Origin of the sequence: Paenibacillus sp. J23TS9, from assembly GCF_018403225.1 — a bacterium.
Taxonomy (GTDB): domain Bacteria; phylum Bacillota; class Bacilli; order Paenibacillales; family Paenibacillaceae; genus Paenibacillus_AQ.
In genome coordinates this window covers 57,672-173,014 of record NZ_BOSG01000003.1, presented here as the reverse complement: position 1 = coordinate 173,014, position 115,343 = coordinate 57,672, and the positions used below count along the sequence as shown (strand labels likewise).

Annotated in this window: 99 protein-coding genes and 1 riboswitch (2 of these 100 cut by a window edge); of the genes, 91 read left to right on the top strand and 8 right to left on the bottom strand. The window is 48.7% G+C overall.

The genetic code is table 11. The features are described 5' to 3' along the window. The 3 genes from KJS65_RS19325 to ychF all read left to right on the top strand — a co-directional run. A protein-coding gene (locus tag KJS65_RS19325; RefSeq protein ID WP_213651500.1) for a phytoene desaturase family protein crosses the window boundary here: on the top strand, positions 1-809 show its 3' portion. Its footprint begins 670 nt before the window's first position; the window shows 809 of its 1,479 coding nt (coding positions 671-1,479); its start codon lies off the left edge, out of view; it ends in the stop codon at positions 807-809. A 100-nt stretch (positions 810-909) separates the two neighbouring features. Next, complete coding sequence (gene fni, locus KJS65_RS19320; protein WP_213651499.1) at positions 910-1,980, top strand: type 2 isopentenyl-diphosphate Delta-isomerase; 1,071 nt, start codon at positions 910-912, stop codon at positions 1,978-1,980. 215 nt (positions 1,981-2,195) lie between these two features. Continuing rightward, complete coding sequence (ychF, locus tag KJS65_RS19315; RefSeq protein ID WP_213651498.1) at positions 2,196-3,296, top strand: redox-regulated ATPase YchF; 1,101 nt, start codon at positions 2,196-2,198, stop codon at positions 3,294-3,296. A gap of 99 nt (positions 3,297-3,395) precedes the next feature. Here the strand turns inward: ychF and KJS65_RS19310 are convergent, their stop codons facing one another. From KJS65_RS19310 to KJS65_RS19295, 4 genes are read right to left on the bottom strand one after another with little or no spacing between them, the layout of a single operon-like run. Then, positions 3,396-4,505, bottom strand: a complete 1,110-nt coding sequence (locus KJS65_RS19310; protein WP_213651497.1) for a DUF4097 family beta strand repeat-containing protein — start codon at positions 4,503-4,505, stop codon at positions 3,396-3,398. After that, the gene (locus tag KJS65_RS19305) at positions 4,502-5,023 is read right to left on the bottom strand and encodes a hypothetical protein (RefSeq protein WP_213651496.1); all 522 of its coding nucleotides are present in this window, start codon (positions 5,021-5,023) and stop codon (positions 4,502-4,504) included. Before KJS65_RS19305 ends, KJS65_RS19310 begins: the two co-directional genes overlap by 4 nt. Further along, complete coding sequence (locus KJS65_RS19300; RefSeq protein WP_213651495.1) at positions 5,020-5,451, bottom strand: zf-HC2 domain-containing protein; 432 nt, start codon at positions 5,449-5,451, stop codon at positions 5,020-5,022. Before KJS65_RS19300 ends, KJS65_RS19305 begins: the two co-directional genes overlap by 4 nt. Further along, complete coding sequence (locus KJS65_RS19295) at positions 5,448-6,011, bottom strand: RNA polymerase sigma factor (RefSeq protein ID WP_244864688.1); 564 nt, start codon at positions 6,009-6,011, stop codon at positions 5,448-5,450. Before KJS65_RS19295 ends, KJS65_RS19300 begins: the two co-directional genes overlap by 4 nt. A 277-nt stretch (positions 6,012-6,288) precedes the next feature. Between KJS65_RS19295 and prfA the strand changes: the two genes are divergently transcribed. The 69 genes from prfA to KJS65_RS18950 all read left to right on the top strand — a co-directional run bounded on the left by prfA (position 6,289) and on the right by KJS65_RS18950 (position 86,094). Further along, positions 6,289-7,356 carry a peptide chain release factor 1 gene (gene prfA, locus KJS65_RS19290; RefSeq protein WP_213651493.1) on the top strand — a complete coding sequence of 356 codons (1,068 nt, stop codon included), beginning with the start codon at positions 6,289-6,291 and terminating at the stop codon, positions 7,354-7,356. 25 nt (positions 7,357-7,381) lie between these two features. Continuing rightward, the gene (gene prmC / locus KJS65_RS19285) at positions 7,382-8,299 is read left to right on the top strand and encodes a peptide chain release factor N(5)-glutamine methyltransferase (RefSeq protein WP_213651876.1); all 918 of its coding nucleotides are present in this window, start codon (positions 7,382-7,384) and stop codon (positions 8,297-8,299) included. An 85-nt stretch (positions 8,300-8,384) separates the two neighbouring features. After that, the gene (locus KJS65_RS19280; RefSeq protein WP_213651492.1) at positions 8,385-9,614 is read left to right on the top strand and encodes an FtsW/RodA/SpoVE family cell cycle protein; all 1,230 of its coding nucleotides are present in this window, start codon (positions 8,385-8,387) and stop codon (positions 9,612-9,614) included. A 94-nt stretch (positions 9,615-9,708) separates the two neighbouring features. Continuing rightward, positions 9,709-10,890, top strand: a complete 1,182-nt coding sequence (locus tag KJS65_RS19275) for an FtsW/RodA/SpoVE family cell cycle protein (protein WP_213651491.1) — start codon at positions 9,709-9,711, stop codon at positions 10,888-10,890. A gap of 286 nt (positions 10,891-11,176) precedes the next feature. After that, complete coding sequence (gene spoIIR, locus KJS65_RS19270) at positions 11,177-11,920, top strand: stage II sporulation protein R (RefSeq protein ID WP_213651490.1); 744 nt, start codon at positions 11,177-11,179, stop codon at positions 11,918-11,920. A 225-nt stretch (positions 11,921-12,145) separates the two neighbouring features. Continuing rightward, a complete protein-coding gene (locus tag KJS65_RS19265) occupies positions 12,146-13,246 on the top strand; it encodes an L-threonylcarbamoyladenylate synthase (protein WP_244864686.1) in 1,101 nt (366 codons plus the stop codon). Positions 13,247-13,349: 103 nt separating this feature from the next. Beyond that, a complete protein-coding gene (locus tag KJS65_RS19260) occupies positions 13,350-13,910 on the top strand; it encodes a manganese efflux pump MntP (protein WP_136607185.1) in 561 nt (186 codons plus the stop codon). A gap of 72 nt (positions 13,911-13,982) precedes the next feature. Beyond that, positions 13,983-14,570 (top strand): low molecular weight protein arginine phosphatase, encoded by a 588-nt coding sequence (locus tag KJS65_RS19255; protein WP_213651488.1) that lies wholly within the window; start codon positions 13,983-13,985, stop codon positions 14,568-14,570. Between the two features lie 61 nt (positions 14,571-14,631). Continuing rightward, positions 14,632-14,714: riboswitch (ZMP/ZTP riboswitch) on the top strand. A gap of 202 nt (positions 14,715-14,916) precedes the next feature. Then, entirely contained in the window at positions 14,917-15,372 is a 456-nt protein-coding gene (gene rpiB / locus KJS65_RS19250; protein ID WP_136607183.1) for a ribose 5-phosphate isomerase B, read from the top strand. Positions 15,373-15,384: 12 nt separating this feature from the next. Further along, on the top strand, positions 15,385-15,987 hold the full coding sequence (locus KJS65_RS19245; protein WP_213651487.1) for a TIGR01440 family protein: 603 nt from the start codon (positions 15,385-15,387) through the stop codon (positions 15,985-15,987). Positions 15,988-16,026: 39 nt separating this feature from the next. Further along, positions 16,027-17,277: a serine hydroxymethyltransferase gene (locus tag KJS65_RS19240; protein WP_280531348.1), complete on the top strand. Its 1,251-nt coding sequence runs from the start codon at positions 16,027-16,029 to the stop codon at positions 17,275-17,277. A 298-nt stretch (positions 17,278-17,575) separates the two neighbouring features. Next, positions 17,576-18,205 carry a uracil phosphoribosyltransferase gene (upp, locus tag KJS65_RS19235; protein ID WP_136607180.1) on the top strand — a complete coding sequence of 210 codons (630 nt, stop codon included), beginning with the start codon at positions 17,576-17,578 and terminating at the stop codon, positions 18,203-18,205. Between the two features lie 21 nt (positions 18,206-18,226). Further along, positions 18,227-19,387, top strand: a complete 1,161-nt coding sequence (wecB, locus tag KJS65_RS19230; RefSeq protein ID WP_213651485.1) for a non-hydrolyzing UDP-N-acetylglucosamine 2-epimerase — start codon at positions 18,227-18,229, stop codon at positions 19,385-19,387. A 178-nt stretch (positions 19,388-19,565) separates the two neighbouring features. Then, on the top strand, positions 19,566-19,820 hold the full coding sequence (locus KJS65_RS19225) for an AtpZ/AtpI family protein (RefSeq protein WP_136607178.1): 255 nt from the start codon (positions 19,566-19,568) through the stop codon (positions 19,818-19,820). Further along, positions 19,813-20,190, top strand: coding sequence for an ATP synthase subunit I (locus KJS65_RS19220; protein ID WP_213651484.1), 378 nt, complete (start codon positions 19,813-19,815; stop codon positions 20,188-20,190). Before KJS65_RS19225 ends, KJS65_RS19220 begins: the two co-directional genes overlap by 8 nt. Positions 20,191-20,221: 31 nt before the next feature. Further along, positions 20,222-21,031 carry a F0F1 ATP synthase subunit A gene (atpB, locus tag KJS65_RS19215; protein WP_213651483.1) on the top strand — a complete coding sequence of 270 codons (810 nt, stop codon included), beginning with the start codon at positions 20,222-20,224 and terminating at the stop codon, positions 21,029-21,031. A 94-nt stretch (positions 21,032-21,125) separates the two neighbouring features. Next, the gene (atpE, locus tag KJS65_RS19210) at positions 21,126-21,350 is read left to right on the top strand and encodes a F0F1 ATP synthase subunit C (RefSeq protein WP_036706394.1); all 225 of its coding nucleotides are present in this window, start codon (positions 21,126-21,128) and stop codon (positions 21,348-21,350) included. Positions 21,351-21,479: 129 nt separating this feature from the next. After that, positions 21,480-21,968, top strand: a complete 489-nt coding sequence (gene atpF / locus KJS65_RS19205) for a F0F1 ATP synthase subunit B (protein ID WP_213651482.1) — start codon at positions 21,480-21,482, stop codon at positions 21,966-21,968. Beyond that, complete coding sequence (locus tag KJS65_RS19200; protein ID WP_213651481.1) at positions 21,965-22,513, top strand: F0F1 ATP synthase subunit delta; 549 nt, start codon at positions 21,965-21,967, stop codon at positions 22,511-22,513. Before atpF ends, KJS65_RS19200 begins: the two co-directional genes overlap by 4 nt. Before the next feature lie 16 nt (positions 22,514-22,529). Further along, complete coding sequence (gene atpA, locus KJS65_RS19195) at positions 22,530-24,044, top strand: F0F1 ATP synthase subunit alpha (RefSeq protein ID WP_213651480.1); 1,515 nt, start codon at positions 22,530-22,532, stop codon at positions 24,042-24,044. Positions 24,045-24,264: 220 nt separating this feature from the next. Then, on the top strand, positions 24,265-25,131 hold the full coding sequence (atpG, locus tag KJS65_RS19190; protein WP_213651479.1) for an ATP synthase F1 subunit gamma: 867 nt from the start codon (positions 24,265-24,267) through the stop codon (positions 25,129-25,131). 114 nt (positions 25,132-25,245) lie between these two features. Further along, on the top strand, positions 25,246-26,649 hold the full coding sequence (atpD, locus tag KJS65_RS19185; protein ID WP_213651478.1) for a F0F1 ATP synthase subunit beta: 1,404 nt from the start codon (positions 25,246-25,248) through the stop codon (positions 26,647-26,649). Positions 26,650-26,702: 53 nt separating this feature from the next. After that, positions 26,703-27,113, top strand: coding sequence for a F0F1 ATP synthase subunit epsilon (locus KJS65_RS19180; RefSeq protein WP_136607169.1), 411 nt, complete (start codon positions 26,703-26,705; stop codon positions 27,111-27,113). Between the two features lie 300 nt (positions 27,114-27,413). After that, positions 27,414-27,671 carry a DUF1146 family protein gene (locus KJS65_RS19175; protein WP_136607168.1) on the top strand — a complete coding sequence of 86 codons (258 nt, stop codon included), beginning with the start codon at positions 27,414-27,416 and terminating at the stop codon, positions 27,669-27,671. 448 nt (positions 27,672-28,119) lie between these two features. After that, the gene (gene murA, locus KJS65_RS19170) at positions 28,120-29,472 is read left to right on the top strand and encodes a UDP-N-acetylglucosamine 1-carboxyvinyltransferase (RefSeq protein WP_213651875.1); all 1,353 of its coding nucleotides are present in this window, start codon (positions 28,120-28,122) and stop codon (positions 29,470-29,472) included. 377 nt (positions 29,473-29,849) lie between these two features. After that, complete coding sequence (gene spoIID / locus KJS65_RS19165; RefSeq protein WP_213651477.1) at positions 29,850-31,256, top strand: stage II sporulation protein D; 1,407 nt, start codon at positions 29,850-29,852, stop codon at positions 31,254-31,256. A gap of 120 nt (positions 31,257-31,376) precedes the next feature. Next, positions 31,377-32,123 carry a M23 family metallopeptidase gene (locus KJS65_RS19160; protein WP_213651476.1) on the top strand — a complete coding sequence of 249 codons (747 nt, stop codon included), beginning with the start codon at positions 31,377-31,379 and terminating at the stop codon, positions 32,121-32,123. Between the two features lie 243 nt (positions 32,124-32,366). Continuing rightward, entirely contained in the window at positions 32,367-32,648 is a 282-nt protein-coding gene (spoIIID, locus tag KJS65_RS19155) for a sporulation transcriptional regulator SpoIIID (protein ID WP_036715046.1), read from the top strand. Between the two features lie 198 nt (positions 32,649-32,846). Further along, the gene (gene mreB, locus KJS65_RS19150) at positions 32,847-33,845 is read left to right on the top strand and encodes a rod shape-determining protein (protein ID WP_136608143.1); all 999 of its coding nucleotides are present in this window, start codon (positions 32,847-32,849) and stop codon (positions 33,843-33,845) included. A gap of 110 nt (positions 33,846-33,955) precedes the next feature. Then, on the top strand, positions 33,956-34,837 hold the full coding sequence (locus KJS65_RS19145; protein ID WP_213651475.1) for a flagellar hook-basal body protein: 882 nt from the start codon (positions 33,956-33,958) through the stop codon (positions 34,835-34,837). A gap of 120 nt (positions 34,838-34,957) precedes the next feature. Then, on the top strand, positions 34,958-35,779 hold the full coding sequence (locus KJS65_RS19140; protein WP_213651874.1) for a flagellar hook-basal body protein: 822 nt from the start codon (positions 34,958-34,960) through the stop codon (positions 35,777-35,779). Between the two features lie 13 nt (positions 35,780-35,792). Then, the gene (locus tag KJS65_RS30285; protein ID WP_213651474.1) at positions 35,793-36,077 is read left to right on the top strand and encodes a DNA-directed RNA polymerase subunit beta; all 285 of its coding nucleotides are present in this window, start codon (positions 35,793-35,795) and stop codon (positions 36,075-36,077) included. A gap of 272 nt (positions 36,078-36,349) precedes the next feature. Next, positions 36,350-36,787 carry a 3-hydroxyacyl-ACP dehydratase FabZ gene (fabZ, locus tag KJS65_RS19130; RefSeq protein ID WP_136607161.1) on the top strand — a complete coding sequence of 146 codons (438 nt, stop codon included), beginning with the start codon at positions 36,350-36,352 and terminating at the stop codon, positions 36,785-36,787. A gap of 40 nt (positions 36,788-36,827) precedes the next feature. After that, positions 36,828-38,546 carry a phospho-sugar mutase gene (locus KJS65_RS19125; protein WP_213651473.1) on the top strand — a complete coding sequence of 573 codons (1,719 nt, stop codon included), beginning with the start codon at positions 36,828-36,830 and terminating at the stop codon, positions 38,544-38,546. A gap of 80 nt (positions 38,547-38,626) precedes the next feature. Next, positions 38,627-40,645 (top strand): DUF5693 family protein, encoded by a 2,019-nt coding sequence (locus KJS65_RS19120; protein WP_213651472.1) that lies wholly within the window; start codon positions 38,627-38,629, stop codon positions 40,643-40,645. Next, entirely contained in the window at positions 40,618-41,751 is a 1,134-nt protein-coding gene (gene csaB / locus KJS65_RS19115; protein ID WP_213651471.1) for a polysaccharide pyruvyl transferase CsaB, read from the top strand. Before KJS65_RS19120 ends, csaB begins: the two co-directional genes overlap by 28 nt. A 98-nt stretch (positions 41,752-41,849) precedes the next feature. Then, on the top strand, positions 41,850-42,581 hold the full coding sequence (locus KJS65_RS19110; RefSeq protein ID WP_213651873.1) for a WecB/TagA/CpsF family glycosyltransferase: 732 nt from the start codon (positions 41,850-41,852) through the stop codon (positions 42,579-42,581). A gap of 113 nt (positions 42,582-42,694) precedes the next feature. Beyond that, positions 42,695-43,822 (top strand): glycosyltransferase family 4 protein, encoded by a 1,128-nt coding sequence (locus tag KJS65_RS19105; RefSeq protein WP_213651470.1) that lies wholly within the window; start codon positions 42,695-42,697, stop codon positions 43,820-43,822. 204 nt (positions 43,823-44,026) lie between these two features. Next, a complete protein-coding gene (locus KJS65_RS19100) occupies positions 44,027-47,653 on the top strand; it encodes an S-layer homology domain-containing protein (RefSeq protein ID WP_213651469.1) in 3,627 nt (1,208 codons plus the stop codon). Positions 47,654-47,859: 206 nt separating this feature from the next. Next, positions 47,860-48,201: a hypothetical protein gene (locus tag KJS65_RS19095; RefSeq protein ID WP_213651468.1), complete on the top strand. Its 342-nt coding sequence runs from the start codon at positions 47,860-47,862 to the stop codon at positions 48,199-48,201. A gap of 446 nt (positions 48,202-48,647) precedes the next feature. Further along, complete coding sequence (locus KJS65_RS19090; protein WP_213651467.1) at positions 48,648-52,166, top strand: Ig-like domain-containing domain; 3,519 nt, start codon at positions 48,648-48,650, stop codon at positions 52,164-52,166. An 858-nt stretch (positions 52,167-53,024) separates the two neighbouring features. Continuing rightward, positions 53,025-53,579: a hypothetical protein gene (locus KJS65_RS19085; RefSeq protein ID WP_213651466.1), complete on the top strand. Its 555-nt coding sequence runs from the start codon at positions 53,025-53,027 to the stop codon at positions 53,577-53,579. 123 nt (positions 53,580-53,702) lie between these two features. Next, positions 53,703-53,978, top strand: coding sequence for an alpha/beta-type small acid-soluble spore protein (locus KJS65_RS19080; protein ID WP_213651465.1), 276 nt, complete (start codon positions 53,703-53,705; stop codon positions 53,976-53,978). Between the two features lie 159 nt (positions 53,979-54,137). Then, positions 54,138-55,340: a methionine adenosyltransferase gene (gene metK, locus KJS65_RS19075; protein ID WP_213651464.1), complete on the top strand. Its 1,203-nt coding sequence runs from the start codon at positions 54,138-54,140 to the stop codon at positions 55,338-55,340. A 201-nt stretch (positions 55,341-55,541) separates the two neighbouring features. Further along, the gene (locus KJS65_RS19070; RefSeq protein ID WP_213651463.1) at positions 55,542-59,531 is read left to right on the top strand and encodes a SwmB domain-containing protein; all 3,990 of its coding nucleotides are present in this window, start codon (positions 55,542-55,544) and stop codon (positions 59,529-59,531) included. A 310-nt stretch (positions 59,532-59,841) separates the two neighbouring features. Further along, positions 59,842-62,553, top strand: coding sequence for a stalk domain-containing protein (locus KJS65_RS19065; protein ID WP_213651462.1), 2,712 nt, complete (start codon positions 59,842-59,844; stop codon positions 62,551-62,553). A 92-nt stretch (positions 62,554-62,645) separates the two neighbouring features. Continuing rightward, entirely contained in the window at positions 62,646-63,800 is a 1,155-nt protein-coding gene (locus KJS65_RS19060) for a sensor histidine kinase (RefSeq protein ID WP_213651461.1), read from the top strand. 4 nt (positions 63,801-63,804) lie between these two features. Continuing rightward, positions 63,805-64,527, top strand: a complete 723-nt coding sequence (locus tag KJS65_RS19055) for a response regulator transcription factor (protein ID WP_213651460.1) — start codon at positions 63,805-63,807, stop codon at positions 64,525-64,527. Between the two features lie 169 nt (positions 64,528-64,696). Further along, complete coding sequence (locus tag KJS65_RS19050; RefSeq protein WP_213651459.1) at positions 64,697-65,080, top strand: hypothetical protein; 384 nt, start codon at positions 64,697-64,699, stop codon at positions 65,078-65,080. 609 nt (positions 65,081-65,689) lie between these two features. Next, complete coding sequence (locus KJS65_RS19045; protein WP_213651458.1) at positions 65,690-67,807, top strand: helicase-related protein; 2,118 nt, start codon at positions 65,690-65,692, stop codon at positions 67,805-67,807. Positions 67,808-67,932: 125 nt separating this feature from the next. Continuing rightward, on the top strand, positions 67,933-68,775 hold the full coding sequence (locus KJS65_RS19040) for a ComFC family protein (protein WP_244864645.1): 843 nt from the start codon (positions 67,933-67,935) through the stop codon (positions 68,773-68,775). 141 nt (positions 68,776-68,916) lie between these two features. After that, positions 68,917-69,327 carry a TIGR03826 family flagellar region protein gene (locus KJS65_RS19035; protein ID WP_213651457.1) on the top strand — a complete coding sequence of 137 codons (411 nt, stop codon included), beginning with the start codon at positions 68,917-68,919 and terminating at the stop codon, positions 69,325-69,327. Between the two features lie 173 nt (positions 69,328-69,500). Next, positions 69,501-69,785, top strand: coding sequence for a flagellar biosynthesis anti-sigma factor FlgM (flgM, locus tag KJS65_RS19030; RefSeq protein WP_213651456.1), 285 nt, complete (start codon positions 69,501-69,503; stop codon positions 69,783-69,785). A gap of 10 nt (positions 69,786-69,795) precedes the next feature. After that, the gene (locus tag KJS65_RS19025) at positions 69,796-70,296 is read left to right on the top strand and encodes a flagellar protein FlgN (protein WP_213651455.1); all 501 of its coding nucleotides are present in this window, start codon (positions 69,796-69,798) and stop codon (positions 70,294-70,296) included. 61 nt (positions 70,297-70,357) lie between these two features. Next, positions 70,358-71,920, top strand: coding sequence for a flagellar hook-associated protein FlgK (flgK, locus tag KJS65_RS19020; protein ID WP_213651454.1), 1,563 nt, complete (start codon positions 70,358-70,360; stop codon positions 71,918-71,920). A gap of 20 nt (positions 71,921-71,940) precedes the next feature. After that, a complete protein-coding gene (gene flgL / locus KJS65_RS19015) occupies positions 71,941-72,894 on the top strand; it encodes a flagellar hook-associated protein FlgL (protein ID WP_213651453.1) in 954 nt (317 codons plus the stop codon). Between the two features lie 23 nt (positions 72,895-72,917). Beyond that, a complete protein-coding gene (locus tag KJS65_RS19010; RefSeq protein ID WP_213651452.1) occupies positions 72,918-73,481 on the top strand; it encodes a DUF6470 family protein in 564 nt (187 codons plus the stop codon). An 84-nt stretch (positions 73,482-73,565) separates the two neighbouring features. Further along, the gene (locus KJS65_RS19005; protein WP_213651451.1) at positions 73,566-74,015 is read left to right on the top strand and encodes a flagellar assembly protein FliW; all 450 of its coding nucleotides are present in this window, start codon (positions 73,566-73,568) and stop codon (positions 74,013-74,015) included. A gap of 2 nt (positions 74,016-74,017) precedes the next feature. Beyond that, positions 74,018-74,251 carry a carbon storage regulator CsrA gene (csrA, locus tag KJS65_RS19000; protein ID WP_213651450.1) on the top strand — a complete coding sequence of 78 codons (234 nt, stop codon included), beginning with the start codon at positions 74,018-74,020 and terminating at the stop codon, positions 74,249-74,251. A gap of 162 nt (positions 74,252-74,413) precedes the next feature. Then, positions 74,414-76,375, top strand: coding sequence for a flagellin N-terminal helical domain-containing protein (locus KJS65_RS30105; protein ID WP_213651449.1), 1,962 nt, complete (start codon positions 74,414-74,416; stop codon positions 76,373-76,375). Positions 76,376-76,520: 145 nt separating this feature from the next. Next, positions 76,521-76,907: a flagellar protein FlaG gene (locus KJS65_RS18990; protein ID WP_213651448.1), complete on the top strand. Its 387-nt coding sequence runs from the start codon at positions 76,521-76,523 to the stop codon at positions 76,905-76,907. Between the two features lie 14 nt (positions 76,908-76,921). Continuing rightward, on the top strand, positions 76,922-78,499 hold the full coding sequence (gene fliD, locus KJS65_RS18985) for a flagellar filament capping protein FliD (protein WP_244864644.1): 1,578 nt from the start codon (positions 76,922-76,924) through the stop codon (positions 78,497-78,499). 28 nt (positions 78,500-78,527) lie between these two features. Beyond that, the gene (fliS, locus tag KJS65_RS18980) at positions 78,528-78,926 is read left to right on the top strand and encodes a flagellar export chaperone FliS (RefSeq protein WP_213651447.1); all 399 of its coding nucleotides are present in this window, start codon (positions 78,528-78,530) and stop codon (positions 78,924-78,926) included. Next, the gene (gene fliT / locus KJS65_RS18975) at positions 78,919-79,254 is read left to right on the top strand and encodes a flagellar protein FliT (protein WP_213651446.1); all 336 of its coding nucleotides are present in this window, start codon (positions 78,919-78,921) and stop codon (positions 79,252-79,254) included. The genes fliS and fliT overlap by 8 nt, the downstream gene beginning before the upstream one ends. 458 nt (positions 79,255-79,712) lie before the next feature. Continuing rightward, positions 79,713-79,910, top strand: coding sequence for a cold shock domain-containing protein (locus tag KJS65_RS18970; RefSeq protein ID WP_136607122.1), 198 nt, complete (start codon positions 79,713-79,715; stop codon positions 79,908-79,910). A 294-nt stretch (positions 79,911-80,204) separates the two neighbouring features. Beyond that, positions 80,205-80,783, top strand: coding sequence for a ribosome hibernation-promoting factor, HPF/YfiA family (gene hpf, locus KJS65_RS18965; protein WP_213651445.1), 579 nt, complete (start codon positions 80,205-80,207; stop codon positions 80,781-80,783). A gap of 459 nt (positions 80,784-81,242) precedes the next feature. Then, complete coding sequence (secA, locus tag KJS65_RS18960) at positions 81,243-83,747, top strand: preprotein translocase subunit SecA (protein ID WP_213651444.1); 2,505 nt, start codon at positions 81,243-81,245, stop codon at positions 83,745-83,747. A 185-nt stretch (positions 83,748-83,932) separates the two neighbouring features. Then, positions 83,933-85,046 (top strand): peptide chain release factor 2 gene (gene prfB / locus KJS65_RS18955; RefSeq protein ID WP_213651443.1). Its coding sequence is split into 2 segments (ribosomal slippage): positions 83,933-84,004 and positions 84,006-85,046, totalling 1,113 coding nucleotides; the frame shifts between segments, so codons are not numbered across the junction. Positions 85,047-85,203: 157 nt separating this feature from the next. Beyond that, a complete protein-coding gene (locus KJS65_RS18950) occupies positions 85,204-86,094 on the top strand; it encodes a YitT family protein (protein ID WP_213651442.1) in 891 nt (296 codons plus the stop codon). A 98-nt stretch (positions 86,095-86,192) separates the two neighbouring features. On the opposite strand, the gene KJS65_RS18945 is transcribed toward KJS65_RS18950, so the two are convergent. Beyond that, positions 86,193-86,714, bottom strand: coding sequence for a stalk domain-containing protein (locus tag KJS65_RS18945; protein WP_213651441.1), 522 nt, complete (start codon positions 86,712-86,714; stop codon positions 86,193-86,195). Between the two features lie 283 nt (positions 86,715-86,997). On the opposite strand from KJS65_RS18945, the gene argC reads away from it, so the two are divergent. From argC to KJS65_RS18895, 10 genes are all read left to right on the top strand, one after another. After that, positions 86,998-88,065 carry an N-acetyl-gamma-glutamyl-phosphate reductase gene (gene argC / locus KJS65_RS18940; RefSeq protein ID WP_213651440.1) on the top strand — a complete coding sequence of 356 codons (1,068 nt, stop codon included), beginning with the start codon at positions 86,998-87,000 and terminating at the stop codon, positions 88,063-88,065. A gap of 20 nt (positions 88,066-88,085) precedes the next feature. After that, entirely contained in the window at positions 88,086-89,312 is a 1,227-nt protein-coding gene (gene argJ, locus KJS65_RS18935) for a bifunctional glutamate N-acetyltransferase/amino-acid acetyltransferase ArgJ (protein ID WP_213651439.1), read from the top strand. Positions 89,313-89,405: 93 nt separating this feature from the next. Then, complete coding sequence (argB, locus tag KJS65_RS18930) at positions 89,406-90,173, top strand: acetylglutamate kinase (RefSeq protein ID WP_213651870.1); 768 nt, start codon at positions 89,406-89,408, stop codon at positions 90,171-90,173. A 305-nt stretch (positions 90,174-90,478) separates the two neighbouring features. Further along, positions 90,479-91,678: an acetylornithine transaminase gene (locus KJS65_RS18925; protein WP_244864643.1), complete on the top strand. Its 1,200-nt coding sequence runs from the start codon at positions 90,479-90,481 to the stop codon at positions 91,676-91,678. Between the two features lie 69 nt (positions 91,679-91,747). Continuing rightward, positions 91,748-92,704, top strand: coding sequence for an ornithine carbamoyltransferase (gene argF, locus KJS65_RS18920; RefSeq protein ID WP_213651438.1), 957 nt, complete (start codon positions 91,748-91,750; stop codon positions 92,702-92,704). 496 nt (positions 92,705-93,200) lie between these two features. Further along, positions 93,201-94,433 (top strand): argininosuccinate synthase, encoded by a 1,233-nt coding sequence (locus KJS65_RS18915; protein WP_213651437.1) that lies wholly within the window; start codon positions 93,201-93,203, stop codon positions 94,431-94,433. Positions 94,434-94,526: 93 nt separating this feature from the next. After that, the gene (gene argH / locus KJS65_RS18910) at positions 94,527-95,930 is read left to right on the top strand and encodes an argininosuccinate lyase (protein WP_213651436.1); all 1,404 of its coding nucleotides are present in this window, start codon (positions 94,527-94,529) and stop codon (positions 95,928-95,930) included. 202 nt (positions 95,931-96,132) lie between these two features. Beyond that, entirely contained in the window at positions 96,133-96,681 is a 549-nt protein-coding gene (locus KJS65_RS18905) for a type IV pilus modification PilV family protein (RefSeq protein WP_213651435.1), read from the top strand. After that, complete coding sequence (locus KJS65_RS18900) at positions 96,665-97,228, top strand: PulJ/GspJ family protein (RefSeq protein WP_213651434.1); 564 nt, start codon at positions 96,665-96,667, stop codon at positions 97,226-97,228. The genes KJS65_RS18905 and KJS65_RS18900 overlap by 17 nt, the downstream gene beginning before the upstream one ends. Before the next feature lie 44 nt (positions 97,229-97,272). Next, a complete protein-coding gene (locus KJS65_RS18895) occupies positions 97,273-99,072 on the top strand; it encodes a hypothetical protein (protein ID WP_213651433.1) in 1,800 nt (599 codons plus the stop codon). A gap of 99 nt (positions 99,073-99,171) precedes the next feature. Here the strand turns inward: KJS65_RS18895 and KJS65_RS18890 are convergent, their stop codons facing one another. After that, the gene (locus KJS65_RS18890; protein ID WP_213651432.1) at positions 99,172-102,846 is read right to left on the bottom strand and encodes a DUF5057 domain-containing protein; all 3,675 of its coding nucleotides are present in this window, start codon (positions 102,844-102,846) and stop codon (positions 99,172-99,174) included. Between the two features lie 255 nt (positions 102,847-103,101). On the opposite strand from KJS65_RS18890, the gene KJS65_RS18885 reads away from it, so the two are divergent. From KJS65_RS18885 to KJS65_RS18855, 7 genes are all read left to right on the top strand, one after another. Further along, entirely contained in the window at positions 103,102-104,766 is a 1,665-nt protein-coding gene (locus KJS65_RS18885) for a GspE/PulE family protein (protein WP_213651431.1), read from the top strand. A 14-nt stretch (positions 104,767-104,780) separates the two neighbouring features. After that, entirely contained in the window at positions 104,781-105,830 is a 1,050-nt protein-coding gene (locus KJS65_RS18880) for a type IV pilus twitching motility protein PilT (protein ID WP_213651430.1), read from the top strand. After that, a complete protein-coding gene (locus tag KJS65_RS18875) occupies positions 105,830-107,035 on the top strand; it encodes a type II secretion system F family protein (RefSeq protein WP_213651429.1) in 1,206 nt (401 codons plus the stop codon). Before KJS65_RS18880 ends, KJS65_RS18875 begins: the two co-directional genes overlap by 1 nt. A 70-nt stretch (positions 107,036-107,105) precedes the next feature. Further along, positions 107,106-107,594, top strand: coding sequence for a prepilin-type N-terminal cleavage/methylation domain-containing protein (locus KJS65_RS18870; RefSeq protein WP_244864642.1), 489 nt, complete (start codon positions 107,106-107,108; stop codon positions 107,592-107,594). A 451-nt stretch (positions 107,595-108,045) separates the two neighbouring features. Next, positions 108,046-108,795 carry a prepilin peptidase gene (locus KJS65_RS18865; protein ID WP_213651428.1) on the top strand — a complete coding sequence of 250 codons (750 nt, stop codon included), beginning with the start codon at positions 108,046-108,048 and terminating at the stop codon, positions 108,793-108,795. A gap of 12 nt (positions 108,796-108,807) precedes the next feature. Then, positions 108,808-110,454 (top strand): pilus assembly protein PilM, encoded by a 1,647-nt coding sequence (gene pilM / locus KJS65_RS18860; RefSeq protein WP_213651427.1) that lies wholly within the window; start codon positions 108,808-108,810, stop codon positions 110,452-110,454. Beyond that, positions 110,432-111,028 carry a hypothetical protein gene (locus KJS65_RS18855; protein ID WP_213651426.1) on the top strand — a complete coding sequence of 199 codons (597 nt, stop codon included), beginning with the start codon at positions 110,432-110,434 and terminating at the stop codon, positions 111,026-111,028. Before pilM ends, KJS65_RS18855 begins: the two co-directional genes overlap by 23 nt. Before the next feature lie 71 nt (positions 111,029-111,099). On the opposite strand, the gene KJS65_RS18850 is transcribed toward KJS65_RS18855, so the two are convergent. Beyond that, a complete protein-coding gene (locus KJS65_RS18850) occupies positions 111,100-112,092 on the bottom strand; it encodes a ketoacyl-ACP synthase III (protein ID WP_280531347.1) in 993 nt (330 codons plus the stop codon). 405 nt (positions 112,093-112,497) lie between these two features. On the opposite strand from KJS65_RS18850, the gene KJS65_RS18845 reads away from it, so the two are divergent. Next, on the top strand, positions 112,498-113,025 hold the full coding sequence (locus KJS65_RS18845; protein WP_213651424.1) for a GNAT family N-acetyltransferase: 528 nt from the start codon (positions 112,498-112,500) through the stop codon (positions 113,023-113,025). Between the two features lie 275 nt (positions 113,026-113,300). Here KJS65_RS18845 and KJS65_RS18840 read toward each other — a convergent pair whose 3' ends face one another. Next, positions 113,301-114,224, bottom strand: coding sequence for a helix-turn-helix transcriptional regulator (locus tag KJS65_RS18840; RefSeq protein ID WP_213651423.1), 924 nt, complete (start codon positions 114,222-114,224; stop codon positions 113,301-113,303). 209 nt (positions 114,225-114,433) lie between these two features. On the opposite strand from KJS65_RS18840, the gene KJS65_RS18835 reads away from it, so the two are divergent. Further along, a protein-coding gene (locus tag KJS65_RS18835; protein ID WP_213651422.1) for a class I mannose-6-phosphate isomerase crosses the window boundary here: on the top strand, positions 114,434-115,343 show its 5' portion. It continues 890 nt past the right edge of the window; only the first 910 of its 1,800 coding nucleotides appear in the window; the start codon lies at positions 114,434-114,436; the stop codon falls past the right edge of the window.

Sequence of the window (115,343 nt, the reverse complement as noted above, 5' to 3'; positions counted from 1 at the left end):
ACTCTATCGTGGAAGGTATGGTTAAGCTCGCTAAGGAGCTTGGCGTTGAGCTGGTTACCGATACGGAAGTGAAACACATCGTGGTCAAGGGCGGCAGAGCGGCTGGCGTGGAAACCAATAGCGGATATTATAATGCGAATACGGTGATTTCGAATGGAGATGTGCTCACGGTGAATCGGACACTGCTGGATGAAGATGACCGCCCCTCCATGCGTAATGAGAAAATCAGCAGCTATGAGCCGTCTCTTTCAGGCTTTGTCATGCTTGCAGGAGTACCGCGCCAGTATAACAGGCTGCTGCATCACACCGTCTTTTTTCCGGAACAATATGGTCGTGAATTCCAAGAGATTTTCATGGACAAGCAGCCTCCCGAGCATCCTGCATTGTATGTTTGCCATTCGGGATATTCTGAATCGGGTATGGCTCCGGATGGCTGCAGCAACCTGTTTATTTTAGCCAATGCACCTTACCTCAGCCCGCTGACGAACTGGAACCGAGAGACGGAAGCTTATGGCGAAAAGGTGCTTGCTGATCTGAAAAGCTACGGTCTGACCGACATCGATCAGAATCATGTGCTGCTTCACTATACGCCGCAGGATATTGCAAATGATACGCTGGCTTACAAGGGGGCCATTTACGGCATATCCGCGAATTCGATCAGGCAGACCTTTTTCCGCCCGGGCAACCGGAGCAAGGATGTTAAAGGGCTATGGTTTGTGGGGGGCGCGACGCATCCGGGCGGAGGAACACCGATCGTGTCGTTGTCTGGCAGACTTGTAGGTGAATATATCGACTCACATAAGGTATAATATATTTTTCGAGATTCTTGAACGGGGTAACGGGTATTCATTTCAATAAATAGACTCTTAGGAATCGTCAAACCAGCACAGCGCAGAAAGGAGCCCCACCATGAATGGAAAACCTGCAGATAACCGGTCGCTGCTGCCTGAAGTGCCAACGGGTGAACGGAAAATAGAACATGTACGGCTATGTCTGAACGAAGAGGTAGGGAGCGTAGGGGTTACATCTGGACTGGAAAAATACCGCTTCCGCCATAATGCGCTGCCTGAGACGGATTTTAACGAAATCTCTCTGGAAACATCTTTTTTGGGGATGCCGGTACGCACCCCTCTGCTGATCAGTTCGATGACTGGAGGCAGTAAAGCTACCGGGGCCATCAATGAACGGCTCGCAGCTGCGGCCGAAGAACGGGGCTGGGCAATCGGTGTCGGCTCGGTGCGGGCTGCCGTGGAAAAGGCGGAGCTTGCCCCGACGTTCCATGTGCGGAGACACGCTCCTACCGTGCCGGTCATTGCGAATTTGGGCGCGGTTCAGCTCAACTACGGCTTTGGTGCGGATGAATGCCGCCGTGCCGTTGATATTGCAGGTGCGGATCTGCTGGTGCTCCACTTGAATGGACTGCAGGAGCTGTTCCAGCCGGAAGGTAATACGAATTTCAGCGGCCTTTTATCCCGAATCGAACAAGTATGTCAGCAGGTACATGTCCCCGTTGGCGTCAAGGAGGTCGGTTGGGGAATCGATGGAGAGACAGCGGCGAGGCTGTTTAGCGCCGGCGTCGACTTTGTGGATGTGGCCGGTGCCGGGGGCACCTCATGGAGCCAGGTCGAAAAATTCCGCAGCAAAGACGCGGTTCGCCGCGCGGCAGCGGAGGCTTTTGCCGGCTGGGGTATTCCTACAGCCGAGTGTATCACCGAGGTGCGGAAGGTATCGCATAAAGCGGGACTCATCGGCAGCGGCGGTTTGACAAACGGGGTCGACGCCGCCAAAGTACTGGCGCTGGGAGCGGACCTGGCGGGATATGGCCGCAGTGTGCTCGGTCCTGCGGTGGAGTCGGAGGACTCGCTGCATGCGGCTCTCGCCCAGGTGGAATTTGAGCTTCGTACGGCAATGTTTGGAATCGGGGCAGGCGATATCGCTGCGCTTCGGGGAACGACAAGGCTGGTAAGGAGCATGTCATAGTGTCCATCAGAAAGCCTTTGGTCCGGCAGAAACGGGGACTGGAGGCTTTTTCATGTGAACGGAATCAACGGGCCTTTATCTTGATGACCCCAAGGTTCTAATATATAATGGGTAGGACTTGTGAGGCTATGCCTCTGGTTTGAAGAGATATGTTTATAAATACAGCTAGCCCAGGCTTTTAGCCCATTCTAATATGAAATAGGAGTGTCATATCCATGGCTTTGAAAGCAGGTATCGTGGGGCTGCCGAACGTTGGCAAATCCACGTTGTTTAATGCAATTACGCAGGCGGGGGTAGAATCCGCCAACTATCCATTTTGTACGATTGATCCGAATGTAGGTATCGTTGAGGTGCCGGATGAGCGTCTGGACAAGCTGACCGAACTGGTGAAGCCGAACAAAACCGTTCCAACGGCTTTTGAATTTGTGGACATTGCGGGTCTGGTACGCGGTGCAAGCAAAGGCGAAGGACTTGGCAACAAGTTTCTTGCCCATATCCGTGAAGTCGATGCCATCGTTCATGTCGTGAGATGCTTTGAAGACGAGAACATCACTCATGTTGACGGTAAGGTTGACCCTGTCAGCGACATCCAGACCATTAACCTGGAGCTGATTCTTGCCGATCTGGAGAGCGTAGACAAGCGTATCGATCGTTCCCGCAAGAACATGAAGGGCGGCAACAAGCAGTATGAGCAGGAAGTAGCTGTGCTCGAACGCGTGAAGGAAGCCCTTTATAACGATCAGCCTGCCCGCAGCATAGAACTGACAGATGACGAAAAGGCCATTGTCCGTGATCTGCATCTGCTGACCCTGAAGCCTGTTCTCTACGCGGCAAATGTCAGCGAAGATGAAGTTTCCGAAGCCGATAACAATCCGTATGTGCAGCAGGTCAGAGACTTCGCCGCGGCTGAAAATGCCGAAGTTGTGCCGATCAGCGCCAAGGTTGAGGCTGAAATCGCTGAGCTTGAAGGGGAAGACAAGGCCATGTTCCTGGAGGAGCTGGGTCTGGAAGAATCAGGTCTGAACCGTCTGATCAAAGCAGCATACCGCTTGCTGGGTCTGTACACATACTTTACAGCTGGTGTGCAGGAAGTCCGTGCATGGACCATCCGCAAAGGAATGAAGGCTCCACAGGCAGCAGGTGTCATTCATACGGACTTTGAGCGCGGCTTTATTCGTGCCGAGGTGGTTTCTTATGATGATCTGGTTGCAGCAGGTACCATGAATGTAGCCAAAGAGCGCGGCCAGCTCCGCCTTGAAGGTAAAGAATATGTCGTTGCTGACGGCGATGTCATGCATTTCCGTTTCAACGTGTAATCATGCTATAAAATCAATAAAAGCCTGCCGTCATGGCAGGCTTTTGTATTCAACTGCCGGATGTTCCGGCAGCTTTTTCTGTTTCTTCAAAAGGGGAAGCTATGCCCCGTAATTCACCTTAATGCTGCCATTGGTAGTCGACAGCTCGACCTTATGGGAGCCTTCACCAAGTGAGGCACTGGCCTTCTTATCGTCGCTTTCCTCGCTCCAGGGAATGTCACCCTTAATGGAGGAGTTGGTTGTTTTTGCCTTAATAACAGCATTGGTGTTTTGCGGAATGTCGAAGGCAATGCTGCCATTCGTGCTGCTGCAGATCCAATCTCCACCGATGGTTGAAGCACCTTTGATGGAGCCGTTCGTTGTCTTAGCCGTTAACGCGCCGGCGATCTGATCCAGCGTAATGGAGCCGTTGGTGGATTTGATTTGAGCCGCTCCTCCGATGTCAGTCACATGAACGGACCCGTTGGTCGTTGTTGCAGCAACGCTTCCCTTGATGTTTTCCATCGTGATCGACGAGTTGGTGGTGACGGCCGTGAATCCCGATTCCAATTGTTCTCCTTTAACCGAGTAATTCTTGGTATGCACCTCGACCTCGAGCGCTTTGGGAAGCTCAACATTCAAATATTCGTCATCAGGGGTGTATCCGATACTAAAGAATGAATCCGGGTTGTCTTCGAGCTGTAGAATGAGTGTGTCCCCCGAGGCATTGATTTTGAATTTTTCCTTCGCCTTGCTGTCTGCCGCCTCCTGACTGGAGACATCCCGGAAGCGGAATCTACCGTCATACGAAAGCTTGGCATCGTCCGTCCCGGTCACATTGATTTTTCCATGGTCGACCAGAATTTCAACGCGCTTGATGCTGCCGCCGACTTCCGTGGATCCTTGTACGGTACTTGCATATCCTTGGTTAAACAAGCTGCTCCAATTCGGCACGACGATCTGTGCGGCGCTGACAAGCAGCAGCAGAACCAGAATCGTAATGCTCCCTCCCCCAAGACGGACCCGCTTTTCGGAGTGAATGACATTGGCCAGTACAACCTCCAAGCCGAGGAGAATCAGCAGCACAGGCCACACATATTTTAGCGCCTCAAAAGAAAGCACATGGTTGAACTGCAGCAAAATCATGACGCCAATGCCGATTAAACCGATGGCTGTGGTCCACCTCCCTACTTTAACGGTGGGTGGAGCATTATTAACGGGGATGTTCATATGGTTTCGCTCCCTTTGCGTTCGGGTCTCTTAAATAATAGCCACAGACCGTATCCGATCAGTGCAACAGCCAGCAGTACGCCGGCTACGTTTTGCTGAAGCAGCCAGTGCCATAGACCAGGGAAAACGGTCATCAGCAGCACCATCCCGCCAACAAGGATGCAGCCTGCGCCGGTCCAGAGCGGATTCATGGAATTTTCCCGCTGGTATCCCCCAAGCGTCATCCAGTCCTGAGCGGTCCAAGGATAGCCGAAGGTCTCCTGACCCATCATCATCCGCTCATGTTCCGCGGAGGCGGCCTTCATCCAGGTAGCTTTTTGCAGTGCGTCAAACATTTGATAGAACCACAGGATCGCCAGCGCGAAAGAGAAGACCAGCGGAATGGATGGTATTAAAATAATACAGGCGCAGGTGGCGACCATAATCTGCAGTCCCTGTTTGGTAAAATTGAGGTACAAGTGGCCTAGACCGGGAATAACAGCAAGCAAAAACGTAAGCCATTTACTTTTCTTAATCATCGTTTACCCTCCTTCAAAATATGGTCCACGGAATTGGAGAATATCTCCGTTGCCTGCGTAATACCTGTTCCCAAATGCTCGAAAACGCCGAACTGGAACAGGCAGAAGGCTATGCATGCCGCCAGTCCGAAATGGGCGATCATGGCTCTCCGTGAATCCTTTGGCTTCATACGCGAAGCCTGGCGTTTATATAGCGGCGGCATCTGCCGGATTTCATTCATGATGTCAGCGGTCATATCGGGAATATCGGGAAGATCAAGCTCTAATTCAGGCTCCTGCCAGATGCGGGCCATCTCATGAACCTCCTCGAGCCAAGCCTGGCATGCAGGACAGGTACGAAGATGCTTTTCAATGTAAAGGGAGGATTCGGGCGGCAGTTCACCGGCGGAATAAGCCCCCAGCTGGTATTGTATAAATTCGCATTTCATCGTAATTCCTCTCCTCTCTTTCGCATCATAGCCCTTGCGCGGTACAGCTGGGATTCCACCGTTTTAGCTGTAATTCCACGTCTGTCGGCAATTTCCTGATAAGAGCATTGTTCAAAATAATACATCTGGACGGCTGACCGGTAAGGCTCAGCCAGCTCGTCGACAATCCTTCGGAGCTTGCTGCTCCGTTCCTCGGACAAAACGATCTGCTCAGGCGTTTCATTCGTTACCCAATCGTTCTCACTTACCTCTCCCGGACTCCGCCGTGCCTGCTCGCGCTGATGCGCGCGTTTCCAGTCGAGACATTTACGGACGGCAATCTGGTAGAGCCAGGTGGAGAAGGAGGAATCTTCACGGAAGGCGGGCAGCGCCGAGTAAGCCTTCATAAAAATGTCTTGCGATAAATCTTTGGCCGATACGTCATCGGCGGTTATTTTCAGGCACACGTGGTACACCATACTCTGATAACGCTGCACCAGAAACTTATAGGCTTCCGGATGGCCGGCCTTGACCGCCCGGACCCACTGTAACTCTTCCAGTCTTCTCCCCTCCTCCTGCATCAATTAGTTTGACGCCGCATCTTTTTATATCCCTGCAAAGTTTTTTAAAAAATTAATTAGGAAGACTATCCATTATTTCCCTACTGATTAAAAAAGACAAGAAAAATTTTGCGAAGCAGCTGTTTCAGGTTCCCTCACCATTTTACATCTGGCAAATATGTATATTCCATGGTATAATAAAAAGTCGTCTGTCCATGGTAGACTAACCGGAAGGATGAACGGCGCTTTTGCTTCTAAAAATATCGAAAGCACTTTGAAACAGGAGAGGTGAACTGCCTTGTTGGACAGATTACAAGCCTTGGCAGACCGCTATGAAAAGCTTAGCGAGCTGCTGTGTGATCCTGATGTTGTGAATGACAGCAAGCGACTTCGGGAATATTCCAAAGAACAATCCGACTTACAGCCCGCATTCGAGGCGTATACTGAATATAAAACTGTAACTGAAGAGCTGGATGCCGCGAAAGTCATGCAGGGAGAAAAGCTTGATGATGACATGCGTGAAATGGTGAAAATGGAAATCGATGAGCTGTCTGCCCGCCAGACGGAGCTCGATGAACGCATTCGCGTATTGCTGCTACCAAAGGATCCTAATGATGATAAGAACGTTATCGTCGAAATCCGTGGAGCAGCCGGCGGAGACGAAGCAGCGCTGTTTGCTTCCGACCTGTACCGTATGTACACACGTTATGCCGATAATCAGGGATGGCGCGTGGAGCTGATGGACGCGAACACGAGTGATCTCGGCGGTTTTAAAGAGGTTATCTTCATGATTAACGGACGCGGCGCGTACAGTAAAATGAAGTACGAAAGCGGCGCGCACCGCGTGCAGCGTATTCCGGCGACCGAATCGGGCGGACGGATCCATACGTCAACGTCAACGGTAGCGGTAATGCCTGAGGTTGAGGACTTTGATATTGAAATTCATGATAAGGATATCCGCGTGGACACGTTCTGCTCGAGCGGCGCAGGCGGACAGTCCGTTAATACGACCAAGTCAGCCGTGCGTGTAACGCATGTTCCGACGGGCATCGTGGCGACCTGTCAGGACGGCAAATCGCAGAACTCGAACAAGGAAAAAGCGCTGCAGGTGCTTCGTGCCCGGATCTTCGATATGAAGCGTCAGGAAGAAGAAGCGAAATATGCCGGCGAGCGTAAAAGCAAGGTCGGCACCGGTGACCGCAGTGAACGGATCCGCACCTATAACTTCCCGCAAAGCCGTGTGACAGATCATCGGATCGGACTTACACTGCATAAGCTGGATCAGGTGATGAACGGTGAGATCGAAGAAATCATTTCCGCGCTGAACATTGCTGAACAAGCGGATATTATGGAAAAAGGGGAATAACGCTTTGCATGAAACCACATTTGTGATGTCGACAAAGCAAACGATACGGGAAGCCTTCATAGAGGCTTCCTCTTTTTTAACAGTATGCGGAGTCACGGAGCCGCAGCGCAGCGCCCAGCTGCTGCTGGAGCATGTGCTGAAGCTTGAGGGGGCTGCCTATTTCATGGCGCTGCCCGAGCCGTTCCCGGCAGAACGCAGAGAGCCGTGGGAGCAGGCCGTTTCACGCCGCGGTTCAGGGGAGCCGGCGCAGTATATAACGGGAGAGCAGGAGTTCTACGGCCTCCCGTTTGAAGTGACGCCGGCCGTGCTTATTCCGCGGCCGGAGACGGAGCTGCTTGTGGAGGCTGTGCTGACGCAAGCGAAGCGGCTGTGGCCGCAGGGCGCCATGCCAAGCGGCGGCGCCAGCAGCGAAGACGGCGCACTGCGCCCGCTCGAGTGCGCCGACATCGGCACCGGCAGCGGCGCGATCGCCGTCACGCTGGCGCTGCAGGCCCCGCGCTGGCATGTCCGTGCCAGCGATATCTCGCAAGGCGCGCTGCAGGTCGCCGCGCGCAACGCCGCTGCCAACGGCGCTCAGGTTGCCTTCCTGGAAGGCAACCTGCTTGAGCCGTTTGCAGGCGGTTGGTTGGACATCCTCGTGTCCAACCCGCCTTACATCCCTGCGGCCGACATTGACGGCCTGCAGCGGGAGGTGCGCGACCATGAGCCGCGCACCGCACTTGATGGCGGTACAGACGGCCTTGGGCCGTACCGCCTCATGATGGAGCAGCTGCCGCTGCTCCAAGCCCCGCCCCGGCTCATCGGATTTGAGCTCGGGCAGGGCCAGGCGCAGGATGTCGCAGAGCTCCTGCGCGCCGCGGGCCACTGGGACGAGATCATCATCGTCCCGGATCTGGCAGGTATTGAGCGCCATGTACTCGGCGTCTCGACGAGATTGCGTTAATTTTCCTTTGCATCCAGTTTAAACTACAATAGAGATATTGAAGTTGGGATATCGCCAAATCCTTGAACATATTGGAGGATGCCGCATGCTGCAGAAATTCAAACGAATGGATATGTCCATCATCCTGATCCTGCTGGCACTTATGGCTTTCAGCCTGTTTTCCATTTACAGTGTTACCACGGGCAGGGCAAAGATCGGGCACTATACGGAACGCATGGCTATTTATTACGCTGTCGGATTCGTGGCCTTTTTGGGTTTCTCGCTGGTCAGCTATAAGCTGCTGATCAAGTATGCTTTATATATTTATCTCTTTGGCCTCATGCTGCTGGTGCTGGTGCTGTTCATCGGCAATGAGTATTACGGAGCCAAAGGATGGATGACGCTGCCGGGTGGCCTCAGTCTGCAGCCTGCGGAATTGTTCAAGCTGTTTCTCATTATTTTCTTATCGTATATGCTGCTGCGAAAGCGCAAAAACAAGCTTTCCTTCTGGCGTGATGTGGTGCCGCTTGGTATGTTGACGCTTGTACCATGGCTTCTGGTCATGGCGCAAAACGATCTGGGCAACGCGCTCAGCTACATGATGATCCTGGCCGGGCTGCTCTGGATTGGCAATATCAAATATACGCATGCGCTCATCGCGTTGGTCGTGGCCTTCGCTGCCATTTTCAGCGGCATTCAGGCATATATCCATTATCATGACCAGGCGGTCAAGCTGATTAGTGAGGATTTGGGCAAAAAGCACTGGATTGCGCGTTTTGATCCATGGCTTGTGCCGGACCAAGCTTCGCGGGATGTCAGTTGGCAGACCTATAATGCGAAGCTGGCCATCGGTTCGGGCGGCATCGAAGGCAAGGGCTACATGAAAGGCACCACGATTCAGTCCGAAAGGGTGCCGCTGGCCTACGCCGATTCCATATTCGTTCAAGTGGCCGAGGAATACGGGTTTATTGGTTCATCGGTTCTGCTGCTTTTATATTTTATCCTGATCCATCGTCTGGTTCTGATCGCAGCCGATTGCCGCGACCGGGCTGGGCCTTACCTGATTACGGGGATTATCACCATGTTCGTCTACCAGATTTTTGTGAACATCGGCGCCTTCATCGGCCTGATGCCGCTCACGGGCATTACGCTTCCTTTTATCAGCTACGGTGGAACCTCGCTTCTCATCAATATGATGAGTATCGGGATTGTCATGAGCATCCGCATCCATGGACAGGAAGAGGAGGATCCGTTTCCGCTGCCGGAAACACCGGTGGAGGGGGGCTGGATCAGCAGAACCTTTCAGCATATCCGCAATGGATTTATCAGGAATTGAATCTAGCATGGCTATTCCTTTACAATAGACAAGTGAGATTTGACACGCATCACGGCTAGAAGGGGCGGGAGAGCCCCGCACAGGAGGATAGCAAATGCTTCAAAAGCTGAAAAAAGTGGATTATGTCGTTGTGTTCATACTTTTTGTATTCATGGGCATCAGTCTGATGGCAATATACAGCGTCACGACAGGGACCAAGTTTGAAGGCTCCCATATTAAAATGCTTGAGTTTTACATTTTAGCCTTCATCGCCTTTTTTGGATTGATTTTTTTGGACTATAAGCTGCTTGTCAAATATGCGCTCTATATTTATTTATTCGGGATTCTGCTGCTGGTAGCGGTCAATTTTCTGGGATCGGACGTCAACGGAGCGCAGGGCTGGTTCAAAATCGGGGGCTTCAGCCTGCAGCCTGCCGAGCTGTTCAAGCTGCTTCTGATTATCTTTCTGACCTACTTGCTGATGAAAAGGCCAAAGGCCAAGCTCTCTTTATGGAGAGACGTGCTGCCGATTGGCGGCTTGACATTCATACCGTTCGCGCTTGTCATGCTTCAAAATGACCTGGGGAATGCACTCAGCTACGTGTTGATCCTGCTCGGTCTCCTATGGGTAGGGAATATTAAGTTCCTGCATGCGTTCCTCGCTCTAATAATCCTGGCGGCGGTCGCCGTAGGCGGTATATTCTCGTATATTCACTATCACGACAATATCGAGAAGTTTCTGAACAATATCGGCCGTAATCACTGGACCGAGCGGATTGACCCTTGGCTGGTTCCGGATAAGGCGACGGCCAAAGCTTCGTATCATACCAAAAATGCGAAGCTCGCGATCGCTTCCGGCGGCATGATGGGCGAAGGTTACATGCAGGGCAGCTCGGTGCAGTCCGGCCGCGTACCCTATACGTACTCAGATTCGATCTTTGTTGAGATTGCCGAGGAGTTCGGATTTGTTGGATCTTCTGTCGTGCTGCTTCTGTATTTTATATTGATTCACCGCCTGATTCTGATCTGTCTGGAATGCCGGGATCGTGCAGGTCCGCTGCTGATTGTCGGCGTCGTTTCGATGATGCTCTATCAAATTTTTGAAAATATCGGCGCCTTCATCGGGCTGATGCCGCTGACGGGTATTACGCTGCCGTTTATCAGCTACGGCGGTACCTCGCTGCTTATCAATATGGCCAGTATCGGGATTGTCATGAGCGTCCGGGTTCATGGTCATGAGGTAAGTGAGGATATCATCGTCCCGACGCCGAAGATATCTTCAACGAAGCATGCTTGATAGATTTGGGGATAAAAGACCGCTCGCCAGGCCCGTTAAGGGGATGGTGAAACGGTCTTTTTTTTATTAAATCATAGAGAATCAATTTCATAATACCTTAAGCCGCTTCAATCAAGGCTATATATAGATCCAAACGGTTTTATTGGTCTATATATAGATTCAATTTTATCGTTTTAGTGAGTTATGAAATTGATTCAGATTCATAGAATAGCAGGTTTAGACTCTATCAGATCCGGACATACTAGTCAGTATCATAGAAGGATTTGATAGAGGGGGCACGAACGGGATGCACAATGAACATGAAAAAGAGGACCGTCTCCGGTCATTGGTTAAGAATACTGCCATTATTTTTTGTATTATGTTTATGCTGGCCATGACTTGGGAAGCTCAGAAAACGGACGCGGCTGTGGCTGGCGGTCCTATTCCGCAGGAGTCCATACGTCTTCGCATTCTCGCTAATTCCGATAATCCGGATGATCAGCTGGTGAAACGCCAAATCCGCGATGTTGTGGTCGCTCAGATGGACAGCTGGGTCAAAGATCTGGAAAACCCGCAAAGTCTGGATGAGGCGCGTACAACGATCCGCCAGCATCTTCCCGAGCTGAATGATCTTGTAGGAAGAGAACTTGAGAAAAAGGGAATCGACTACGAATACAATGTTGAGCTAGGGGTCGTGCCGTTCCCGACGAAATTGTATGGTGGCACAGTCTATCCGGCAGGAAACTATGAAGCGCTGCGGATCACGCTCGGAACGGGCAAAGGCCAAAACTGGTGGTGCGTGCTGTTCCCGCCGCTTTGTTTCATCGACGCGGGCAGCGGTGATGCGGCAGCACAGCCTGCAGCAGCAAAAGCAGAGACAGGCAAAGATCAAGCCGCCAAAGTGAAGAAAACGGCGTATACCCCGGAGCAGGCCGCAGGACAAGCGGTGAACGCTGAAGCTGCACCGGTCAAAGCTTCAGAGCCGGAGGTTCGCTTTTTCCTCTGGGATCTGTTTGAAGGTATCGCGAACTGGTTAAAGTCATTGTTCTAAGTGAAAATGTCCGGGTCGGGGAGGAGATGCACGCTCCTCTTCGATCTGTGTTAATATATTAGAAAAACGAATGATAAAGTGCTTAAGTCCATTTGACGAAGGTTCGCGGTAAGCCGCAGCTCCAGTCAGCAGTCAGGACTCCGGCGCTTTTTTTACTGGATGATCTTTAAAGAGAAAGACGGGATAGAAATGGCACATACTGAAAAAAAAACAGGGACAGGCTTTATGCCTTCCACTCCATATTGGCTGATTGATTCGGAGACGACAGCCGAGCCCTCCGAGTTGCAGGAAAGTTTGAAGGAAGCGGCTGAACTGCTCCGTGGCGGGGGCGTGGTTGCTTTTCCGACAGAGACGGTCTACGGTCTTGGCGCGGACGCCCGCTTAACCTCTGCGGTGGAAGCGGTATTCGCGGCAAAGGGGAGACCGTCGGACAATCCCCTGATTGTCCATATATCCAAGAACGAACAGCTGGAGGGCCTGGTGAAGCAGGTGAGTCCTGCGGCACGGAAGCTGATGGATGCCTTTTGGCCTGGACCGCTGACGGTTGTGCTTCCGGTCAAGCCTGATGTGCTTTCGCCCCGCGTGACGGCAGGGCTGGATACGGTGGGCATCCGGATGCCGGATCATCCGGTAGCATTGGCCCTGATTGAGGAATCCGGCTGTCCGGTTGCTGCTCCAAGCGCGAACCGCTCCGGCCGTCCCAGCCCTACCCTCGCCAGCCACGTTCTAGAGGACCTCGGCGGTTTAATTGACGGGATTGTTGATGGCGGCGCGACAGGTGTAGGTGTGGAATCAACTGTCGTTCAGGTGCTGGAGGACGGCAGTGTTACCGTGCTTCGCCCCGGAGGCGTTACACTGGAGCAGCTGGCGCAGGCAGCCGGCGTGCCTGTCCATCTGGATCCTGCACTCCTGCCGGAATCGGGAAGCATGAGTGGGCAGGCACCAAGAGCGCCGGGGATGAAATATACTCACTACGCGCCCAAGGGAACGCTGCGCATTGTGACCGGAGAGCCGGCCGAAGTCTCGGAGTGGATCCGCCGCAGTCTGCAGGAAGCCGCAGAGCGTGGTGAACGGACGGGTATTCTGGCCTTCGATGAGCACATCGACAGTTACCGCGCCGATTGCACCGAGTCGCTTGGCAGTCTCTCTGATTTGGGTACGGCGGCGCATCGTTTATATGCCGCGCTGCGCCGCATGGATGAGGAGCAGATCAGCTTTATTGTATCCGAGGCTTGTCCGGAAGACGGGCTGGGAGCTGCTATTATGAACCGGCTCCGCAAGGCTGCCGGACAAACGGTGATCCATCTCGGAGGGAGAGCCCGCTAGCTTGCCTCATGTACAAGTTGTGATTGTCCCCATGTACAAGTCATGATTGTCCTCATGTCCGCATATGGTTGTACAAGAACCTAACGGACATGGGGGAGTTGGAATGTTTGAGACATCTGCCGGTTTAGGGCAGCTGATTACGATTCTGATTATGGCCGCCGCTTTGGGAATGGACGCCTTTTCCTTGGGAATCGGTATCGGTATGAAGGGGATTCGCCTGCTGCATGTGCTTAAAATCAGCGTGCTCATCGGATTTTTTCATATCCTGATGCCGCTTCTGGGCATATTCACCGGTCAATATGTAAGCTCTTTGCTCGGACAGGTAACCACTTATGCCGCGGGCGGGTTGCTAATTTTGCTTGGTGGTCATATGATATTTAACTCGTTGAAAAGCGGGGATACCCGGATGATTGATCACCGTTCACTGCTGGGTATGATCTTGTTTTCTTTGAGCGTGAGCGTGGATTCCTTTTCTGTCGGGGTTTCGCTCGGAATGTTCCGAAGCAATCTGATTCTTACCGTCTTGGCCTTTGGCATCTGCGGAGGTGCAATGTCGGTGATGGGACTCCTGCTGGGCAGGAGAGTAAGCCGCAATTTGGGAGATTTCGGGGAGGCGCTGGGAGGCGTGATCCTTTTGGCATTTGGCCTGGCCTTTATCTTTTGAAGATATCAGAAAGTATACCGGTAGACGTTTTTCGTATACAATAATTTAAACAATCCGGGAGGTGCGATAAACGTGAAACATATCTTGTTTGTATGTACAGGGAACACGTGCCGCAGCCCGATGGCGGAAGCTCTTCTCCGCAAAATGGCGAAGGACCGCGGTATCGGGGTTGAAGTTCGTTCAGCGGGTGTTGCCGCCATGGATGGAGTGTCGATGTCCCGTCATGCGGAGGCTGTTCTGCGCGACCATGATATTAATGATCGTTTGATGTCCAAATCACTTAAGCTCGATGCGGTGAATTGGTCTGATTTGATACTGACACTGACTCAAGGACATAAGCAGCATGTGATCCGGAGCTTTCCTCAGGCCGCTGACAAAGTGTATACACTCAAGGAGTACGCGGAGAATGACGCGGAAGTATTGAATGATCTGAACGAGCTGGACAGCCTTTATGCGACATGGGAGGTCAAACGCTCGCTTGGACAGGAATTGACGGATGAGGAGCGGGAGCGCCTGATTGAAATTCAGCAGCGGGTTCCAAGCTTCGATATTTCCGATCCGTTCGGCGGATCCCGTGAGGATTATGATATGGCAGCGGCGGAAATCCGCACTGCCATTGAGCGTTTGCTGGATAAGCTGGAGTCATTCCGCACTTCCTGAAGGAAGAATATTACTCGTTGCATTTCAGTCTTGAATGTTTTATGATGGTTGTGAAAAAACTCGGTTCCGGTGTAACTGGCGACAAATGTGGATGAAACCACGATGGAGCACCGGGATATACGGCCGGTCGCCTGGGCAAAAGAGCAATTCTGCGGTTATCCGCGGACTGCTCTTTTTTGTATTAAAAAAGTGAGTTTATATGCGGGATCCCTGCAAAGTATGGGTAAAAAACATCCAGAGCAGAGACTTCATTTTGTGGGGCGATTTTCATCTTACGGCCTGGAAATAGGGTATAATGGTACGAGAAGTCACAAAAGCACGAAATTTCAGGGAGGTTTTACAAGAGATGAAGATTGCTGTGGGAACAGATCACGCGGGAGTGCGTTTGAAAGAAGACATCATTGCCGTCATTCGGGAGATGGGACATGAGGTTGTGGATGTGGGATGCAGCTGTGCTGATTCCGTGGATTATCCTGACTATGCCCTGCCTGTATGCGAGCAGGTTACCTCGGGTGAGGCTGATCGCGGCATTCTGATTTGCGGAACAGGCATCGGCATGAGCATCGCCGCCAATAAGGTTCCCGGCATCCGCTGCGCGCTGGTGCATGATGTATTCTCTGCCCAAGCGACCCGAGAGCATAACGATTCCAACGTGCTGGCGATGGGTGAACGTGTTATCGGCCCCGGACTCGCGCAGGAAATCGCGAAAGTCTGGATCGGCACACCGTTCAGTGAAGGTGAACGGCATGTTGGCCGCGTAAACAAAATCAAGGCGATTGAGGACCGTTATCTGCAGCATTAGGGAGGTGTTCGAATGGAGGCCAATGAACAAGGAATTCCATCGGAAGTTTCACTAAAAGAGCAAGTGTCGGGTGTTTTACGCGAGCTGGCGGAGACGGCGGGACTTGGGCCCGGTAAGGTTGTTGTCATCGGGACCAGCACGAGCGAAGTGGCAGGCCGGCGGATCGGCACCTCGGGAGCCCTTGAGGTAGCGAACGAGCTTCTCGAGGGTATTGAGGAGATCAGAAGGGAATTCGGCTTTGACGTCGTATTCCAGTGCTGCGAGCATCTGAACCGTGCGCTGGTGATGGAGCGTTCTCTACTTACGGACATGCGCCTGACTGAAGTGGCAGCCGTGCCGGTTCCGAAGGCTGGAGGCTCCATGGCAAGCAGCGCCTACCGGTCCATGAAGAACCCGTGTCTGGCCGAAAGCATTGAGGCGGATGCCGGGATCGACATCGGGGAAACGCTGATCGGCATGCACTTACGGCGGGTGGCCGTTCCTTATCGTACACAGCTACGCTATGTGGGCAAGGCGCGTGTGAATACAGCCTTTACCCGGCCGAAGCTGATTGGCGGAGAGCGTGCGGTTTACCAGCTTGACGCTGAATCGGGAAACGCTCATCTTTGCGATTAAACAACAAAAAAGAGAGTTTATCTAAGGGAGGAACAAGGAATTATGGATCAATTGCGTAAGAAGGACCCGGCTGTATTGGATGCGATGAATTTGGAGCTGAAGCGTCAGCGCAGCAACATCGAGCTGATTGCCTCGGAGAATATTGTCAGTGAAGCCGTGATGGAAGCCATGGGCTCCGTCCTCACGAACAAATATGCGGAAGGTTATCCGGGCAAACGGTTTTACGGCGGCTGCGAGCGCGTCGATATCGTTGAGGATATCGCCCGTGACCGCGCCAAGGAATTGTTTGGTGCAGAGCATGTCAACGTTCAGCCGCATTCCGGAGCGCAAGCGAATATGGCTGTGTACCTTGCTGCGATTAACCCTGGCGATACCGTGCTCGGCATGAATCTTGCTCATGGCGGACACCTGACGCACGGCAGCCCTGTCAACGCATCGGGCCTCCTTTACAATTTCGTGGCCTACGGCGTTCAGGAAGACAGCTTCCTGATTGACTATGATGAAGTCCGCAAAGCGGCCTTCAAGCATCGTCCCCGTCTGATCGTTGCCGGCGCAAGCGCCTATCCGCGCACCATTGATTTTGAAGCCTTTGCTTCCATCGCGAATGATGTGGGTGCGCTGTTCATGGTTGATATGGCGCATATTGCCGGTCTGGTTGCCGCAGGCGTTCATCCGAGCCCTGTACCGCATGCCCATTTCGTAACGACGACCACGCATAAAACACTGCGCGGACCTCGCGGCGGCATGATTATGTGCAGAAAGCCATGGGCTCAGGCCATAGACAAGGCGGTATTCCCAGGATCCCAAGGCGGACCGTTGATGCATGTGATTGCTTCCAAAGCCGTGGCTTTTGGCGAAGCTCTGGATCCTTCTTTCAAAACCTATGCCCAAAATGTCGTGAAGAACGCCCACGTTCTGGCTGAAACCCTGGTCAGTGAAGGCCTCAACATCGTATCCGGCGGTACGGACAACCATCTGATGCTGGTGGATACACGCAGCGTGAACATCACGGGTAAAGAAGCGGAGAAGGTTCTGGATTCAGTTGGCATTACAGTCAACAAGAACGCCATTCCTTTTGACCCGACCAGCCCGTTTGTAACGAGCGGAATCCGGATCGGTACGCCTGCAGCTACCTCGCGTGGCATGGACGAAGCGGCTATGGTGAAGATCGGAGAGATCATTGCCATGACGCTGAAACAGCCTAAGGACGATACAGTTCTTACCAAGGCTGCTGCCATGGTGAAGGATCTGACGGATCAATATCCTCTTTACCCGGAACTGAACTACTAATTCTACCCTGAAGAATATATGAAAGGGCTGGAAGCTTGGCTTCCAGCCCTTTTTTTGAGGAGATTTTCAGGTGTGCAGCGGAGAAGTCCGGGAGTCGTCCCTCCCCGCGTTGACCCGCCCAAGACACCAAAGGTTTAATCTGCGGCATATTATGGCGAAAATAAACATGTCTTACGTAGGTGCAAATTCATTTAAGGGAATGATATAATAAACAAGATTTGTGTACCTGCACGTATTTGCACATGGCAAAACCGGCACTGGCAGCACTAAGACTTACAATTACCGGAGGGACAAAACAATGGGAAAACTGGTGATTTGTGATCACCCTTTGATTCAACACAAGCTGACATTTATCCGTGATGTGCGGACAAACACAAAGGATTTTCGTGAACTTGTTGATGAGGTTGCTTCTTTGATGGCTTATGAGATTACACGTGAGGTTCCGCTGGAAACGGTTAAGGTTCAGACGCCTGTAGCTGAGATGGACGGCAAGGTTCTTGCCGGACGCATGCTTGGGCTCATTCCGATTCTGCGCGCGGGTCTGGGTATGCTGGACGGCATGCTGAAGCTGATTCCTGCGGCGAAGGTAGGCCATGTCGGTCTGTTCCGCGATCCGGAAACGCTGCAGCCTGTAGAATACTACACCAAGCTGCCGACGGATGTGACCGAGCGCGAGCTGATCGTAATCGATCCGATGCTGGCGACGGGCGGATCCGCGATAGCGGCGATTGACGTTCTGAAGAAACGCGGCTGCACCCAGATCAAGATGATGAATCTGATTGCCGCACCGGAAGGCGTAAAGGCAGTACAGGAAGCCCATCCTGATGTGGACATCTATGTTGCTGCACTCGATGAGAAATTGGACGACCACGGATATATCGTGCCGGGTCTTGGAGATGCGGGAGACCGCCTTTACGGAACCAAGTGAATCGAAAAGAGGGTATAGCTCATGTCTAAAATAAAAGTTATGACCATCTTCGGAGTGCGTCCGGAGGCCATCAAGATGGCCCCGCTCATTCTGGAGCTGGAAAAGCATCCTGAGCATATCGAATCGGTGGTCTGCGTTACCGCGCAGCACCGCCAGATGCTTGATCAGGTGCTGGAGGTTTTTAAAATTACACCGGATTACGATCTGGACGTAATGAAGGACCGCCAGACGCTGAATGAAATTACCATCCGCGTGCTGGAAGGCCTGGAGCCTGTTTTGCGTGAAGCAAAGCCGGATATCGTTCTGGTACACGGAGACACACTGACGACCTTCCTGGCCAGCTACGCGTCGTTCCTGCAGCAGATTCAGGTGGGGCATGTGGAAGCAGGGCTGCGTACCTGGAACAAGCTCTCTCCTTATCCTGAGGAGATGAACCGCCAGCTGACAGGCGTTTTGGCCGATCTTCATTTTTCGCCGACCGATTGGTCTGCAGGCAATTTGAAAAAAGAGAACAAAAATGAATCAAGAATATATGTCACAGGCAACACCGTAACCGATGTGTTTCAATATACCGTACAGCCTGACTACAAGCATCCGGTGCTGGAATGGGCCGCCGGCAAAAAGCTCATTCTCATGACTGCCCATCGCCGTGAATCCCAAGGTGAGCCGCATATGAACATTTTCCGGGCTGTGAAACGGATTGCTGACGAGTTTGAGGATATTGCGATCGTATATCCGGTGCATCTAAGTCCAGCAGTCAAGGAACCGGCACATGCCGTTCTTGGCGGACATCCGAGAATCAAGCTGATTGAACCGCTGGATGTGGTGGATCTGCATAATTTCTATCCGCATACCCACCTGATTTTGACCGATTCCGGCGGAATTCAGGAAGAAGCTCCTTCATTCGGTGTACCTGTACTTGTGCTTCGCGATACGACCGAACGTCCGGAAGGAATTGATGCCGGCACGCTTGAGCTGGTTGGTACGGATGAAGAGACGGTTTATGAGCGTACCAAAAAATTGCTCACCGATCAGGCGCTGTATGATTCCATGAGCGAGGCGGCTAATCCATACGGAGACGGCAAGGCCTCAGAACGGATAGTTCAGGCGATTTTGCATCATTTTGGCATCAAAAAGGACCTTCCTGAACAATTTCACAGAAAGTTCACAAAGGAAAGTTAACCCATATTCTTAGGGCAAAGAGTACAGCATACAGTTAAACTGTACGGTTTACACGGTTTTGAAGCGTTTTGCTGTGATTATTTTCATAGTTTTAGCCTAAAAACATATCAATTCGCTCAATTGACAAACTCTTGTGACATTCAGTAAAATGAACTGGGATTATGAGGGTGGACTGAGAATGAGTAAACCTGAAAAGTCGCAAAAAACCAATAAAAGCAATGCGAGTCCTATGAAATATATGGGACTTGTAAGCGCAATCGGAATTGACCTGGCAGCATGTACTTTAGGGGGCTTCTATTTGGGGTCCTGGCTGGACAAGGTCTTGGGAGGACCGGGACTGTGGATCGCTTTCGGTGTTCTGCTCGGACTCTTTATCGGCGGCGTAAGCGTTTTTATGATCACCAAGGCAGTCATGGGGGAAAGTGATGAATGAATTATGGAAATACCGCAGGGTATTGACCAGAACCACACTTTATTTCCTGGCACTTTGCTTATTGGGTGCTGCTGTCTTTCCGCAATACCGGAGCATTGCGCTAGGTATGGTGCTTGGCTCCAGTGTAAGTCTGATAAACAGCTTTTATCTGGGGTACAAGGTGCAGAAAGTGTTGGATGCTGTCACCAGCGGAGAAGGTAAGAAGGTGAACATGGGATTTTTGACCCGCGCAGCCATTAGCGTGCTGGCCGTAGTAGTGGCTTATCAAAAGCCGGAAACGTTCAATCTGTATGCTGTTGCGGCGACCCTGATCTTGTCGCAGTTCCTTCTCTTATTCATAGGAATTCGATTATCTCGTAAACAAGGGTAGAATGCTCAACTGAGAAAGGGGTGAGAAAAACATGCATAAATCACCGATTATTGAATTGGGCGGCATTCCATTTGACCTTTCCATTATCCTGATGCTTATCGTGACATGTGTTGTCGTGTTTGTCATTGCCAAGCTGGCAACCCGAAATTTGTCGATTGACAATCCGGGCAAACTCCAGAATTTCATGGAATGGGCAGTTGAATTCGTTCAGAATTTGATTTCAAGCACGATGGACTGGAAAAAAGGAAAGCATTTCTTGTCTCTTGGCCTCACTTTCATCATGTTCATCTTCGTAGCGAACTTGCTGGGCTTGCCGTTCGGTATCGTTACCGATTATCATGATGCGGGTCATGCTCACATCTTCGGCAAGGAGATTGTCTCCGTAACCGAGGAGTTTGCCAAGCATCCGGAATCGGAGGAAGTTGGCGTAGCTTGGTGGAAATCGCCGACCGCTGATGCTTCTGTTACAATGGCTTTGGCGTTGATTGTCTTCCTGCTGTCGCATTTCCTCGGAATAACGAAGAATACGAAGGCTTATTTCAAACACTATTTTCAACCATATTGGTTCTTCTTCCCGATCAACGTCATCGAACAGTTCGCCAAACTGCTCACGCAGGGCATGCGTCTATTCGGTAATATTTTCGCGGGTGAGGTTCTGATTTCCGTATTGCTGAAATTGACCGCACTGGGCGCTGTAGGCTGGGTTGCTTCGGCACTTGGACTCGTGGTATGGCAGGGCTTCAGTATTTTCGTCGGCGCTATTCAGGCCTTCGTCTTTACGATCCTGACCATGGTGTACATTTCGCAAATGATTGAAACGCACGATGAACACGAGCATTAATGAACATTAGCTTCAAAGTTAAGCTTGGAGCATCGCTTCGTTCTTAACTAAACATAAATTCTAACAAATACACATCTCTAAGGAGGATTTACAAATGGGAGTTTGGGCATTTTTAGCAGCTGCTATCGCAGTAGGTTTGGGCGCACTTGGCGCAGGTATTGGTAACGGTTTGATCGTAAGTAAGACAGTAGAAGGTATCGCTCGTCAACCAGAAGCGAAATCCACTCTTCAAACAACAATGTTTATCGGTGTAGGTCTGGTCGAAGCCCTTCCAATCATCGGTGTAGTACTCGCGTTCTTGTTCTACGCAGGAGCATAATTTAATAACGAGCAAGGTTTGGCGGGGAAGGCCACGGCCATCCACGCCTTCTTTTTAGCCGTCAGATATGATTCTTTCGGAAGCAAGAGTGAACGGCAGTGTACGTGCACCGGAAAGGAGTGACTAGATTTGAGTATTAACTACGCGTCTTTTATTCTCGCGTTAATCGCATTTGTGATTTTGTATTGGCTCCTGAGCAAATACGCATTCGGACCGCTGTTCTCCATCATGGAAAAACGTCGTGAACTGGTGCTGCAGCAAATGGATGAAGCATCGCAAACCCGTGATCAGGCAGTCGCTTATGTAGAGGAGCAGAAGAAGGCCCTTGAAGCGGCGCGCAAGGAAGCTTATGAAATTATCGAACAGTCCAAACAAACGAGCAGCAAACAGGCTGACCAGTTGATGGTACAGGCGAAAGAGGAAGCAGTCCGCCTCAAGGAAGAAGCTGTCCGCGACATCGCCAGCGAAAAGAAAAAAGCGGTTCAGGAACTGCGCAACGAAGTGGGCGCCGTATCTGTGAAGATCGCTTCCAAGCTGCTTGAGAAAGAAGTTAGCAGCGACAGTGCACAGGAAGAGCTCGTGGACCAATACCTTAAAGAGGTAGGGGGCAGACCATGAGCCGGGAAACAATAGCAGCCAAGCGTTACGCAAAGGCGCTGTTTGAAGTGGCTGTACAGCAGCAGAAGACACTGGAAGTGGAGCAGGAACTGAAGGCTGTCGTTGAAGCTATTACGGCAAACGCCGATGTGCAGCAGTTTATCTCCACACCCAACATTTCCATATCCGTAAAACTGGATGTGCTGAAGAAAGCCCTTCAAGATAAAGTATCCCAGCCGGTCGTAAACACCATTGAACTGCTCATTGAGCGGGGCAGAGCTGATATCCTCTCGGATCTTCTGGATAGCTATATCCGGATCGAAGGCGAAAGCCTCGGAATTGCGGATGCTACAGTGTACTCCACTTATCCGCTGAGTGAGCAGGAACAGGCGTCTGTTGCTGCACAATTTGGAGCTTTGGCTAACAAGAAAATTCGCGTGAGTAACGTGGTTGATAAAAGCCTGCTCGGCGGCGTGAAAGTCATGATCGGCGATAAGCTGTATGACGGAACTCTGGCAGGGAAGCTGGAACGGCTTGAAAAGTCTTTTAATAGACAAGCACAGTAGATAGGGGTGAAGACACTTGAGTATCAGACCTGAAGAAATCAGTACGCTGATTAAAAGTCAAATTGAACAATATAAATCAGATATCGAAGTATCCGAAGTCGGTACCGTTATTCAAGTAAGCGACGGTATTGCCCGTGTTCACGGTATTGAAAATGTAATGTCCGGCGAACTCGTAGAATTCGCCAACGGTGTCTCCGGCCTTACGCTGAACCTTGAAGAAAGCAACGTAGGTGTCGTTATTCTCGGACCTTACAAGGAAATCAAAGAAGGCGACCAAGTAAAACGTACGGGCCGCATCATGCAGGTTCCTGTAGGCGAAGGTTTGCTCGGACGCGTTGTTAACCCTATGGGTGAACCACTTGACGGTAAAGGCCCGATTGAAGCGACTGAATACCGTCCGGTAGAAAACATGGCTCCAGGCGTTATTGACCGTAAATCGGTTCATGAGCCAATGCAAACGGGTATCAAATCCATTGACGCCATGGTGCCAATCGGCCGCGGACAACGCGAGCTGATCATCGGTGACCGTCAAACCGGTAAAACACAGATCGCAATCGATACGATCATTAACCAAAAGGGTAATGGCGTAAAATGTATCTATGTTGCCATCGGACAAAAGCAATCGACTGTAGCACAAGTGGTTGAATCTCTCCGTCGTCACGGCGCGCTTGATTACACCATCATCGTTACAGCTTCGGCTTCCGAGCCATCCCCACTCCTGTACATCGCTCCTTATGCGGGCTGTGCAATGGGTGAGTACTTTATGTACAAGGGCGAGCATGCGCTGATCATCTATGATGACTTGTCCAAACAAGCAGCGGCATACCGCGAACTTTCCTTGCTGCTCAAGCGTCCTCCAGGCCGTGAAGCATATCCTGGTGACGTATTCTATCTGCATTCCCGTTTGCTGGAACGTGCAGCGAAGCTGAGCGATGCTTTGGGTGGAGGTTCATTAACCGCTTTGCCATTCATTGAAACACAGGCTTCCGACGTATCTGCATACATTCCGACCAACGTAATCTCGATTACGGACGGTCAGATCTTCCTTGAATCCGAGTTGTTCTACGCAGGTCAGCGTCCGGCGATCAACGTGGGTATTTCCGTATCCCGTGTCGGCAGCTCCGCTCAGATCAAGGCGATGAAAAAAGTAGCCGGCGGTATGAAGCTCGACCTTGCTCAATACCGTGAGCTTCAAGCGTTCTCGCAGTTTGGTTCCGACTTGGATAAATCTACGCTTGCCCGCTTGAACCGTGGTGCAAGACTGATGGAAATTCTGAAGCAAGGTGTTAACCAGCCGCTCAAGGTTGAGCAGCAGGTTGCAAGCTTGTACACGGCAGTTAGAGGTCATCTGGATGATATTCCAGTGGGCGATATCCGTCGTTTCGAAAAAGAATTCCTGGCATTCCTGGATAGCAATCATCCGGAAATCCTGGCTTCCATTCGTGATACCAAAGATCTCGTAGCTGACAATGAAACGGCTCTGAAAGATGCTATCGCGAAATTTAAAAGAGGCTTTGCTGTTATGGCGTAAGTCATTAACATGAACCGGGCCGCAAGGCTCGGATTCATCTTTTTCAGATATAAGCGCTTTGACCTTCGGTCAAAGCTTAGGTTTATGCTTTCGAAGTAAACTTTGGCCCCGCCAAAGTTCTGCAAATGCTTACGAAGTCAGCTTTGACCTCCAGTCAAAGCTTAGGTTTATGCTTACGAAGTAAACTTTGGCCCCGCCAAAGTTCTGAGGTGGTGAAAACATGGCAAGAGGATTGCGTGAAATAAAACGTCAGATCAAGAGTATTCAAGGTACCAAGCAAATCACGAAAGCGATGGAAATGGTAGCTGCTTCCAAGCTCAGAAAAGCTCAGGAAATGGCACAGCATGCCCGTCCTTACTCGGATAAGCTGAAAGAAGTGGTGTCCAGTATCGCTTCCGGTACAAAAGGCATCAAGCATCCGATGTTTGAGAAACGCCCCGTGAAAAAGACCGGTTATCTGGTAATTACCTCAGATCGTGGTCTTGCCGGTGGATACAACGCCAACATTTTGAAAAAAGTGATGACTACGATCAAAGAGAAGCATAAGTCTACAGACGAATACGTGATTTTCGTCATCGGCCGTAAGGGCCGTGACTACTTCCGCCGCCGGGAAATGCCGGTTGTGCAGGAGGTAACGGACCTGTCTGATACGCCTTCCTTCGCGGATATCAAGTCGATCGCTTATGCGGCGGTCCATCAGTTCGAGGATTCTCAGATTGATGAACTGTTTATCTGTTACAACCGTTTCGTGAACGCACTGACTCAAATTCCTGAAGTGGATCAGCTTCTGCCTATGGACAACATGGAAGGTCAAACAACTGGTGTAACGGCAAGCTACGAGTACGAGCCATCTCCGGAAGGCGTGCTTGAAGTGCTTCTGCCAAGATATGCAGAAACCTTGATTTTCAGCGCATTGCTGGACGGCAAAGCGAGTGAGCTCGGAGCGAAGATGACAGCGATGGGATCTGCAACCAAGAATGCAACCAAGCTGATTGGCGATTTGACACTTACGTATAACCGTGCGCGTCAGGCAGCCATTACTCAGGAAATTTCCGAGATTGTGGCCGGTGCCAACGCTCAGGCTTAGAAACAATGTTTTTGTACGAATGACAAACCCCATGAACGGAATATGGCGTTAAGCTACTTGCAGCTTACGATGAAGGTTTGCATATAAGCAGACTTGTAGGAGGGAACAAAAAAGATGAACAAAGGACGCGTAATCAGCATTATGGGTGCGGTTGTCGACATCGAGTTTGAAAGAGGTCAACTACCTGAAATCTTCAATGCGATTAAAATTGAGGGTGCAGTCGCTGGCGGACGCCAGATCGACCTGACCCTGGAAGTTTCAAACCATCTGGGTGACAACATCGTGCGTTGTATCGCGATGTCTTCCACAGACGGACTGGTTCGCGGATTGGAAGCTGTCGATCAAGGCGCTCCAATTACAGTTCCAGTAGGTTCCGTAACACTCGGCCGTGTATTTAACGTACTGGGCCAACCGATTGACCAAGCAGGTGACGTGGTTGCTGAAGTGAGCAATCCGATCCACCGTGAAGCTCCTAAATATGATGAGCTGTCTACTCAAGCAGAAATGCTTGAAACAGGCATTAAAGTTATCGATTTGCTCGCTCCTTACCAAAAGGGCGGTAAAATCGGACTGTTCGGAGGCGCGGGTGTAGGTAAAACCGTTGCAATTCAGGAACTGATCAACAACATCGCGCAAGAACACGGTGGTATCTCCGTATTCGCAGGTGTTGGTGAACGTACTCGTGAAGGTAATGACTTGTACCATGAAATGAGTGACTCCGGCGTTATCAAGAAGACCGCGATGGTGTTCGGACAAATGAACGAACCACCGGGCGCACGTCTTCGCGTAGCATTGACAGGCCTGACGATGGCGGAATATTTCCGTGATCAAGAAGGTAAAGACGTGCTGCTCTTTATCGATAACATTTTCCGCTTTACCCAAGCCGGTTCCGAAGTATCCGCCTTGCTCGGCCGTATGCCGTCCGCAGTAGGTTACCAGCCAACGCTGGCAACTGAAATGGGTCAATTGCAAGAGCGTATTACGTCCACGAAAAAAGGTTCTGTAACGTCCATCCAGGCCATCTACGTGCCAGCGGATGACTATACTGACCCGGCTCCTGCAACAACATTTGCCCACTTGGATGCAACGACGAACCTGGAGCGTAAAATCTCCGAAATGGGTATCTACCCAGCGGTAGATCCACTGGCTTCGAGTTCCCGTATCCTGGCACCTGAAATTGTAGGCGAAGAGCATTACAATGTAGCTCAAGGCGTTAAGCAACTTCTTGCCCGCTATAATGAGCTTCAAGATATTATCGCGATCCTCGGTATGGATGAGCTGAGTGAAGACGACAAGCTGCTCGTTGCTCGTGCACGTAAAATCCAACGTTTCTTGTCCCAACCGTTCCACGTAGCTGAGGCATTTAACGGCATGCCGGGTACGTATGTACCTGTCAAAGAAACCATCCGCAGTTTCAAAGAAATCCTCGATGGTAAACACGATGATCTTCCTGAAGCAGCATTCCTCTTTGTAGGAACGATTGATGAAGCCGTAGAAAAAGCAAAAACACTGGAATAGTCCTGTAAGGGAGGCGTTTAGCCTCCAAAGCGAGCTGTTCAGGAGGGATGAACGTGAGTACCTTTTTATTGGAAATCGTGACGCCGGATCACTTGGCATATTCCGGAGAGGTAGAAAGCCTGACGGTTCGGGGTGTGGAAGGCGATCTCGGTATCTTGCCGGGACACATTCCTATGGTTACCCCGCTTCAGGTCGCTCCGCTTATCGTCAAAACTGGCAAGAGAACCAGCCAGATTGCGGTGAATGGCGGCTTTGTGGAGATCCGTAAGGACAAAGTGGTTGTGCTGGCAGAAAGTGCCGAGACAGCTGAAGAAATCGATTTGCAGCGTGCTGAGGCTGCCAAGGAACGCGCTGAGCGCCGACTTGCAGTCAGCGGCAAGCAGGATGAAATTGATTTCCGCCGTGCGGAATTGGCTCTGCAAAAAGCCGTTAACCGGATCAATGTCTTCGGCGGCAAAAAATAAATAAGCAGTCTGGCCCGTCTCTATCGTTTTGAGACGGGCTGTTTTTTTTGGAATTTTGTAATATTTAAATGCAAAAAGTTGAATGGTAAGTTAATATTGGGAATATTTCCGAGGAAATGACCTGATTTGTATGAAAGTAAAGGACACTTCATTAGGGATAATAACGGAGAAAGCGCTTTATTGAAAAAGAATTTAATAATTACGAATTTGAAGCTGGATTCTTTGTGCTTTGCCCAGTATTATATAATAGTCCTTTGAATGTATTAGGGTGGTTTAATCTTAAAGGATGGAGGTATCATCATGGATTCAAGCCTTGGAAACAGCCTGGTAGGCAGTATGGGTGTCAGCGGTCTGATCTCGATTATTGTCTCTCTGATCTGTATTGGTCTGTCTTGGTGGGCACTGCAGAATCTAAAGCTGGACCTGTTCATTCGCTTTCCCAAGAGTGCGCAAGGCAAGCTCCTTCATCTGCTGCTGGCCATTATTATGGGACACTTCGTTGCCAAGTTCCTGCTTGATTACTTAAGTTGGAGCCAAATGGTTAAGTATATGTTTTAACGCGACAGTCTTTGGTTATATCTCTGTTAGGTTGTTTTCGTACCGAATGTCGGATAGACGATGAATGTGTCGAATAATAACATTTTTTTATGTCAACAATGAGTACAACAGTATAAAATGTACTAAAGCTTATATTATATTTTTGGAATCCATGCTGTTATGACAGCGGAATGTTGTCTTTTCTTTGGTAAATACCCAATTGAGAACGGCTGCCCTGGTCTTACACAGCGGATTCAGCGTGCACAAAAACCTTTCTGATTCATTGACAGATCCGGCTGGGTTCAGGCATAGGCCTTCAGTCCCAGGATTATCCGTTTTTTGGGCTCATTCGCCAAAAAACGCTTGTATCCATGAAAAGGTCGGTGTTATGATGGAAGTTAGGGAATTAGCTATGTAATTTCTGAAAATATTGAATTGTGGAAAAAAATGGAACGCGGAGGGAATCATGATGAGCAAATTTATCGTCCGCGGTGGCAATAAACTGACCGGAAGCGTGAAAGTCAGCGGAGCAAAAAATTCAGTTCTTCCGATCATCGCTGCCTCTCTTCTTGGGGAAGAAGGAGTAAGTGTCATATATGACGCACCTCCTCTTGACGATGTAATTACAATCAGTAAAGTGTTGGAATCGATAGGTGCGGACATTACATACGATAATGATGTAATGAGGGTTGATGCCCAAGCTATTTCCTCTTGCGAAGCACCTTACGAATGGGTGCGAAAAATGCGTGCGTCTTTTCTGGTGATGGGTCCTTTGCTCGCTAGAATGGGGCATACGCGGATTTCATTGCCTGGAGGCTGTGCCATTGGAACAAGACCCATTGATCAGCATTTGAAGGGTTTTGAGGCTTTAGGTGCCGAGATCAGTCTTGGACAAGGTTATATTGAGGCGAAAATGAATGGCAGATTGCGCGGGGCTAAAATCTATCTGGATGTAGCCAGCGTAGGTGCTACTGAAAATATTATGATGGCCGCCACTCTTGCTGAAGGTGTGACCGTAATCGAGAATGCGGCGAAAGAGCCGGAAATTGTCGATTTGGCCAACTACCTGAACGGAATGGGCGCCAAGGTTCGCGGTGCGGGCACAGGCGTGATCCGGATCGAGGGCGTTGAAAAGATGCATGGCGCTGAACATACGGTCATTCCTGACCGGATTGAAGCAGGTACTTACATGGTGGCTGCAGCGATCACAGGCGGCGATGTGTATGTCGAAGGCGCGATTGCGGATCATTTGGGTCCAGTGATCGCCAAACTGGAAGAGATGGGCGTTTCCATTGAACCGGATGAGAATGGCGTGCGTGTCACAGCTAATCAACCGCTGAAGGCTGTTGACATCAAAACGCTTCCTTATCCTGGGTTCCCGACCGACATGCAGTCGCAAATGATGGCGCTGCTGCTGAAATCCGGAGGTACAAGTGTTGTAACCGAAACAGTCTTTGAGAACCGCTTTATGCATGTAGATGAATTCCAGCTCATGAATGCGGAGATCAAGGTAGAAGGGCGTACAGCTATTATCACGGGTGGCGCTGATCTGAAAGGTGCCAAGGTATGCGCAACGGATTTGCGTGCAGGCGCAGCGTTGATTCTGGCAGGACTTGTTTCCGAAGGAACAACGGAAGTGAGTGGCACGCATCATATCGACCGCGGTTACGTGGATCTGGCTGAGAAGCTGTCCGCGCTTGGCGCTGATATCTGGCGTATCTCCGTGGAAGAGCCTGTACTGGATCAACCAGTTCCGGTGAAGAAAAAGGTGGAGCTGGAAGAAGAGGTTCCTTTGTTCAACATCCAGCCAACTTGGGTATAACCGTTTCGGACTTTGTTAATGAAGAAACGAATAACATTGTACTGGAAAAAGGCAAGAACCTGGACTGTAAATGAATATGGAATCGTGAAGAAGATCGGACCTTAGGGTCCGGTCTTTTTTATGTTTTCCGTCCATTCATATGAATCTTTCTTATCTCTTAAAAAGGGTTCTATCATCTGTGCACGGCTCATAACTATACATATCGGGAGTAAGAGAGGCGAGAGATTGAGATAAGCGCATCGCTTAAAAGAGGAAGCCAAGCCCGACTGGATGGGGAGTCTACTATATAGAATGAACGGAAGATGAGGATATAAACTCTCTAACTACATTCTATATGAAGAGGCAAATGATTAAGGATCAATGGAGGTTGGAAGCATATGAACGACCCGCGGACACAAATTAAAGTATCGGTTGCACAGAAAAATGAAGCGGCGGAGCCGGACATTTCAATACATCAGCCGGATGCACAAGCTGCTGCAGGGGGCGGCCGGGAGCAGAGCCCGGCCGGAGGGCCAGCCCCGGGCATCAGGCCGAAGCCCGGGGCTGGCAGCAAGCCCCGGCAGCACCTGAGCGTGCTGCCGGGTGCCGGCGCGCAGCCGCCGCAGGCCGCTGCGCCTGAGGCGCCGGAGCCGAGCGAAGCGCTCCGGCCCGAAGAGCCGGGCGCGCCCGCAGGCGCCCGGCAAGCCCCCGGGCGGCGGCCATGGGCCCCGCCGCCCTCCCGCGGCCGCGGCAGCGCCAAGCGGCCGCATCGCCCGGGCAGCGCCCGCAGGCTGCACCCCGCCGTATGGGCGGGGGGGCTGCTCGCGCTGGCGCTGCTGATTCCCGTGCTGGTGGTGGCAACGCATCACCAGCCTGCACCCAAGCCGGCACCCATACCCGCGCCGGCCGCTCCAGTGACTGTGCCCCAAGCGGTAGCACAGCCGCAGGTGTCCGTCTATCTATCGAAGACGGACAAGGTCGAGATGCTGCCTCTCGAAGAGTACGTCGTCGGGGTCATCGCCGCAGAGATGCCGGCAGATTTTGACCTCGAGGCGCTCAAGGCTCAGGCCGTTGCTGCACGAACCTTTATCATGCGCAGGCTGGCAGCCGGAGATAAGAGCGGCGTACCTGGCTCGCAGGCGGATGTGACCGACACCGTGAGCCATCAGGCGTATATCTCCAAGGATCAGCTCGCAACACAGTGGAAGGGGAAAACAGAGCAGCTGGCCAAGCTGAAGAGAGCAGTGGAAGAATCCCGGAATACAATTATGACCTATCAAGGCAAACCTATTACCGCATCCTTCTTCTCTACCAGCAACGGTTATACCGAAAATTCGGAAGAATACTGGAATCAGAACATTCCTTATCTGCGCAGCGTGGCGAGTCCCTGGGACGAGCAGGCGCCGGGATATGAAGAGACCGTGAAGATGAGCCGCCAGGATTTCCTGACCAAGCTGGGATTGGCAGGAAAGTCGGTACCGGTAGTATCCACAGGAGAGCAGCAGCCTTTTATTCAAATTCTCTCATCTACGACCGGACACCGGATCAAGGAGATTTCGATAGGCGGGGTTAAGTTCAGCGGACGTGAAGTGAGAGAGAAGCTAGGCCTCCGCTCCAGTCAATTCAGCTGGAAGACTTCCGGCAAGGACGTAGTCATAACGACTTACGGTTACGGACATGGCGTCGGCATGAGCCAGTGGGGCGCAGAAGGAATGGCCAAGGAAGGCTATACCGCCACCCAGATCCTGAAACACTACTATACCGGCGTCCAATTTTCGAAAGCTTCGGATTTTATAAAAAAGTAGATTGAACAGCAGGCGGCTTTTAGGCTCTATTTTGATCCTCTATGCTTTTCAAAAAATAATTTGCGAGATACGTATAAAAGGTTTTGCCCCGGTAACAATGATTACTGAGGTGATAACCATATGAATGATCAAAACAAAAGTAATCAAAACCATGGAGAAACTCCTAAAAAAGCACAGGGAGAGCTGGTTAGCCAGCCGTCTGCATGGAAAAAGCTGTTGTCCAAACGGTGGGTATACCCGGCAGCATACGTGGCCGCAGCAGCAATTATACTAACCTTAGTTTGGGTCTACCAGGATGCCAGCCAGAAGAAACTCGCGCAAGACCCTGCTAAAGTATCGGAAAATGCTACTGCACCTGCCACGAATGAAGCTGGTAAGGACGCCAAGGATCCGAAAGCTGTTGAAGTCACTGCAACTGTTGTAGACATGGCATGGCCGGTAGCCGATGCCAAGGATGTTAAAGTCGTGAAGCCGTTCTTTGAAAAAGATGGAACTGCCGAGAACAACCAGGCAGCGATGGTGCAGTACAATGACATGTTTATCCCGAATATCGGTGTAGACCTGGGCCGCGAAGACGATAAGACGTTTGAAGTGAAGGCAGCGCTGGAAGGTAAGGTTAGCCGGGTGGAACTGAATCCGCCGTTGACGGGCACGATCATCGAAATTACACATGATAACGATGTGAAAACGGTGTACCAAGCTCTTTCCGACGCGAAAGTCAAAGTTGGCGATACCGTGAAGCAAGGCGATACGATCGGTACAGCCGGCCGCAGTGAGATTGAAAAGGATCTCGGCAACCACGTACACTTTGAAGTGTATGAAAAAGGTGAGCCGGTCAATCCGGAAGAACTGCTTCCAAAAAAATAAAAAGCATGAAGAAGGCAGGGGAAACCCCTGCCTTCTTTTTTGACATTATCGAATTTATAAATGAGCGGGGTCCCTGTAAAGTAACTGAATGGACTTCGAAGCAAGGCTCCACTTTGTGGGGTTATTTTGCGTGCTCCGGAAAATAAATGGGCCTTGCGTAGCTTGTCAGATCCTTAAAGCGCGAATATATAGGCACGCCTCTCATATAATGTACCAAACTATCCACAGTAGGGAGGCGGGAGCGTGCACGATTACATCAAGGAACGTACGATTAAAATTGGACGTTGTATCGTGGAGACGAAGCACACGGTCCGGACAATTGCCAAAGAATTTGGCGTATCAAAAAGCACAGTGCATAAGGACCTGACCGAACGTTTGCCTGAAATTAATCCTGATCTGGCAGACCAGGTTAAGCACATTCTCGAATATCACAAATCGATCCGTCATCTCCGGGGAGGGGAAGCCACGAAAATCAAATACAAAAAGACGAAAAAACGTGAAGCTGTGGCATCCGCCAAATCATAATCTCATGAAAGCGAAAGGTGCTTTAAACCATTGAATCCGTCCCCTGAAGTATGATATGTTAAAAGATGGTATAAGGTCGAAAATTGTGATCCCGGCTTCCCTATGTGCATAATCCTGCCGCATCTTGTCGAAAAGGGACTTTCAAAAGGCTCAGGGACTCTTTTACCATAAAATATGACTTTGGGGGCTCTTTTCATGATGTTTAGCAAGGATATTGGGATTGATCTGGGCACGGCGAACGTGCTCATACATGTCAAAGGGAAGGGGGTTGTTCTTGACGAACCTTCTGTCGTGACGATCGAAAGTGACACCAAAAGAGTCCTTGCCGTCGGTGAAGATGCCCGTAAAATGATAGGGCGTACTCCGGGCAATATTGTGACTATCCGTCCGCTTCGTGACGGCGTTATTGCGGATTTTGCCATTACGGAAGCGATGCTTAAATATTTCATTAACCGTGTGGGAGGACGCACTTGGAGCAGCCGTCCCCGCATTCTCATCTGCGCACCGACCAATATTACATCGGTTGAACAGAAGGCGATCCGAGAGGCAGCCGAACGCAGTGGGGCTAAAGATGTGTTTTTGGAAGAAGAGCCGAAAGCCGCAGCGATTGGTGCAGGAATGGATATATTCCAGCCGAGCGGCAACATGGTAGTTGATATTGGCGGCGGAACAACGGATGTTGCTGTGCTTTCTATGGGCGACATCGTGACCGCCTCTTCTATTAAAATGGCGGGGGACAAGTTCGATGAGTCCATCGTCAGATATATTAAGAATAAATATAAACTATTGATCGGTGAGCGTACCTCCGAGGATATCAAGATTAACATCGGAACCGTGCGTCCGGGCGGACGCCAGGACGAAATGGATATCCGTGGACGCGATATGGCGTCAGGCCTTCCGTTAACGATCACCATTTCTTCAAGTGAAATCCAGGAAGCGCTGTGGGAGCCGGTTTCCGCCATTGTGGCGGCAGCCAAGTCGGTGCTGGAGCGGACACCTCCGGAATTGTCGGCGGATATTATCGACCGCGGCGTCATTCTGACAGGTGGCGGAGCCATGTTGAATGGATTGGACGAGCTGCTGGCTGAAGAGCTGCGCGTTCCCGTGCTGATTGCGGAGGATCCGATGCACTGTGTTGTGAAGGGCACAGGCATTATGCTGGATAATTTGGATAAAGTGGTTAAGAAATCTTTCTAAGACGCCGATATATCTAATATCATTTATGGGTTTTAACAGCCCGTTCAATATAGAATTACTTCTTCTACTTGAATATACAGCACGACCATGAAAGGGGTGCCCCCACTCACATGATAAGAGGACTTTACACAGCTGCTGCCGGCATGCTGACCCAGGAGAACCGCCACGATACAGCGGTACAGAACTTAGCGAACGTGAATACACCGGGATACAAGCAGGTTAACAGCGTAGCCCGCTCTTTTCCGGAAATGCTGATTACGATGCTTGGCGGGAATAGCGATGCTCCGGTGTCAACAATCGGCAAGCTGAACACAGGTGTGTTCGCGGAAGAAGCTTTGTCGATGTATCAGCAGGGCGTCATTAAAGCCAGCAGCAAGCCGACGGATTTTGCGCTGGTATCCGATATGGAAATGACGGATCCGGCAACAGGGCAAAATATTACGTTTGACGGTTCAGGCAAGTTTGTCAGCGCTAACGGCGATGTTATTTATAAACCCGAGGCTTTCTTTACGATAGAAGATCAGGATGGTCAGACGCGTTATACGAAAGACGGGAATTTCAAGGTCAGCACGGACGGCAGATTGCTGACTTCAACCGGCTACCAGGTATTGGATGCCAATAACAAGCCGATTGTGTTGACAGGTCCGGTAGACAGCTTTAAAGTGGACGAGCAGGGGTATGTCCTAGATCCGGCAACTGGTGCGCGAGGGCAACAAATAGGTGTGTCCGTTGTGGGGCAGCCTTACCAGATGGTGCGTGACGGCGAAGGTGTATTCCGGGTTGATGATCCGCAAGGAGCCGGTGTACGTGCATTTGGCGGAGCCGACCGTGTGGAAGTACGTCAGAATAATATTGAGAGCTCGAATGTGAACGCATCCGAGGTCGTGGTCGATATGAATACGGCACTCCGGGCTTATGAAGCGAATCAGAAGGTCATTCAATTCTATGATAAGAGCCTGGATAAAGCCGTGAATGAAGTAGGAAGAGTATAAGGCCGGTCAGAATTTTCTCAGGAATGATAGAATTTATAAATTACCGGGGTCCCGCGAAGTACCTGAATAGACCTCGGAGCAAAGCCCCACTAATTTGGGGGTATTTAAGGGAGGTTTATGATGAATAACTCCATGATCAGTGCGATGGTGTCCATGAACAGCATTCAGCAGAAGCTGGATATCATCGCTGACAATATCGCGAATCTGGATACGGTGGGATACAAGCAGAAGGATACCTCATTTGAGGATACGCTGACTTCCGTGATGCAGCAGCCCAAGGATTTTAAGCAGCAGGGAAGACTCTCTCCGCTTGGGTATACTACCGGATACGGAGTCCGTACGGGCGATGTGACCCGTGATATGACGCAGGGACCGCTCGATCAGACGAATAATCCGCTGGACCTTGCTATCGAGGGAAACGGGATGTTTGCGGTTGAAGCGGGCGGCAAGCGCGCCTATACCCGGGAAGGGGGCTTTCATTTCGCTCCTGACCCAAGCGAACCGGGATCCATGGTACTCCAGAACAATCAAGGATATTTCGTGCTGAATGAAAATAATGAGCATATCAAGGTACCGGATAACGCGAAGGTAGCGATCGATTCCCATGGCAAAGTGCTGATGGACGAGGGCGGTATCATTACGGAAGCCGGTACACTCAAAGTGCTTAAGCCGCTCCGTGAGGATGCGCTGCAGCTGATGGACGGCAACCTGTTCGTGGTTCCGACCAGCTTGACAGAGGGCCAGGTATTTGAAGCACCGCCGGTTACCGGCGGTATTCCGGAGGATACATCCATCCGCTCGGGTTATCTGGAAAAATCCAATGTGGATTATATGGGCCAAATTACGGATATGATGCAGATGCAGCGTGCTTACCAGCTGGCAGCACGGGCGATTTCATCCAGTGACACGATGATGAACCTGGCCAACAATATGCGGGGTTAAGGTGGAAGCGGCTATGAGTGATAATAATAAGCCTGCTGATAAGCTGACAAGAGTCCAGAACCGTACAGACACGCCTGGAAAGGCTGGGGCAGACGGAAAAAATGATAACCAGAAGCCGGCCAGAAGAAAGACAGCCCGCTGGAGAATTGTCATCCGCTGGATGATTCCGCTGTTTCTGGTACTCGCTTTACTCGGAGGAATGATTGTCGGATATGTGGTCATCGGCAAGCAGAGCTTGTCTGAAGTGTTCGAGTGGAAGACATGGCAGCATGTCATCGACTTGGTCTTCGCTCCTTGATCCGGATGAACCTCATCAACCGATTGACAGTACTCCCCCGCTTGCCCGGGGGAGTTTTCTTTTTTTGCTCGGAAAATGTATAATGATGGGGGACTTGAAGACAACAAAAGGGCCCCATCCGCGCCACTTTCATTGAGACCGTGGCTGACGGGCAGAGCCCCTTATCTGAACCTTCACTTCTGCAGTTGGTGAAGGATAACTATAGTTTTTACGTATATCCGTGTTTTTATGCAAAATAGCAAGTAGAAAAGGTTGAAGGGAGATTTGATGTTATGCTAAATGTCAAAGAGATTCAGGAGATTATTCCGCATCGTCCTCCGTTTTTGCTGGTGGACCGGATTCTGGAGATGGAGGTTGGCAAGCGCGCGGTCGGCATTAAGAATGTGACCATCAACGAGCCGTTTTTTATTGGACATTTTCCGGAATATCCGGTAATGCCAGGCGTATTGATTACCGAAGCTTTGGCCCAAGTGGGAGCTGCCGCAATTTTACAGGAAGAGAGCAACAAGGGCAAGATTGGCTTTCTGGCAGGGCTTGACGGCTTCCGTTTCAGAGGACAGGTTGTACCCGGGGACACGCTCCGTTTGGAAGTGGAGATAACTCGGTTAAAGGGGAGTATAGGCAAGGGGCATGCGATTGCCAAGGTTGAGGACAAGATCGTTGCTGAAGGCGACATCATGTTCGCCCTGTCCGATCCAACCAAAGCCTAAATACGAATACCTAACCGTGAGTGGTGAAAGGGGAAGCAAGATGACACAATTAAGCAAATTGGCTGAAGAGAATGTACAGCGCTGGCTTTCGGATCCTTCGATCGACGAAGAGACCAAACAGGAGCTTCAGGGGCTGCAGGAGCAAACGCAGGAGCTGGAGGACCGTTTTTATAAAGATCTGGAATTCGGGACCGGTGGTCTTCGCGGCGTGATCGGCGCAGGAAGCAACCGGATGAACCGTTATACCGTCGGTAAAGCGACGCAGGGTTTTGCACGCTACATATTGGAGCAGCACGGTCAGGCGGAAGGTAAGCCATCGGTGGTGATTGCTCATGACTCCCGTCATTTTTCTCCGGAATTTGCACTTGAAGCTGCGCTGGTGCTAGCAGGCAACGGCATTACAGCTAAGCTCTTCCCGTCACTGCGTTCAACGCCTCAGCTGTCGTTCAGCGTGCGCCATTTAGGCGCTACGGGAGGCATTGTCGTCACAGCCAGCCATAATCCTCCGGAATACAACGGATACAAGGTCTATAACGCCGAAGGCGGTCAGCTTGTCCCGGATCAGGCAGAGAAGGTTATCGGCTATATCCAGGAAGTTGATTCCTTTGCCTCCGTGAAACGCCTTGAGCAGTCTGAAGCGGAAGCGAAGGGAATGCTGGTATGGCTCGGTGAGGCAGATGATGAGGCCTTTACAGATACCGTTGCCGGAACCAGTGTCAACCGGGAGCTGATCGCAAGCAAGCTTGGCAAGGATTTTAATATTGTATATACCCCGCTGCATGGAACAGGTAACATCCCTGTGCGCAGTGTGCTTCATAAAGTTGGCTTTACCCGTGTGCATGTGGTAGCTGAGCAGGAACATCCGGATGCGGAGTTTTCGACCGTGAAATCTCCTAACCCGGAGGAGCGGGAAGCTTTTACCCTTGCTATGAAGCTCGGTAAAGAAGTAGGAGCAGACATATTGGTCGGCACCGACCCGGACTGCGACCGCATGGGCGCAGTTGTGCTGAATGATGCAGGCGAATATGAAGTGCTCTCCGGTAACCAGTCCGGCGCCATTATGATTCATTATCTGCTGAGCCAGCTGAAGGAGCAGGGCAAGCTGCCTGACAATGGGGCGGTTATCAAGACCATCGTCACCAGCGAAATGGGAGCAGCCATTGCGCATCACTATGGGGCAGAGGTCTTCAATACGCTGACCGGCTTCAAATATATCGGCGAGAAAATGACCGAATTCGAACAAACCGGAAAATACACATACCTGTTCGGATATGAGGAAAGCTACGGATATCTCGCAGGCTCTTATGCCCGCGATAAAGATGCTGTACTTGCTTCTCTTCTGATCTGCGAGGCGGGTGCCTACTATAAGGCACAGGGCAAGACGCTGTATAATGTACTTCAGGAATTGTACGAACAGTTCGGATTTTTCCATGAAAAATTGGAATCCCGCACGCTCAAGGGCAAGGACGGTCTGGCCCAAATCCAGGCCAAAATGACCGATTGGCGCGAGAATCCGCCGCAGACGGTTGCTGGCGCATCCGTAACGGAGGTTCTCGATTACTCCAAAGGTCTGAACGGTCTGCCTAAGGAAAACGTGCTGAAATATATGCTGGATGACGGCTCATGGTTCTGCCTGCGTCCGTCTGGTACGGAGCCGAAGATTAAAGTTTACTTTGCGGTGCGCGGGTCATCGCTGAATGACGCCGAAGAGCGGATTCAGAAGCTTGCGGCTGAAGTCATGGCGCGGGTAGACGCCTAATAAATCAAAGATATGGATAGTCTGCAAGGCCGCTGCCTCATGCTGCGGCTTTGCGGAGTTATAACGAGGAGGTACTTTTGGTGCATCAAAAATGGCAGCACTTCAGCACGGCATCGCGCAAATGGCTGTGGATCCTGGTCGTAGTGGGCATACTTGCCGCACTGCCGGTTGCATATGACCGGTATCAAACGGAATCATCATCAAACAACGTGGAGCTGGTGTTCAATTACCGTGGTCTGGCAGAGGTTGCTGCCTATCAGGCACATCCGGAGCAGTTCATACAGAAGCAGCTCGATAAATTAAAAGCCGCGGGCATTACCAGTATGGCGATGTTTGAAAGCACGCTGGATGACTTCAAGAAAACCCGGCGGCTGATGGTGTACAGCGCCCAGGATATTGCCCAAATGACGCAAAGCGTTGTTCCAACGGATGAGAATTTCACGTACATTCTGTTTACCAATGAAGAGAATGCGGGCCGGTTAACGCCTCTCATTGAAGACACCTTCACAAGTCTCGGCATTAACGTGAAGCCTTGGGAGTTTCATAACCAGAAGGGCCTGATTGTGGAAACCTCGCCGGAGGATGCCGCGCTGAAACCGATGCAGCCAGACCCGATTGCATTTGAACTTCTTCACAGCAAGGGTTTCAATATCGTTCCGCGGATGTCCGATAGCCTTCCGTACGATCAGGACGCCATGGAGAAGCTGCTGGCTTATTATGAAGCCAACGGTGTGAAGCGGATCCTGTTCGAGGGTGATTCGGTCAAGGGCTTCACCGACAACCAGGATAAGCACAGCCTGCAGAGCTTTGCCAACCTGCTGAACCAGCATGGCATCGGCATTGCGGCGATCGAGAATACGAAGAAGCCGCAGGCAGGAATCGATAAGCTGTCGTATTACATTCATTATAATGTGGTCCGTCTGTATTCCTTGAGCGACAAGGATGCCCAGGCACTGGACGAGGATACGATTGCGGACCGGTTTGCTCTGGCAACCAAAGACCGGAATATCCGGATGCTCTATATTAATACGGCACCAAGCAAGAGCACGGCGAAGGCGATGATGACGGATTCCATCGACAACATCATCAAGAGTCTGAACAAGCCTGGTCAAGCCATCAAGCAGATGGAGAACAACGGCTTCAAGATGGGACGTGCAGAGGCCTTCCATATTACCGATTCATCGGCACAGCGTTATTTCAAATTGGTTGTTGTACTTGGCGCAGTTGCCTTTATAGCACTCATGATTTCATGCTTCCTGCCTCTGCTGACGCTGCCGGCATTTGTGCTTGGCATGATCGGCAGTGCAGGCTTGTATGTACTGAAGCCGACGCTGTTTGAGCAGGCATTAGCGCTGCTAGTTGCTATAAGTGCTCCGACCGTCGCGGTGGTACTGGCGATACGCAAGGTCAACGCGCTCAATGCGGCCAATGCCGAGCTTGCGCCCGGACGCCGTCTGACGCATTCGATCGTCCTGTTCATCAAGACATCTATTATTTCCATGGCGGCAATCCCATTCGTGATTGCACTGCTCAACAATATTACGTACAGCCTGGTGTTGAACCAGTTCCGGGGCGTGAGTCTGCTGCATGCGGCTCCGATTCTGCTGATTGCGATATTCGTGGTCTTATACCGCGGAGGCCGTCCGGTTCATCAAATCGGCAAGCTGTTCAGAACGCCAATCACACTGTTATGGGTTGTTGCAGCGGTATTAATCGGCGCCATCGGTTTCTATTATCTGAGCCGTACAGGCAATGGGGGCAAGGTCAGCGGTATCGAGATGGCGATTCGTCCGTTCCTGGAAAATACATTCCATGTGCGTCCGCGTAATAAGGAAATCATTGCGCATCCGCTCTTCCTGCTCGGTCTGTTCCTGTCGATCCGGTACCGGAATGCTATTTTCATCATGATATTCGCTGTCATTGGACAGCTGTCCATGGTCGATACCTTTGCCCATATCCATTCGCCGATGAAAATTTCGTTTGCCCGTGACCTGCTGGGTCTGGGAATTGGATTCATCATCGGACTGATCGCCATCGGCGTATGGCAAATCGCAGAAGGGTGTTGGAAAAAATGGTCACCTCTCCTCAAAAGACAATAGTCATCTCGGGTTATTACGGCTTTAAGAACAGCGGCGATGAGGCTGTGCTCCAGTCCATATTGACGGCTCTAGAAGAGAAGGGGAAGCAGGCAGGGGTTCAGATTAACCCTGTCGTGCTCTCCATCGATCCGGAATGGACCACCTCCACCTACGGTGTGCAGGCGGTTCACCGCATGAAATTGGGTGAAGTGAGACAAGCTCTTAAGAACAGCAGCGGTTTGATCAGCGGTGGCGGAAGTCTTTTGCAGGATGCGACCAGCCCGAAGACCATTCCTTACTATCTGGGTGTGATCAAGCTGGCCCAGTGGATGAACAAGCCTGTGTTTGTGTACTCCCAGGGTGTTGGTCCCGTGAACCGGAAGCTGTTTAATCCGTTGATCAAAAATGCCTTTAAAAAATGTGAATACATTTCGGTGCGTGATGTGCAGTCCGCAGAGCTGCTGCAAAGCATGGGGCTGCAGAGCAGCCGCATCCAGGTGGTACCCGATCCCGTCATGGGGCTGACCCCTGAATCGGAGAACGCTGCTTCCATAGCTCCTGATGCGGATCAACAGCTGCCTGTTATCGGTATTTCCGTCCGTTACTGGGACCCGGAGCGCAGAGAATTACAAGGGATTGCGGAAGGTCTTCGCGCATTCTGCGAGAAGCAGCCGGCGCATCTCCGATTTCTGCCTTTTCACTTTCCTGGCGACGAGAAAGCCTCCCAGGAAATCATTGGGCAGCTCGGTGATATTGCTTCCGGTGGAAGCAAGGTGTCGGTATGCAGGGAGGCTGTCCTTCCCCGGCAGATGCTGGCGGAGGTGGGGCAATGCGATCTCGTGATTGGGATGAGACTCCACAGTCTGATCTATGCCGCCAACCAGCTTGTCCCGCTGATCGGCGTTTCCTATGATCCGAAGATCGATCACTTTTTGAAAAGACTGGATATAACGCCTGTTGGAACAAGCAGCTCGCTTGACCCCGGGAAGCTGACGGCAGAAATTTCCCGTCTCCTGACCGGCGCAGAGGCTTGGAAGGAAGCGGGTAAGCCGCGTATCGACAAGCTGAAGCAGGAAGCCCAGGCGCCTGCGCAGCATATCATTGATTTTTTATTTAAAATGAACTAAAGCTTTACGCTTCATCTTTTCTTTAGTTCATTTTATATAGCAGCAAAGGATAAGGTGATAGAAGCGTGAATTCATTAGAACAAGTGCCTACGGTTTCCATGTACGGTCTGCAGGTAAGCAGATTGGGCATGGAGGACACAGTAAAGTATATAACCCGTGTTATACAATCCGAAGAACGCAGACCTTTTCAGGTCATTACGGCGAACCCGATCATGGTGATGAAGGCTCTGGAGGAGCCGGAGTACATGAAGATCATGCGGGAAGCAGAGCTTCTGGTACCAGATGGTACCGGAGTGGTATGGGCAGCAGCAAGAACAGAAACGCCTGTTGCGGAGCGCGTTGCCGGATTTGACCTTCTGCATGAGTTAATGAGGGCCGGAGAAGACTACCACTGGAAAGTATATTTGCTCGGTTCTACGCCGGAAGTGATTCAAGCGACGGCAGAAAGGTTACATTTGCAGTATCCGGGTGTCGAAATCTCGGGATTTCGTGATGGCTATTTTAAGCCAGATCAGGATGCGGAAGTGATCGCCGACATTCGCAAGGCGGCTCCGGATATTCTGTTCGTTGCACGTGCGGCGGATACGCAGGAACCTTGGATTGCTCGCTATAAGGAACAGCTGGGTGTTCCCCTGATGATGGGCGTCGGCGGAAGCTTTGATGTCATATCGGGCAAGTCCAAGCGGGCACCGAAATTATTTCAAAAACTTCGTGCCGAATGGCTGTACCGTCTTCTGAAGGAGCCAACAAGGGCTGGAAGAATGCTTGCGCTGCCGAAATTCGTACTTAAAGTGGTGCGTGATAAAGAAAACATGACAAAACCCAGATAAAATGACTGAAATGAGACGCAAAAACCCGATATTTTGCTGAATAACAGGATTGGTTTTATTTTTTGATGAGAGTATAATTCAATCCGGTAAAGAAAATGGGGGTTGAACGAAACATGTTAATGATAGCCATCATCGGATGTATTGTGTCATTAGCCTTGGCACTGCTGCTAACGCCGCTGGTGAAAAAATTTGCGATTAAGATCGGCGCCGTCGATGTCCCGAACGCCCGAAAAGTGCATACGAGAATCATGCCCCGGCTTGGTGGATTGGCGATATATCTGGCATTTATGCTGTCCATGTTTGCCATCCTACCATTTGTCGCGGATCATTTTTCCATTCGGGATACGAACTTTATTAAAGCCTTTTTGATTGGCGGCTCGCTGATCGTCTTGACCGGCGCCCTGGATGACCGTTTTGAACTGTCTGCCAAGGTGAAGTTGCTCGGTCAGATCATCGCCGCATCCGTCGTCGTATTCGGATTTGACATCAAAGTTGATTTTGTGAATATACCTTTTAATGATACGTATTCGTCTCTGGAGAACTGGATTGCGATTCCGCTCACCATCTTCTGGATTGTCGGCGTGACGAACGCCATCAACCTGATCGATGGGCTGGACGGTCTGGCCGCCGGCGTATCCGGCATCGCGATTGGCACGATCCTCGTGATGTCGCTCCTGATGGGCAACCTGACGGTAGCGCTGGTATGTCTCTTGCTCCTTGGAGCGATTCTTGGATTCCTGTTCTTTAACTTTCATCCGGCACAGATATTCATGGGCGACACAGGCTCGCTGTTCCTGGGCTTCTGCCTGGCGATGCTGTCCATGCTCGGATTTAAGCAGATTGCGATTGTATCCTTTATTACTCCGCTGATTATTATCGGCGTACCCCTCTCGGACACGTTCTTTGCGATCGTGCGCCGCTGGATTCAGAAGAAACCGATCTTCGCTCCGGACAAGGGCCACCTGCATCACTGCCTGCGGGAAATTGGCTTCAGCCACCGCCAGTCTGTTCTCATCGTGTACGGCATCGCCGCTTTCTTCGGTGTCCTGGCAGTCATTCAGTCCTCCGCCGCGATGTATGAAGCGAATTGGGTCACCTTCGTTGTGATCTGCGTGATGATGTTCTTCCTGCAGATCGGCGCGGAAGTGATCGGCCTTGTCGGCAAGACGAAGCGTCCGATTCTGGATTTGATTGCAAGGCTGCGAATGAAGGTTGGCGAGGAACGCAGTTCCAAGCTTTAGAGATTTATAATGCAAGACGGAACTTATAAGAATTTCATAAAATATAAATTTTACAAACCCATCCATTTATTGGACGGGTTTTTTTATGGTTTTTTCTAAAAAAATGGGTGGTTGGGGCCGATAAAAGGGATATGTGAATAAGTTCAGACTTGAATAGGAGGTAAAGAATTGAAATTCTCTGGAAAACGTAAGGGGGAAGCTTTTGTGTCTAGCCGACTTAGAGCCATATTTAGCATAATGCTGACAGCGGTACTGATTGTGTCGTTCTTTCCGCCAGGACTTGTAAAGGCAGCTTCCGATCCGGTTGCAGGCCAATACTTTCAATTTAAGAAATTCAGTACGGATCAATCCTCTCCAACGATGGTTAACAGCGAAACCGTGGATCTGGAAGGCAGCTTTAACGGGGTATCCGCTGACAGCATTTCATTCCAAGTGGATTCATTGATCGGTGATAAAGTCATTCCCGGGATGAACGGTGCAGATGTGAAGCCGATCGTCGAGAATGAGAAGAACTTTACTTTCCCGGGAATTAAGCTTTCCCAAGGGCTTAATCGTATCACGGTATCCGGTATGACCGGGAACGGAAGCAAGGCGAGCGGAGCTGCTTACGTTAACTTCTCGAACGTTCCGGCCATCTATGACATCAAGCTTCCGGATGGAACGCCATTAACGGAAGACAAGCAGACGATTGTCCATAATGCCAACCTGACCCTCATGCTGCAAGCGCCTAACGCTGTGGAGGTTATGGTCAATAACACGAAAATGTACAATGGGGGAAGCGCTACATTCATTTTAAATGACATTAAGCTGAACCCGGGATTGAACAAGCTGAATTTTGTAGCCATCACGGACATGGGCACTCATACATACAGCGTGAGCCGTGAAGTGATCTATGCTCCAGAAGAAATAGGGACCCCGTATAATACGGTCATTGGCTCGACTAAGGTCGATGACGGCGTAATATTAAGCGGGACTGTCGAAGGGAAACTTAGCGGTTCAATCATATTTAATAATCCCTCGAATCCGACGACACCACCTGTTGATCCTAAAGACTTTGACGTATCAATCAGCACAGGTGCGACTACAGGAATAGAGTTCACCTCAAAAGCGAATATTACGAATAAAACCGTTTTGGGTTCTTCGGTCGTATTTGATTACGTAACAGTTAACAATGTTAAACTTACCCAAAGTGGAGACTACTCGATTTTTTATAACAATATTTCTTATGGAACGATGGACGTTCTTCCTTTGAAATTTACCTATCATAAGGACGCGACTGCTTATATCACAGGTATTGAACAGCTATACAGCGTTACAGCCTCCGGTAATAAAGTGTCCTATACTTCAAGCGCGCAATTTACGGAGGGGAACCTGTTTGAACTGCCCGTGTGGATCAAGGTGAAAACGAATGATGCTTCTGCAGCGAAGGATGTAAGTATTTCATCGCTTCAAAAGGGTGCCGAGTCCGGGTCCCTGACGAAAGAAGAATTTACAGATCAGTCCGGTTATAAAGTGTACAAAATTACTGGACTGCCTGCGGGAGAGCAAATCCTGAAATTTTCGGTGAAAAATTCCGATGGCTATGAGGAAGATCATAAGCAGTTTGCCATTAACTATATTTCAGCTCCATTTATCGAATTGACAAACATTTATAACAACCAGGTGTTCACAAACGTCAATCAATTCACGGAGATCAAAGGCCGGTTAGTCAACTTTACAACGGCCGACAAGGATAAACTTCAATTATCGATTAACGGGAATACCCAAACCCTTACAGTAGACACGGACTTTAAATTTAATATTGGGGTTACGGGCGACAGCATGAAGCTGGTTGGCGGTCCGAACAAAATCAGCATTTCGGGCACAGCCAATGGAATTCCGGTATCCACGAATATTACGGTATATCTGTTCCCTGACAATCTTCCGGCCGTAGACGGGCTTAAGCCGCTTCCGGTTGGTCAGACTAAGGATACAGATCAATTATTTAAGCCGACAGCGAATCTTCAGTACTCTACCTATGAGACAAATGCAGATATTCAATTCGTTGTCACAAACACCGAAGAAGTGGTTGTGATGGTGGACGGCAAGCAGTTAGTCGTTTCCAATCGAGTAGGCAGCACCGATGAATGGAAGAGCAAAGATGCCGACGGTAATGATTATGGAGCATTGCATGCGGTAAAAATAGGGTTAACCGGTTATCAGTTTACGCTCGACAATATTGCGCTTCCGAAGACCGGGCTTAAATCCATTGTCGTTCAGGCAAGACTGGGAGCGGCATCCGTCTCTCAAACTTTGCAAATTACGCGGGAGCTTTCGCCTTACGTGATTCTGTCGCCTAAGCTGCCGAACGAGAGCGTAATCAAACAGAACTTTATGGATGTCAGTATCAAAGCCGATGGAGCCGACCAGGTTCTGCTTGGCAAAACCCCGATGGTCAAAGGCGAGCAGGACATCTTCCGCCTTGAACTGGATGGATTGAAAAAAGGCAAGAATACCATTAAGTTTACGGTAGTTCAGGGAACGCAAAAAATTAATGGATCTTTTGATGTGACGTATTCCGATGAAGTCATTCAAGGAGCCCAATTTAAGACGAAGCTGACAACCTCAGGCAAATTGACCGCCTTTAAAGGGGATGTAACGATTCAATTCCCGAAAGGCACGATGCTTCGTGACGCAACGCCGTCACCAGGTTCTTCGAATACACCAACGATCAATTTGTTTGACAGTCAGAATATTCTGCTCGGCATCGCCGATCCTCAGGATGGACGTACGGTGAAGCTGTATAATCCGGTGGGTGAAAAAGAAGGAAATGTGTATCAGGATGGCAAGCTTGTTCGAATTGATGCCAACAGCTATGCAGCAACGTTACTTATTCCGAAGCAGCATTTTGGATATGCCTCCAACATGTACTGGATCGATCCGGGGTACTTTAAGCAGCCGCTATTGACGACAGATTTTGAAACCGTGGTAGCGACTCACCCATACAAGAAGAATAATGAATTCTTCGGCAACCATCTGGGAAAATGGTTAGAGCCTACTCAGCAAGGCACCATTACCTTGTCGTATGATTCGAATCTCACGAATGCAGCATCCGAAGGGATCTCGATCTGGAAGAATGACGGCACTTCATGGGTAAATATGGGCGGTAAAGTGAACACGGGTAAAAAGACCATAACCTCAACCTTTGATGGATTTGGTTATTATGCCGTTATGAGTCTTCGTTACAGCTACGATGACATTGTGGCGCATCCGACAGCCCGTCCGGATCTGGAGCTCATGCTTGCGAAAGGAATTATGAACCCGAAGGATTCCAACCAGTTTAACGTGTATGGTGAACTAAGCCGCGGCGAATTCGCTACCATGCTCGTGAAGATGCTGGATATTCCTTTGGACTATGATCCGAATAACCTGACCTTTGGAGATGTTCCGAAATACGGCGATTACAGATGGGATTACCGTTATATTGAAACGGCCGTTAAAAAAGGTATCATTCGCGGTATCGCACCAAGAGTCTTCTCACCGAATGCGGCATTATCGCGCGAAGAAGCAGCGAATATGGTGGCAAGAGCCATGAACCTGAAGCTCGGACAGCAGGATAAGGATCTGGCTGCGCTGCAAAAATCCTTTACAGACGCTAACACGATCAGTTCCCCTTATTCGATTACATCGATTCTTGCCGTAACTAAAGCGGGTATTATTACGGGCATCCCGAATAAGCTGCTGCAAGGACAGAAGAAGGTAACCTACCGCTTTGATCCGAATGCCAAGCTCAACAGAGCAGATGGTGCGGTCATTGCCAAGCGTGTTATGACGAAGATGAAGAAGCTGTAGACGTTCTATTATAGAAGGAAACCGAAAAGCTTTATTGTGATCCCTACTGTCGCAGTGCTTGCGACAGTAGGGATCTATTTATTTACAGAATATTCTATTTTATTATGAATTTAGCGATTTCCATTTACATGTCTTTGTAATTTGTCAGAGTTTAGGATACAATGTCGTAGTACGACAATTTATATTTAAAGGGTGAAGGCTATCTTATGAAACCGATCTATTCCAAGGCTCAGTTGGACTATATGAGAGCAAAAACCAAATTTGAGAATAAGGCCAGCACATTGGAGAAAAAGATTGAGATGACTCGCAAGACCAGAGAGATTACTCAAGAAGTTATGGAAGGCCTTGTACTGGAGACGGGCTTTCATGATGCCTATAACGAACTGATGTTATCCGAAAATGAACTTATTGAATGGTCCCATACAACCATTAAGCATGAGAAGACCTATCGTGAGAACAAAATGCCGATCGAGCATATGTATCAAAATTTGAACGGCAGCCCAGAGATGCGTGCACAAATCATCGAACTGGCTATGAAAATTCGTTAATATTTTGTAACCTTTACATCAGACTTCTTACTATTAAAGAACGCCAAACGGCGTTCTTTTTTTATGTTCCTGTTTAACTTCCAGTTCCCGCGGGTATTTGATTACCAGATATTTCTTGTACAAACGGCTATGTTTCGTTATAATTTTAATGCCAGGTAACAATTTTGAAATTATTTTAAAAAAGGTGCAACTTTTTAAAACCTGGCGCGTCTAAGATGTAGAGTCAATTACAGTGGGTGTATCCAACAATGTCCTGTATAAGAAATTTGTCTATATTTTAGAAAAATGTTCTTTACGCCATTGGGGACCCAATGTATAATACTTAGGTAGGATTAGGAATCTACTCTTTTTTTGCTGATTTCCAAGTTTACCAGTTTCTGTGATTTCGTCACAGACATCATTTATATGAAACTCTGCTCAAACTCTGGAAAGGGGGTGCATTGACTATGAGTAACAAGAGCTACCCAATTAAAGAAAACTCTAATGTGATGAAAGTTCAAGGAGGAGAACAAAAGGTTATGAAGAAAATTTTAACAGTAGCATTATCTACAGCTATGGCATTCTCTATGTTTGCATCTGTAGCATTCGGTGATTCCGCAACGGCGGTATCTGCACAAGACAAATTTGATTCCCTGAAAGCTAAAGGAATCTTCAACGGTTACCCAGATCAGCAAGCTCATCTGGAGAAAGACATGACTCGCGCTGAATTCGCGAAAGTCATCACTAAGCTTCTTGGACTGAAAGAAGTAACTGGCACATTGTCTTACAAAGACAAAGGCTATGACGCTAAGAACTGGGCTGTTCCTTACATCGAAGCAGTAACAGCTGCTGGTATCATGGACGGTCAAGATCCAGTTAAGAAAATCTTCAACTACAACGGTAAAGTAACTGTTCAAGAAATGGCTACTGTACTGACTCGTGCGTTGAAACTTGAAGTTCCAACTACCACTGACAACAGTGCGACTGAATGGGCTAAAGGTTATGTGCAAGCAGCAATCGACAAAGGTCTGCTTTCTAAAGATCTGAACTTCCAAGCGAACGCTTCCCGCGAATTGCTGGTTAACACTGCTTACACAATTGACGAGTTGAAAAACGTTTCTGTAAAATCCTACGAAGTTTCTGACGCTGGTAAAACTGTTACCTTCACACTGAACACTGGTGAAGTGGTAAAAGTGACTTTGGATAAAGCTCTTGAAGCTAACAAAGAAACTGAAGTTAAATACACAGCTAAAGACGGCGTAGAGCGCGTTGCTAAAGTAACTTATGTAGTAACTACTGCTACTAAAGTTGACAAAGTATCTGCAACTAACCTTAAAGAAGTAACTGTAGCATTCGACGGTACTGTTGATGAAGATACTGCTACAGACGTAACTAACTATTCTTTGAAGTCCGGTAAAGCAATTGATAGTGCTAAATTATCTGATGATAAGAAAACAGTTACGCTTGAACTAGTAGGTACTCTTAACAACAATAAAACTGATGCTGTAACTGTATCTAACATTAAAGCTGGTTCCGCAACAGTTAGTGGTTCGAATATTGAATTCTCAATCATTGACAATACACTTCCTGAAGTATCTTCCGTAAAATCTTTAGGAACTAAATCTGTTAAGGTTGTATTCAGTGAGCCAGTACAATTGCCAGCACAATCGAACTTCCAACTTGATGGCAAAGCGTACTTCGGTAAAGTTGCTCAAGTAACTAACAACACTGTTATCTTGACTCCTTACAATGCAGCTCTTACTGTAGGAGATCACAAGCTTGCAGTGAGTGGAGTTAAAGATTGGGCTGGATTCGTGGCTTTGACATCTTCTCATGATATTACTGTAGTTGAAGACAAAGATGCTCCGACAGTTACATCTGCAACAGCAACCTTGGAAAGTGTAACACTTACATTCTCTGAAGAAGTTGATGCGGAAACAATTGACGCTAGCAATGTATACTGGATGTCTGGTACAACTAAGTATAAAGCTTCTTCTGTTAAAGCTTTAAGTGACAACAAATATAAATTTACATTCAGCAAAACTAATGCTTTGCCAACGGGCGCAGTATTGGTATATGTTGAAGGCGTAAAAGACTACTCTGGCAATAAAATTGCTGATAAAACTACAGTGACGGTTAATGCTGAAATTGACCAAACTCGTCCAGAAGTGAGAAAGGTAGAAGCAATTGATTCTAAAACAATCCAAATTACTGCTTCGAAAACTCTTGACCAAACTTCTGTAGAAGATGAAAGAAACTACACTGTTACTAACAAAGACGGAGATGTGGTTTCGGTTAAAGAAGCTACACTAGTTGGTAAAGATAAAAACATCATCAACCTCACATTGTATACTGCTTTGTCCGCTGGTGAAAACACAGTAACAGTTAAAAACATTAAAGATAACACAAGACTTGGGAATACAATGCTTGATTATAGTGGTAAAGTAACTTTGGGTGATACTACAAATCCTAAGTTGGATTCTACACTTGTTAACACTAAAACTAACACTGTAGTTATCGGATTTGATGAGAAAATGGATGCAGCTACACTAGCTGACTATTCCAACTATCATGTAGTAATCAATGGTACAAGAACTACTTTGACCCCTGAGCTTGCTGATATTACTGTATTGAATGACAGCAAAGCAGTTCAAATTAAGTTTGCTGAGACTTTCAAAGGTCAAAAGGTTGTGTTCTCTCCTGATAAAACTGGAGCAGTGAAAAATATCAATTCATTGTATGTTCTTGGCGTTAAAGACGTTGCAGGCAACTTGTTGTCGCAATTCGCTAATAGCACATCTTCAACAGCAAATAAAATTGATTTGGATAAAGATATTGATCTTGGATTCGGTACGTATGATGGGGATTATGCAGGTTTCCCAGCTGCGTTAACAGCACAAGATACTGTCGAAGTTAAACTTAATGCTAGTGTAGTTTCAGCTCCTGAAAGTGCATTTAATGTTAAGTATGATGGAAAATCAGTAGAAATTAAAGATGTTGTGCTTAATGGAACATCTGTTGTTAAATTAGTACTTGAAGATAATCTTCCTGTTACATCTTCTAATAAGTTAGAAGTTACAGTTAATTTCAACGCTGTTGATACATTGGCTGGTAATTTCACTGCAAAGGGTAACGTTTCTACTACTAATGTATTAGATAAAGTAGCTCCAACTGCTATTGCTAATACATCCAGCTATAAAAACTTGACACAAACAGCTGCTGATGAAATCACAGTTGAATTCACAGAAGGCGTTAAGTTGCTTGGTGGGCTTAAGGAATCGCTAGCCAAAGACTTCACAGTTGTTCGTGATTCAGACAACAAAACTTTGACAGCTAATAAAGATTTTGTGATTAAAACTGTTGTTGCAAACACAGTTGTGATTCAGCTTCTTGATCAACCAGGTAGAGCTGATGAAACTTACTACAATGTAAGCTTTGCAGGTTCTAAATATCTTACAGATGCAAGCACAAACGTAGTAAATGATGCTGCTAAATTCAGTGTTACACAAACTGCGAAAAAGTATGCTGCAACTGCATCTGATGTTAAACTTGCAGCTGCTCAAAAAGCTCTAGATGATGCTAAAGCTGCTCAAGTTATCGCTGATAAAGCAGCAAGTGATGCAGCAACAGCTAAAACTGCAGCTGATAAAGCAGCAAGTGATGCAGCAGTAGCTAAAACTGCAGCTGATAAAGCAGCAAGTGATGCAGTAATAGCTCAAGCTGCAGCTAATAAAGCAGTAGCAGAAGATGATGGAACTGATCCAGTCGCTCTTGCAGCTCTTAAAGCAGAAAAGGCTAAAGCTGATAAAGCAGTAACTGATACAGCAGCAGAAAAAGTTATCACTGATAAAGCAGCTACTGATACAGCAGCAGAAAAAGTTAAGGCTGATAAAGCAGCTACTGATACAGCAGCAGAAAAAGTTAAAGCTGATAAAGCAGTAACTGATGCACAAGCAGCACTTGACGAATTGACGAAGAAGAACTAATTTTAAATATCTTAATAAAGACTCCGTAGAATGCAAATTCTACGGAGTCTTTATATATTACAACTAGCTTTATATGTCTATAGAGGTGACCAAGGAATGAATCTTATTTCCACTTGGAGAATTATTGAGATAATGTTTTGGTGAATTTAGAGTGGATTTTAAAACCTGAATAATTAATCATAATGAGTTGTTTTCAATAAAAGGTCTCATGGTGAAAAATGAATAAATAATATAATCTTGATTCCACATACATAGGCCCTATAGCCACGCTTAAATACGAATTCAAGTGGTAAGAGAAGAAGAAAGTAAGTTATAATGGCAATCAGTTGAACCTGCAAGAGATAGAGTTTTTTTGATTCAAGTATCTTTCCATCGATTAGGTATGGTGTAGCGATTTCCGGTTTCTATTGGAGTCATGTATTTATCATTTGAGGATAAAAAGGACGGAAGATTCATATAATCAGATCCATTCATGTAGAATACGTTTGAAACGTAAGGAAGTCGATGGTTGCAGGTAATTAATTTAAATTAATTCATCGGATTATTCCTTAAGCATACCATCGTAGATTAAACGGCTGATCAAAGGCTACAATTGAAGGAGTCAACCATACATAATTATGGTTGACTCTTTCTCTATATTTAGACATTTAGAATCACAATACTCATTATCACCTATAATTTATTACTGTTCATTATTAAAGTGAAGAATTTATAAGTTTAGATTACTATTGCCATCAGTAAAAATCATTTATACATAGTAATTTTATCGATTAATATTAGATGATATGGAGTTTCCTTGTATAGCCAAACAAAATGATCTATCATGAATTAATAAACTAATATGTATGGAGGAAAAATATGAAAAAAACATATAAGTTTTCACTAGTTATCGCAATGCTCGGTGGTGGCCTCGCCCTAGGCTCAATCTTCAACATCACAGCCCAAGGCGCAGGTGCCACAAACCAAGCAGGCACAACCGATGACCCTGTTGTAACCAAAAGCTATGTAGATCAACAAATCCAAAAAGCACTAGGTGGTGGTGTAAGTACAACACCAACAACACCTACAGCGCCTACGACTCCAACCATACCACCAGTAACAACGCAGCCATCAGACGGTAAAGAAACCACAGTAGTGGAGAACACGGTAACTGTCGTGACCCTGAAGCCAGGTGAAAAACTCATTGCTAAAGCTGGAGCGGAATTTATTATTCGCAGCGGTAAAGGCGTCATCTATAGTGGAGATGCTAACGGTGTTGCAGATCTCACTGACGGTAAGGATATTGCCAATGGACAAGCAGCCGGGAATAACCATCTGCTCTCTTTTCCAAGAGATGGACGGGGTATCATGGTGCAAGAAGGCAATACATATAGTTTGATTGTTATGGTGCGCGGTGGATATTCGATCCAATAATCATTTCATTAAATACATCTATAAGCTTATTTTTGCCATAAGTAACAATCATTTATACGTCTAGAGCGAACAAAATAACAAATAATACTCTTGCAGTACCAATATGCAGGAGGTGTTTGTAAAATGGCTAGAAACAGTAATCGTACAGTGGTTCCGGAATCCCGCAATATGCTCAATCAAATGAAGTATGAAATTGCTTCCGAATTTGGTCTTGGCTCGTCTTATGGCTCAGGCCATGGCAGCGCAGACACCGAGTTTGCCGGGGAATTGGGCGAGGCAGGTGGCTCGTTCGCAGGTGGTGGATCTTACGGCGGTCATCTGACTTCTCGTGAGAACGGATCTGTTGGTGGGGAAATGACCAAGCGGCTGATCCGTCAGGCTCAGCAAAGCTTGTTGTAACGGTTATCATTGGTCTCCTTTCATTGACACGGGTTGACAAATACGTTAATATGTCCATTGAGGATTGTCATGCAGCCTTTTCCTATACAGGGAAAGGTTCATTTTTTGTTTAGGACTACCTTACGCCGTTGTTTATTATCCTTATAGGAGGTTGATACTATGTCTGTAAAAGGACGTCATCTGTTTACATCAGAGTCCGTTACGGAAGGACATCCGGACAAGATTTGCGACCAAATCTCCGATGCGGTGCTTGATGCTTTTCTGGAAAATGATCCGAATGCCCGTGTAGCTTGCGAAGTTTCAGTTGCGACTGGACTTGTGCTTGTCATTGGTGAAATCAGTACCAAATCCGAGTATGTTGATATCCCGTCTATTGTTAGAAATACGGTAAAGGAAATTGGGTATACTCGCGCCAAGTATGGCTTTGATTATAATACATGTGCGGTTTTGACATCCTTGAACGAACAGTCTGCTGACATCGCGCAGGGCGTAAACGCCGCGTTGGAAAACCGCGACCCTGCCCAAATGGACAAGGAAACGGAAAATATCGGTGCAGGCGACCAAGGCTTGATGTTTGGTTTTGCTACCAATGAAACTCCTGAGCTTATGCCGCTTCCGATTGCACTTTCTCATCGGATTGCACGTCGTTTGTCTGAGGTCCGTAAGGACGGTACGCTTGAGTACCTTCGTCCGGACGGCAAAACCCAGGTTACGATTGAATATATCGATGACAAACCGGTACGCGTGGATACGATCGTTGTATCTACACAGCATTCCGAAGATACCTCTTTGGAACAAATCCAGGCTGATATCAAGGAAAAGGTTATTCTTCCTGTGGTTCCTGAAGAACTGCTGGATGAGAACACCAAGTACTATATCAACCCAACGGGACGTTTTGTTATCGGCGGACCTCAAGGTGACGCTGGTTTGACAGGACGCAAAATTATCGTAGATACTTATGGCGGTTACGCTCGTCATGGCGGCGGCGCATTCTCCGGTAAGGATCCTACGAAAGTGGACCGTTCCGCAGCTTATGCAGCTCGTTATGTGGCGAAGAACCTCGTAGCAGCTGGTCTGGCTGACAAATGCGAAATCCAATTGGCTTACGCGATCGGTGTAGCTACTCCGGTATCAATCAACGTGGATACGTACGGCACAGGTAAAGTCGAAGATGAGACGCTCGTTGAGCTGATCCGCAGCAACTTTGACCTTCGTCCTGCCGGTATCATCCGCATGCTGGATCTGCGTCGTCCGATTTACAAGCAAACTGCAGCTTATGGTCACTTTGGCCGTACGGATGTGGATCTGCCTTGGGAACGCGTGGACAAAGCCGAAGAGCTTAAGGCTCAAGCGGGTCTGTAAGAGCTTACGCATTTATATACCATCAACCTCAGCTTTGGCATGATGCCGGGCTGAGGTTTTTTTATGTGATTCTACGAGTCTCAAGTCCCGGATTTGCTAAACTTCCCCCGTCTTTTGACCGACATAGAAGTATATGTCGTGTTTTGTGATGGGCTCACGAAACATATCAGGAGAACAAAGGCCCGGGAAAGGATGAATCGAATGAGAAAATGGCTATCCATATTGTTGGCCTTCATCATGACGATCGAATTATTATGGGGGAGCTTGGGAGCAGGCAGGGCTGCTGCGGATGCGGCAACAGGTCTGGCTCCTGTGATTTCCGTTACTAAGAATTTATGCAAGGATGGAAGCGTAGGACGGACACCAGTCATTACTTTAACATTCGATCAGTCCGTTAGGCTGGTGGATGGAAGCGGCAGTGCGGTCATTAAGCTGCTGGATCAGACGGATTCCAAACATAGTATAAGTAATCTTGCTATACCTGTGGATGTGGATACAAGTAACCCGGGGAAAAGAATCTACGAGATTCCAGTTGATGTGAAGAAGCCGCTGGAATACAACCATCTCTATAAAGTGGTGGTAGATGAAGGAATATTTGAAGCAGAAGCAGATAGCTCTATTCAAAACTCGTTAAAAGAACTTAATTTTCAAACGATCGAGCAGGGAGTTCAAACCTATGATCCGGCTGTTAAAACCACATCGGTCAGCCAGAATCTGAAGCAGCTAAAGATCACGTTTAACGAAAAAATGAAGGCTGGCACAGGGGATGTAAAGCTAGTTTTGCAATCGAATATCAATACGGTGCTAGAAACGATTCCTGCCAGCAGAATCACGGTCAATAATTGTGATGCAATGATACCAATGACCAAGTCGCTTGCGTTGGGTACAACCTATGCGGTAACTATAGACTCCAAAGCGTTTGTAACTGAAACGGGAGCAGACTATGCAGGAATTCAGAATACATCAGAGTGGTATTTTACGACGAATCGGAACACATCGATGAATACAACATATCCATCCAATAATGGTATCCTGACAGGCGGTCAGATCATATTGGAATATAACCAGCCCGTTATTGCGGGTTCCGGCACAATTGAGCTTTATCGTTCAAACGGCACCAATGTAACGAAGCTGAATGCGACCAGCAGCTTGGTCAAAGGAAGCGGAACGGCGAGAATTACCGTTGATTTAAGCGCTTATCTGCAGACTAATACCGATTATTATGTTCTTGTTAGTGCGAATGCTTTTCAAGATCAATGGAAAAACAATGTACCTGGAATTACGTCATCGAATGATTTTCGCTTTTACACGGCAGTGGACAATTCATCCGGATTGACGATTACCAACCTGGATCCTGCAGACCGAAAAACGGGAGTGGCAGTCGACAGCGATCTATACATAACCTTTAACCGTGTGGTAGAGCGGGGAAGCGGAGAGGTAACGGTTCGCAAATCCGGCAGCAGTTATAATGTGCCTATCACAGTTTCGGCAAGCGGCAGGGATGCACGGATTCGGCTGGATTCTGGATATACGTATGATTATGATTCCACCTATTATGTAACGGTAGGCCGGAATGCTTTTTATGACGCGCAGAATTACAATATCCAATATGCGGGGATGTCAGGAAGCTGGTCGTTCCAGACACCGGTGACTGACAAGCAGCCGCCTGTTCTGCAAAACAGCGAAATGTACAATAATACGACGATCCGGCTGGGCTACAACAAGCAGCTCTATTCGGATTCATGGCTCCAGACGAGCAGCTTCAGTGTGACGGTTAACGATGAAGTGCGCAGAATCAGCAACATATATACGTCAGGGGACAGCGTGTACGTCACTTTGGAGACGGGAGTGGCTGTAGGCCAGAATGTGAAGATCAGCTACAGCGGGGGCACCAGACCGATCCAGGACGTATACCGAAACCAGGCGGCAACCTTTTCACTGCGTGATGTCCTGAACGGAATCGACACCGCTCTTCCCAAACCAAGCAGCGGTACGGTATCATCCAGCAATGTCACCTTGTATTACAATCAATCCTTAAAGCCCGTATCATCCAATGCTTATGAACAATTCACGGTGAAGGCTGACGGTACAACCTTTGGTATCAAATCGATCAGTCAAAGCGGGCAGACGATTTATTTGACGCTGAGCAGTCCTGTTTCCGATGGCCAGGTTGTGAAAATAAGCTATAAGCCGGGAAAAGAAGCCATTCAGGATAGCAGGGGCCCAAATATCAGTGCCTTTACCGACTTTATCGTCCGTAATCTTCAAGATACCAAGCCACCGGTATTTCAGGCAGCTGCAGGCACAGGCAGTAAAGTTACCCTGACTTACAATGAGCTACTTAGTACAAGCAATATTCCGATGAAGAGCCAGTTCTCGGTTCTGGTCAACGGCGTACCAAACTATGTAAACACCGTGGAAGTCAAAGATAATCAGGTTATTTTAACATTGGAAACCGCCTTGAATACTAACGCTAACGCAAAAGTCACCGTATCGTATGTTCCGGGAACGATTCGTCTGACCGATCTGAACGGAAACGCTGCAGGGTATATCAATTTGGAGCCTGTAAAGATCGCGGAAGGCAATGTGAACAGCGAGATCAAATCGATTACCATTCAAGGGGATACTCTTCAAATTACTTACAATAAAACGCTGACATCACAGTCTTATATTTCTACCGAACAATTTCAAGTGTATGTGGATGGAGTACAGCGTGGAGTGCTGCAGGCGTTCATTGGTGGCGATACCGTAACGCTGAAGCTAAGCGGCTCGGTCACCAGCGGCCAGAAGGTAGAAGTGACTTATTTACCTGGCGTCTACGGTATTAGTGACAGCACGGGGAAAACGATGACGTACTTTAACAGGCTTACGGCAAGCGAAGTGACAGCTGACAGGAAGGATCTTAATCTTCCGGAGTACTTAACGTTGACTGACTTGAAGGATTTTGAAGTCTCGACCTTTGTGCTGAACGACAAGGCAGTTGAAACTTCTGCGACTGTCAATTCCCGCAATAATCAGATGATGAAACAGCTGTTCATCAATCCGGACAAGCTTAAGGAAGCTTTTGATTATATTGGGAAGGCCAAAGAAACAACGCATACGCTTTTGATCAACACGCCAACGGGTTACGGCTCTGTGATGGTAAGTATTCCATTAAGCGCTTTGGAAAACGCCAAGGACAGAGAAGCGGCGATTGCGGTACGGGCAGGAGAGGCGATGCTTGTGCTTCAGCTCAGCCAGATCAACGTTGCAGATATCTCCAGAACACTGCAGACAGGATCTTCTAACATTACGTTAAATCTGGCAGTAGACAAGCTGTCAACAGAATCTGCTATGTTCCTCAACGACAAACTGAGTGCAGCCGCGATTCAAAAGCTTACGGAACCGTTTGACTTTTACGTGATGGCGGTGGACAACAATGCTTCTTCACACACAGCGGAAATGCAATTCAATAATCAGTATTTGATTCTGAATAATTCAACGATGTCCGTCGATAAGATGGGTGTGTACCAGTGGGACGCTGGTGCCGATAAAATGACCTTTGTCCCTGCTACAGTTCAAAGTGGTGGCGCAAGCCAGATTTTCCGGGCCAAGGTCAAGGGAAATCACCTGGTGATAGGCGGCATGGCTTATAAATACTATAATGATATGAACAATCACTGGGCAAAGGATTCGATTATTGATTTGGCCAGCAAGTTTATTATTGACGGACGTACTGCCAATACCTTTGCACCGAACAAAAATATCACCCGTGCGGAGTTTGCGGAATATGTGGCAAGAGGGCTCGGCCTCTCAGGAGATGTGCAGACCTCCCAGCGTTTTTATGATGTAACCAACACCAAGGAAAATGCATTTATTGGTGCAGCCGTGAAAGCGGGAATTATTGCCGGCAACACCGACGGCTCCTTTAAACCGGATAGTCCGATTACAAGAGAACAAATGGCGATCATTATGGCCCGGGCTATGAATTATACCGGCTTCCGGACGGAATTGACCTATTCACCCGCAACGTATCTGAAAAAGTTCAAGGATTACAAGCAGATTCAATCACCGGAATCGGTTGCGAGGCTGCTGAAAGAAGGAATCATTCAGGGCGTCAGTCCAACAGCCTTCCAGCCCAAAGGGAATGCGACCCGGGCGCAGGCGGCTGTCATGTTGGAACGTCTATTGAAAAAAGTAGGTTATCTATAAAAACCGGTTCAATGAATCGGTAAAAGTAAGCCTTCTCTCATTTCGTTATGAGGGAGGGCTTTTTTTCGTTAATTCTATGAAATTCGCTAAAAAATGCAGGTTCTTCCGTAACTTTTCAGGTTTAAAACAGTCTATTAAATGTATGGAAGTTACAAGATAGTAACCTCTTTAGAAGATTGTGAGAGAGTTATAGGCGTTTTTGCGTCTAATCAGAGGAACATTTTTACATTGAATAACGTCAGTAGATTCGTAGGTTCATTTAACAAATGGGGATAGTACGTGTGTTAATAAGATGGGAGAGTAGCGTTTCATGAAATGGAATAAAAGGCTGAATGAGAATAAAAGCGGGATGACTTCAGGGAAAAAGTGGATGGTCGTATCCCTGGCAGGATTGCTCTTTGTTGCGCCGGTGGTAGGCAGCGGGATTCCGCTGAACGGGCATTCGATTTCGTCGGTCGCCAGTGCGGCGGCATCGTCGGTTACGAAGCTGGGGGAGAATCCGGTAACATCGGGTGCGATTTTGACGAAATACAGATTTACGACAACGCGTTCCGGGAAACAGGCCATTGCGCTGGCGGATGTGATCCGGATTGATCTGCAGAATCCGTATGTGAAGATGGATGTCATGAACGGCAAGGATGGCCAGTTCACGACCAAGCAGAGCACAGGCGGCATGGCGAAGGAAAGCGGCGCGGTGGCTGCGGTGAACGGGGATTATTTTAATACAAGTGCAGACGGGGCTCCCATTGGCGGACAGGTGACGAATGGACAGCTTCTGTCGACGCCTTCGGATATTAAAGGGATGTATTCCTTTGCGGTGACGACGGACGGCAAGCCGATTATTGATGAGTTTTCTTTTGACGGCTCCGTTACAGCGGAGGACGGTTCCAGCTTCCCGCTCGCGGGGATCAACAAAACCTCCTACAACCCGGAGAGCAGCAGCTCTACATACAGTCATGTGAATGCGATGTACATTTATACCAGCGCATGGAAGTCCACTACGCGTCCTAAAAATAGTGCAACCACACCGATTGAGGTATTGGTGCAAAACAATGTCATCACGCAAATTTCGGATCAGGGCGGATTTGCCGATATGGCGGTGCCGCAGGACGGATATATTTTGCGGACACATGGCACGGCTGCCGATTTTGTAAAAGCCCATCTGGTCGTAGGCCAGAAGCTGAATACCAATTACATGCTGAAGTCCAAAACAATGGGACAATCCGTGGACCCTGCGAATTTGCAGACGATGATCGGCGGCCATACGATTCTGGTGAATAACGGCAAAGCGACGGCTTATTCCCGGGATGTCTCCAGCATCGGCGGATACCGGGCAAGAACATCTCTTGGTTATTCGAAGGACCAGCGTTATGCCTATATCATTGCCGTAGAGAAGAATGATAGCAGCGCCGGCATGTCGCTTGGCGAATTGCAATCCTTCATGGTGGATATCGGGGTATGGAAAGGCCTCAATCTCGACGGCGGGGGTTCCACGACGATGGTCAGCCGTCCGCTGGCAGAAGATGATGCGGTATTGACCTTCAACACGGAATACGGCAAGGAGCAGCGCAGTGTCGTTAACGCTGTGGGCGTATATACAAATGCTCCCAAAGGCGAGCTGAAGGGTCTGAAAATCAGCGGAAGCTCCGCGATTCTGATTGGCCAGCAGGCTTCGTTCAAGCTCAAAGGCTATGATACCTATTACAATCCGGTTGACACTTCCGGTCTTACACCTACCTGGAAGTCCAGCAACGGTAATATCAAAGTCAGCGGTCAGACGGTAACGGGTGTGACGCCAGGCGTCTCCAAAATCACAGCAGTCAGCGGACAAGCCAGCACAAGCATGGACGTGAAGGTACTGGGCGCCGATGATCTGAGTTCACTCAGTGTAGGCTCAGCAACCGCGCCGCTTCAGGCGGGCAGTACGGTATCTGTACCGGTGAAGGCAACGACGAAGGACGGCCAACAGGTGGATGTGCCTGATAGCGCTCTGAAGTGGGAGTTCATCGGATTCAAGGGCAGCGTACAGAATGGCAAGCTGACGGTAACGTCTGTGGATGCAAACGCCAAGGTGGGTTATGCCATTGCCCGTTACAACGGCTTCAGTACAGCCGTCGTGCTATCGGCAGCCGGCGAAGACATGTGGGAGAATTTCGAGAATGCCAGCTATCCGGTGCAGTTTACGAGCAACAGCGCTCAAGTGAGCGGTACGGCAGCCATAACGCAGGGTAGCGGGGATCACGCTAACTCCAAAGTACTTCAGTTGACATATGACATGACCGCAGGAACTGGAAAAATGTATGCTTACGCTGAACTTAACGGCTCTACTGGCAAGACGATTGCAGCTCCGGCAACCTCGATGAAGATTGATGTCATGGGCGATCACAGCCTGAACTGGGCGCGTGCAGAGCTCAAGGACAACAATGGCAATACGGTTTATGTAGACCTGGCCAAAACGATTGATTGGGATGGCTGGAAGACGCTTGATATCGATCTCAGCGATAAAGGAATCGCCTTCCCGGCGCAGCTGAAGCGGGTATATGTTGTGAATGTGGAAGAGGGTCAGGATGAGCGCGCGAAGACGGGTACGGTTGCTTTTGATAACATCAAGTTCACCATGCCATCCCTGTCCAGTGAAGCGGGATTGCCAACCGGTAAAGTCGAGATGACGATCGGCCAGAAGGCCTTCACAACCAATGGACAGAAGAAAACGATGGAAGCCGCTCCGGTGATGAAAGACAGCAGCACATATATTCCAATTAAATACGTTCTCGATACGTTTGGAGGCAAGGCAACCTGGGATCCGGCCAATCAGAGAATTACGATCACCCGCGGCGGAAAAGTCATGGATCTGAAAGTCGGAAATAAGGATTTTATCCTCAACGGCAAACGTAAAGGGGCGGAAGTCGCACCTTACATCAGTCAAGGTCGTACTTTAGTCCCACTTCGGCTCGTATCCGAGCAATTAGGATTAAATGTAAAATGGGAACAGAAAACGAAGACCGTCACCATCGAATCGTGATATGGTATGATATGTATAGAAATGAACTAGAAAACATGCATGTCAGCTCATTCTGTATAGAACTGTAGAGGTAAGAAATGGAGTAGAAATACGTGGATTTTCAAGCCGATGCGATAGACCGCGTCATTAAGAACGCCATCCAGGTGGTGGAGAACAGCAAATATCAGATGTTTGAGATTCTTGAGGCGGCCCGTGACGAACTTGCCTCTTTGAATCAGGAACTGCAGTTTGTGATGAAGGAAACGATCGAAACGCTGCAAAAGGTGGATCAGCTGGAGCTGAACTACCGGCGTTCGCGCGTCCGGCTGACGGAAGTCAGCCGGGACTTCGTCCGTTACAAGGAGGACGACATCAGGCAGGCCTATGAAAAGGCTACGCAGCTTCAGCTTGATGTTATGATTTATCGCGAAAAGGAAATGTATCTGAAGGCCAGACGCGATGAATTGCAAAAGAGAGTCCGAAACGTCGAGAACTCTGTTGAACGTGCTGAATCCATCGGATCACAAATGGGTGTGGTAATGGAGTACTTATCAGGCGAACTGGGACAGGTGACACGGATTATCGAAACGGCCAAGAACCGCCAGCTAATCGGTCTGAAAATCATACTGGCTCAGGAAGAGGAAAGAAAACGCATTGCCCGTGAAATTCATGACGGCCCTGCACAGCTGCTTGCCAATCTGGTTCTCCGCACAGAAATTGTGGAAAGAATGATGGTGAAGCAGGAATTTAAGATGGTACAGGACGAAATATTAGATTTGAAGGGACAAGTGCGCTCCAGCCTTGAGGAAATGCGGAAGGTGATATTCAATCTTCGCCCGATGGCTCTCGATGATTTGGGACTGATTCCTACGATGCGGAAATTCGTGCATGATTTTGAGGAGAAAACGAAAATCCGAACCATTTTTGAAACGCGGGGCAAAGAGCACCGCCTCTCTTCCGCTATGGAAGCAGCCATATACCGTTTGGTACAGGAAGCGCTCAGCAATGCGGCCAAGCATGCCTACCCGACCTATGTATTAGTAGAAATTACATACCAGGCGCAACTGGTGAAAATTGTTGTTCAGGACAATGGACTAGGCTTTAAAGTTGAGCTTCTGGAACAGAAATCGAAGGAACATTTCGGGTTGATCGGCATGCGTGAGAGAGTGGAGCTGCTTGAAGGAAGAATGGAACTGGAATCCGAAGAGAACCAGGGTACAAAGATCGTAATCCATATCCCGACGAACGTGGAGAAGGGGAAGGAGTAACAAGATGGAAAACAAGGATTCTGGCAAAACAAACATTAAAGTCCTCTTGGCTGACGATCATCAATTGTTTCGCGAGGGTCTGAAGCGCATTTTGAATATGGAGGATGACATCGAAGTCATCGGCGAATGCGGGGACGGCATTCAAGTATTGGAATTTTGTAATGAAATCAAGCCTGACATTGTACTCATGGACATCAATATGCCTGTGGAGAACGGCGTCGAGGCAACCGAGAAACTGCGCGAGCTCTTCCCGGATGTGAAGGTTATTATTCTATCTATTCATGATGACGAAAGCTATGTATTCGAAACGCTGCGCAAAGGCGCGAACGGTTACCTGCTGAAGGATATGGAGGCCGAGTCGCTTATCAATGCGATCCGCTCGGTACAAGAGGGATATGCCTTTATTCATCCGAAAGTAACGGGTAAATTGATTCAGCAGCTGCGCCGCATGACCTTCCTCAACGAGACGGGTGCCATGACGGAGAGCGGCGTGCGTGAAGCAGGCGTTAAATTCGTTGCGGGCGAGAACAATCCGTTGACCCGCCGCGAAGCGGAAGTGCTGCGTTTGATGGCGGAAGGCAAGAGCAACAAGATGATTGGCGAGTTTCTCTTTATCAGTGAGAAAACGGTCAAAAACCATGTCAGCAGTATTTTGCAGAAGATGGAGGTTGACGATCGCACCCAAGCGGTTATCAACTCAATTAAATACGGATGGGTGACCCTTTAATTCCATGTAAATGGAATTAAAGGCTTTGATTGTCAACGATTGTGAAAATTACCACTGGATATAGGCGGCAGCCGTGACTTCTGAAAAGGGTGCGGGCTGATGATGCGCTTACATTCACCGACCTGACCATACCGGCATATAGTGTTGGTATACAGGGAGGTGAGTCTGCATGTTAACCCCGCTATTATGGATTCTGACGGTGTATGCTTTAGCGGTTGCCGCGGTTCATGTCTATCATGCCTGGCAAAAGCGCAAAAATACACGCCGGATTCACTATATTCTGGTGACTTCCAATCATGAGCGTCAAATTGAATGGTATATCCGGGCACTTGGCTTGTATGCTTTGATGACAGGCAAAAGACTTCGGATAACGGTGCTTGATGTAAATTCGGATGATCACACACTGGGCATTATCGATCGCCTTGAGGGAATCGCTGGCGTTGAAATGTCTGTATCGACGGATTTTTCAGTCCTGAGCCATGTCACAGACCCGGATGTAAAGTTGGTCGATTTACGAAATCCGCATGAAGCGGGGCATATTCCTTATGTATAGGAAAAAGCCCGCGGCTCTAAGCGGTATATGGGGAAATAAAATGTGAAGCACACTTCTGTACGGGTAACCGTGGTGGTGTGCTTTTTTGCTGTTTGGAGGAAGAAGCTCGGAGAGACAGGGGCGATGATGAGGAGAGAAGGTAGGCGAAATTCTCTGGGGAATGAATTGGAATAGACTGACGGGGAAGTTGAGCGAGGTTCTATCGTTCTTTCCTGTGGATTAAAAAATCGTTTAGGGCCATGGATGATGGCGCAGAAAGGATTACCCACAGGCAGATATCGCTAAAAATTTAAAAAACGTACCGAAAATGCGTAATTTGCACCGCAGCCTGTGAATGATGGGGATGAATTTGTGAATTTGTGGATGAGTTTTTTGAATATCGGCCAGAAAAGCAGCTTGAGGAGTTTATATCTGTGCATAAGTGCGAAAGGAAATGATGCAGGCCACGCATACCCATTGAAGCATAAGAGTTTTTGAGCATAAATGGGTGAAAAGTGGACTCTTACTTACATGGCGAACGATTCACAATCAATATAGCAAAATAGATTAAAAGAATAGGCTGCTGATTTTTTAAGAAAGTCCGTCTGGTAGAGGAAGGAGGATAAACGGATGCGGATTGCGGTTTATGCCATATGGAATGGGGAAGTCTGGACGATTCAACGGTCACTGGATATGAGAGTGGATGTGCTGTGGTGGACGCAGACCGCAGATCGCCTTGGCAGCCCTGGCAGGGTGGTGTTTCTGGCCGAATCGATGGCATTAAGTCTTGCGGTGAAGCTGGAGCAGGGCTTTGGGGAGCAGCCGGGAATGAAGAGCTGGGATCTTGGGAATTGGAACCGGATGATCTGTGAACTGCTTGGGGATGAAGGAAGCGAGAACTGGAAGAGGGGAGCCGCGATTAGTGGGCATGCGGGTATTTCTGGTGGAAGTGCATGGGAAACACGAAGCGGCTTTACATTTGGGTGTGATTCCAGCCAGAGACAGTGGATTTGGGATATTCATGAGGCGGCTCCGGAAGCTGTACACTTGCTTCTGGCTGAGCAGGCGGGGGCAGGCCGGATGGACGCGGCAATACATACGGCAAGCGCTGCGGAGGAGCTCGGCAGACAAGCAGCATTGCTAAGTGAGCTTCTGCAGGGCAGATCACTTCTTGCCGCGGAGGTGGATGCGCTGCTGCAGGAATCGGCGCCCATGCTTGCGGGCGCTTGGTACAGTGCCGCGCAGCTGGCCAGCCTGCAGGGCCGGCTTGCGCTTCACGCGGGCGTGGCGGCGGATGCCCGCCCGCGATGGGGACGCGGCCCGCTGAGCATGGGCCGCGCCAGGCATCCCCGCTGCCGGCGGTGCGGCAGCGAAGCCATTAGCCGCACGGCATGCGCCGCGTGCGGCCGCGCGGACTGCGCCTACTGCGAGGCCTGCCTCGCTCTAGGGCGCAGCCGCGCCTGTTCGCTGCTGCTCCGCTCAGCAGCGGGAGGGTCCCCGGCCGTGCGCGGAGCGGCCGGGCAGTCCACCGCCGCGGTGCGCGGGCGGTGGGGGCTTAGCGCGGCGCAGGGCGATGCCGCCTGCGCTGCGCTGGGTTTCCTGGCGGAGCCGCCCCGCAGGGGCTCCGCCGTGAAGAGCGGCCACGGGTGGTGGCCGCTCATGCCCTACCGCGCCGGGCGGGCTCAGCCCGGCGCAAAGAGTGCACCCTCTGTTAAGGGTGCACCAAGCGCTGTGAGTTACGCTCAGGAAGAAACTGCGCCCTCCCGTTTCCTCCTATGGGCCGTGACGGGCGCGGGCAAAACCGAGATGATCTTCCCGCTGCTCAGCTCGATCCTCGAACAGGGCGGCCGCGTGCTGGTGGCCACACCCCGCCGGGATGTGGTATTGGAGCTGGCCCCGCGGCTTGCCAAAGCATTCGGTGATACGCGAATTGTCACGCTGTACGGAGGCAGTACCGAGCGGTGGCAGGCAGGCGAGCTTACGCTGGCGACAACCCACCAGCTCATGCGATTTTATCAAGCGTTTGACCTGGTCATTATCGATGAGCTGGATGCTTTTCCGTACCACAATGATCCGATGCTGGCTTTTGCGGCTCAGAATGCCTGCAAGCCGGACGGGAAATTCGTTTATCTCTCTGCCACACCTCCAAGGCCGCTGCAAAAGGAAGCTGCACGCGGCACGTTGATCCATGCCAAGGTGCCGGTGCGCTTTCACGGCCATCCTCTGCCGGTACCGAAGCGGATTACGCTAAAGAGCATCGAGCAATGCCTGAGGCAGTTGCTGCTGTTGAAGCCTCTGACAGAAGCCCTAAGGCAATCGTTGGAACGGGATGCCCAGGTCTTCCTGTTTGTTTCGCGCATCCGTCATATTGACCCGCTCGTTACCATCCTCCGCCGTATTTTCAGCGACTACTGTGTAGAAGGCACATCCTCTGAAGGTCCGCTTCGCGCAGTGAAAGTAACCAGCTTCCGCCAGCGCGAGATCCGGCTGCTGGTGACCACGACGATTTTGGAGCGGGGTGTAACGGTTCCGCGAAGCGATGTCTTTATCGCAGATGCGGACAGCGGGCTTTTTGACGAAGCCTCACTCGTGCAGATGGCTGGACGAGCAGGACGATCTTCCGAGGATCCGGCGGGAAGGGTCATTTTTGCTTCACCGGAATGGACGATTTCGCAGAAGAGGGCCGTTAAGCAGATTGCGGGCATGAACCGGATTGCACGGAAGAATGGCTATCTGAAAGACTCATAGCATTAGGCAAACTTATGTTAAATAGCGTGGGGGCATGAGTGTTTCCTACTTAAAACTTATCTATGGGTAGAGAAGATGACTTGATATAGATTTATTGCTAAGCCAGCCATCAAGGAGGTTTTTTTATGAGCGCATTATCCTCTGCTTTTACTCACTTCATCCGTAACTTGCTGGCCCCGCCCGGAAATATCTGCCTTACATGCGGAGGCAAAAGCAGACTGGTACGGGATTGGCCGGGAATTTGCCAACGCTGTGCGGGTGGGATTCCTTGGATTAACAGACCGCGCTGTCTTTACTGCGGCAGGGCTTTTGGCTGTCCGGACTGTCTGCGAATGGAGGTAAGGCATCGTGCGTTCATATTGAATCGCAGTGCTGTGCAGTACAGTGACGTGATGAGGGAATGGCTTGCCCAATACAAATACAGGGGACATGAGCGGTATGCACAGCTGCTGATTCGCATGATGAGTCATGCTTTGGTACAGATGGAACGGGAGATAAGCGCCTTGCATTCAGGAGCCGGACAGCCAGTCTCCAAGATGCGTTGGAAACCCGATATGATCACATTTGTTCCGGTCAGTACAACCCGATTGATGGAGCGCGGATTTAATCAGGCGCAGGTGCTGGCAGAAGGGCTCGGACAACTCCATCGTCTCACGGTCTCTCCGCTGCTTGTACGAAGCGCGCATACCGGCAAGCAGAGCTTTAAAACAAGGCAGGAACGAATCGAGTCGATGAGAAACGTGTTTGCATGGAACCCGGAGGGGCTCTCTTTTCAAGACTTCCGCGGACTTAATATGTGCATTGATTCAAGTCAGCCTTTACAAAGGGTTATGCGAATTCTGCTAATTGACGATATATATACGACGGGCAGCACGATTAACGCTTGTGCAGAGGTGCTGCAGCAGGCTTTTATACAGCAGTTCAGCATGCAAGTGGAAGTCTACAGCTTGACGTGGGCCCGCTCATAAGAGATTATTTGCCATAAAAATGATAAAATAGAATCGAAGTTTAGCAAAAATGAATTCAGGGATGGACGAAGCAATGGCAGATAAGGTAATCTATTACCATATCAACAGGTTGTTTTGGACAATGAACAGGAGGCGTAAATAGTGAATCTAGCAAATTGTCCTCGCTGCGGCAGATTGTTTGCGGCTAACTTTAGAGACATGTGCCCAAACTGCATCAAGGATATTGAACATGAATATGAGATCTGTGTTCAATATTTGCGTGAGGAGAAGGGTGCAACGATTCAGGAGCTTTCTGAGGCCACCGAAGTCTCGATCAAGCAGATTACCCGGTTTATCCGCGAGGGCCGTATTTCCGTAATGAATGCTCCTAATTTGATGTATCCCTGTGAGGTATGCGGGACATTGATCCGTGAGGGCCATATGTGTGACTCTTGCCGTGCACGCTTGACGAAAGAGCTTACCCAGGCGGCGCAGGACGACACAAATAAGGAACAGGGAACTAGAAGACAGGGCGAAGGTGCCTATCGCGCCATCGATAAATTTCACAATTAACAGACTAGCGGACTAAAAACATATAAATCTATTCATAATGTTTCATTCATGACCGATAAACTTAGTAAAGATTATCGGTTTTTTCGTTTTCCAAGTTACGAAAGTAGCCGCTCAAACTTGGGAAGAGCGCAGCAGAATGAGCGTCTCTTAAATTATTGGAAGAAGGTGTAGATATGAAAATTAATGATACCGGAAGAATTGGTGGAGTTAACCCTTACAAGCGGAATATCGAAACCCAGCGGCAAGAAGCGCAGAAGCAGGCTCGCCGCAAGGACGAGGTTTCAATTTCCTCGGAGGCGATGGAAATGCTGGAGGCCAAGGAGCGCAGCTCTGATCCAGACAGAGTCAAGAAGATTCAAGATTTGAAGCAGCAGGTATCAACCGGTACTTACCATGTGGATGCCGGAGAAATTGCCGAGAAACTCATGCCTTATTTTAAAAAGTTTCCGGGGAATTAGGTGAATAGAAATGTCAGTTCAACCATTAATTAATCTTCTGGAGCAGCTGGACCAAGTGCATGAGAATATGCTGGATCTTGCTCATCAGAAGAAGAAAGCCATCGTGGATAACAATGTGGATTCGCTCATTCAACTGATGAATCAGGAGACAAAGGGCATGAAGCAGATCGAACAGCTGGAGCAGCAGCGAATGAATGCAGCGCATCAGTTTTTGCAGGAAAGCGGCATTAAATCACAGTTGAATTTGAACCTTACGGAATTGTCGCGGCTTGTTTTCGACATCGAGGACAGGAAAAAGCTGCTCCATATACAGAAGCAATTGTCGGACACATTGGCAAGGCTGAAAGAAGCGAACGACTTAAATCAGAAGCTGATAGAGCAATCTCTTTCATTTATAGATTTTTCATTAGACATTATGGTAGGAAGACCGAATCAGGATGTTACCTATCAACACCCGTCCGAACGAAGCAGCGTTATGGGCCGGCCGGGTCTTTTCGATTCACGGGCCTGAGTATTCATGCCATGCTGGCAAGCGCGGGTTGCGCCATGCAGAACTCTGAGGGGGATAATCAATGACATCAACTTTTCATTCTATAGAAACAGCGAAACGGAGTCTGTTCACCCAGACAGCCGCTCTAAATACGACAGGACATAACATTTCGAATGCCAACACAGAGGGTTACTCCCGGCAAACGGTGAAAATGCAGGCCTCCCGTCCGATTGAAGCATACGGAATGAACCGCTCCAACGCTCCCGGCCAGCTTGGGACGGGTGTGGAATACCAATCCGTTGAGCGTATCCGGGAAAGCTTCCTGGATACCCAGTACCGCAGTGAGACGAATGCTAATGGCAGCTGGTCTATCAAGTCCGACACGCTCGATAAGCTGCAAGGGATTTTTAACGAGCCTTCGGATACAGGGATTAGCAAGGTGCTGAATAACTTCTGGAACTCCTGGTCCAACCTCAGTAAGGATCCCGAAAGTGCGTCCGCCCGCAAAGTGGTGAAAGAAAATGCGGTTGCCCTGACAGATGCCATGAACTATATGAGCGGTCAGCTGGATAAAATGAGCCAGGATTTGACGACCAATGTTGGTGTGAAGGCCAGCGAAGTCCAGAATTACCTGACCCAGATTAAAGATTTGAATCAATCCATCACCCGCATTGAGGGACTTGGAGATCATGCGAATGATTTAAGAGACCAAAGGGATTTGCTCACGGACAAGCTTTCCCAGATCATCAATGTCAATGTTGTCGACACCGATCAAGGCTATACGATCAGCATGAATGGTCAGAATCTCGTTGAAGGGTCTGAGCTGCTGGTAGATGTGGACGGAACGGATGCGACTGATAGAGGAAACTTCCTGGAGGAAGCTTTTACTTCCGGGAATCTTACAGGCGGCCAAGTCTATGGCATGATTGCATCCCGTGAAAGCTATGTCAAAGATTACAAGAAGCAACTCGATGATCTGGCGAATACGCTTGCCAATGGAGATATGCAAATTACACTTCCGAAAGGCACCATACTTCCGGATGGAGTAACGGTCAATGGAGTAACAGGTCGTACGGTTACTGAGGATACGGTAGTTACGGTGAAAGGGTTGAACGGCCTTCATCAGCTGGGCTATACCATGGATGGAACCACGAAGGGTGGACTGCCGTTCTTTGAATCCTCCCAGGATGGGCAACCGATCACAGCCGGCAACATTCGTTTGAACTCCAAAATCGCTGAAGATCCGAACCTGATCGCATCCTCAATGCGTACAGAAGGAACGGGCACCGACGAGAAAGTCATCAAAGGAAATAACACCATGGCATTGCTGATGGCTAACATGAAGCTGACGAATATTGCTTCTGCGGACGGTAAGCGGAATACAACGATTGATGGTTATTACAACACGATGGTAGGCCAGCTTGGCGTGCAAGCGCAGGAAGCCAGCCGGCAGACGCAGAATTCGGACATACTGGTTGAGCAGGTCGAATCCCAGCGTCAATCTGTCAGCGGTGTTTCCCTGGATGAGGAAATGTCCAATCTGATCAAATATCAGCATGCTTACGGCGCATCGGCCCGTTTTATGACGACATTTGATCAGCTTCTTGATAAATTAATCAACTCTACAGGAACTGTAGGAAGATAAGGATAAAGGTGGTGTGAATCATGCTTAGAGTGACATCCAACATGATGAGTTCGCAGCTGATGCTGAACCTCAATCGTAACGCCCTGCAAATGAACAATACGCAGAACATGCTGTCGACCGGTCGTAAGCTTAACAAACCATCCGATGATCCGGTGGGAATTACTTACTCCTTGCGTTACCGTGGAGAGCTGGCATCGAATGAACAATACACGAAGAATGTGGATAGTGCGTTGTCATGGCTCGACTTTAATGATACCGTGCTGGGTCAGACGGGTGACGTGATTCAGAAGCTCCGTGAACTTACCGTGCAGGCTGCAACGGGCAGCAATCCGCAATCTGCGCTGGACAGCATCAAGCAAGAGGTTGGCCAGCTTAAAGAACAGCTGATTGATATCGCGAACAGCAAGCTGAACGGGAAATACATTTTTAATGGCGAATCTTTTGATGCTAAACCCTATGATTTTCTGAAGAACGAGGATGGAACATCAAACACTACTGGTATGGTAAATGGTCAGCTTGTAGGATCGAGTATTGATACCTTGGTAACAGACAAAGGTCTCATTAACTTCAGTGTGGGGGATAGTGTGCAGCTGCCGATTAACATTACCGGTACGGATGTATTTGGTAAAGGCGATGATGAGGATAACATCTTCAAAATCATTGACAGCCTGACCGCGAGTTTGGAAAAGGGTGATACTAAAGGCATATCCGCCCAACTTGATAAAATGGATAGTCGCATGGAAACGGTCTTGACCACCCGTGCTGAACTCGGCGCGAAGACGAACCGGATCGAATTGATGCAGGGCAGACTTTCGGATCTGAATATCAACTTAACGGATTTACAGTCTAAGACGGAAGATGCCGATTATTCGGAGCTGATCATGCAATCCAAGATTCAGGAAAACATCTATAATGCTTCGCTGTCTGCGGGTTCCAAAATCATTCAGCCTACCCTGGTTGATTTTCTGAGATAGATAGAGTGAGGGAGGCAGTCTGAATGCAGCCTATTCTTCAAATTCGGCAAACACCTGCCTTGATTGGAATCGATGCAGATCTGGGCCAATATTCGATTAGGCAGCCTAAAGCCGATGTATCGATGACAACAACACCACCTGAACTCGAAATACACCAGTATCAGCCTGAGTTGACTGTGGATCAGACCATGGCCAGATCTGCCTTTACCGGCGGTAATTTTATTGATATGAATGCCAGAATTTATTCCGGGATTCAGGATCTTTATCTGCAGGGAATCGCAAGGCGGGTTGAGGAGGGAAATCGGGCGGCAGCGATCCACATACCAGGGAATACGATTGCCGATATTTATGGGGAGGACTGGCAGCCAGTACCTTTTCCTGAATTCCGGACACCGGCATCCATGGACAATGTCGATATCCGAATTGATACGCGCCCTCCGGATATCCAGTTTCACAAGGCGACAAGGGATATGCAGGTAGAGGTTCGCAGACCTGAGATTGAGTATACACGCGGTAAATTGGATATTTATATGAAGCAGTATGCTTCGGTGCAGTATATCCCTCCGGAGCTGGATACGAGGCGTTAAATACGTACCAGGACTATAGATGCGTCTTGCAGAGACATCTATAGTCTTCTTTATTTCAACAACTTAAACAGGGAGTGAGTATTTGTGATCATTAAAACATCCTCTTGGGGAGACCTGGAGATTGCCGAGGACCAAGTCTATCATTTTCCCAAAGGAATTCCGGCCTTCGAGGAAGAGACGGAGTTTGCTGTGATTTCGCTGGAAGAAGGTCGGTTCCATTATTTGCAGTCAACGAAAGAGCAGGAGCTCGCCTTCTTGCTGGCGAACCCGTTTGACTATTATCCACAATACGAATTTGAACTGCCCCCGGCCGATACCGAGGAACTGCAGATTGATAAACAGGTGAATGTCCGCTGCGTGATTTCTTTAAAAGAAAAACTGGAGCTCTCGACCATTAACCTGCTGGCTCCTGTCATTTTAAATCCGGATAAGCGGCTTGGCAAACAGATTGTTCTGCATAACTCTCATTATCAGACCCGGCATCCTCTCTGGTCGGAGAGTGGTACGGAGTTTTCAGTAAAGGCGGGTGAATAGACATGCTGGTACTTTCTCGTAAAAAGGGAGAATCTATCGTCATCCAGGATCACATTGAGCTGACCATTCTGAGTGTAGAAGGAGATACGGTTAAAGTGGGTATTTCTGCCCCGCCTCATATCGATATCTTCCGCAAGGAAGTGTATCTATCTATTCAGGAAAGTAACCGTGAATCTGCTGCGCCAACACCGGCAAATCTGGAGGCGCTAATCCAGCGCTTACGCGGTCCCTCATAAGAAAATATAAAAAATAAAAAAAATACTTAAAAACACTAAAATGTGCTGCTAAGCATGTCGATATATAATTTAGACGCTGCTTCGGCAGGGCGGCCGACCTTAATGAGGTAGCGTTTACCACATGGATGTGGAACTAATTATATTTCAGGGAGGAAATACCCAATGATTATCAATCACAATATCGCGGCGCTGAACACTCACCGCCAACTGTCCATCAACACAACTAACACTAACAAAAATATCGAGAAACTGTCTTCCGGTCTTCGCATCAACCGTGCTGGTGATGACGCTGCTGGTCTGGCAATCTCCGAAAAAATGCGCGGCCAAATCCGCGGTTTGGACCAAGCTTCCCGTAACGCTCAAGACGGCATCTCTTTGATCCAAACAGCTGAAGGTGCATTGAACGAAACTCACAGCATTCTGCAACGTATGCGTGAAATCTCCAACCAATCCGCTAACGGCACTAACACTGATACTGACCGTGGCGCACTGCAAGACGAAATGAACCAATTGACTTCCGAAATCAACCGTATCGGCAACACAACTGAGTTCAATACTCAGAAATTGCTGAATGGTGGTAATGCCTCTGGAGACGGTACCAAGCTTACACAAGCTAAAAGTGCTACTATAACTCTTGGAACAGTGGCAGCTGCTACGACCGCTGCTGGAACTACGATTAAGGTAGATGGTCAAACTTTTGATATTTCTGGCGTTAAAGTTGCTAGTGCGGATGAGGCGGGTGCAAAAGCTGCAGCTGCTGATCTGGGATCAAAAACTTCTGGTGGGACAAAACTGTCCGATCTGGTTGATATTACAACAGACGGATCTGGAAAACTTGTATTTACTGCTAAATCGAAAGGTACAGACAGTAGTATTGAATTTAGTCAAGGTGCTTCTACAGCGTTGGGGCTTTCCGCAAGCACTGCGGCCGTAAAAGGAACACCAACTACAGTTGAACGCGCTGGACTTGAAGCAGGGGCAACTTTAGGGAATTCTTCAGTTGCAGGTGGAACTGCAACTTACGATTTTGCTACTACTAATGCTACAATTACTATCAACGGTAAAGACATTACTTTAGATGGCGATTATACCGACGCTGACGGATTGCTGACGGCGCTTCAAACTAAAATTGACGCAGACGCTGACCTTAAAGGGAAAGTTATAGTTGGTAAAAATTCAGGTGATGATGGAATTACTTTAACTGGTGTCGGTAGTGATATTGCTCTTACAGAAACTACTACTGGTGACTTAGCTAAAGTAGGCCTAGCAGTCGGTACTACAAAATCTGCTGGTTCAGAAATCGCTGCTGGAGATACTCTTAAAATTACCGTTGGATCTGACAGTGCTGTTGAAGTTAAATTGAACACTGGGACAGATCCAAAGAAATATGATGTTACTAATGCTGACCCTAACAAAGCAAAAGCCGCTATGGATAGTCTTGTAAAAGATCTGAATGCTGCTCTTCAAGAAGCTGGCTTGGACGGTAAAGTAACAGCATCCCTTTCTAAGGATAATAAAATTCAGTTAATCTCAGAAACGGGTAAAGATATTTCTGTTGCCAATGGTTCGGGAACTCCACTAACTACACTTGGCAGTGGATTGAACACTGTTAAGAACGTAGATCAGGTAGTAGGCGCAGGCGCTCAAGGAACAGGATTCTCAACTAAGTTCCAAATCGGTGCTAACACAGGTCAATCGATGTCTCTTTCTATCGATGACATGCGGGCATCTGCACTTGGCATCACTGGTAATGCTGGTCAAGCTGGATTCACTAAAGACAACTCCGTTACTAACGGAACAAACGATGTGAAATCCGAAGCTGCTCTGAACATCTCCACTAAAGAAGATGCTTCTAAAGCAATCGCAGTTCTGGATAAAGCTACTTCCACAGTTTCCAGCGCTCGTTCTAAACTTGGTGCTGTTCAAAACCGTCTGGAGCACACAATCAACAACTTGGGAACAGCTTCTGAGAACCTGACAGCTGCTGAATCCCGTATCCGTGACGTTGATATGGCGAAAGAAATGATGGAACAAACCAAGAACAACATCCTTGCTCAAGCTGCACAAGCTATGTTGGCTCAAGCGAACCAACAGCCGCAAGGCGTTCTGCAATTGCTTCGTTAATTCTCAGTATATTAAAAAAGTCTTGGGGTTTTCCCCAAGGCTTTTTTTTGTTTTTTTGAATCTATCATTTTCATGTTTTCCCTAAATACAGATACCCTATTTGCCGATATAAAGAATATATCTATTTCTGTCGGAGGTTATTAGGATGAATGTACAATTCTCGATAACAGCAAGTACGTCATCTCAGAGCAAGCCGGATACATCTGCGTCTGCAGAGTTAGCAGCAGCTTCAGCTTATAACACATCATATATTAGAAACGGAAAAGATTTAGCTATTAAAGAACATCAAGGTATGTCTATCCCCATAGGTGAAGAGCAGCTGATCCGAAATATTGACCGGGCTGTAAAATCACTCCAAGGACCAGAGACAACACTCGATATCAGTATTCATGATAAGACACATCAAATTATGGTCAAAGTACTTAACAAAGAGACCAAAGAAGTCATCCGTGAAGTTCCACCTGAGAAGACACTGGACTTGGTAGCCAAGATGATGGAATTGGCTGGAATTATTATAGACGCGAAGGTTTAAGGAGGTTTTAAACAGTGCCACTAAGAATTAATGGATTTTCGGGTATGGACATAGACAGCATGGTCAAGCAGTTAATGACGGCCAAGCGGGTACCCCTCGACAAATTAAATCAGCAGAAGACCTATCTTTCTTGGCAGCGTGATAGCTATAGGGAAATGAATAGCAAGGTATTTGCTTTTAAGACCAAATTGTCGGCAACAGATCTATTTGGTAAAACCAGCAATATGACTGCTCAAACTGCAGTCGTAAGCGGGAATACTGATGCCCTTAAAGCGGATGCATCTGCAAATGCTTCGACTGTGCCGATGAGTGTAACGATAAAGTCATTGGCTAGCAAAACCAATGTTCAATCCGGTGAGGTAGTTATTAAACCGGCCTCTGATTCGACGCCGAGTACAAAGGCCAGCCTCACTACCACAATTGGAGAATTAAACGGCTACAAGCCCACATCAGACCCGGCGCCTACTGATGATAAACCAGAAACCTTTCAAATCAAGGTGAATGATGAGAATTTCAGCTTTTCAACCAAAGATACAATCTCTAATGTCCTTAGTAAAATAAACAATTCAAACGCAAATGTATTGGCTTCGTTTGATGAGGTAAGTGGAAGGATATCGATTACAGCTAAAGAGTTTGGTAGTAACAAAACGGTAACGATTAGTGAAAGTAAGTACGAATCAAATATTGACCCTAATAGTGGAGATTCTACTAAACCTTCAACCTTACTTGGCTTACTTAATATGACTAATGCCAAAGTTAATGAAGGCAAAGATGGAGAAGTTGAGATCAGTACTCTTGATCCAAGTGGTAAAGTCATTGGCAGTAATTTATTTGCTACCAAGGATAATACGTTAAAGGTCAATGGTATAACTTTAACTTTGATGAAGGTAACGGGGGATAACCCTTCCACGGTAACAACTACTGTTGATACAACCAAAGCTATTGACACAATTAAGTCTTTCATAAAAGATTATAATGATTTGATTAATACCATGAACTCCAAGGTTGACGAGGAAAAGTATCGTGATTATACGCCTTTGACGGATGAGCAGAAGTCAGCCATGAAGGAAAACGATATTACTGCTTGGGAAGCAAAGGCCAAGAGTGGTCTTCTCAAAAATGATGATATTCTCAAAGATACCATAAATTCGATGCGCTTAATCATCAACAATAATATGGGACAATTAAGCTCAATGGGGATTACTACCGGGCAGTACTATGAAGGTGGTAAGCTCACTCTTGATGAGGCTAAGCTAACAGAGGCTCTTAAGAGCAATCCTCAGCAACTCTCGGATATCTTCCAAGGTACTAACGGAATAGTTAACAAATTATCTACTACAATGACCAGTACATTGCAGAAGTTCTCCGACCGCGCGGGCACAAACCGCTTCAGCGGTGATTTAAACAGCACGTTCAAGGAAGAAAGCGTCATGGGCAAGCGGATGAAGGATTACACTAGCCAAATCACTGCTATGTTAAAACGTCTTGATGATGCCGAAGATCGTTACTATAAGCAATTCACCGCGATGGAAACAGCGATGAGTAAACTCCAGTCACAGTCGTCCAGTCTCTTTGGAAATTCGTCTCAATAATAATTTAATGAATAAAGGGTGAAGACAAATGATAACATCGCCTTATGAAAAATATCGTCAGTCATCCGTTCAAACGTCTACTCCGGGGCAGTTGCTCCTTATGTTGTTTGATGGGGCTATCCGATTCGTGCGCGCGGGAATCGATGGTTTGCACAAACATGATATGCAGCAGGCTAATATGAATCTGGGGAAAGGCCAAAGCATTGTCAACGAACTGATTTCCTCTTTGGACAGATCCTACGAGATGTCCGAAGGCCTGGCGTCCCTTTATGAATATATCAATCACCTTCTGATTGAGTCGAATGTAAAGAAGAGCGTGCAGCCTGCGGAGGAAGCTCTAGGCTATTTGACGGATCTTCGAGAAACATTTGCTCAAGCGTCTAAACTAGCAGTTGGAGGCCAAAGCCAGGAGATTGTGAATGAATAGTATCATCGCTCGTCTTGAGGAATTAACAGAGTCCGTCGCAGCCCAGCTACAATTTATATCCTCCGATGATCTGTTAGCCTTTGTAGAGGAACGCCAACAAATGATTGATGAAATCAATCTTTTAAAGCAGCAGACTCCGTTTACTCCGGTTCAAATGGAACGGCTACAGAAGATCGTTGAGTTTGACACCGTACTTCTTAGCAAAATGACTTCTCTGAAGAGCGAAGCTGCTGACTGGCTTCAATATCGTGGACAAGCAAAAGTACAGCGTAACGCCTACGAGGCTGCTTACACCCCAGACAGCTTTCTAATGGATAAGAGAAACTAAAAACAATTTAATTTATTTAGTAACATATTAAAGACTATGAATTTATTTTCATAGTCTTTTTTGCGTTATTCAAATGATAAACTAGCAAGGAAAAAGGTATAAAAGTATAGTTAATTGTTTGTTTTTTATGGATATTCTCCTGTGTATCTATTAGTTCTAAAATCATATATTTTTCTATTTAAAGAGAAAATAGTAGGAATACGGGACGACAAAAGCAAAAATGGGGATAAGCAAAAATTAATTTTTTTAATGTGGTTTCATAAATCTATAATTAGGGTAAAAATATGTTGTGTTTTATAAGTTAACTTGGAATCCCATTCCTAATTCAACAAAATTATTGTTAAATTATTGAATAAAATCATTTTCCTTTCCAATTGACAATGGACAAGTTTGGGTGGTATATTCAGGAATGTGGACGCAAGTCACACTTTATTTGATGACGAAGGGAATGTTACTGCATGCAAGGTAAAGTTAAATGGTTCAACGCAGAAAAAGGTTACGGTTTCATCGAGACTTCTGAAGGTGGAGACGTATTCGTACACTTCTCCGCAATTCAAACTGACGGCTTCAAGACTTTGGAAGAAGGTCAAGACGTAGAATTCGACATCGTCGAAGGCGCACGCGGACCGCAAGCAGCTAACGTAACTAAATTATAATCATCCGGCAAGGCCGACCTACATATACGGTTAGATGGTTTAGTAATTGAAGAACGATAGCGTAGAACCCTGGAGAAATCCGGGGTTTTTTTAATGCTCTTAATTAATAACCCAACTTATCCCATATCCTCATATCCTGTTTCAATTCCTCCATATCGGTTAAAAATTCATACCTCCCCTTAAGCGGGAAGCGATAAAAGTAAAGGCTTTCATTATTTATACAGTACACAGAAATGCCTTTTTACTTAGCGTTAACAATTGTGATATAATGGAACTGCAAAGGAGGAGTGCCCTATGAATTTTAGTATTCGAGGTCAACAAATCGATGTGACTGATGCTTTGAAAGACTATGTTGACAAGAAACTCAGCAGACTTGAAAAGTATTTTGATGCACCCCCTACCTCAGAAGGCTTTGTAACACTTAGTGTCGTTCGAGGTTTGCACACCGTGGAGGTGACGATTCCACTCCCAGGCGTTATGCTTCGGGCAGAGGACCGCAGCGACGATATGTACGCATCGATAGATGCCGTTGTGGACAAGTTGGAACGCCAGATCCGCAAGCACAAGACGAAATTAAACCGCAAGTTCCGTCAGGAAGGCAGTCTGAAGACGCTCTTCACGGATGAAGCCGCAGTAGGCTTAATGACATCCGAGCCACAGACGGAAGAAGATCATGATGATCTGGAAGTGGTCCGCAACAAGCGCTTCACATTCAAACCGATGGATGTGGAAGAGGCCATTTTGCAGATGAACATGGTAGGACATAATTTCTTCGTCTTTTCCAACATTGATACTCAAGAAGTGAGCGTTGTTTACAAGCGTAATGACGGCAAGTACGGTTTGATCGAGCAAACGGAATCAGATTCGTATTAAGCAGATTTCACATTCTGAAGGTACAATTTTCATGATTATGTAAAAATTAATGGCTAATATGAATGAAAAAAGAGCTCATATCCTGCAACGGATTGGGCTCTTCTTACGTATATAGATAATAGAGCCAAAAACCGCGTGTTCATTGTCATCCGCACTGTTGCGGCTTGACTTACAAACTGTTACAATTTATGCAAAAGCCATTTTCAAGAATTTAATATGTATATTGTTACAAATTAACTTCAACCCATAACAGTCTGTCTGGATGGAGTCGAGTCTTTATCCGGATCCATTTCATTCAGCAGATCACCCACATTTCTGTATGAATCGGTTCCTCGTGAATCCTATCATCCAGCACATGTCTGTGAGGTTGGATAGGTCGGGGATCGAATTCCATTTGAACATAACCCTTGATATCTTGAAGTTAAATTAAACATTTGTTTTGCGTGAAAGGGGTTAACCATGCTAGGACTAGTTAAAAAGATCTTTGGCGACGTGAATGATCGTGATATCAAACGTCTCATGAAGACGGTTGATCAAATTAACAAAATAGAACCGGATTTCACAAAGCTCACTGAAGAGCAGCTGAAAGCCAAAACGGAAGAATTCCGTGCTCGTTTGGAAAAAGGCGAGACGCTCGACGATTTGCTTCCTGAAGCATTTGCGACCGTACGTGAGGCGTCCAAGCGTGTTCTCGGTAAAAGACACTATGATGTACAGCTGGTCGGCGGTATGGCGCTCCATGAGGGCCGTATTGCAGAGATGAAGACCGGTGAAGGTAAAACTCTCGTTGGTACCCTTCCGGTATACCTGAATGCTCTATTGGGCAAAGGCGTGCATGTGGTTACGGTCAATGATTATCTTGCGCAGCGCGATAGTCAGGAAATGGGCCAAATTTATGAATATTTGGGCATGACGGTCGGGGTTAACCTGAGCGGCATGGACCATGCGGATAAACAAGTAGCTTATGCCTGTGATATTACCTATGGTACGAACAATGAGTTCGGCTTTGACTACCTGCGTGATAACATGGTGCTTTATAAAGAACAGATGGTTCAGCGTCCGCTGTACTTCTGTACGATTGACGAAGTGGACTCCATCCTGGTCGATGAAGCCCGTACACCGCTGATCATTTCCGGACAAGCTCAGAAATCGACGCAGCTGTACTACGTGGCTGACCGCTTTGTGAAGCAGCTGCAGGCGGAAGAAGACTACACCGTTGATATTAAGGTTAAGTCCGTTGCACTCACTGAAAAGGGTGTAGCCAAAGCGGAACGCGCTTTTGGTATCGAGAACCTGTACGACCACGCGAATGTTACACTTAATCACCATATTGTTCAGGCACTGAAAGCCAACGTCATTATGCGCCTGGATGTGGATTACGTCGTAACGGAAGACGAGGTTGTGATCGTCGATGAATTTACGGGTCGTCTGATGGCCGGCCGCCGTTATAGCGATGGCTTGCACCAAGCGATCGAAGCGAAGGAAGGCATCGAGGTTCAGAACGAGAGTATGACGCTCGCTACCATTACGTTCCAGAACTACTTCCGGATGTACCGCAAGCTTGCGGGCATGACCGGTACGGCCAAGACCGAGGAAGAAGAATTCAAGAAAATTTATGGACTGGAAGTTCTCCAGGTTCCTACGAATAAACCGAATCAGCGCGAAGACATGCCTGACGTCGTCTATAAGAGCGAGAATGGCAAGTTCAAAGCGGTAGTTGAGGAAATTGTGGAACGTCACAAAAAGAACCAGCCGGTTCTGGTTGGTACGGTATCCATTGAAAACTCTGAGCTGATCTCGGATATGCTGAAGCGTAAAGGTGTCAAACACCAAGTGCTGAACGCCAAATACCATGCCGAAGAGGCTGAAATTATCTCCCGCGCCGGTCAACCGGGTACGGTAACCATCGCCACCAACATGGCGGGCCGCGGTACGGATATTTTGCTGGGTGAAGGCGTGTCTGATTTGGGCGGCTTGCATATCATGGGTACAGAACGTCATGAATCGCGCCGGATCGATAACCAGCTTCGCGGACGTGCGGGACGCCAGGGCGACCCGGGCTCCACGCAATTCTATCTGTCCCTTGGCGATGAGTTGATGAAGCGTTTCGGTGCAGATAACGTACTGAACATGATGGACCGTCTCGGTTTTGAAGAAGACCAGCCCATCGAAAGTAAAATGATTACCCGTGCGATTGAATCCGCGCAAAAACGTGTCGAAGGCAATAACTTCGATCTGCGTAAAATTGTACTCCAATATGATGATGTGATGAATCAGCAGCGTGAGATTATCTACAAGCAGCGCCGCGAAATTCTGGAATCCGAGAATATCAAGGACATCGTCATGGAAATGATCAAACCGGTTATCGACCGTGTTGTCGAAGCGCATTGTTCTGACGATATTCCAGAGAACTGGGAACTTCAAGAGGTTGCTGATTATGTGAACAGCAAGCTGCTGGATGAAGGCACTGTGACGCGTGATGACCTCTGGGGCAAAGAAATACCGGATATGGAAGAATTCATTTTCAACAAAGTTACAACCAAATACGATGAACGCGAAGAAAGAATCGGCTCCGAACTCGTACGCGAGTTTGAGAAGGTTATCGTGCTTCGTTCCGTAGACAGCAAGTGGATGGACCACATCGACGCGATGGACCAACTTCGCCAAGGTATCCATCTTCGTGCATACGGCGGTACGGATCCGCTTCGTGAATACCAGTTTGAAGGCTTTGAAATGTTCAACGCCATGACGGCCAGCATTCAGGAAGAAGTAGCGACATACGTCATGAAGGCGCATATCGAAGCGAACCAGGAACGCCAGTCGGTGATTGAAGAAAGCAAGGTTTCAACAAACGGCGAACCTACGGAGAAGAAACCTGTGCACACAGGCGACCAAATTGGACGCAACGATCCTTGTCCTTGCGGCAGCGGCAAAAAATACAAGCACTGCCACGGTCAAGAATAGTTGTAGCTGTATAATATAGCATGCGGCTGATTGCAGCCGGCAGCTGTAAGGATATAAGCCGCGCCCCATCGGGGTGCGGAACAGAACTCCCTTGAATCAAAGGCCTTCGGCAGCGATACAGGCATCACGCGCCAAGTCTCCTTTGTTTAAGGGAGTTTATGTCGATAAAGAGGTGAGGAAATATCATGATCGATCCATCCATCAAGCATGATTTGCGAGAAATTGCGACCAAACTAACCAATCTTAGGGGGTCTCTTTGACTTAGACCTCAAGCAGGAAATGATCGCCAACTTTGAAGAGAAGATGTCCGCGCCGGATTTCTGGGATGACAACGAGAAAGCGCAGGGCGTCATTGCAGAAATGAACGCGGTAAAGTCCTCCGTAGATCAATATGAAAAGCTGCAGCAGGAGTATGATGATGCGTCTATGATGGCTGAGCTGGCAGATGAAGAAGGCGACGAATCACTTTTTGGTGAAATTGCCGAATCGGTCAAGAGCATTAAGAAGAGACTAGAGGATTTCGAGCTCGATCTGCTTCTGAATCAGCCTTATGATAAAATGAATGCCATTCTGGAGCTTCATCCGGGAGCGGGCGGAACCGAGTCGCAAGACTGGGGACAGATGCTGCTGCGGATGTACACCCGGTGGGCGGAGAAGAGAGGCTTCAAGGTAGAAGTTCTCGATTACCTGCCTGGTGATGAAGCGGGAATCAAGAGCGTGACGCTCCTGATCAAGGGCTTCAATGCCTATGGGTATTTGAAAACCGAGAAGGGAGTGCACCGTTTGGTGCGGATTTCACCTTTTGACTCTTCGGGACGGCGGCATACTTCGTTCGTATCCTGCGATGTGGTTCCGGAAATTACAGAGGATACAGATGTTGAAATCCGGACAGAGGATCTGAAGATTGATACCTACCGGGCGAGTGGCGCGGGTGGACAGCATATCAATACGACGGACTCGGCCGTACGGATTACCCACTTGCCGTCGGGCATTGTGGTTACCTGCCAGAATGAACGTTCACAGATCAAGAACCGCGAACAAGCGATGACAATGCTGCGTTCCAAGCTGTATGAACGTAAAATAGAAGAACAGCAAAAAGAACTGGATGAAATCCGAGGGGAACAGTCGGATATTGCATGGGGCAGCCAGATTCGCTCCTATGTGTTCCATCCCTATAGTATGGTAAAGGACCACCGCACCTCAGTGGAAACCGGCAATGTCGGCGCTGTGATGGACGGGGATCTGGATCCTTTCATCGACGGCTATTTGCGAAGCCAGATTAAAGTAGATACCGAATAAAACCCATGAAATTCCTACACTCTATATAGATTGAACGAAAGCTTGCCTTTTGTTTAGTCTATATCGTTGGGTAGGAATTTTTGGCGTCCAGGTGTATTAGGAGGGGACCTCTGCATCCTCAGCCAGGAGAATATATTTCAAGGAGAGAAAAACGAGTATGTCTCAAGTTGCAGCTTCAAGCCGGAGAAAGGCTCCACTTATTCCCCCAACAGGCCCTCTGCGCCATATGGTGGATACGGTCCTTATCATTATTGGTTCCTTAATCATTGCCCTTGGATTCAATCTGTTCTTCCTGCCGAATGGCATCGCGTCCGGCGGCGTATCCGGAATATCGGTGCTGGGAGAAGCCTGGTTAGGCCTGGAGCCTGCATTTACCCAGTGGGCCCTTAATATACCTCTCTTTTTCTTAGGAGTATGGCTGCTCGGCAAAAATTACGGGATTCGCTCACTGCTGGGCAGTGTTATTTTGCCGCTGTTCGTATACCTCACCAAGGACTGGCCCCTTCCTACGGGCAATCCGCTGCTGGCTTCGATTTACGGAGGAATTGCGGTGGGACTCGGAATCGGGATTGTCTATCGCGGCAGAGGATCAACCGGAGGCCTGACGACACTCGCCCAAATCATTCAAAAATTCAGCGGGCTCAGCTTCTCGCTGTGTGTTGTTCTTCTGGACGGGAGCGTCATTATTTTGGCAGCATGCACCTTGTCTCTGGAAAAGGCACTTTATGCATTGGTCGGTCTCTATGTAACGGGAAAAGTGATTGATGCGGTTGAGCTTGGATTCAACTATTCCAAAGTAGCCTATATTATTTCAAATCATACGGAGAAAATAACCGAAGCCGTTCTCCATGATCTGGACCGAGGCCTGACGAAGCTGAACGCCCAAGGCGGATATACGGGCGATAACCGCACCGTATTGATGGTGGTCATTGGTCAAAGCGAGACAACACGGCTGAAGACGCTGGTGAGAACCGTAGACCCCGAGGCTTTTGTGATTATCAGCAACACCCATGAAGTGCTGGGTGAAGGATTTAAATTGGAATCATAGAACTTAGAAAAAGGAAAAAATAAGAGAGGCAGCGAAGATTTCTTCGCTGCCTCTTCAGCAAGTTATAGACGAATTATTTAAGCGGAATTAGTTTAAGTTTACATCAATCCAGCTGTTTTTAAGCTTGCTTTGCTGAGTACAAGAGAACCATTTATTTTTGTGAAATAAATGATGGTACCATTTGTCGTGGCAGATCCTCTTTCTTCACCTTCCCCTAAATTTTGTGTATCTAATGAGAGGATGACTTGATCTTTACCACGGATCACGTTATATACATCTTTTTTATTTGAGTTTAATTCGACTTTTAGATTAGCGCTCCCAGCGAATTCTCCTAAGGTAATCCACTTTTCCTTAACTGTATCTTTCGTATCGAAGTGAATTGTTTTAGTGGAACCAACATATGTAGCGTTATAACCGAAGAGCGTGCCTGCTTCACGCAGTTGAATGTATGTATTTCCGTTATACGATAGCTGATTCGCTGATACCACTTTATTCTGCCCATTGATCATTATGCGGTACTTAACAAGAGTTGCTTTTACAGTACTAGATGTCGCAGCCATAGCGACTGTAGAAGAGCCAATCAGCATGCCAATAGTAAGACCAATAATCATTTTCTTCATGAAATCATCTCCCTGTTTAAGTTCATTACAACATGTTTATTACCCAGCAAGTTAGCATTTGACTATATTTTCTAAAAATTTTTTTATATTTGGATGCATGCATAAAATCTATACATGCAATCTTCTCCAAGTTAGAGTTGTCTCATTGCGAAAAAAAACTAAAACTCCTTATAGGACAAGGCGGATTTCACTCGAAAGTGTTGTATTTATATTAATACAGTCGTATAATAATACATATTTATTAGAGGGATGCAAGTCAGGGGATAGAGAGGGGAAACTCGGGATGCCAGGAGAACATGGGGAAACCAGTAAGATCAGAATTGCGATTGTCGGCTCGACAGGCTACGGCGGGGTAGAATTGATCCGCCTGCTGCAGGCGCATCCGCTTGCGGAGATTACGTCGGTTATTTCATCATCAAGTGCAGGAACACCGATATCGGAAGGTTTTCCGCATTTAACGGATATTATCGTCCAGAACCTAGATGGCGTTAATGCCGCGGAAATCGCGGAAAAGGCCGATGTTGTCTTCACGGCAACGCCATCAGGAGTAAGCTCGAAGCTGGTGCCGGGATTGCTGGAGGCGGGGCTGAAAGTCATTGACCTGTCAGGCGATTTCCGGATCAAGGACGGCGGAACTTACGAGAAGTGGTATAAGCATCCGGCACCGGAGCAGAGCTATCTGGAAAAAGCCGTATACGGCTTATGCGAGATTTTCGGAGAGGAAGCCGCGGCTGTAGATTTCATTTCGAATCCGGGCTGCTATCCGACAGCAACACTGCTTGGTTTAATTCCAGCTATCAGTTCCGGTTGGATCGACCCGAAAAGCATCATTATTGATGCCAAATCCGGTGTATCCGGCTCGGGCCGGGGCACAAGCCTGACTTCGCATTATGCGGAAATTAACGAAAACTTTAAAGCTTATAAAGTGAATAAGCATCAGCATATCCCGGAAATCGAGCAGGTGCTTGGCCAGGTAACCGGAGAGCCAGTAACCGTGACCTTTACAACCCAACTCGTTCCGATGACGCGCGGCATTATGAGCACCATGTACGCCCAGATGAATGGCGTATATAACGATGAGGATTTCGTGGATCTGTACCGGCAGTATTACAAAGACCGCCCGTTCGTGCGTGTGCGGGATAAAGGAATCTGGCCGGCAACCAAAGAAGTGTATGGATCAAACTACTGTGACATCGGATTTGCGGCAGATGCCCGGACAGGACGGGTGACGATCATTTCGGTCATCGACAATATTGTCAAAGGTGCGGCAGGCCAAGCGATACAGAACATGAATCTGATGATGGGATGGGAGGAGAATCTCGGACTGGGCTACACACCGGTGTATCCATAAAGCGCGGGATGAACAACATTATGGGACAAGAAAAATATACCGCGGTACAAGGCGGTTCCATTATAACACCTAAGGGTTTTTCCGCAGGCGGATTGCACTGCGGTTTGAAGAAAACAGATCGCCATGATCTCGGCGCGATTCTGTGTGAGGTACCCGCCGTGGCTGCGGCTGTGTACACCACGAATGTGTTTCAGGCGGCACCGCTGAAGGTGACGCGTGAGAGCCTGCAGGGCGGCAGACTGCAGGCCGTTGTCGTTAACAGCGGCAATGCCAATGCCTGCACCGGGCAGCAAGGTGAAGCTGATGCGTATACGATTCGGGCAGATGCAGCACGCCATCTGGGCGTTGCAGAGCAGGATGTGGCTGTTGCTTCAACGGGAGTGATCGGCGAGCTGCTCAAGATGGACTGCGTTACGGCAGGCATCGCAGGATTGCCGCAGCGGCTGAGCAGTGAAGCTGCCGGAGCAGAGGATTTCTCGCAGGCGATTTTGACAACGGATCTCGTGAAGAAAGAAGCCTGTGTTGCGGTAGTGGTTAATGGTAAGGAGATTAATATTGCCGGAGCAGCCAAAGGATCGGGCATGATTCATCCGAACATGGCGACCATGCTGGCTTTTATGACGACGGATGCTGTGATTGAGGCTGACGTGCTGCAGCAGCTTTTGCGGCAGGCGACTGATGTGACCTTTAATATGATTACAGTGGACGGAGATACAAGCACCAATGATATGCTGATCACAATGGCAAGCGGTCTGGCGGGTAATGAAACGCTGAATCCGTCCCATCCGGATTGGGAAGCTTTTGCAGCTGGATTCACCTATGTATGCCAAGTGCTGGCTCAAGCGATTGCCCGCGACGGCGAAGGAGCAACGAAGCTGGTTGAAGTAAACGTGAACGGAGCGGTGAGCGATCAGTCCGCACGTGCGATTGCCAAAACCGTGATTGGATCGAGTCTCGTGAAATCGGCTGTATTTGGTGCAGACGCGAACTGGGGACGGATTATTGCAGCGGTTGGACGCGCAGGCGAGCCGGTGAATCCGGAAACCGTTGATATCCACATTGGCGATATTTCGGTTCTGGAGGGCTCACGCCCGGTAGTGTTTGATGAGGAAGAGGCTTTGAAATATCTGAAGGGCGACACCGTCCGTATTGTGGTTGATCTCCATCATGGTGAGGGTCATGCGACGGCTTGGGGCTGTGACCTGACCTACGATTATGTCCGCATTAATGCGGCTTACCGGACTTAGATAGAGCAGAATGGGGATGAGAGAGCTGTGAATACATTGGATCAGCAGGAGCAAACCGCGGCTGAGGATGCAGCAAGCAAACAAAGCTTCGTCATGAAATGCGGCGGAAGTACATTGGCGGCACTGCCGGATTCCTTTTTTGAGGATTTGAAGCAGCTGCAGGCATCCGGCATTCAGCCTGTCATCGTCCATGGCGGGGGCCCGGCTATTTCGGAAAATCTGGAGAAGCTCGGGATTGATACGGAGTTCGTGAATGGTCTGCGCCGGACGACGGAAGCGGTACTGGACGTGGTGGAGATGGTGCTTGCAGGCAGCATTAACAAGCAGATTGTCAGACGCATTCAGCAGAGCGGGGGCAGGGCGCTTGGCATCTCCGGCGTCGATGGAGCGTTGATTCAGGCACAGCCTGTAGCGAATGCGGCTGAAGTCGGCTGGGTCGGCGACGTGACGCAGGTGCAGTCAGACATCATTCAAGGCATTACGGCTATGGGTTATATGCCGGTTATTGCCCCAGTTGGCGTGGATGCAAGCGGACAACGTTATAACATCAACGCCGATACGGCGGCGGGTGCTGTAGCTTCGTATCTGGGGACGGACCGAATGATCGTCGTCACGGATGTTCCCGGCATTATGAAAGAGATCGAAGGCATCAAACAGGTTCTCCCTGTTGTGACGGTGCAGCAGATCGAGGACATGATTGCCAGCGGCGATATTTACGGCGGCATGATTCCGAAAGTCAAAGCCGCAGTCAGCTGCATCCAGGGCGACGTGCAGGAAGTGGTTATCGTAAATGGCAGCGAAGCGAGGGTGCTGAGCCGGGTGCTTCAAGGCGAAACGATCGGGACGCGTATTGTGAGATAAGGAACAAAGAAAACTGAGATCGTAAGAAATTCATTTAATATGATTTGTGCTCGTTATGAAGCATAGTTAGCGAAGGGGATGGAATCGTACTGAAGAAGCGATAGCGTTCGCCTAAAAGCTTTCCGTAGGAAAGCTCGCTTCGGAAGCATATGCTTTGCCTCTGAATTTTCACCGCTTAAGGGATAATCAAAAAAATTTGGAGGCAACAGCGATCGGAAGAACGATCCGTAACCGTAGCGGCTACCGTGCACAATGCCAAACCAGATATGATTTTTAAAATAATCCAAGTGACAGGAGTGATTTCAATGAGCAACCCTGCAGGACAGTCCAGCTCGCTGTTTCCGACATATGCCAGATATCCGATTAGTTTGGTTAAAGGCCAAGGAAGCTGGTTATGGGACGATCAAGGGAACAAGTATCTCGATTTCATGAGCGGTATTGCCGTTACCAACCTGGGTCATGCACCCGAGAAAGTAAAGGCGAAGCTGAAGGATCAGCTTGATGAGCTGTGGCATGTCTCGAATCTGTTCCAGATTCCGAATCAAGAAAAGGCTGCTGCACTTTTGACCGCGAACAGCTGCGCTGATGCTGTGTTTTTCTGCAATAGTGGCGCCGAGGCCAATGAAGCGGCAATTAAGCTGGCCCGCCGTTATCACCAGAAGATTAAAGGCAGCGGACGCTTTGAAATCATTACTTTTGTCCAATCCTTCCATGGACGGACGCTGGCCACATTGACCGCAACAGGTCAGGATAAAGTGAAGGAAGGCTTCCTGCCGCTTCCTGAAGGCTTCAAAAGCGTGCCGCTTCATGATCTCGATGCTTTAAAAGCGGCTATTACCGACCAAACCGCGGCGATCATGTTTGAATTGGTGCTGGCAGAAGGCGGCGTGCTTCCGGTTGAGCCGGAATTTGTTCAAGCCGTGAAAAAGCTGTGCGAAGAGCATGGCCTGCTGTTGATCATTGACGAAGTACAAACCGGCATGGGCCGTACAGGCAAACTGTTCGCGCATGAACATTATGGCATTGAGCCGGATATTTTCACCTTGGCTAAAGGCATTGCCAGCGGATTCCCGACGGGAGCCATGCTCGGCAAGGCATTCCTACGGGACGCATTCAGCGCAGGCAGCCATGGCTCGACCTTCGGGGGAACGCCGATTGCTACGGCGGCCATCATCGCCACCATAGAGACGATCCTGGAGGACCAGCTTCCGCAGCGTGCGGCAGAGATGGGAAAATATTTGAAGGAACAGCTATCGGAGAAGCTTGCGAACAATCCGCATGTTAAAGCCATCCGCGGCCTTGGACTTTTGATTGGCATCGAGTGTGCCGAACCCGTGAGCGAATTGGTGCTTGAAGGACAGAAGCGTGGCCTGCTGTTTATCACTGCTGGACCAAACGTGATCCGCCTGCTGCCAAACCTTTACGTAACGAAGGAAGAAATCGATCAGGCGGTAAGCATTATCGCCGACGTGATCCATGACCATACAGCCGTAAAAAAAGACTAACACTATAAATATTTTCATCATTAGTGATTAAGCAAGCTAAAGAACGAATGAGAAAAAGGAGGAACACCCATGACCCAGGCAGAAAAGCTGCAGCATGTAAACTTGAAAGGCCGGGACTTGCTCGAACTCGACGATTACACCCCGGCTGAGATTCAGTATTTGATTGAATTGGCCGTTGAATTGAAGCGGAAGCAAAAGAACGGTGAGGTTTACCAGCCGCTGAAAGGCAAAACGATCGGACTTATTTTTGAAAAATCCTCTACTCGTACGCGTGTATCTTTTGAGGTTGGAGCGTTCCAGCTGGGCGCGCACGCACTCTTTTTGAGTAAAAATGATATCCAGCTCGGACGCGGCGAAATCATCAGCGATACGGCGCAGGTGCTTTCCCGTTATCTTGACGGCATCATGATCCGTACCTTCGGACATCACAACGTGACCGATCTGGCTAAATATGCATCCGTGCCGGTCATTAACGGCCTCAGCGATCTGGCGCATCCATGCCAGGTTCTGGCGGACTTCCAAACCGTATACGAGCACAAAGGTACGCTAAAAGGCCTCAAGCTGGCCTACATCGGCGACGGCAACAACATGGCGCATTCCCTTATGATCGGCGGAGCGAAGCTCGGCGTGCATGTATCCATTGCAAGTCCGGAAGGTTATGAACCGGATGCCGAAGTGGTAAAACAAAGCCGTGAGATCGCCAAGGAAACCGGCGCGGAGATCGTTGTGACACGCAATCCGCAGGAAGCCGTGAAGGATGCTGACGTCATCTATACGGATGTATGGGCGAGCATGGGCTTTGAAGAAGAGCAAAAAATCCGCGAGGCTGCTTTCAAAGACTACCAAGTGGATGAAGAACTAGCAAAAGGCGCCAAGAGCGACTATTTGTTCATGCACTGCCTTCCGGCACACCGCGGTGAAGAAGTGAGCGCAGGTGTGATCGACGGCAAGAACTCCGTTATTTTCGATCAGGCCGAGAACCGCCTGCACGCGCAGAAGGCTTTGATGGCCGCGTTGATGGGTTAGGAGAAGGTTATTATGCTTGAATTGACAAGCCCATAGTGAGAGGTCAGACGAATGCTATTCGAACAATAACTCATGGGCGAGTAATTCTTAGGATATTAGGCTTGTACCTTTTACCTTGTACCTCGTACCTCGTAACTCGTAACTCGTAACTCGTAGATATAGGATAAGCCACGCAGCAGCGGAGGGGACGGAATCGATCTGAAGAAGCGGTAGCGGTCGCCTAAAAGCTTTCCGTAGGAAAGCTAGCACCGTAAGCATAAGCTTTGTTCCCGAATTTCTACCTTTTAAAAGTTAAATAAAGAAATTCGGGAACAACAGCGATCGGAAGAACGATCCGTATCCGGAGCGGTCACACCCGACGAACGATAAGTCACTGCAGCGGCGCATCCGCACGAATCAGAGATTTAGAATCAGAGAATTATTTTCATTTCAACCTAACCATCCCGAATGGGATATAATTGAACTACGAAGCGTAAAAAGAAAGGAAGTTCAACACATGGCAAAAGAAAAAATCGTGCTCGCCTACTCCGGCGGCCTGGACACATCTATTATTCTCAAATGGCTCAAAGAAACCTATGATGCGGAAATCATCGCTTTTACAGCGGATATCGGACAAAAGGAAGAACTCGACGGCCTTGAGGAAAAAGCACTGGCAACAGGCGCTTCCAAAGTATACATCGATGATCTGCGCGATGAATTCGCGAAGGACTTTATTTATCCGATGTTCCAGGCAGGCGCGCTGTATGAAGGCCAGTACCTGCTCGGCACCAGTATTGCACGCCCGTTGATCGCTAAGCGTATGGTTGAGATTGCGCGTGCTGAAGGCGCAACAGCCATTGCCCACGGGGCAACCGGTAAAGGGAATGACCAGGTTCGCTTCGAACTGGGCGTAGCCGCACTCGCTCCGGATATCGATGTCATCGCGCCATGGCGCCTTGAAGAGTTCCGTAACGACTTCCCGGGCCGCGCTGAGATGATCGCTTTTGCCGAAAAGCACGGCATTCCGGTTACAGCTTCTGCAGCCAAGCCTTATTCCATGGACCGCAACCTGCTGCATATCAGCTATGAGAGCGGCGTGCTGGAAGATCCTTGGTTTGACGCAAGCGCACCTGAAAATAAAGAAATGTTCCTGCTGAGCGCGTCCCCTGAGGATGCTCCGGATGAAGCGGAATACCTTGATCTCGAATTCGCACAAGGTAACTGCGTTGCGCTGAACGGCGAAAAGCTGAACCCGCTGCAAGTCATGGAAAAGCTGAATGAGCTGGGCGGCAAGCATGGCATCGGACGCGTGGACATGGTGGAAAACCGCTTTGTCGGCATGAAGAGCCGTGGTGTGTATGAAACGCCGGGCGGCACAATCCTGTTCACCGCTCACCGCAAAATGGAATCCATCACGATGGACCGCGAAGTCATGAACCTGCGTGACAGCCTGATTACCCGTTACAGTACCCTCGTGTACAACGGCTTCTGGTTTGCTCCGGAACGTCTGGCTGTGCAGGCGCTGGTAACCGAAAGCCAAAAGAACGTATCGGGCACGGTTCGCGTGAAGCTGTATAAAGGCAACATTATCGCCGCAGGCGTGAAGAGTCCGGTAAGCTTGTACAATCCGGATATTGCCACAATGGAAGCCGATCCGACGCAAGCATACGATCAAGGGGATGCAACGGGCTTTATCCGCTTGAACGCACTTCGTCTTAAAGTAAGCACTGGCGTAGAACAGAACCAATAAATGATTGAACCGCGCAGCGGCAAGGCATTGGCGGCCGTTCCTTTTCCAGGTGAGGAGGGACGGCCCTCTGCCGTCAGAGAGGAGAGAACATAAGTGAGTAAACTGTGGGGAGGGCGCTTTACGAAGCAGACCAACCATTTGGTGGACGAGTATACTGCATCCATCGGGTTTGACCAGGCGCTTGCAGAGGAAGACATTCAAGGAAGTCTTGCACATGTAACGATGCTGGGCAAATGCGGGATTTTGCCGCAGGAGGATGTTGAAACCATCAAAGCCGGTCTGAACAAAGTGCTGGATAAGATCCATAATAATGAAATCGAGTTCTCGGTTTCGGATGAAGATATTCATATGAACGTGGAAAAAAACCTCATTGCCGAGATCGGTCCGGTTGGCGGGAAGCTGCATACTGGACGCAGCCGCAATGACCAAGTAGCAACGGATATGCATCTATATCTGCGCAAACGCGTGGTCGAGCTGTCGGGCATGCTGCATGAGCTGCAAAAATCCTTGGTGGGACAAGCCAGAGATAACCTGGATACGATCGTGCCTGGCTACACGCATCTGCAGCGGGCACAGCCGATTCTGTTCGCCCATCACTTGATGGCGTACGTTTCGATGTTCCAGCGTGATATTGAGCGTCTGATGGACAGCTACAAGCGTATTAACGTGCTTCCGCTCGGGGCGGGTGCCTTGGCAGGAACAACGTTCCCGATTGACCGCCATTTCGTGGCAGAGCAGCTGCAGTTTGACCGCGTCTATGAAAATAGCCTGGATGCCGTCAGCGATCGTGATTTTATCGTTGAGTTCCTGTCTGACGCTTCGATCATCATGATGCATCTCTCCCGCCTGTCGGAAGAACTGGTGCTGTGGAGCAGTACTGAGTTTAACTTCATCGAGCTGGACGACGCGTTCTGCACAGGCAGCAGCATCATGCCGCAGAAGAAGAATCCGGATGTGCCAGAGCTGGTTCGCGGCAAAACAGGCCGTGTCTATGGCAATCTGATGGGTCTGCTTACAGTGCTGAAATCCCTGCCGCTGGCCTACAACAAGGATATGCAGGAAGACAAAGAGGGCATGTTCGACACCGTAGCGACGCTTGAAGGTGCGCTGCAGCTGTTCGCACCGATGATTGCCACCATGAAGGTGAACAAATCGCGAATGCGCGAGGCTGTGAACAAAGACTTTTCCAATGCAACGGATATCGCCGACTTCCTCGTGGGCAAAGGCCTTCCGTTCCGCCAGGCGCATGAAGTTATCGGGAAAACGGTGCTTTACTGCATTCAGAACGGCAAGTACTTGCTCGATCTGACGATGGATGAGTTCACGCAGTTTTCAGATCTGTTCGACGAAGCGATTTACGAAGTACTTCAGCCGGAGACCGTGGTCAACGCCCGTAACGTATACGGCGGTACAGCAACAGACCAGGTGGCAAATGCCGTCAAGCGCAGTGAAGTGCTGATGCAGATGACAGTGCACTGGCTTGAAGAGCATCAATAAGATTTTTAGCTAAAATAGTTCATATGAACTATGTTTGATAATGATGAAGCCGGTCTTGGAATCTCTGATTCTACCGGCTTTTTTGCTGTATTTTCATAGTTGGGGATTGCTGACCAAAGAGGACAAAGCATATAATGAAATAGTACATATTATCCATTTTTAGCTATTTATATGAAGGTCACGCGAAGGAGAGTCGGCAGAGGTGTTTAAAACCGTCTCAAAGCAGGAAAAAGGTTTTACTTTGGTAGAGGTTCTGGCGGCAATTGTGATCTTTTCTATCGTATCTATAGTTCTTGCCTCCTATTTCAGTAATGCATTATCGTATTCCAAATCCAATCAAAACAAGACCGTGATGATCAACTTGGCGCGCAATGCGCTCGTGTTTATGCAGAAGCAGGATTACGGGAAATTACATGAGTTTTATCATGCGGAGAAATTCGGAGAAGAGCATCCCGCGATTCTCGGCAGTGCGGCTGAAGCTTCACCCGGTACATACAGCAATATTTTTCCGGATACCGACGCTGCTACGCTTGCTGCTGTACTCCATCCTACGATTAATAACGTTGCGTATGAGATCGACGTCGAATACGAGGCGGACTTGCATCAGCAGATGCTCTCAGATTCACAAAAGCAAAAGATGAGTAAAGACCTGATTCCTGTCAAAGTCGTGATCCGTGGAGCAGGCGGACCTGGCGGCCATCAAACCGATAGTGTCGTGGAGGGATATATTACGAATGAACAACTTCGTTAAACGCTTCCGGCGGGAGGAGGGCTTTACGCTGCTGGAGATGATCGCGACGCTGGCTGTCATGGCCTTGGTGCTGGGTCTGGTATATTCACTGACCATCTTCGGAATGCGAAGCTATCATAAAATCTCCATTGAAAATTCACTGCGGGATGAAGCGGATTTGATCATGTCGGCAGTCATTACAGAGCTGTACACGTATTCGCCGGATTCCATCGAGCCCAAAATATCAGGCAGCACGACATCGGTTGTTTTGCGCAAAAGCGGGAAGCAGGCCCATGTCATTCAATTTGCGGATGGTAAAGTGTCTATCGAGCAATATCATGATCAAGGCTCGAATGCAGATGCAGACCCGGATGCCATTGTGGAAACGATCGGTGCTGAAGCGACACGTAACTTGGACTCTGCTCTGACGGACCAATCTTCTTTGACTGTGGATTGCAGCGGACTGTCGTTATGCCAAAGCGGTACACTCTCCATATCCCTGGAGCTGGAGCAGATATACGAGAACCGGCCATATAAGCTAAATATGCAAAGCCGTTTTGGATTCTAGTGTATACAGTCACTTTTTAATAGTCGAAAGTGGAGGTCATGGTGATGAGGAAAATTCGCTTTCGTGATGAACACGGCTCTGCTCTGGTCATGGTTCTGTTCATGGCGCTGCTGCTGACGATCCTGGGAACGGCTGTTGTAGCGGCAGCAATCGGAGGTGCCCAGCGTACGCAGACGCGGGAGAATGACGTGCAAAGCTTGCATTTGGCCGAGAAAGCGCTGGATGAAGGAGCGAGCTATATTTTCTCGGAGCTGGATTCGAAAAATATTGAGCCGGAAAAGCTGGATGGTGTCATCCGGAATTATATGAGTGAGCTAGAAGAAAAGATTAAAGCGGGCCAGTTGACGCTGGGTTCTGAGCTGGGTGCGAACGGTGTGGATAAGGTTTCGGCAAAAATTACGGAAATCAAATATAACAAGTCATCCACCTCTGCCACGGAGTACCCGATTACGCTGAGATCCGAAGCTGTCGTGAACGGTGTAAAACGGAAGCTTAGCCGGGAGATTGTCATTGATACGTTCCCGGATTTTCTCCGGTATGCCCTGGGATCCGAAGGAGACCTTATCCTGAACGGATCGCCTGACATGAAGGGGAATATTTATGCCGGTCAAAATCTGCTGTTGTCCAATACAGCGCATTATACACATGGCAATGCGTATGATGCTCCAACGCTCTTCCCGGTGCTGCTTCCTGAAGGAACAGGGGGGCAGGAAGACGGGGAGGCGCATATTCAGTCGCTCAAAAAGGTGGGCTGCTTTGACCAGGGGATTGGCAAGTCTCCATTTCAGGCAGGAGGCTGCGAGAAGCCTCTTGGATCAGCATTCGACCCTGCGAAGAACCTCAGAATCAAACCGCTGAGTAAATTCGTCAGCATGAATGTGGAAGAATCGTTTAATGACAAGGCTAGGGAAGCGCTTGATCCGAATTCATTACAACCAAACGCTAAAGACAGCGGCAAGGCGCTTGTGCAGTGGTATGACGACCAGTATAAATCAGACGGCAACGGTAATGGCAACGCTCCGTTTTTGCAGCTTGAAATGCCCGAAGAGCCAGCCTATCCTCCTATACCGGGGGAGGGCGCATCCGAAGAAGAGATTACAAAGTACAATGCGGATATAGAAGAGTACAAAGTAAAACTCGCGGTTTATAAAGAAGCACTAAATAAGCTTGTAGCGCAGTTGACCGACTTAAACCAATCTGCCATTTTTAGAGGGGATTTAACGGTGGATGGCAGTATGCTGCAAAGCCTGAAAATCAATACATCACAGGGAAGCGGCAAAACCAACTGGTTGATCGTAAATGGGAATTTGAATATTGACGCACGGTTCGCAGGAGATATCGGTATCGCCGGAAATATCCTGGTGACGGGCAATATTGCGATCAATGGTAACGTTCATTTCGACTCGACGGTTTTTACGTTAGGCAAAACCGAAATTGTGGATGCAAGCATTCAAGGTCTGAACGGAAAAGAATTGGTGCTGATCGGCAAGGGCCCGATCGAAATCTATAGGGTGGACGCGTTTAAGAATACGGAGAGACCAACCATTCTGAGTGCTTTCTTTTATACGGATGATAAAGCCGAGCTCTACGGTGTCGGATCTACCTTTCACTTAAAAGGAGGCTTCTTCGCCAAAGGCGATTTGACCATTAATGCCATGCGCGGTAGGGCGGACGGGCCGTCCGGATCTTCCGATCCACTCGTTTTCGAGCAGCAGGTCGGTGAGCAACAGACTGCGCGATTCAGCGTGGAATATAACGGTGATGTGTTCAAGCATCAGTATATCGGGCTCCCAAGGGTCAGCAAAATCAGTGTCCGGATCGGCAGCTTGAAGCTGGAGTCGTAGAAGCCTGCCTTTCCATCAAAAGTAAGACCATGCTGCTTTAAAAAAATACAAAGAAAGGACCGCTGGAATTCCAGCGGTCCTTTCTTCAGCTTCAGGAGCCTAGTAACGGTCGTTACCGGTTGCCCCGGCTGACTTCTTCTTCACCTCGATAATAATCTCGGCTTTAATATTCGGATCGTCTTTGAACGTCACAGTGACAATGGCCTGTCCCACATGCTGGCCGGTAATAGTTCCCGCATGGGCTCCGCTTGGAATAACCGTAACATTGTTGGTATTATTGCTTACCCATATCAGGCCGCTTTTAACTTGATCGGGTACGACACCGCCATGAGGCAGCATGGCCAGCTTGGTCGTCAGATCGAAAAGATCGCCCTCATAGATGGTCAGGCTGTATGGCAGCTGCAGTCCGGTAAGTGACTGCTTAATCACCACTGCATGCTCGGCAACGAGATTGCCCACCTTCAATTGAACGGTAACTGTGCCTTTTTGCTTGCCGGTAACCGTTACGCCTTCCGCCGTTACTTCCAACTTAGCATATTTACTGTCATCGGCACCCTTGAATGACCATACCAGAGGTGGCACATTTTCAGCATCGGTAGGGTTTAAAACCGGCTTAAGAGCAATTGTTTTGCCAATGACAACAGAGGATTCCCCGTCGATGGAGATGGACTCCAGGGGATTGATGATAATCACCTGCGCCGAAGCGGCGGATTGAACTTTGGTTGTCGAGCCCGCAAGTACGGCTTCCAGCGTAACTTCAACCGTCACAGGACCAACGGCAATACCTTTCAAGTCACGGCTCCATGCATCGCCCGAATCGATCAACACGGCCTTCATATCATCGCCGGCACCTCTGAACTTCCAGGTCAGCTTTACATTTTGCAAATATTTCTGGTCCATTATGGCTTGGAGTTTCCCGGCTTGGTTCACTTTGATTTGTTCAGGAGCTTTTAGCGTAAGCACAGGATCGAACACCGTGATTTTTGCGCTGGCTTCCAAGTGGCTTCCATCGGTTGACCGGACCGTTACGGTGGTTGTGCCTGCATTGTTTCCGGTTACCTTTCCTTGATCATCGACCGAAGCAATTTTCGGATCGGCACTGCTCCAGGAGAATACCAGCGATTTAGGATCCACATCTTCCGGCTTGTAAGTGACGGGAAGTACGATGGATGTCCCTTTTAGAATCGTATATTCTTTACCGATTGATAGCTCGGTCAGTCTCTTTTTGGCTGTGAATGAGATGACCGGGAAGGCCGCCTTCTTGGACTGTTCATCAAAATCCCTGAAGCCAAGTGTCGATTGGTCCAGCAGATAGTTTCCTTTTTCCTTAGGTATCACGGGAACGATAAATTGAATCGAATCCTCAGGATTCGTCATGTAATTCTGGCCGTCCTCCGAAAGTAGGTACGTTACATTGGATAAGGTTCCGGTAAGCGTATAGCCCTCTTTAAGCGAGCCGGTCTTCTGGATGCTGCCTTTAGAGCTGTCCAGTTTGATCTCGCCAACCTCAAGGTTTGGTGGCAGCTTCTCGTTAAAACGAAGATCCGTCACAATCATTTTAGCGGGATCTATGGTTCCGAGTTCTGTAGGGATGGCAACCGGTTTGACTGTGTAGGTGATATCCAGGGCTTCATCCGTAAAAATATCCTTGCCGCGCTGATCCTCACGGAGAGAACGGTCTACCTGGAGGCTGTCTTTGCTCTTCTTGACGATAATATTGATGATCTTGGGTTCTGCCTGGGCGCCGTGCAGGTCATGCGCAGTGATGACAATCTTTAACCGGCCCTCGTCCTTGATATCTTTTAATGGATTCTCCAGGTTATACGAAATGGTAGAGCCGGAAAGCACTTTGTCCTCCTCCAGTGGAAAGGAACTGATGACTTGATCATTCTGAAGGATTTTGACTTGCGTCATAATATTGCGGTCCTTCAAATCGAGATCATTCACCGTATAACTGACAGGAATCTTTTGATAAGACGGAATGACTGCATTTTCCTTGGGACTGATGACCGTAATTTCAGGAGCATGATTGGCCCCGATAAACGCGCGATACATCGTATTGACGAACAGGCGCTGCTCCCAGTTAGGGAAGCCTGTACTGGTATGCCCTGTGCCTGAGTATGTGACGTTGCCTTTGGTATAGGTATAGTAATGGTTCCAGCTGTCGTCGACATCCCGGCCGGTAGAATTGATGTTGTACCAGGGCACGACGTTTTCATCATCGAGATCCAGTGTGAAATACTGATTATGCGTGGTTGCAATTTGTCCTATGCTTCCGGATGCCGGTGTTTTGCTTAAATCGAATGGAAATTGCGTCAGCAGACCGGTATTTACAACCTTGGTGGATGTGCCGCTTAAGGGATTGCCGAGTCCGAGGTTGGTTTCAGGATTAATCTGTCCGGTGTCTGATTGGAAATGATCAACCCATGGATTGCTGCTGGTTGTGCTCTTATAAATCGTATCATGTGTAAACATGACGCCTTGTCCCGATTGGATGAATTCATGAACCACACCGGCAGTGCCGGCATCTAAAGAACTACCCTCGTTGTAGCTGTCCTTAAAACCGAACACGACCATATCATATTTTCCGTTTAACGCTGTTTTTGTGTTCTCGGCGACCATGGTTTTAAATGCTTTAAAGCTTATTGGATTTATTTTCAGCTCGTAATCATCGCTTTTTAAATAGGACTGAGTCATGTTGCTTCCCGACAGCAAGCTGCTGGAGCTGCCTGAATCGGGCATCACCTGCAGAACTCTTACCACGGTTTTTTCATCCTGATACCGGATGGTTCCGCTTAGGCTATCGATCAGGCCTGTAATTGAATTGGAGACATCCAGCTTCCAGTAGAGGAGTCCGGAATATGCCTTGGGCAGGTTATAAGTAAGTTCATTACCGGATGCCTGCGTGATCGTTTTCAGGGCAACCTGGTTATCATCCGTATATTTGAACACCTTGTCCACCGATAAATTCAGCTTGGCTGTGATCCGGTTGTCACTCAGGTTCTGAACATTGTAGGCATTAAACTTAAATGTTAAGGTGTCCCCCGCTTTATAGGTTCTGCTGCTGGAGGTTCCATTGTAATCGTCAGGCTTCGAGGTCAGCTGGATCCTTGGGCGTTGGTGGAGCTGCTGGTACAGGGTCGAACTCGATATTTTGATCTGGTCAATGAGTTGATTCAGCTCCGTATCATTCACCAAATACACATTGCCTTTGGTACCTTTGAAATTTTCATACTCTTTAAACGTTTTATACAGAACCCGCTTTCCGCTAGAGGATGCCTTCTGCAGCAGCACATTATCGTGCACGATGACGGGTAGTCCCTTATTTATATAATTCTCTTTGATCTCGTCAGCCTTTAACTGCGTGATGTCGTTCATGACGGAGGTGGTTTGGTGGGCTGCTTTTTGGTTAGTGGTATCACCGCTCTTTTTGAAAGGAGCTACACCGTCTGTGCTGTAGTTAGTGCTGGTCACTTTACCTTTCACATCCGTAAAATACGCATTCGCAATATAAATCGCATCATACTGGCCGCTGATATCTTCGCGCATGGCCACGAACGTTTTCATACGCATGACGTCCACCTTTACATTCGAAACGTTCTTTAGCTTGTCCCTCAGAACGGAGTAGTCCGTTTGATCCACGATTTCCAGAATATTGACCTGATATGGCGGTTCTTCGACGGCATTCACCTTCGTCAAACGATAGGGGACAATCAATGCCAAAAGAACTATAACAATGACGAGCGGTATAACAAGTTTTATTTTCCTCTTCATTCCAATCCTCCTAAAATAGAAAATGGAAAAATTCCAGTATTATAGCGAAATTAGCGAGGTTTAATCCATATGTAGAGGGTTTTTTATTGTAAATTTATCCAATCTATGCTATATATCATTTTAGGATATAAGTCTCTTGTTATCAACTTAAATATATGAAAAAAGATTCACATTTAATAGAACTATATAACTGATTTTTTGTTTTCATATTTGTGAAGGATTTTCTTAAAAAGTTCTTTTATGGAGTGATTCGACATGGCTATTGTCAAAAAAAGGCTGGGAGATTTGCTGGTCGAAAATCATGTGATTTCACATGAACAGCTTCAGGAAGCACTGGGTGAACAACGCAAAACCAAGCGCAAGCTCGGGGATCTTCTCATTTCCCAAGGCTATATCACAGAGCAGCAGCTGATCGAAGTACTCGAATTCCAGCTTGGAATACCGCATGTCAGCTTGTTTAAATACCAGATTGATCCCGCGATTACGCAGATCATTCCGGAGAGTATGGCGAAGCGGTATCAGGTACTTCCTTTTATGAAGGATGGAAGCAAGCTGATGGTGGCCATGGCTGATCCTTTAGATTATTTTGCGATTGAAGAGCTGCGGATGACGACCGGCTTCAAGATCGAACCGGCGATCTGTACGAGGGAGGAGCTGCAACGTTCGATTGCCCGCCATTATGGTTTGAGAGATTCTATGAACCAGATGATGGTAGATCTGCCTTCCGCTGAAGATATCGAAGAAACGGAGATTACGGACGAGGATTCTCCGATCGTGAGATTGGTCAACCAAATGGTGCAGCAGGCCGTACATCTCAAAGCTTCGGACATTCATGTCGATCCCGGCGAAAATAATCTGGCTATTCGTTACCGGATTGACGGCCAGCTGCGTAACGAGCGTCATCTTCCGAAACAGATGCAGGGCTTTATCACGGCACGACTCAAAATCATGGCCAAGCTGAATATTGCGGAGCGGCGCCTGCCGCAGGACGGCAGAATCAAGATGCAGTTTGATTACAAAATGGTGGACATCCGTGTTTCGACACTGCCAACCATTCACGGCGAGAAAATCGTACTCCGGCTCCTGGATTTGAGTACGGGCGTGAAACCGGTGGATCAGCTTGGTTTCAATATGCGCAACCTGCGGGTGTTCCGGGAGATGATCGAGCGCCCTTACGGCATTCTTTTGATTACGGGACCGACAGGCAGCGGCAAAACGACAACGCTATACTCAGCACTAAATCATCTGAATGTGGAGAACGTGAACATCATTACAGTCGAAGATCCGGTGGAGTACCAGCTCGAAGGCGTGAATCAGGTGCATGTGAACCCGGCGATCGGATTCACCTTTGCGGCAGGTCTCCGCTCCATACTCCGGCAGGATCCGAATATCGTCATGGTCGGTGAAATCCGGGATCATGAAACGGCGGAAATCGCCGTGCGGGCTTCCCTGACAGGCCATCTGGTGTTATCCACCTTGCATACGAATGATGCCGTCAGCACGATTACCCGATTGAGGGATATGGAAATCCAGCCTTATTTGATCGCTTCATCGCTGGTTGGCGTGGTGGCACAGCGTTTGGTACGCCGGATTTGTCCGGAATGCAAGATTTCTTATACACCAAGTGAGCAGGAGCTCATTTTGCTGAACAGTCACGGGTTCCAGGCCGACAAGCTATACCGGGGAAAAGGCTGCGGCAACTGCAACCGTACCGGCTATAGAGGACGTGCTGCCATCCATGAGGTGCTAAGCATCAACGATGACATGCGGCAGCAGATTACTGCTTCAGCCTCCGTGGATGGATTACGGGAAGCGGCGCGTAAACAGGGCATGACGGGACTAATGGAGGACGGCTTCGAGAAGGTGGTTCAAGGGCTGACTACCATGCAGGAAGTACTGCGTGAAACCGTTGCAAACTAAAGGAGGCAGGGCTAATGCTCCATATCAAACGGGATATTCATGAACTGCTATTGAAGGCTTTTGAGCTTGGTGCCTCCGATCTTCACGTTTCACCGGGTTCACCGCCAATGCTTCGCATGGATGGAGCGCTTGCAGTCATGCAGGAAGAAGAGCTGTCCCCGGAAGATGTGAAGGTGATGGCACAGGATTTGATGGGCCCCCGAGAAAGGGAACGTTTTGAGCAAGAAGGGGAAGTTGATTTTTCTACTCAAATCGAATCGGCCTGCCGTTTCCGGCTCAATGTATTCCGGCAGCAAAATGGCGCTTCAATTGCGGCGCGCTTGATTCCAGCCGTGGTGCCGGATCTTGCGCAGCTTGGACTTCCGCCGGTGATCCGTTCCCTGACGCATAAGCCTCATGGCTTAATACTCGTGACCGGACCTACGGGAAGCGGGAAATCATCGACGCTGGCAGCGCTCATCGACCACATCAACCATACGCAGCATAAACATATCATCACGCTGGAGGATCCCATCGAGTATATACATAACAACAGGACATCCTTGATCCAGCAGCGGGAGGTCGGAAGCGACACCGCAAGCTTTGCTCAGGGTCTAAGGGCTGCACTGCGGCAGGACCCGGACGTGATTCTGGTAGGAGAGCTCCGGGATCTGGAGACGATTTCAGCAGCCGTTACAGCCGCGGAAACCGGGCATTTGGTGCTTGGAACTCTGCATACAACCGACGCGCCGCAGACGATTGACCGCATCATTGATGCTTTTCCCGGACATCAGCAGAGTCAGATCCGCATACAGCTGGCAGGCGTACTGAACGCCATTGTTTCGCAGCGGCTTCTTCCAAGGAAAGCGGGTGGGGGCAGGATTTGCGTGACGGAAGTCATGATCAATACGCCTGCCGTGGCCAATCTGATCCGATCCGAGAAAAACCACCAGATTCGCAATCTCATGCTGACCGGAAAAAGCTTGGGCATGCATACGATGGACATGTCCATTCGTGAGCAGCTGCAGACCGGCATCATCGATGCGAAAACGGCGCAGTCGTATCTGGCGGAAGGAGGCAGCTGATGCCGCAATTCGAATATGTGGTTCGGACAAACGGCGGCAAGGATCTGAGAGGGAAGCTGACTGCCCAGGACAAGCCATCGGCGATGGACGAGCTGCGGAAGCGGAACCTGACGGTTTTTTCATTAACCGAGCAGCGCACATCCATTCTCTCGCAGGATTTATATATCGGAAATCCGGTCAAAACCATTCATTTTATTATTTACTGCCGCCAGTTTGCAACATTGATCCGGGCCGGAGTCAGTATCGTAGACGCCAACCGGATTCTGGCGGAACAGACCGAAAGCAAGGCGCTGCGCAAAGCGCTTCTGGATGTCGACTCAAGCTTGTTACGCGGAGTGGCCTTCTCAAGCGCCGTGCAGGAGCATCGGAAAATCTTCCCCAACCTGTTCGTCAGCATGATCCGCGCGGGTGAAGAGTCCGGGGATTTGGAAGGGACATTGGAGCGACTGGCCGTATTTTTCGAGAAACAGCATAGCACCAAGGAAAAGATCAAATCAGCCCTGACGTATCCCATTACCGTCGGACTGATGGCCATCGCTGCAGTCGTGTACCTGCTGTACGCCATTGTTCCGCAGTTTGTCACCATGTTCGAATCGATGGATGCCCAGCTTCCGGCGATTACCAAAATGGTGCTCGCGCTGAGCAACAGCTTTCAGCATCAATGGTTCATCTGGCTGGCGGGTCTGCTGATTGTGATCGTCGCCTATCAGTGGACAAAACGCACCGAACGCGGGGCTTACATGCTGGATTATGCCAAGCTCAAAATCCCGGTGTTCGGCAAGCTGAATCAGAAGGGCTCGATTGCCCAATTCTCGCGGACCTTCTCGTCGCTGTATGCAAGCTCGGTGCCGGTGTTGCAGGCATTAACAATAGTCGAAGAGGTGGCCGGTAACAAGGTGATAGGAGGATATATCCGCTCGGCTGGAGATTCACTCCGCCAAGGAAATCCGCTTTCTGATCCGCTCAAAAAAGCATGGGTATTCCCGCCGCTGGTCACCCAGATGATAGCCATCGGCGAGGAGACGGGCGCGCTTGACCTGATGCTGTCGAAAGTAGCCGATTTCTATGAGATGGACGTAGAGAATACCGTCGACCGGTTGAAATCGCTCCTCGAGCCGCTGCTGATCGCGTTCCTGGCCGGCGTGGTGGGCATTATCGTGGCAGCGATTATGCTGCCGATGTTCAGCCTGTATAACAACATTTAGAGCCTACTGGTTCTGACTGTATATAAAAATGAACTCATTATACTTAAATTTTAATAAGGAGGATCATCGTATGGAAGCGATAATGAAAAAACGTTTCGGTAGATTGGGAAGAGAGGAAAAGGGCTTTACGCTGATCGAGCTATTGGCGGTTATCGTGATAATCGGGATTATCGCGGTGATAGCCGTGCCGTTGATTTCGAATGTTATGAACAAGTCGAGGGATTCAGCAGATGTGGCAACAGCGAAACAGGTTTATGATGCGGCGAGGTTGTATGTAACGAATGAGTTGAATGGAGACTTTTCAGGGAAAATAAAAGATGATGAAACAGCAGGCACTGTAGGTACTTTAACAGTTAACATTGCGACGTTGAAATCTAAGAAATATTTAGATGCTAATCTTTATTTGCCGAGCAGCAAAGAAGTCATAGATGCAGGTGCGGTTACGTTTTCTAACAATGAGTTATCTGGTGTTACTTTGTTGCATGGAGAGAAATCTTTAGGGAATTTTAATGCCACGGAAGTATTAAGTAGCAAAAAGGATACCACTACTAAAAATTAACTTATTGATCAGTGAGGCAATAGAAAAGACATTTTTAATGTTTTATAACAATACACCAGCGGAGCAGACGGAATCGTTCTGAAGAAGCGTCAGCGTTCGCCTTTGTCGTCGGATTTCTACCCTGACCTTATTCCAATCCAGGAAATCCGTAAGACAACAGCGATCGGGAGAATGATCCGTATGCGCAGCGACCTCAAGAGCGCCAAAAACAGCCTTTAAGAAACTAGCTTCAACCTAGCAATACTTATAGCCACATTTTTTCAAAAAGTAGCATTCTCATATTAGCAGTATCCACAAGTAGTAGCTGCATTCACAAATAGCAGTATTCAATAGTAGTAGGCATTCTCAAATAACAGCAACACCCAAATAACGAGCCTAACATTTTTCATGCAACCAGGAACCGGATCACCCTTTCCGGTTCCCTTTTCAAATCAAAGGAGCCATCTCGCCAATGACACTGATCATCCCCATCTACGCCCTGATCTGCGGACTGCTGCTCGGCTCTTTTTATAACGTCGTCGGCCTGCGCGTTCCCGCGGGTGAATCAATCATTCACCCGCCTTCCCACTGCACAGGCTGCGGAACACGCCTAAAGGCAAAAGACCTGGTGCCGGTGTTCAGCTACCTGCTCTCCCGAGGACGCTGCCGCCACTGCGGCATAAAACTCTCGGTACTCTACCCTTTAGGCGAGTCGCTGACAGGACTGCTGTTCCTGTGGGCCGTCCTACATGAAGGCATCAGCGGCAGAGCGCTGATCGGGCTGGTACTGATCAGTTTGGCGGTGATCGTGACAGTTGCGGATCTCAAATACATGCTGATTCCGAATAAAGTGCTTCTCTTTTTCACGCCGATCCTCGTTGCCGCAGTTTTCATCTTCCCGGAGGGCCGACTATGGAGCCATCTGGCCGGAGCGGCAATCGGGGGCGGAATCACATTCGTCTTGGCGTTATTTGGCGGTATGGGCATGGGGGACGTAAAGCTGTTTGCTCTTTGCGGCTGGGTGCTGGGTATCCCGAATGTGCTGGTCGCGTTTCTTGCGGCATGCATCATGGGAACGGTTGTATACGGACTGCTGATCCTGGCAGGCGTTCTCCGGCGCAAACAGCCGGTACCATTCGGACCTTGGCTTGCCGCGGGTACGCTGCTGGCTTACGGGTACGGTACAACGATGATAAGCGGGTACCTCTCGCTATGGAGTTAGGGGGTTAATCATATGAAGCTTCGGGGGACCAAGCCGCTGGGTCTTGCCATTGAGCAGACAGGCATCCGGTACGTCCGGCTGAACAACAAAAAAATATGGGGTATTACCCGTAAAGGCATGCTTCCTCTCCCGAAAGGCATGATCGTAGATAATCATATTGCTGACCGGCAGGGGCTGAGCGATTTGCTGCATCGGTGGGTGAAAAAGGAAGGGCTGCGCGGGTCGCAGGTCACCCTGTCCATTCCTCCGTCACAGATCATCATCCGCAAAATGTCGATTCCGAGCACGAACCGCAAACAGCTGGATCAGCTGGTACGCCTTGAGGTGGAGACCGGACTTCATCTGCCTTTTGACAATGCGGTCTATGACTATATCGTGACAGATACGGATGAAGCATCGACACAGCTGCTGGTATTTGCCGCACCGGGAGGACTCATAGACAGCTACATCGAGCTGCTTCATGAAGCGGGATTGAAGGTACAGAACATCGAGATATCTGCCACAGCCTTGGCCAGAGCGATCGTGCTTAGAGAAAAAATGACATTTTCCGATACGATGCTCATCCATCTGGATCGGACTATGCTGGATGTGTATTTGTTCCATGGGGGGCATCCGTTATTTCTGCGGACCATCAACTTATATGACCTGACTCCTCCTCCTGGGGAAACCGTCTTCTGGCCCCAAGATACAGCAGTGCAGGAAGCAGCGGCTTCAGCAGAGTCTGCGGAAGATATCCATGGACCGGCGGGGGATCAGCTGTCGGCGGAGCAGCTGGTGGAAATTACGGCTGAGATTTCCCGGATGCTGAACTTCTACCAGTACAGTCTGCATGACGGTTCCACCCGTATTACGGATGTCATCGTTACCGGCCCGGTCTCCGGTCGAGTGCAGCTGCTGCGGGAGCTCAATCAGATGCTGCCGGATATGGATATCCAGGCGGCTTCATTTCAAGAAGCGGCGAGACGGGGCCTTAACCCCGATCAAGCCGATTTGAATGATTACCGGATTGCGCTTGGAGCCTCCTTATACGGGCGCGGTGTGAGTGACCTGCATCTGATGCCCCGGGAAGATAGAGAAGCCCAGGTATTTCCTTATATTGTTTTATCACTGATCGCCGTCTGGCTGTTTGGTATGGCCGGGATGGGCTGGTGGTACGCTTCTTCCCACGGGGAGAATGGTACGCTTGCCGAGCAAATTCAGGGCGTTCAGGATCAAAAGGCAGCCATTCAGCTGGACCTTGCTTCTATAAACAGTGGGGGAGCAGCTTCTAATAATCCTCAGCAGGTCGTGGATGAAATTTTGGCCAACCGGATGGATGCTGTGGCAGTTCTGGATAAGCTGGATGGCAAATTGCCGAAGGGAGCGGTCATCCGGAATATTGCCTATAGCCAATATGGGGACATTACGCTTTCCGTGAACATGCTGCGGATGGAGGATGCTGCGGCCTATCTAGCCGAATTGGAAAATATGCCGTTTGCCCTGAAGGCAACGATAGAAAAGCTGACGGAAGAACAGGCCGTGCAGGCCGGAGGAGCAGCAGCTCCGGAAACGCAGATAACCAAGCCGAAATATGCAGTCATGTATAAAATAAATACAAGCCGTCTTGACGCAGCGGCAGCGGTGAAGGAGGTAGACCATGCTGGAGAAGATCAACCATAATCGATCCGTTATACTTCTGGGCATGGTGGCGCTGTTTGTTCTGTCATTTGCCTTCTACATGTTTGCCCTGAAGCCTTCGATGGATACGGGGACGATCCGCCAGTCGGAGCTTGAAACACTGCAGCAGGAGAGAGATATTCTGGATAAAAAGCTGGCTGATCTGCGCAGCAAGAGTAGTATGGATGATCCGGATTTCCAAATTGCCCGTGAAGCTCTGCCGCTGGATGAAGATACACAGCAGCTCGTGCTGCAGCTGAAAAAGATTCAAGACAAGTCATTCGCCAAATTAACGGATATTGAGTTTCAATTACAGGAGAGTAATCAGATTGCTCTTATGACGGGGAAAAAGCCGGAGGATTACAGCTCCGTTAAGGAAGTGAAAATGAAAGCTGTGGTGGAAGGCGGCTATAATGAGATCCATGCGTGGATGAAGCAGCTTCAGGCCGCACCCCGCCTCATTACCATCGATTCCTTCAGCTTTCAACAGCCGTATGAGCAGCGCAATCCCGGAAGCATTTTGACTGCAAATATCTCATTCACAGCCTATTACACGGCCGCGAAACCGAAATCCTAATGTTCTTTTACAAAAGAGATAGCCGACTCTATGATCATCATAGAGCCGGCTTTTTTACGGTTACTACCCGTTTATTTCAAATCCGGCACGCCCCATTTTACGATGTGGCCCGCATGAGTCAGACCGCCTCCAAAGCCATAAAGAAGCAGGGTGTCTCCGTATTTCAATTTCCCCTCCTGAATCCCAAGACCAAGCGCCAGCGGGATGGAAGCCGCGGAGGTATTCCCCATATACTCTACGCTGTACAAGGTGTCATCCAAAGAGAAGCCGGTTTTTTCGCACATGGATTCAACCATTCTCAGATTAGCGCTGTGGGGCACAAACCAGTCAATATCCCCGGTATTCATGCGGGCGCGTGACAGCAGCTCTTCAGTTCCTGCGGTGACCGTCCGCGTAGCCCATTTATATACTTCCCGCCCGTTTTGGACCATGTAGCCATTACCTTGTAACGGTAGCCCATTCATCCATTTGGATATGCCGGAACGGTAGAGATGTACACTTCCGCTGCCATCTGTCCCTTGAATCGATTGGATAAAGCTTGGATTTGTTTCGTCATACTCAATCAGCACCGCTCCAGCCCCGTCCCCGAACAGAATGCAGGTCGTCCGGTCAGTGTAATCGGTAACCTTAGAAAGTGTTTCCCCGCCCACCACAAGTATTTTACGATGCAGTCCCGAGGTTATGAGTCCATTGGCCACATGCAGTCCGTAAGCGAATCCGGCACAGGTCGCGTTCAAATCGAATGCCCCGGTGTTTGGGATCTTAAAATGCTCCTGGATAAGGCAAGCCACGCTGGGGAAGGGATAATCCGCAGTCGTCGTAGCGACAATGATCAAATCGACGCCATCAACTCGCTTGCTATAGGTTTGCATCAAATTGTCTACTGCCCGGATGCATAAATCCGACGTGAATTCCTGTTCTCCACTGATCCGCCGTTCCCGCATTCCAGTCCGCTGCACAATCCATTCATCATTCGTATCCACGAGCTTCTCCAGATCCTCATTGGTTAATTTCTTCTCCGGCACGTACGTTCCGATGGCGGTGATTCTGGCTTTGGATGACAGTGTATTCATCGCGATCTCTCCTCATCTTGGATTATGGAATTACCAGCAAAAAAACCTGGCATAAATTATTATCAGGTAATAGTACCTGGTACTAATTATATGCAATATGAGTTCATTTTCAACCTTTTTTTTTGTGAGTTGTTTGTTCCCTTAACTTTTCGATTTCATTTTACTGCTGCTCAATTTCCATATACGTCTCCTTTATTCGATTGAATATGTTGTTGGTTGATCGCCAACGATGGATAAATTATAATTTATCCAGATTAATTACGAAATTAGGCCATTTTTATTGATGTTATCCAGTAAATCAAACACTTACTATTTGTCAGTATTGGGGTGAAAATATAGATCATTAGTCTAACAAGATGTACCGGATCATTAGGAAGCGGTAGGGGGAATGAATGCATGACTTCAAGCTATAAGAAAATTGCTTTTGTATGGAATGAACCAAAGGAAAAGATCGTGGTGCCAGATCGCTGCGAATTTAAACAAGTAATCCTGGAATTAGAAGACTCGTTTAAAGAGATTATTAGTCAAGTCGTTGTAGGTTCTTTAGATAGAGAGGATAAAAAACGCATTACACCGGAGAGTCATCATGAACTAGTAGAGGACATTTTCAACGTCGACGAAGGATATTTTCATTACGAAAAAAATTGGTGGGAACTGGCCTACTATAATGGAAAACCCGTTGGACTTATTCAACCTGTTGTATTTAAAGGATGTGAGAAGAATGGATTGATGGAAGGAACGATTCATTACATAGGTGTCATTCCTGAATTCCGCGGGAAAGGATTTATTAACGATTTGCTGTTAAGAGCAACAAGGGTGTTACAAGATATTGGGGTTTGGAGAATTTATGCCGATACCGATGTTGAAAATTTCCCGATGAGGCATGCTTTCGAGAAGGCGGGATACGAGATTAATAAAGAGTGATGCAATTTTGCTGATTTTAAAAAGCATTTTATGTAGGTTCTTTTGGTGGGCCTCCATGACATAGGAGAAAATATTCCGGTCTTCCGGCAGGGTAAACGTCTCCACGGTTTTGAGAAATAGCCGCGTATCTGCGGCTATTTTTGTTATAACGATATATGTTCTTGGCAAAACCGGAGGACAAAAACATATATTGTATATGAAAACGCCGTTTGATAAATCAAAAGGGCTGGCACCCACACCGGATGTCAGCCCTTTTTCCTATGTTAGCGATGCGTTCATTGCTTAAAGTGGTTTTTACCGGAACGCCCCTCGGTAAACTGTGACCGTTTGAATTTGGCAGGGGATACGCCGAGCTTCTGGGTGAAGATTCGGGTGAAGTAGTGAACCGATTGGAAGCCGCACTGACAGGCGATATCTTTAATGGACTGCTCCCCTTCCAGGAGCAGCTGCGAAGCAAATTGAACCCTTCGCTCCTGAACATAGTGAACGAAGGTTTGGTTTGTATGCTTTTGGAACAGTCTCGTCAGGTGACGCGAAGAGATATGAAGATGATTAGCGACGGTCATCAGGGTGAGTTCTTTGCTCAGGTTATCGTTAATGAACAGCTTGGCTTGCCGGAAAAGGATATTCTCTTCATGCAGGGCATCCGTAGGAAGCTGCAGGGAAAAAGCCGGTTTAAGTCCATGCAGTGCGAGAATCGAAAGCAGCAGGGACATCGAGCTGTTTTTCAGCAAGACGGGCATGACAGGGCCTTCATTTTGAAAAACGGATATTAACGCTTCCCAAAAACGGCCTGCAGGATGTGCGTCAGCGCCATAGATGACCGATTGGGCTTGCTCCAGGAGCTGGCGGAAGGCCTCGATGTATAGACTCCCTGAACGCTCTTCATCCACTTCAAAGGCAACATACACCAGGGTTAATCCGGCAACGCTGCGTATTTGATGCCCAGTGCCAGGCAAGGACAAAAAGGATGTTCCCTGACGGAGCGGATATTCCATGCCGTGCTCGATGTAAAAGCCGCTGCCTTCGATCACATAACAGGCTTCGAAGAAAGAATGGCGGTGCAGGGCATTATCAAAATGCGTGGGCATGAACCCCCAATATAGGATGGAAATACTCAAGTCTTTCTCTTCAAGCCTGGTTAGCTGGCGGTTGCAAATTTGGTTGGCACGGCGGAAGGTTGCTTCGATCAGTGACATGGGTATCTCCTTTCATCATATAAATCAGAGACTTGAATGGAGTGAATCAAAGGCGGAAAACAGATGTCCGTTTTTTACAAAAGGAAGACCTGTTCATGCAAAGACATCGGCACACTGTTTTAATACAATGTTACACAAGTTGGGCGTTGTTTGGAAAGATTGTTGTTTAAATCAAGATCGTCGTTACCCTGAGGAAGGACTGAAATGTTATGTTCGAAACAAGACCGCTGAATCCGATTCGAAAAGCCATCCTTGAAAATGGCATGGAACAGGGATATGAGGCATTACTGAAGCGGGTGATCTCTCAAACGCAAGGCGCAAGCAGTAACGTGGTTACCTTTGCGATAGACGGTACGCATGGTGCTGATTTTCAGGCGCTGCTAAAGCGCTTGATCCCATTCGCAGAGGAGCATGGGTTTCGCTTCGCCGCTGCGGATGTGTATGGATATTTGAAATCCGGAACGGAGCTGAGGCATCATTTTGACCGGAACATAACCGATAATCGCGCCTTTGGTTACGTATCGGAGGCGAAGATTGACGATTATTTCAGGGACGGGGCACAGCGTAGTTTTGCCGAGTATGCAGACGAGCTCGTTGAAACCGCAAGCGCCAGGACGCTGTTTATTGTTTTTGGCCCAGGTGCTTTATGGCTGTGTGACGGCCGCTTTGAGGGTTCACTGTTCCTCGATGTTTCGCGGGAATACCAGGAGATCGCCCATAAAGATGGGTTGTTGAACTTCGGATTGAGCTGGAATGTGGATGCGGTAGAAAAATATAAAATAGCTTATTTTGTGGAATGGCCGCTGATGGAAGGCTACCGGAAGGAGCGATTGGAATCATTTGATATTTATGTCGATATGAATGATCCGCGCTGCCCCGTAATGATGACCGTACGCGACCTTTTGGCTGTGATTGATGACATTGCCCGGTTCCCGCTGCGCGTCAAGCCGTTTATGATGCCGGGCGTATGGGGTGGGCAATATCTGAAGCAAATAGCCGGTCTGCCGGAAAATATGGTGAACTGTGCCTGGAACTTCGAGCCGATTGCTCCGGAAAATTCGGTGCTCGTATCGAAAGGGAATCAGGTCGTGGAAATTCCCTTCCTGCTCGTGATGGCTT

Excerpts from the sequence above, each read along its gene's own strand:
- KJS65_RS19280 (WP_213651492.1), top strand. The coding sequence starts at position 8,385 with ATGCTGCAGAAATTCAAACGAATGGATATGTCCATCATCCTGATCCTG.
- flgK (WP_213651454.1), top strand. The coding sequence starts at position 70,358 with ATGACATCAACTTTTCATTCTATAGAAACAGCGAAACGGAGTCTGTTC.
- argB (WP_213651870.1), top strand. The coding sequence starts at position 89,406 with ATGAAATGCGGCGGAAGTACATTGGCGGCACTGCCGGATTCCTTTTTT.
- flgL (WP_213651453.1), top strand. The coding sequence starts at position 71,941 with ATGCTTAGAGTGACATCCAACATGATGAGTTCGCAGCTGATGCTGAAC.
- upp (WP_136607180.1), top strand. The coding sequence starts at position 17,576 with ATGGGAAAACTGGTGATTTGTGATCACCCTTTGATTCAACACAAGCTG.
- KJS65_RS18990 (WP_213651448.1), top strand. The coding sequence starts at position 76,521 with ATGAATGTACAATTCTCGATAACAGCAAGTACGTCATCTCAGAGCAAG.
- KJS65_RS19245 (WP_213651487.1), top strand. The coding sequence starts at position 15,385 with ATGGAGGCCAATGAACAAGGAATTCCATCGGAAGTTTCACTAAAAGAG.
- metK (WP_213651464.1), top strand. The coding sequence starts at position 54,138 with ATGTCTGTAAAAGGACGTCATCTGTTTACATCAGAGTCCGTTACGGAA.
- csaB (WP_213651471.1), top strand. The coding sequence starts at position 40,618 with ATGGTCACCTCTCCTCAAAAGACAATAGTCATCTCGGGTTATTACGGC.
- argJ (WP_213651439.1), top strand. The coding sequence starts at position 88,086 with ATGGGACAAGAAAAATATACCGCGGTACAAGGCGGTTCCATTATAACA.
- KJS65_RS19090 (WP_213651467.1), top strand. The coding sequence starts at position 48,648 with ATGAGTAACAAGAGCTACCCAATTAAAGAAAACTCTAATGTGATGAAA.
- KJS65_RS18915 (WP_213651437.1), top strand. The coding sequence starts at position 93,201 with ATGGCAAAAGAAAAAATCGTGCTCGCCTACTCCGGCGGCCTGGACACA.
- KJS65_RS18900 (WP_213651434.1), top strand. The coding sequence starts at position 96,665 with ATGAACAACTTCGTTAAACGCTTCCGGCGGGAGGAGGGCTTTACGCTG.
- spoIIR (WP_213651490.1), top strand. The coding sequence starts at position 11,177 with ATGCACAATGAACATGAAAAAGAGGACCGTCTCCGGTCATTGGTTAAG.
- hpf (WP_213651445.1), top strand. The coding sequence starts at position 80,205 with ATGAATTTTAGTATTCGAGGTCAACAAATCGATGTGACTGATGCTTTG.
- KJS65_RS19110 (WP_213651873.1), top strand. The coding sequence starts at position 41,850 with ATGTACGGTCTGCAGGTAAGCAGATTGGGCATGGAGGACACAGTAAAG.
- KJS65_RS18895 (WP_213651433.1), top strand. The coding sequence starts at position 97,273 with ATGAGGAAAATTCGCTTTCGTGATGAACACGGCTCTGCTCTGGTCATG.
- atpG (WP_213651479.1), top strand. The coding sequence starts at position 24,265 with ATGGCAAGAGGATTGCGTGAAATAAAACGTCAGATCAAGAGTATTCAA.
- KJS65_RS19265 (WP_244864686.1), top strand. The coding sequence starts at position 12,146 with ATGCCTTCCACTCCATATTGGCTGATTGATTCGGAGACGACAGCCGAG.
- KJS65_RS19310 (WP_213651497.1), bottom strand. The coding sequence starts at position 4,505 with ATGAACATCCCCGTTAATAATGCTCCACCCACCGTTAAAGTAGGGAGG.
- fni (WP_213651499.1), top strand. The coding sequence starts at position 910 with ATGAATGGAAAACCTGCAGATAACCGGTCGCTGCTGCCTGAAGTGCCA.
- fliS (WP_213651447.1), top strand. The coding sequence starts at position 78,528 with ATGATAACATCGCCTTATGAAAAATATCGTCAGTCATCCGTTCAAACG.
- KJS65_RS19070 (WP_213651463.1), top strand. The coding sequence starts at position 55,542 with ATGAGAAAATGGCTATCCATATTGTTGGCCTTCATCATGACGATCGAA.
- fabZ (WP_136607161.1), top strand. The coding sequence starts at position 36,350 with ATGCTAAATGTCAAAGAGATTCAGGAGATTATTCCGCATCGTCCTCCG.
- KJS65_RS19275 (WP_213651491.1), top strand. The coding sequence starts at position 9,709 with ATGCTTCAAAAGCTGAAAAAAGTGGATTATGTCGTTGTGTTCATACTT.
- prmC (WP_213651876.1), top strand. The coding sequence starts at position 7,382 with ATGTCGACAAAGCAAACGATACGGGAAGCCTTCATAGAGGCTTCCTCT.
- atpB (WP_213651483.1), top strand. The coding sequence starts at position 20,222 with ATGCATAAATCACCGATTATTGAATTGGGCGGCATTCCATTTGACCTT.
- KJS65_RS30105 (WP_213651449.1), top strand. The coding sequence starts at position 74,414 with ATGATTATCAATCACAATATCGCGGCGCTGAACACTCACCGCCAACTG.
- KJS65_RS18950 (WP_213651442.1), top strand. The coding sequence starts at position 85,204 with ATGTCTCAAGTTGCAGCTTCAAGCCGGAGAAAGGCTCCACTTATTCCC.
- KJS65_RS19095 (WP_213651468.1), top strand. The coding sequence starts at position 47,860 with ATGAAACCGATCTATTCCAAGGCTCAGTTGGACTATATGAGAGCAAAA.
- KJS65_RS19175 (WP_136607168.1), top strand. The coding sequence starts at position 27,414 with ATGGATTCAAGCCTTGGAAACAGCCTGGTAGGCAGTATGGGTGTCAGC.
- murA (WP_213651875.1), top strand. The coding sequence starts at position 28,120 with ATGAGCAAATTTATCGTCCGCGGTGGCAATAAACTGACCGGAAGCGTG.
- KJS65_RS18845 (WP_213651424.1), top strand. The coding sequence starts at position 112,498 with ATGACTTCAAGCTATAAGAAAATTGCTTTTGTATGGAATGAACCAAAG.
- fliT (WP_213651446.1), top strand. The coding sequence starts at position 78,919 with ATGAATAGTATCATCGCTCGTCTTGAGGAATTAACAGAGTCCGTCGCA.
- KJS65_RS19220 (WP_213651484.1), top strand. The coding sequence starts at position 19,813 with ATGAATGAATTATGGAAATACCGCAGGGTATTGACCAGAACCACACTT.
- KJS65_RS18840 (WP_213651423.1), bottom strand. The coding sequence starts at position 114,224 with ATGTCACTGATCGAAGCAACCTTCCGCCGTGCCAACCAAATTTGCAAC.
- KJS65_RS19105 (WP_213651470.1), top strand. The coding sequence starts at position 42,695 with ATGTTAATGATAGCCATCATCGGATGTATTGTGTCATTAGCCTTGGCA.
- KJS65_RS19080 (WP_213651465.1), top strand. The coding sequence starts at position 53,703 with ATGGCTAGAAACAGTAATCGTACAGTGGTTCCGGAATCCCGCAATATG.
- KJS65_RS18865 (WP_213651428.1), top strand. The coding sequence starts at position 108,046 with ATGACACTGATCATCCCCATCTACGCCCTGATCTGCGGACTGCTGCTC.
- KJS65_RS19300 (WP_213651495.1), bottom strand. The coding sequence starts at position 5,451 with ATGAAATGCGAATTTATACAATACCAGCTGGGGGCTTATTCCGCCGGT.
- csrA (WP_213651450.1), top strand. The coding sequence starts at position 74,018 with ATGCTGGTACTTTCTCGTAAAAAGGGAGAATCTATCGTCATCCAGGAT.
- KJS65_RS18970 (WP_136607122.1), top strand. The coding sequence starts at position 79,713 with ATGCAAGGTAAAGTTAAATGGTTCAACGCAGAAAAAGGTTACGGTTTC.
- KJS65_RS18870 (WP_244864642.1), top strand. The coding sequence starts at position 107,106 with ATGGAAGCGATAATGAAAAAACGTTTCGGTAGATTGGGAAGAGAGGAA.
- KJS65_RS19055 (WP_213651460.1), top strand. The coding sequence starts at position 63,805 with ATGGAAAACAAGGATTCTGGCAAAACAAACATTAAAGTCCTCTTGGCT.
- pilM (WP_213651427.1), top strand. The coding sequence starts at position 108,808 with ATGAAGCTTCGGGGGACCAAGCCGCTGGGTCTTGCCATTGAGCAGACA.
- wecB (WP_213651485.1), top strand. The coding sequence starts at position 18,227 with ATGTCTAAAATAAAAGTTATGACCATCTTCGGAGTGCGTCCGGAGGCC.
- KJS65_RS18875 (WP_213651429.1), top strand. The coding sequence starts at position 105,830 with ATGCCGCAATTCGAATATGTGGTTCGGACAAACGGCGGCAAGGATCTG.
- KJS65_RS18945 (WP_213651441.1), bottom strand. The coding sequence starts at position 86,714 with ATGAAGAAAATGATTATTGGTCTTACTATTGGCATGCTGATTGGCTCT.
- KJS65_RS19050 (WP_213651459.1), top strand. The coding sequence starts at position 64,697 with ATGTTAACCCCGCTATTATGGATTCTGACGGTGTATGCTTTAGCGGTT.
- KJS65_RS19045 (WP_213651458.1), top strand. The coding sequence starts at position 65,690 with ATGCGGATTGCGGTTTATGCCATATGGAATGGGGAAGTCTGGACGATT.
- KJS65_RS18925 (WP_244864643.1), top strand. The coding sequence starts at position 90,479 with ATGAGCAACCCTGCAGGACAGTCCAGCTCGCTGTTTCCGACATATGCC.
- argF (WP_213651438.1), top strand. The coding sequence starts at position 91,748 with ATGACCCAGGCAGAAAAGCTGCAGCATGTAAACTTGAAAGGCCGGGAC.
- flgM (WP_213651456.1), top strand. The coding sequence starts at position 69,501 with ATGAAAATTAATGATACCGGAAGAATTGGTGGAGTTAACCCTTACAAG.
- KJS65_RS19295 (WP_244864688.1), bottom strand. The coding sequence starts at position 6,011 with ATGCAGGAGGAGGGGAGAAGACTGGAAGAGTTACAGTGGGTCCGGGCG.
- ychF (WP_213651498.1), top strand. The coding sequence starts at position 2,196 with ATGGCTTTGAAAGCAGGTATCGTGGGGCTGCCGAACGTTGGCAAATCC.
- KJS65_RS18885 (WP_213651431.1), top strand. The coding sequence starts at position 103,102 with ATGGCTATTGTCAAAAAAAGGCTGGGAGATTTGCTGGTCGAAAATCAT.
- KJS65_RS19260 (WP_136607185.1), top strand. The coding sequence starts at position 13,350 with ATGTTTGAGACATCTGCCGGTTTAGGGCAGCTGATTACGATTCTGATT.
- KJS65_RS19065 (WP_213651462.1), top strand. The coding sequence starts at position 59,842 with ATGAAATGGAATAAAAGGCTGAATGAGAATAAAAGCGGGATGACTTCA.
- KJS65_RS19305 (WP_213651496.1), bottom strand. The coding sequence starts at position 5,023 with ATGATTAAGAAAAGTAAATGGCTTACGTTTTTGCTTGCTGTTATTCCC.
- secA (WP_213651444.1), top strand. The coding sequence starts at position 81,243 with ATGCTAGGACTAGTTAAAAAGATCTTTGGCGACGTGAATGATCGTGAT.
- KJS65_RS19085 (WP_213651466.1), top strand. The coding sequence starts at position 53,025 with ATGAAAAAAACATATAAGTTTTCACTAGTTATCGCAATGCTCGGTGGT.
- argC (WP_213651440.1), top strand. The coding sequence starts at position 86,998 with ATGCCAGGAGAACATGGGGAAACCAGTAAGATCAGAATTGCGATTGTC.
- KJS65_RS19125 (WP_213651473.1), top strand. The coding sequence starts at position 36,828 with ATGACACAATTAAGCAAATTGGCTGAAGAGAATGTACAGCGCTGGCTT.
- KJS65_RS19160 (WP_213651476.1), top strand. The coding sequence starts at position 31,377 with ATGAATGATCAAAACAAAAGTAATCAAAACCATGGAGAAACTCCTAAA.
- KJS65_RS19025 (WP_213651455.1), top strand. The coding sequence starts at position 69,796 with ATGTCAGTTCAACCATTAATTAATCTTCTGGAGCAGCTGGACCAAGTG.
- KJS65_RS19040 (WP_244864645.1), top strand. The coding sequence starts at position 67,933 with ATGAGCGCATTATCCTCTGCTTTTACTCACTTCATCCGTAACTTGCTG.
- atpE (WP_036706394.1), top strand. The coding sequence starts at position 21,126 with ATGGGAGTTTGGGCATTTTTAGCAGCTGCTATCGCAGTAGGTTTGGGC.
- KJS65_RS19140 (WP_213651874.1), top strand. The coding sequence starts at position 34,958 with ATGAATAACTCCATGATCAGTGCGATGGTGTCCATGAACAGCATTCAG.
- spoIID (WP_213651477.1), top strand. The coding sequence starts at position 29,850 with ATGAACGACCCGCGGACACAAATTAAAGTATCGGTTGCACAGAAAAAT.
- mreB (WP_136608143.1), top strand. The coding sequence starts at position 32,847 with ATGTTTAGCAAGGATATTGGGATTGATCTGGGCACGGCGAACGTGCTC.
- KJS65_RS18855 (WP_213651426.1), top strand. The coding sequence starts at position 110,432 with ATGCTGGAGAAGATCAACCATAATCGATCCGTTATACTTCTGGGCATG.
- rpiB (WP_136607183.1), top strand. The coding sequence starts at position 14,917 with ATGAAGATTGCTGTGGGAACAGATCACGCGGGAGTGCGTTTGAAAGAA.
- KJS65_RS18890 (WP_213651432.1), bottom strand. The coding sequence starts at position 102,846 with ATGAAGAGGAAAATAAAACTTGTTATACCGCTCGTCATTGTTATAGTT.
- KJS65_RS19010 (WP_213651452.1), top strand. The coding sequence starts at position 72,918 with ATGCAGCCTATTCTTCAAATTCGGCAAACACCTGCCTTGATTGGAATC.
- atpD (WP_213651478.1), top strand. The coding sequence starts at position 25,246 with ATGAACAAAGGACGCGTAATCAGCATTATGGGTGCGGTTGTCGACATC.
- KJS65_RS30285 (WP_213651474.1), top strand. The coding sequence starts at position 35,793 with ATGAGTGATAATAATAAGCCTGCTGATAAGCTGACAAGAGTCCAGAAC.
- KJS65_RS18880 (WP_213651430.1), top strand. The coding sequence starts at position 104,781 with ATGCTCCATATCAAACGGGATATTCATGAACTGCTATTGAAGGCTTTT.
- KJS65_RS19225 (WP_136607178.1), top strand. The coding sequence starts at position 19,566 with ATGAGTAAACCTGAAAAGTCGCAAAAAACCAATAAAAGCAATGCGAGT.
- KJS65_RS19145 (WP_213651475.1), top strand. The coding sequence starts at position 33,956 with ATGATAAGAGGACTTTACACAGCTGCTGCCGGCATGCTGACCCAGGAG.
- KJS65_RS19200 (WP_213651481.1), top strand. The coding sequence starts at position 21,965 with ATGAGCCGGGAAACAATAGCAGCCAAGCGTTACGCAAAGGCGCTGTTT.